This is a genomic window from Stenotrophomonas sp. NY11291, from assembly GCF_023277365.1.
In the GTDB taxonomy this organism is placed as follows: Bacteria; Pseudomonadota; Gammaproteobacteria; order Xanthomonadales; family Xanthomonadaceae; genus Stenotrophomonas; species Stenotrophomonas geniculata.
On the sequence record NZ_CP096975.1, the window covers coordinates 4066068 to 4180613 of the forward strand.

Annotated in this window: 101 protein-coding genes and 1 riboswitch (1 of these 102 cut by a window edge); of the genes, 47 read left to right on the forward strand and 54 right to left on the reverse strand. The window is 66.3% G+C overall.

The window, feature by feature from the left end; genetic code table 11:
• Positions 1–98 precede the first annotated feature (98 nt).
• The 15 genes from M1L61_RS18970 to M1L61_RS19040 all read right to left on the reverse strand — a co-directional run bounded on the left by M1L61_RS18970 (position 99) and on the right by M1L61_RS19040 (position 8558).
• Positions 99–446: a hypothetical protein gene (locus M1L61_RS18970; RefSeq protein ID WP_248853928.1), complete on the reverse strand. Its 348-nt coding sequence runs from the start codon at positions 444–446 to the stop codon at positions 99–101.
• Between the two features lie 9 nt (positions 447–455).
• On the reverse strand, positions 456–872 hold the full coding sequence (locus tag M1L61_RS18975; protein WP_248853929.1) for a Mor transcription activator family protein: 417 nt from the start codon (positions 870–872) through the stop codon (positions 456–458).
• A complete protein-coding gene (locus M1L61_RS18980) occupies positions 872–1462 on the reverse strand; it encodes a hypothetical protein (protein WP_248853930.1) in 591 nt (196 codons plus the stop codon). Before M1L61_RS18980 ends, M1L61_RS18975 begins: the two co-directional genes overlap by 1 nt.
• Positions 1462–1725 (reverse strand): hypothetical protein, encoded by a 264-nt coding sequence (locus tag M1L61_RS18985; protein ID WP_248853931.1) that lies wholly within the window; start codon positions 1723–1725, stop codon positions 1462–1464. Before M1L61_RS18985 ends, M1L61_RS18980 begins: the two co-directional genes overlap by 1 nt.
• Positions 1722–2138, reverse strand: coding sequence for a regulatory protein GemA (locus M1L61_RS18990; RefSeq protein ID WP_248853932.1), 417 nt, complete (start codon positions 2136–2138; stop codon positions 1722–1724). Before M1L61_RS18990 ends, M1L61_RS18985 begins: the two co-directional genes overlap by 4 nt.
• Complete coding sequence (locus M1L61_RS18995; protein ID WP_248853933.1) at positions 2135–2584, reverse strand: hypothetical protein; 450 nt, start codon at positions 2582–2584, stop codon at positions 2135–2137. Before M1L61_RS18995 ends, M1L61_RS18990 begins: the two co-directional genes overlap by 4 nt.
• Positions 2571–2864, reverse strand: a complete 294-nt coding sequence (locus tag M1L61_RS19000; RefSeq protein ID WP_248853934.1) for a hypothetical protein — start codon at positions 2862–2864, stop codon at positions 2571–2573. Before M1L61_RS19000 ends, M1L61_RS18995 begins: the two co-directional genes overlap by 14 nt.
• Positions 2861–3481 (reverse strand): DUF3164 family protein, encoded by a 621-nt coding sequence (locus M1L61_RS19005; RefSeq protein WP_248853935.1) that lies wholly within the window; start codon positions 3479–3481, stop codon positions 2861–2863. The genes M1L61_RS19000 and M1L61_RS19005 overlap by 4 nt, the downstream gene beginning before the upstream one ends.
• A 20-nt stretch (positions 3482–3501) precedes the next feature.
• Entirely contained in the window at positions 3502–3954 is a 453-nt protein-coding gene (locus M1L61_RS19010; RefSeq protein WP_248853936.1) for a hypothetical protein, read from the reverse strand.
• 10 nt (positions 3955–3964) lie between these two features.
• Positions 3965–4255, reverse strand: a complete 291-nt coding sequence (locus tag M1L61_RS19015; RefSeq protein WP_049436652.1) for a hypothetical protein — start codon at positions 4253–4255, stop codon at positions 3965–3967.
• Positions 4252–4440 carry a hypothetical protein gene (locus M1L61_RS19020; protein WP_154263163.1) on the reverse strand — a complete coding sequence of 63 codons (189 nt, stop codon included), beginning with the start codon at positions 4438–4440 and terminating at the stop codon, positions 4252–4254. The genes M1L61_RS19015 and M1L61_RS19020 overlap by 4 nt, the downstream gene beginning before the upstream one ends.
• Before the next feature lie 41 nt (positions 4441–4481).
• On the reverse strand, positions 4482–5708 hold the full coding sequence (locus M1L61_RS19025; protein ID WP_100049994.1) for an AAA family ATPase: 1227 nt from the start codon (positions 5706–5708) through the stop codon (positions 4482–4484).
• A complete protein-coding gene (locus M1L61_RS19030) occupies positions 5708–7684 on the reverse strand; it encodes a transposase domain-containing protein (RefSeq protein WP_248853937.1) in 1977 nt (658 codons plus the stop codon). The genes M1L61_RS19025 and M1L61_RS19030 overlap by 1 nt, the downstream gene beginning before the upstream one ends.
• 14 nt (positions 7685–7698) lie before the next feature.
• Positions 7699–8142, reverse strand: a complete 444-nt coding sequence (locus tag M1L61_RS19035) for a hypothetical protein (protein ID WP_049436648.1) — start codon at positions 8140–8142, stop codon at positions 7699–7701.
• A gap of 65 nt (positions 8143–8207) precedes the next feature.
• The gene (locus M1L61_RS19040; protein ID WP_154263167.1) at positions 8208–8558 is read right to left on the reverse strand and encodes a helix-turn-helix domain-containing protein; all 351 of its coding nucleotides are present in this window, start codon (positions 8556–8558) and stop codon (positions 8208–8210) included.
• A gap of 172 nt (positions 8559–8730) precedes the next feature.
• Here M1L61_RS19040 and M1L61_RS19045 point away from each other — a divergent pair, with 172 nt between their 5' ends.
• Together M1L61_RS19045 and M1L61_RS19050 are read left to right on the forward strand one after the other, a co-directional pair.
• Positions 8731–9267, forward strand: a complete 537-nt coding sequence (locus M1L61_RS19045; protein ID WP_248853938.1) for a helix-turn-helix transcriptional regulator — start codon at positions 8731–8733, stop codon at positions 9265–9267.
• A 73-nt stretch (positions 9268–9340) separates the two neighbouring features.
• Entirely contained in the window at positions 9341–9565 is a 225-nt protein-coding gene (locus tag M1L61_RS19050; protein ID WP_248853939.1) for a hypothetical protein, read from the forward strand.
• Between the two features lie 196 nt (positions 9566–9761).
• Here the strand turns inward: M1L61_RS19050 and M1L61_RS19055 are convergent, their stop codons facing one another.
• On the reverse strand, positions 9762–10220 hold the full coding sequence (locus tag M1L61_RS19055) for a hypothetical protein (protein WP_248853940.1): 459 nt from the start codon (positions 10218–10220) through the stop codon (positions 9762–9764).
• Positions 10221–10403: 183 nt separating this feature from the next.
• On the opposite strand from M1L61_RS19055, the gene ppa reads away from it, so the two are divergent.
• Both ppa and M1L61_RS19065 read left to right on the forward strand, forming a co-directional pair.
• Positions 10404–10940, forward strand: a complete 537-nt coding sequence (gene ppa, locus M1L61_RS19060; RefSeq protein WP_005410935.1) for an inorganic diphosphatase — start codon at positions 10404–10406, stop codon at positions 10938–10940.
• A gap of 152 nt (positions 10941–11092) precedes the next feature.
• Positions 11093–12214: an HDOD domain-containing protein gene (locus tag M1L61_RS19065; protein WP_010483988.1), complete on the forward strand. Its 1122-nt coding sequence runs from the start codon at positions 11093–11095 to the stop codon at positions 12212–12214.
• Positions 12215–12649: 435 nt separating this feature from the next.
• Here M1L61_RS19065 and M1L61_RS19070 read toward each other — a convergent pair whose 3' ends face one another.
• From M1L61_RS19070 to thiC, 5 genes are all read right to left on the reverse strand, one after another.
• Positions 12650–15508 carry a TonB-dependent receptor gene (locus tag M1L61_RS19070; protein WP_010483986.1) on the reverse strand — a complete coding sequence of 953 codons (2859 nt, stop codon included), beginning with the start codon at positions 15506–15508 and terminating at the stop codon, positions 12650–12652.
• A 49-nt stretch (positions 15509–15557) separates the two neighbouring features.
• Positions 15558–16457: a helix-turn-helix transcriptional regulator gene (locus tag M1L61_RS19075; RefSeq protein ID WP_010483985.1), complete on the reverse strand. Its 900-nt coding sequence runs from the start codon at positions 16455–16457 to the stop codon at positions 15558–15560.
• Between the two features lie 114 nt (positions 16458–16571).
• Positions 16572–18896 (reverse strand): winged helix-turn-helix domain-containing protein, encoded by a 2325-nt coding sequence (locus M1L61_RS19080; RefSeq protein WP_248853941.1) that lies wholly within the window; start codon positions 18894–18896, stop codon positions 16572–16574.
• A gap of 260 nt (positions 18897–19156) precedes the next feature.
• On the reverse strand, positions 19157–19828 hold the full coding sequence (locus M1L61_RS19085; protein ID WP_010483983.1) for an ion channel: 672 nt from the start codon (positions 19826–19828) through the stop codon (positions 19157–19159).
• 93 nt (positions 19829–19921) lie between these two features.
• Positions 19922–21766, reverse strand: a complete 1845-nt coding sequence (thiC, locus tag M1L61_RS19090) for a phosphomethylpyrimidine synthase ThiC (protein ID WP_010483982.1) — start codon at positions 21764–21766, stop codon at positions 19922–19924.
• 82 nt (positions 21767–21848) lie between these two features.
• Positions 21849–21950: riboswitch (TPP riboswitch) on the reverse strand.
• Between the two features lie 245 nt (positions 21951–22195).
• Here thiC and M1L61_RS19095 point away from each other — a divergent pair.
• Positions 22196–23773, forward strand: a complete 1578-nt coding sequence (locus M1L61_RS19095) for a BCCT family transporter (protein WP_049412107.1) — start codon at positions 22196–22198, stop codon at positions 23771–23773.
• Positions 23774–24417: 644 nt separating this feature from the next.
• Here the strand turns inward: M1L61_RS19095 and ggt are convergent.
• A complete protein-coding gene (gene ggt / locus M1L61_RS19100; RefSeq protein ID WP_100064779.1) occupies positions 24418–26085 on the reverse strand; it encodes a gamma-glutamyltransferase in 1668 nt (555 codons plus the stop codon).
• 741 nt (positions 26086–26826) lie between these two features.
• Here ggt and ilvC point away from each other — a divergent pair.
• From ilvC to leuB, 9 genes are all read left to right on the forward strand, one after another.
• Positions 26827–27801: a ketol-acid reductoisomerase gene (ilvC, locus tag M1L61_RS19105; RefSeq protein WP_010480761.1), complete on the forward strand. Its 975-nt coding sequence runs from the start codon at positions 26827–26829 to the stop codon at positions 27799–27801.
• Positions 27802–27837: 36 nt separating this feature from the next.
• Positions 27838–29574 carry an acetolactate synthase 2 catalytic subunit gene (gene ilvG, locus M1L61_RS19110; protein WP_043400196.1) on the forward strand — a complete coding sequence of 579 codons (1737 nt, stop codon included), beginning with the start codon at positions 27838–27840 and terminating at the stop codon, positions 29572–29574.
• Entirely contained in the window at positions 29558–29809 is a 252-nt protein-coding gene (locus M1L61_RS19115; protein WP_005410947.1) for an ACT domain-containing protein, read from the forward strand. The genes ilvG and M1L61_RS19115 overlap by 17 nt, the downstream gene beginning before the upstream one ends.
• A 96-nt stretch (positions 29810–29905) precedes the next feature.
• The gene (locus tag M1L61_RS19120; RefSeq protein WP_010480771.1) at positions 29906–30997 is read left to right on the forward strand and encodes a threonine dehydratase; all 1092 of its coding nucleotides are present in this window, start codon (positions 29906–29908) and stop codon (positions 30995–30997) included.
• Positions 30994–32580, forward strand: a complete 1587-nt coding sequence (locus tag M1L61_RS19125) for a 2-isopropylmalate synthase (RefSeq protein WP_248853942.1) — start codon at positions 30994–30996, stop codon at positions 32578–32580. The genes M1L61_RS19120 and M1L61_RS19125 overlap by 4 nt, the downstream gene beginning before the upstream one ends.
• A gap of 10 nt (positions 32581–32590) precedes the next feature.
• Complete coding sequence (locus M1L61_RS19130) at positions 32591–33370, forward strand: class I SAM-dependent methyltransferase (RefSeq protein ID WP_248853943.1); 780 nt, start codon at positions 32591–32593, stop codon at positions 33368–33370.
• Between the two features lie 60 nt (positions 33371–33430).
• Positions 33431–34849, forward strand: coding sequence for a 3-isopropylmalate dehydratase large subunit (gene leuC, locus M1L61_RS19135; RefSeq protein WP_248853944.1), 1419 nt, complete (start codon positions 33431–33433; stop codon positions 34847–34849).
• Positions 34849–35427 carry a 3-isopropylmalate dehydratase small subunit gene (gene leuD, locus M1L61_RS19140; RefSeq protein WP_049413324.1) on the forward strand — a complete coding sequence of 193 codons (579 nt, stop codon included), beginning with the start codon at positions 34849–34851 and terminating at the stop codon, positions 35425–35427. The genes leuC and leuD overlap by 1 nt, the downstream gene beginning before the upstream one ends.
• A complete protein-coding gene (leuB, locus tag M1L61_RS19145; RefSeq protein WP_248853945.1) occupies positions 35417–36478 on the forward strand; it encodes a 3-isopropylmalate dehydrogenase in 1062 nt (353 codons plus the stop codon). The genes leuD and leuB overlap by 11 nt, the downstream gene beginning before the upstream one ends.
• A 107-nt stretch (positions 36479–36585) precedes the next feature.
• Here leuB and M1L61_RS19150 read toward each other — a convergent pair whose 3' ends face one another.
• Positions 36586–37359 carry an SDR family oxidoreductase gene (locus M1L61_RS19150; RefSeq protein WP_248853946.1) on the reverse strand — a complete coding sequence of 258 codons (774 nt, stop codon included), beginning with the start codon at positions 37357–37359 and terminating at the stop codon, positions 36586–36588.
• Between the two features lie 118 nt (positions 37360–37477).
• Between M1L61_RS19150 and M1L61_RS19155 the strand changes: the two genes are divergently transcribed.
• Positions 37478–38383: a LysR family transcriptional regulator gene (locus M1L61_RS19155; RefSeq protein ID WP_043400179.1), complete on the forward strand. Its 906-nt coding sequence runs from the start codon at positions 37478–37480 to the stop codon at positions 38381–38383.
• Between the two features lie 82 nt (positions 38384–38465).
• Here M1L61_RS19155 and M1L61_RS19160 read toward each other — a convergent pair whose 3' ends face one another.
• On the reverse strand, positions 38466–41627 hold the full coding sequence (locus M1L61_RS19160; protein WP_164192613.1) for an efflux RND transporter permease subunit: 3162 nt from the start codon (positions 41625–41627) through the stop codon (positions 38466–38468).
• 4 nt (positions 41628–41631) lie between these two features.
• Positions 41632–42762: an efflux RND transporter periplasmic adaptor subunit gene (locus M1L61_RS19165; RefSeq protein ID WP_010480785.1), complete on the reverse strand. Its 1131-nt coding sequence runs from the start codon at positions 42760–42762 to the stop codon at positions 41632–41634.
• 117 nt (positions 42763–42879) lie between these two features.
• Here M1L61_RS19165 and M1L61_RS19170 point away from each other — a divergent pair, with 117 nt between their 5' ends.
• The 3 genes from M1L61_RS19170 (at position 42880) to M1L61_RS19180 (ending at position 45719) form a co-directional block, all read left to right on the forward strand.
• A complete protein-coding gene (locus M1L61_RS19170; RefSeq protein WP_019338820.1) occupies positions 42880–43560 on the forward strand; it encodes a TetR/AcrR family transcriptional regulator in 681 nt (226 codons plus the stop codon).
• 136 nt (positions 43561–43696) lie between these two features.
• Complete coding sequence (locus tag M1L61_RS19175) at positions 43697–44344, forward strand: protein-L-isoaspartate O-methyltransferase (RefSeq protein WP_019338821.1); 648 nt, start codon at positions 43697–43699, stop codon at positions 44342–44344.
• 16 nt (positions 44345–44360) lie between these two features.
• A complete protein-coding gene (locus M1L61_RS19180) occupies positions 44361–45719 on the forward strand; it encodes a TolC family outer membrane protein (RefSeq protein ID WP_010480790.1) in 1359 nt (452 codons plus the stop codon).
• 100 nt (positions 45720–45819) lie between these two features.
• On the opposite strand, the gene M1L61_RS19185 is transcribed toward M1L61_RS19180, so the two are convergent.
• The gene (locus tag M1L61_RS19185) at positions 45820–47040 is read right to left on the reverse strand and encodes an amino acid transporter (RefSeq protein WP_100446697.1); all 1221 of its coding nucleotides are present in this window, start codon (positions 47038–47040) and stop codon (positions 45820–45822) included.
• 229 nt (positions 47041–47269) lie between these two features.
• Positions 47270–48568, reverse strand: coding sequence for a lipid IV(A) 3-deoxy-D-manno-octulosonic acid transferase (gene waaA / locus M1L61_RS19190; protein ID WP_010480795.1), 1299 nt, complete (start codon positions 48566–48568; stop codon positions 47270–47272).
• Between the two features lie 60 nt (positions 48569–48628).
• Between waaA and M1L61_RS19195 the strand changes: the two genes are divergently transcribed.
• Positions 48629–49546 (forward strand): LpxL/LpxP family Kdo(2)-lipid IV(A) lauroyl/palmitoleoyl acyltransferase, encoded by a 918-nt coding sequence (locus M1L61_RS19195; protein ID WP_010480797.1) that lies wholly within the window; start codon positions 48629–48631, stop codon positions 49544–49546.
• A gap of 109 nt (positions 49547–49655) precedes the next feature.
• Here M1L61_RS19195 and M1L61_RS19200 read toward each other — a convergent pair whose 3' ends face one another.
• From M1L61_RS19200 to M1L61_RS19215, 4 genes are all read right to left on the reverse strand, one after another.
• Positions 49656–50105, reverse strand: a complete 450-nt coding sequence (locus tag M1L61_RS19200; RefSeq protein WP_071305835.1) for a transposase — start codon at positions 50103–50105, stop codon at positions 49656–49658.
• Positions 50106–50245: 140 nt separating this feature from the next.
• Complete coding sequence (locus tag M1L61_RS19205) at positions 50246–51577, reverse strand: O-antigen ligase (protein ID WP_248853947.1); 1332 nt, start codon at positions 51575–51577, stop codon at positions 50246–50248.
• Positions 51558–52673: a glycosyltransferase gene (locus tag M1L61_RS19210; protein WP_248853948.1), complete on the reverse strand. Its 1116-nt coding sequence runs from the start codon at positions 52671–52673 to the stop codon at positions 51558–51560. The genes M1L61_RS19205 and M1L61_RS19210 overlap by 20 nt, the downstream gene beginning before the upstream one ends.
• Positions 52674–52688: 15 nt before the next feature.
• The gene (locus M1L61_RS19215) at positions 52689–52886 is read right to left on the reverse strand and encodes a zinc-finger domain-containing protein (RefSeq protein ID WP_005410967.1); all 198 of its coding nucleotides are present in this window, start codon (positions 52884–52886) and stop codon (positions 52689–52691) included.
• A 421-nt stretch (positions 52887–53307) separates the two neighbouring features.
• On the opposite strand from M1L61_RS19215, the gene M1L61_RS19220 reads away from it, so the two are divergent.
• On the forward strand, positions 53308–56652 hold the full coding sequence (locus M1L61_RS19220) for a GH92 family glycosyl hydrolase (RefSeq protein ID WP_248853949.1): 3345 nt from the start codon (positions 53308–53310) through the stop codon (positions 56650–56652).
• A complete protein-coding gene (locus M1L61_RS19225) occupies positions 56649–57392 on the forward strand; it encodes a basic secretory family protein (protein ID WP_248853950.1) in 744 nt (247 codons plus the stop codon). Before M1L61_RS19220 ends, M1L61_RS19225 begins: the two co-directional genes overlap by 4 nt.
• A gap of 418 nt (positions 57393–57810) precedes the next feature.
• Here M1L61_RS19225 and M1L61_RS19230 read toward each other — a convergent pair whose 3' ends face one another.
• Both M1L61_RS19230 and M1L61_RS19235 read right to left on the reverse strand, forming a co-directional pair.
• Positions 57811–60102 carry an NADP-dependent malic enzyme gene (locus M1L61_RS19230; protein ID WP_043400158.1) on the reverse strand — a complete coding sequence of 764 codons (2292 nt, stop codon included), beginning with the start codon at positions 60100–60102 and terminating at the stop codon, positions 57811–57813.
• A 230-nt stretch (positions 60103–60332) separates the two neighbouring features.
• Positions 60333–61676 carry a dicarboxylate/amino acid:cation symporter gene (locus M1L61_RS19235; RefSeq protein ID WP_010480813.1) on the reverse strand — a complete coding sequence of 448 codons (1344 nt, stop codon included), beginning with the start codon at positions 61674–61676 and terminating at the stop codon, positions 60333–60335.
• Between the two features lie 330 nt (positions 61677–62006).
• Here M1L61_RS19235 and M1L61_RS19240 point away from each other — a divergent pair, with 330 nt between their 5' ends.
• The 3 genes from M1L61_RS19240 to M1L61_RS19250 all read left to right on the forward strand — a co-directional run bounded on the left by M1L61_RS19240 (position 62007) and on the right by M1L61_RS19250 (position 68497).
• Positions 62007–63176 (forward strand): porin, encoded by a 1170-nt coding sequence (locus M1L61_RS19240; RefSeq protein WP_043400155.1) that lies wholly within the window; start codon positions 62007–62009, stop codon positions 63174–63176.
• 66 nt (positions 63177–63242) lie between these two features.
• Positions 63243–65891 carry a PAS-domain containing protein gene (locus M1L61_RS19245; protein ID WP_248853951.1) on the forward strand — a complete coding sequence of 883 codons (2649 nt, stop codon included), beginning with the start codon at positions 63243–63245 and terminating at the stop codon, positions 65889–65891.
• 1247 nt (positions 65892–67138) lie between these two features.
• On the forward strand, positions 67139–68497 hold the full coding sequence (locus M1L61_RS19250) for a UDP-N-acetylglucosamine-transferase (protein ID WP_248853952.1): 1359 nt from the start codon (positions 67139–67141) through the stop codon (positions 68495–68497).
• A gap of 45 nt (positions 68498–68542) precedes the next feature.
• Here M1L61_RS19250 and M1L61_RS19255 read toward each other — a convergent pair whose 3' ends face one another.
• From M1L61_RS19255 to M1L61_RS19270, 4 genes are read right to left on the reverse strand one after another with little or no spacing between them, the layout of a single operon-like run.
• Positions 68543–69199 (reverse strand): response regulator transcription factor, encoded by a 657-nt coding sequence (locus tag M1L61_RS19255; RefSeq protein ID WP_010480821.1) that lies wholly within the window; start codon positions 69197–69199, stop codon positions 68543–68545.
• A 28-nt stretch (positions 69200–69227) separates the two neighbouring features.
• A complete protein-coding gene (locus M1L61_RS19260) occupies positions 69228–70283 on the reverse strand; it encodes an ABC transporter substrate-binding protein (RefSeq protein ID WP_010480822.1) in 1056 nt (351 codons plus the stop codon).
• Positions 70280–71671 (reverse strand): sensor histidine kinase, encoded by a 1392-nt coding sequence (locus tag M1L61_RS19265; protein ID WP_248854796.1) that lies wholly within the window; start codon positions 71669–71671, stop codon positions 70280–70282. Before M1L61_RS19265 ends, M1L61_RS19260 begins: the two co-directional genes overlap by 4 nt.
• Positions 71664–72353, reverse strand: coding sequence for a response regulator transcription factor (locus tag M1L61_RS19270; RefSeq protein WP_019337115.1), 690 nt, complete (start codon positions 72351–72353; stop codon positions 71664–71666). Before M1L61_RS19270 ends, M1L61_RS19265 begins: the two co-directional genes overlap by 8 nt.
• Before the next feature lie 242 nt (positions 72354–72595).
• On the opposite strand from M1L61_RS19270, the gene M1L61_RS19275 reads away from it, so the two are divergent.
• The 5 genes from M1L61_RS19275 to M1L61_RS19295 all read left to right on the forward strand — a co-directional run bounded on the left by M1L61_RS19275 (position 72596) and on the right by M1L61_RS19295 (position 79093).
• On the forward strand, positions 72596–73735 hold the full coding sequence (locus tag M1L61_RS19275) for a porin (RefSeq protein ID WP_248854797.1): 1140 nt from the start codon (positions 72596–72598) through the stop codon (positions 73733–73735).
• 75 nt (positions 73736–73810) lie between these two features.
• On the forward strand, positions 73811–75139 hold the full coding sequence (locus tag M1L61_RS19280; RefSeq protein ID WP_248854798.1) for a CitMHS family transporter: 1329 nt from the start codon (positions 73811–73813) through the stop codon (positions 75137–75139).
• 24 nt (positions 75140–75163) lie between these two features.
• Positions 75164–75904 carry an acetoacetyl-CoA reductase gene (gene phbB, locus M1L61_RS19285; RefSeq protein WP_248853953.1) on the forward strand — a complete coding sequence of 247 codons (741 nt, stop codon included), beginning with the start codon at positions 75164–75166 and terminating at the stop codon, positions 75902–75904.
• 207 nt (positions 75905–76111) lie between these two features.
• A complete protein-coding gene (locus M1L61_RS19290; protein ID WP_248853954.1) occupies positions 76112–76636 on the forward strand; it encodes a hypothetical protein in 525 nt (174 codons plus the stop codon).
• 159 nt (positions 76637–76795) lie between these two features.
• On the forward strand, positions 76796–79093 hold the full coding sequence (locus tag M1L61_RS19295) for a TonB-dependent receptor (RefSeq protein WP_019337119.1): 2298 nt from the start codon (positions 76796–76798) through the stop codon (positions 79091–79093).
• Between the two features lie 448 nt (positions 79094–79541).
• Here the strand turns inward: M1L61_RS19295 and M1L61_RS19300 are convergent, their stop codons facing one another.
• Together M1L61_RS19300 and rsgA are read right to left on the reverse strand one after the other, a co-directional pair.
• Positions 79542–80795, reverse strand: a complete 1254-nt coding sequence (locus M1L61_RS19300) for a flavohemoglobin expression-modulating QEGLA motif protein (RefSeq protein WP_049411678.1) — start codon at positions 80793–80795, stop codon at positions 79542–79544.
• Between the two features lie 126 nt (positions 80796–80921).
• Positions 80922–82031, reverse strand: a complete 1110-nt coding sequence (rsgA, locus tag M1L61_RS19305) for a ribosome small subunit-dependent GTPase A (protein ID WP_057503952.1) — start codon at positions 82029–82031, stop codon at positions 80922–80924.
• Between the two features lie 114 nt (positions 82032–82145).
• Here rsgA and M1L61_RS19310 point away from each other — a divergent pair, with 114 nt between their 5' ends.
• From M1L61_RS19310 to M1L61_RS19320, 3 genes are read left to right on the forward strand one after another with little or no spacing between them, the layout of a single operon-like run.
• The gene (locus M1L61_RS19310) at positions 82146–83420 is read left to right on the forward strand and encodes an aminotransferase class I/II-fold pyridoxal phosphate-dependent enzyme (RefSeq protein ID WP_010480840.1); all 1275 of its coding nucleotides are present in this window, start codon (positions 82146–82148) and stop codon (positions 83418–83420) included.
• A gap of 3 nt (positions 83421–83423) precedes the next feature.
• On the forward strand, positions 83424–84041 hold the full coding sequence (locus M1L61_RS19315) for an SGNH/GDSL hydrolase family protein (protein WP_248853955.1): 618 nt from the start codon (positions 83424–83426) through the stop codon (positions 84039–84041).
• A 4-nt stretch (positions 84042–84045) separates the two neighbouring features.
• On the forward strand, positions 84046–84762 hold the full coding sequence (locus M1L61_RS19320; RefSeq protein WP_248853956.1) for a class I SAM-dependent methyltransferase: 717 nt from the start codon (positions 84046–84048) through the stop codon (positions 84760–84762).
• Positions 84763–84837: 75 nt separating this feature from the next.
• On the opposite strand, the gene M1L61_RS19325 is transcribed toward M1L61_RS19320, so the two are convergent.
• Positions 84838–85617, reverse strand: coding sequence for a polysaccharide deacetylase family protein (locus M1L61_RS19325; RefSeq protein WP_248853957.1), 780 nt, complete (start codon positions 85615–85617; stop codon positions 84838–84840).
• Positions 85618–85676: 59 nt separating this feature from the next.
• Here M1L61_RS19325 and grxD point away from each other — a divergent pair, with 59 nt between their 5' ends.
• Complete coding sequence (gene grxD, locus M1L61_RS19330; RefSeq protein WP_024956044.1) at positions 85677–86603, forward strand: Grx4 family monothiol glutaredoxin; 927 nt, start codon at positions 85677–85679, stop codon at positions 86601–86603.
• Positions 86604–86680: 77 nt separating this feature from the next.
• Here grxD and M1L61_RS19335 read toward each other — a convergent pair whose 3' ends face one another.
• Both M1L61_RS19335 and M1L61_RS19340 read right to left on the reverse strand, forming a co-directional pair.
• Positions 86681–87220: a DUF924 family protein gene (locus M1L61_RS19335; RefSeq protein WP_248853958.1), complete on the reverse strand. Its 540-nt coding sequence runs from the start codon at positions 87218–87220 to the stop codon at positions 86681–86683.
• Between the two features lie 43 nt (positions 87221–87263).
• On the reverse strand, positions 87264–88040 hold the full coding sequence (locus M1L61_RS19340; RefSeq protein ID WP_010480853.1) for an AMP nucleosidase: 777 nt from the start codon (positions 88038–88040) through the stop codon (positions 87264–87266).
• Positions 88041–88192: 152 nt separating this feature from the next.
• Between M1L61_RS19340 and M1L61_RS19345 the strand changes: the two genes are divergently transcribed.
• The 6 genes from M1L61_RS19345 to M1L61_RS19370 all read left to right on the forward strand — a co-directional run bounded on the left by M1L61_RS19345 (position 88193) and on the right by M1L61_RS19370 (position 93800).
• Entirely contained in the window at positions 88193–89602 is a 1410-nt protein-coding gene (locus M1L61_RS19345) for an amidohydrolase (protein ID WP_248853959.1), read from the forward strand.
• Positions 89602–90885 (forward strand): amidohydrolase family protein, encoded by a 1284-nt coding sequence (locus M1L61_RS19350; protein ID WP_053443499.1) that lies wholly within the window; start codon positions 89602–89604, stop codon positions 90883–90885. Before M1L61_RS19345 ends, M1L61_RS19350 begins: the two co-directional genes overlap by 1 nt.
• A 20-nt stretch (positions 90886–90905) precedes the next feature.
• Positions 90906–91538, forward strand: coding sequence for a 2-hydroxychromene-2-carboxylate isomerase (locus M1L61_RS19355; protein ID WP_228354765.1), 633 nt, complete (start codon positions 90906–90908; stop codon positions 91536–91538).
• A gap of 95 nt (positions 91539–91633) precedes the next feature.
• Positions 91634–92575: a DegV family protein gene (locus M1L61_RS19360; protein WP_228354766.1), complete on the forward strand. Its 942-nt coding sequence runs from the start codon at positions 91634–91636 to the stop codon at positions 92573–92575.
• Positions 92576–92652: 77 nt separating this feature from the next.
• Positions 92653–92991, forward strand: coding sequence for a hypothetical protein (locus tag M1L61_RS19365; RefSeq protein ID WP_109814503.1), 339 nt, complete (start codon positions 92653–92655; stop codon positions 92989–92991).
• A gap of 245 nt (positions 92992–93236) precedes the next feature.
• On the forward strand, positions 93237–93800 hold the full coding sequence (locus tag M1L61_RS19370) for a DUF3916 domain-containing protein (RefSeq protein ID WP_228354767.1): 564 nt from the start codon (positions 93237–93239) through the stop codon (positions 93798–93800).
• A 144-nt stretch (positions 93801–93944) separates the two neighbouring features.
• Here the strand turns inward: M1L61_RS19370 and M1L61_RS19375 are convergent, their stop codons facing one another.
• From M1L61_RS19375 to M1L61_RS19390, 4 genes are all read right to left on the reverse strand, one after another.
• Positions 93945–95360 carry an efflux transporter outer membrane subunit gene (locus M1L61_RS19375; protein WP_248853960.1) on the reverse strand — a complete coding sequence of 472 codons (1416 nt, stop codon included), beginning with the start codon at positions 95358–95360 and terminating at the stop codon, positions 93945–93947.
• Positions 95357–96439, reverse strand: coding sequence for an HlyD family secretion protein (locus M1L61_RS19380; protein WP_248853961.1), 1083 nt, complete (start codon positions 96437–96439; stop codon positions 95357–95359). The genes M1L61_RS19375 and M1L61_RS19380 overlap by 4 nt, the downstream gene beginning before the upstream one ends.
• Before the next feature lie 20 nt (positions 96440–96459).
• Entirely contained in the window at positions 96460–97989 is a 1530-nt protein-coding gene (locus M1L61_RS19385) for an MFS transporter (RefSeq protein WP_248853962.1), read from the reverse strand.
• A gap of 153 nt (positions 97990–98142) precedes the next feature.
• Entirely contained in the window at positions 98143–99060 is a 918-nt protein-coding gene (locus tag M1L61_RS19390; RefSeq protein ID WP_049435351.1) for a LysR family transcriptional regulator, read from the reverse strand.
• Positions 99061–99201: 141 nt separating this feature from the next.
• Here M1L61_RS19390 and M1L61_RS19395 point away from each other — a divergent pair, with 141 nt between their 5' ends.
• Positions 99202–99648, forward strand: a complete 447-nt coding sequence (locus tag M1L61_RS19395) for a universal stress protein (RefSeq protein ID WP_043400104.1) — start codon at positions 99202–99204, stop codon at positions 99646–99648.
• A gap of 5 nt (positions 99649–99653) precedes the next feature.
• The gene (locus tag M1L61_RS19400; protein WP_049480536.1) at positions 99654–100124 is read left to right on the forward strand and encodes a hypothetical protein; all 471 of its coding nucleotides are present in this window, start codon (positions 99654–99656) and stop codon (positions 100122–100124) included.
• Positions 100125–100178: 54 nt separating this feature from the next.
• Here M1L61_RS19400 and M1L61_RS19405 read toward each other — a convergent pair whose 3' ends face one another.
• The 5 genes from M1L61_RS19405 to frmR all read right to left on the reverse strand — a co-directional run bounded on the left by M1L61_RS19405 (position 100179) and on the right by frmR (position 104526).
• A complete protein-coding gene (locus tag M1L61_RS19405; RefSeq protein ID WP_248853963.1) occupies positions 100179–101624 on the reverse strand; it encodes a GGDEF domain-containing protein in 1446 nt (481 codons plus the stop codon).
• 189 nt (positions 101625–101813) lie between these two features.
• Entirely contained in the window at positions 101814–102644 is an 831-nt protein-coding gene (gene fghA / locus M1L61_RS19410; RefSeq protein ID WP_248853964.1) for an S-formylglutathione hydrolase, read from the reverse strand.
• 62 nt (positions 102645–102706) lie between these two features.
• Positions 102707–103066: a YqcC family protein gene (locus tag M1L61_RS19415; protein WP_071305846.1), complete on the reverse strand. Its 360-nt coding sequence runs from the start codon at positions 103064–103066 to the stop codon at positions 102707–102709.
• A gap of 8 nt (positions 103067–103074) precedes the next feature.
• Positions 103075–104184 (reverse strand): S-(hydroxymethyl)glutathione dehydrogenase/class III alcohol dehydrogenase, encoded by a 1110-nt coding sequence (locus tag M1L61_RS19420; protein ID WP_010480874.1) that lies wholly within the window; start codon positions 104182–104184, stop codon positions 103075–103077.
• Positions 104185–104250: 66 nt separating this feature from the next.
• Positions 104251–104526 (reverse strand): formaldehyde-responsive transcriptional repressor FrmR, encoded by a 276-nt coding sequence (frmR, locus tag M1L61_RS19425; RefSeq protein ID WP_005411009.1) that lies wholly within the window; start codon positions 104524–104526, stop codon positions 104251–104253.
• Positions 104527–104740: 214 nt separating this feature from the next.
• Between frmR and M1L61_RS19430 the strand changes: the two genes are divergently transcribed.
• Positions 104741–107833: a TonB-dependent receptor gene (locus M1L61_RS19430; RefSeq protein WP_224328563.1), complete on the forward strand. Its 3093-nt coding sequence runs from the start codon at positions 104741–104743 to the stop codon at positions 107831–107833.
• A 47-nt stretch (positions 107834–107880) separates the two neighbouring features.
• On the opposite strand, the gene M1L61_RS19435 is transcribed toward M1L61_RS19430, so the two are convergent.
• Positions 107881–108786 (reverse strand): LysR family transcriptional regulator, encoded by a 906-nt coding sequence (locus M1L61_RS19435; protein WP_248853965.1) that lies wholly within the window; start codon positions 108784–108786, stop codon positions 107881–107883.
• A gap of 130 nt (positions 108787–108916) precedes the next feature.
• On the opposite strand from M1L61_RS19435, the gene M1L61_RS19440 reads away from it, so the two are divergent.
• Together M1L61_RS19440 and M1L61_RS19445 are read left to right on the forward strand one after the other, a co-directional pair.
• Positions 108917–110020: an alkene reductase gene (locus M1L61_RS19440; protein WP_109814504.1), complete on the forward strand. Its 1104-nt coding sequence runs from the start codon at positions 108917–108919 to the stop codon at positions 110018–110020.
• 59 nt (positions 110021–110079) lie between these two features.
• On the forward strand, positions 110080–110496 hold the full coding sequence (locus M1L61_RS19445; protein WP_043400085.1) for a VOC family protein: 417 nt from the start codon (positions 110080–110082) through the stop codon (positions 110494–110496).
• A 12-nt stretch (positions 110497–110508) separates the two neighbouring features.
• On the opposite strand, the gene M1L61_RS19450 is transcribed toward M1L61_RS19445, so the two are convergent.
• Positions 110509–111204 (reverse strand): hydrolase, encoded by a 696-nt coding sequence (locus tag M1L61_RS19450; RefSeq protein ID WP_248853966.1) that lies wholly within the window; start codon positions 111202–111204, stop codon positions 110509–110511.
• A gap of 76 nt (positions 111205–111280) precedes the next feature.
• Here M1L61_RS19450 and M1L61_RS19455 point away from each other — a divergent pair, with 76 nt between their 5' ends.
• Together M1L61_RS19455 and M1L61_RS19460 are read left to right on the forward strand one after the other, a co-directional pair.
• Positions 111281–111943 (forward strand): TetR/AcrR family transcriptional regulator, encoded by a 663-nt coding sequence (locus M1L61_RS19455; protein WP_248853967.1) that lies wholly within the window; start codon positions 111281–111283, stop codon positions 111941–111943.
• 132 nt (positions 111944–112075) lie between these two features.
• Positions 112076–113110: a hypothetical protein gene (locus tag M1L61_RS19460; protein ID WP_146205529.1), complete on the forward strand. Its 1035-nt coding sequence runs from the start codon at positions 112076–112078 to the stop codon at positions 113108–113110.
• Between the two features lie 147 nt (positions 113111–113257).
• Here the strand turns inward: M1L61_RS19460 and M1L61_RS19465 are convergent, their stop codons facing one another.
• Positions 113258–114142, reverse strand: coding sequence for a LysR family transcriptional regulator (locus tag M1L61_RS19465; protein ID WP_019336462.1), 885 nt, complete (start codon positions 114140–114142; stop codon positions 113258–113260).
• Between the two features lie 107 nt (positions 114143–114249).
• Between M1L61_RS19465 and M1L61_RS19470 the strand changes: the two genes are divergently transcribed.
• Positions 114250–114546, forward strand: partial view of an NAD(P)-dependent alcohol dehydrogenase gene (locus M1L61_RS19470; RefSeq protein WP_005419275.1) — the 5' portion only. It continues 762 nt past the right edge of the window; only the first 297 of its 1059 coding nucleotides appear in the window; it begins with the start codon at positions 114250–114252; its stop codon lies beyond the right edge, outside the window.

Consider the following 114546-nt stretch of genomic DNA (forward strand, 5'->3'; position numbering starts at 1 on the left):
TACACACAGCTTCCGCGCGCGCGAAAGTGGACGGGGACTAAAGTGCTTCAATGAAAAAGCCCCGCATATGCGGGGCCTTTGTAGGGATACTGGCAGGTCTAATCGTGTCGCGCACACGCCCGTGGGTAGTCGCGCCAGAGTATGGCATCCACACTCCCATCGTCCTGGCCCGGATCAATGACCGCAGCGACCGGATCGACCATGAAACGGCGATAGCCTTCTGGCCCGAACGACACCCGCCCACAGACCGTGCGCTTGTCCACCCCTATGCGGACATCAGTGAATGCCGCGACGGTTACGCCGGCCTTCTCCATGATCGCACTCTTGGCAGATGCGATCTTCCAACTTGAGTAACCCCATACGGACCAAACGAGGCACCCCAGCACCACCGCCGCGATCACTGCCACCACGGTCCATTCAACTTTGCCCAGCACCGGCCTACTCATCCTCTCTCCCTAGAACTCAAAATTGCGCTGCACCCTGGCAAGGTGCAGCTGGCGTTGCTGACGAATGATCTCGTAGACCCGAACCTCACTAAGGCCATACTCGGTCACCAGCTGCGCAATGTTACCGCGCTTGGCCTTGCGGTAGATTTCCGCGTCCCGCAGCGCATTTCGCAGGCGCATCCCCTGCGGGATGTAAATCTGACGGCCGCCAGCATACTCGGCTTGCGCCAGCATGCCGGCAAGGGCCAGCCTGGTGGCCTGTTCTTCATCCAGGCCGGCGCGACGGAACGCAGCTTCCATGACCGCGACCAACGCGACCAGGGTGCCTTCCCACTGCTTTTCGGTCAGATCCAGCGGTGCGGCCGCGATCAGCTCGGCGGCTGCATCGGCGTCCGGTGTTCCGACCCAATCGCGTTGCTCGATCATCAGTGTTCTCCGTACTTCTCGCGCGCCTCTGCGCGCTCGCGCTCGGCATCGTCGTCGGACATCTGGCCCAGCGCCACCATCTGGCTGATCCAGGCCAAGCGCTGATCCAGCCTGGATTCGCCAGCACCTGGATTGACGCGTGCTGTGGTGCCCAGGTGCCGGCCTGCGCGGGCGTGTTCCTCTCGTTCGCGCTCAGCGGCCGCATCGGCCTGGTCGGCTAGGCCGAACACAACCGCGCGCAGGTAGCCGTGCGACTCCAGCGGGAGGGTCAGGTTCGGCCGAGCCACCAGCATCTGATCGATGCCTGCCACCCAGTGACGAACCTGCGCCGGGCGGCGGATGCCGCCGCGTTCGTCCTTGCAGACCGTGCCAGAGGCGACCAGGTCGGCGACTTCCTGGGCGAGCTTCACCGCGCGCCCCATTCGCAGGCCCTGTTTGGCCGGTTTGAACAGGCCCAGGTAGGCCAGCACCGCTCGGCCAAGCTCGGGCGGCATTGCCGCCACGGTTACTGCCAGGCGCTTGCCTTCCTCCTCCAGGAGAAACGCATTGATGTGGCCCTGGCAACCACAATCGGGACAGGTGGCTCTCATCAGTGCGTCCGCAGATCCTTCAACGTGAAGATGGGCGGCGCGTCCAAGCTGCCCAGGGCTCCCTCCAGAAACTCCCTCACATACTCATCTTCTCGTCCACCAGCGCGCAGCAGTTCGATTCCGACCAGCGCAACGCTGGTCAGATACTGAATCACCTGCGGCGGTGGGAGCGTCTTGATACGCTCGAAGGTCACGCGCAGGGCCTCGCCGGTGGCCTTCTGCCGTTCCTGTTCCCGCTCGGCGTCGCTTACGGTATTGCTCATCCTTCCCTCCGGTTGCAGTCGATCTGTAGCGCAGCAATCAGGCTGTGCAGCTGGTCATGTTTGAGAAACTCCAGGCGGTCCACCTGAAACATGCGCACTGACATGGCGTGCGCGTAGCTCCAGGGACGTTTGGCGCTGGCCAGTAGCGCCTCCACCTTTCGCAGCATCGGCACCTGGTCAGTGTTCTTCGGGCGGTCAGGGTGCGGCTTGCCCGGCTTGGCCTTCCAGCCAAGCCGGGTCAGCTCCGCCAGGACTGCGTCGCGCTCGCTTGGCGACATCTGCGTGGAGGACTGCTTACCTGTCACGCGCTGCAAGAGCGCGCGATAGCCTGCCTCATCCATGCCGAGCTGCTTCTGCGCAACTTTGATCTTGGCGATCTGCACGCGGCGCGCGGGGTCTGCCTTGGTATTCATTCCGCCGCCTCGGCCTTCTCAGGCCACCCAATGCGTACCAGGTGAATTTCAGTGCAGGTTTTCACCAGGTGTCGGCGCAGTGCGGATGGCGAGCCCCAGCGCGGGTCGTTGACCACGACTGTCGCCTTCTTCACCTGAGCTTTGGTCCAGCGCTTACCCCAATCCTTCTGCATTCTTGCCTGGTCCGCTCGCGTGTAGCCGCACACGGTTCTAGGCCGGTAGAACTTGAGTCCTATGGCATTGCCTGCATTGCAGAACTCTTGCTTGATCTGGCCATCAACGTAGACCAACACTGCAAACTTGAGCGGCTTGATCTGCCTGACGGCGATCTGGAGGCGATGCCCATCAGCAAGAACCTCAACGCCACCTGCCCAGGGGCTTGCCAAGGCTTCATCGAATCGCTGCCACTCCTCTCGGCGTGGGTGCTTGGTCTCAGCCTTGGCCATGAGCTGACTCCTTGTCGCGGAAGCAAACGAGGCTCGGGGCGCTGATGTGGCGCACCAGGCGCCAGGGGAACACGTCGCCACGTGCCTCGATGTAGGCAGTCGCCCGCTGGATGTACCCCATGGCCTCCGGGGAGCGCGGATCAACGGCACAGGTCAGGTCATAGAACGTCAGCCCTTCGATGTCCTGCTGGCGGGCAAACAACTCGATGTCGGCGCGCACGGTCGCATCGGCCACGGCGAGTGCCATCTCGGCGAGGTCAGCAGGAATGCGCGCGGTCACAGTGCCACCGCCGACAGATCGAGGGTGATGGGCTGATAGGCGCCATCCTTGTCCCGCTGGTACACGCGGACGTAGGACTTGCTCCCCATGACCTGGACAGCTTCGCCAATGGCGCGCATGGCTTCCTGCCAACGCGGATCGTCAATCTCCAGACGCCGCAGCTGCAGCACCTGCCCGGTGCGGATGTTGCCCTGCTGATCGACACGGAACGCATCGTTGATGATGGTGCGGATCTCGGTGCGTGCGCCTTCGGTCCACTCTGCCAGACACTGGTCGATGAGTGCCTTGGCAGCCAGCAGACGTTCGTCAAACTTGATCGTCTCCTGGAACTGACGGATCACCTTGTATCGGCCATCGTAGGCCACCAGCGTGACGTTGCCCTTCTTGCCGCCGATGTGGACGCGGTACTGCTCTGCGCTGAGGGACACGAACGCGGCAATGCTGTTGAAGGCATGGCGCTTGAAGTCGGCCATGCGCTTGTGCAGATCCTGAGCGCGCTCAGCGAGCTCCTGCACCAGTTCATCGCGCAGCTTGTCGATTTCCTTGATGTGTTGCTCCGGGACCAGGTGCCCCTTGGCGTCCTGTCGGTAGCCTTCGGGAATCGCGTTTGCATGCATGGTTGGGGTTTCCTTGTTCATCAGGGAGTGAGGTGGTTACGGGCTTCGGCGAGGGCGCCATCGCACTGCATCAGCAGCCGCACCAGGGCCGCTGGCAATCCGGCAACACGGGCATCCACTGCGGTGTCCAGGACATCCTGGGCAATGGATTCCAAGCGTCGCTCCACGGCGAGCGCTTGTGCTGTGTGCGGCGGGCGCTCGCAATCGGCGGGCGTGGGCTCCGGCACGGCTGCGAATCGGGTGCCGGTGGAGCCTCGGACCAGCCAGAGCATCTGCGGGTCGCTGCCCTGGCGTTCGACCTGGTTGCGGTCGATCAGCTCCTCCAGGGTGTCGTCGATGTCCAGCGGTCGCGCATCGTGCAGGGTGGTGGCCAGCTGGACGCGCGTCATGCAGCCGCCTGCCTGGTCGATTGCCTCCAGGATTCGCTGCAGCAGCTGCTGCAGCGACTTGGGAAACGGAACATGCTTCGTCATGGTGTCTTGCTCAATGCAGCCCACTGGTGGGGGTGGATTGGCACACGTCCCACTCCACCTGGCAGCCGTGGAATGGGGTCGCCATCTTCGTGCGGGTCACCAGCTGGCCCTTGCGCTCGCGGATGTGCTGGGCGCCCACCAGCGAATCGCCGCGCGGGCGGTCGATCACGATCACGGGCCGAGCGCCAGTGATCGAGACGGAACGAGCCGTGAGGCCCTTGTCTGCCAGGGCATTGATGGCCTCCAGCGCGGCGGTCAGCTGGTGCTGGATGGCGGTGCGGTTCTTGTCGGTGGTGGTCACGGGAGACGCTCCTGGTTGTCGATTGGTGCCGTTTGAGCGGCGCTTGCGATGGCTTCATTGCTCCACTGCAGCAACTGGCCGATGGTCAGCGAATCGAATGGGGTGGCAAGCGCATAGCAGCGCTGGACGATCAGGCAGCGCGCCGGCAGTGCATCCGGTGATGCCAGCCTGGCGATGCCGCCCACAGCCGACACCAGGTCGGCCGTGAGATGGGAAATGGACGTGGTCACACCAGCACGCCCAGTTCTTTGGCCGCGTAGCGGATGGACTCGCAGCAGATCCGCTCGTTCTTGGCCTGCGAGTAGATCGAGGCAAGGCGCAGCACCTTGTTCAGGACGCGGAGTGCGCCCGGAAGGTCGGCGATCTGGCGGATTTGATCGCGGCAACCGGCATCGGCGATGTTCCAGGCGTCAATGATCGCGTCGGCGTCACCCTTGACCACCTTGTGGATGACCAGTCGCTTGCCGACCCGGCTATACAGGCGATCAAGGAACGGAGCGCGATTGCCGCCCGTCATCTGCGTGATGACACGATCATTGCCACACAGCACAAGGCCGATGCTGGTCTGATCGTTGATGGCGCGGACCATATCCAGCGCCTGTACGGTCAGGTGCTGTGCCTCATCCAGGATCAGCAGGCCGCTGGTGTTGCGCACCTTCTGGAAGATGGCCCGCTGGATGTAGGCGGCGGAGTTGACCAGGTCGCGCAGGCCCATGACTGCGGCAATCTCCTGCAGGCAGGTCAGGACGCCGCCCGTGGCCGGGGTCAATTCGACGTGCCAGACGTTCGGGCTCACGGCTGCATAGCGCTTATTCGTGACGGTCTTGCCCAGGCCTGCGCCGCCAGCGATCACTGCAATGTCGCCAGCCATGTGGGCGTACTGCAGGACGGCGCGTAGCTTCTCGCTGGTCGGCGTGGTGACGAATTCGGGTCCTTCAGGCAGCTTGCCGTTGCTGATGCGCTCATCGCGGACATTGAGCCAACCGGCCAGCTTGCGAGCCACGTTTTGCTGGTTGCCCGCATAGGTGCCGCCCAAGAACTGCGAAAGCGTGGCGCTGCTGATGTCCGATTCCTTTGCCAAGCGGGCTTGGCTCAGGTTCTTGTCCTCTTCCAGGGTGATACGCAGACGGTCGCGCAGATCGGCGAGCTGCTCCGGTGACAGTTCTTCGGGGGTGATCGGGGTGACGGCCAGATTCATCGTGTTGGGTTCCTTGGATTGGTGCGGGTGCAGCGGGGCAACGGGTGGAAGGGGCGGACGTTTGAGGGCGGCGAGCTTCGATCTGCGGCGGGCGATGCCACCGCCTGCTGCTGTCGCTTTCGGGTTGGTCCGGGTGTCTACGCCGGATCTGAAACGGGCTTGTGCCTGGTGACGAAGTGGGTGCGAACCTTCATTGCGAATGCGCTGGAGGTAGGCCTGCCGACGCTGGTAGCCGGTGGCGGGGTTGCTTTGCATCAGGCCTCCCCGTCAGGCGTGGTCCACAGGCTGTTCCGGCGCTGCTGGGCCTGCATGCGATCCATCAGCGACACGAACGCGCTTTCGTTGTCGTCGGTGCCGGTGCGCAGCCGTTCGGCGGGCTCGGCTTCCTGTACGCGCGGCGGCTGCCGACGACCGAACAGCGGCGCGATCACGCCTGCAGGCGGCAGCGATTCGGGCATCGGCGACGGCAGCTGGTTGGCCACGCTGGCCGCTTCCATCCGGCGCTCCGCGTCCAGCTGCTTACGTGTTGCCTGGCGGTATTGCTTCTTTGCCCTGGCGTGTTCGCGGGCGGCGCCTGTATCGGCGAAGCCAACGGCGGCGATGCAGTCCAGCTGGCCGATGTAGATGTTGGCCAAGGTGTACGCATGCACAGCCTGGTGCAGATGCTCGGGATCAAAGCGAAGCATCACCTTCTGACCTGCAAACGGGGCGATGGCGTCGCTCCAGTACCGATTGCCGGACAGGCGAACGCTGCTATCACGGCGGTCACAGGTGACCACGTCCGTGGACAGGAGCATTTCCCGCAGCTGCTCAGGCGATGCCTTGCGGATCGTGGACTGCGCATAGCTGGACTCAAACGCGGAATCAAAGCTCCGGCCTGCAGCGGTGCGAGTGCGCCGGCCCTCGCGAGCGTTGTGGGCCGCGATTTCCTCATTCAGGACGCGCACGAACTCATCCAGCGGAATGGCCTTGCTGCCGTAGTTCTCGGGCTTTGCGTCGGGCTTGTTACCCGTGTAGGCGCCAGCGAATGCCGGGTGCTTGGCAACGCGGTCGCACAGGTCACGCCAGGCGCGCTCGATGGGCTTGGCCTGGCCGTGATACGGCGTCGCCCAGTGGATTTCGCAGCCCATTGCCGTCAGGAGGCCGGTCGGATCGTCTTCTTTCACCTTGAATCGGAAGCGATTTGCGGTGCCGCCGGTCAGCATCTTGGATGCGAAGCCGCGACCGTTATCCAGCCAGACCTTGCCGGGAATTCCATAGCGCTCGATCACGTCACGGAACGCGAAGCGCGCAAGGTCCGACGACTCGGTTTCGGCGATGCGGTAGCCCAGCAGTTTGCCGCTGTAGAGATCCTGGACGCCCACCATGATGGGGCGCGCAACCGTGCCGTCCGGCCAACGTGCGAACACGTCGAACTTGTGGCCGTCGCTGTTCACTGCCTCCAGTGCGTGGAACACGCTGCGGTCGCGCTCCTGGGCCGGGAACGTCTGATTGAATCGCTCCTGGCCTTCGCGGGCCATCACCAGGACGGCGCGCGGCAGTTCTGCCTCAACACGGCGGATGAACGTCTTGGCGCACGGAAGTGCGGGCCAATCCTTGGTGGCGGCGATGCGCTGCAGCCGGTCATAGCAGCTTTGCGCACTCGGAGCCTCGACCCGCAGATAGTCGGCCTTGAACAGATCCCAGGCCTCGGCGTGAATCTCGGCCTTGGCCTTGGTCGCGGCGTATGCCGGCACCAACAGCGCCAGGCGGTGCTGCTTCTCGGCTTTGGCCACCAGCGCGGCCCAGCGGCCCAGGCTGGCCACGCTCACGCCACCGACCTGGTCGCGCTGCATCTGGCTGGCGACGATCTGACGCGCTGCCATCAAAGGATGGCCCGCAGCCTGCAGCGCCTCAACGGCCTGCAGGGCGCGCAGGCGGCGTGCGGCTTCGTCCTTCAAATGCTGCGGGACGGCCTCGTAGCGCTTCCATGCGGACGCGATGGAATCGACGTTGGCCTGGCGAACCGCCACGACCCGCTGCGGCGTCTCGCTGACCTGGCCCGCGATGACAGCTGCGGCCTGTACATCTGGCGGTAGCGCATCAACGGCATACAGTCGGCGACGACCACCGCGAGTGGCCTTTTCCTCAAACGCCCAGCCTTCACGCTTTGCGCGGATCTCGACGGCTCGCTTGGTCTTGCCCAGGCTGCTGGCCAAGGTGGCCAGGTCCAGCATCGAACGGGGGGACATGTTGCCGTCCGCCATTAGGATGCCCTCACGCTCAGGCGGTGCAGCTGGCGCAGGCGCTGGCTTGCGACGACACGCTCACGGTGGGCGCGGCCGATTTCAACGTCCAAGGTTTCGGCGCCCAGCAGCAGCTGGCCACCGATGACCTGGGCCTGCCACTCAGCGAGCAGCGTCCCGCCGCAGATCACTTCCAGCACGGGGGCAACCCACAGCGGAATGTTGAACGTCTCGCGGCTGGGCGCGGTGTAGCCGTCGAGCATCGCCTTGGATACGTTCTGGCCAGTCAGGCGGCTGGCGCGTGCGGCTACTTCGTGCCGATCCAGGCCTGCAGCGTGCGCGGCCTCCAGCATCTGGCCGACCAGCATGCTGACGGACTTGCGGTAGTCCATGGTGCCGTTGACCGGCGCCGAGGGGCGTGGGGTCAAGAAGAAGTCATAGGGCTGGCTGGGCTGACGATTCATCCTTGCGTCTCCTGCTCGGTGGGGGCGCCTGTGCGCCGGGGGGAAGCGGTAGATAGAGGCGCTGTTCATTGCGGGGCGCCAATTTGTGGATTGCGGCCTGTCCGCAGGCTGCTAGGCTTTGCATCGGGGGGCAGCAGCGGTTTGCGGCCTCCTGGGCCACGGTTCGGCTTACCGTCGGCGCCGTACCGGCTGGGCCAGATGGCCTGGGGTTCCATTCCGAGTGCCTCTGCAATCAGAGCCTCGGCTTGGGGGTACGGCCGACGGAGAGCGGGATTCAGGCTCGCCCCGTTGGTGTAGCCATTCAGTAGCGCGATCTGCCGCAGAGAGATTTCCTTGCGATGCAGCGCCGCTACGATGTCGGCGGCATGCCAGTCCTTAGCGGGACTGGCTTTTCTCGGGGTATTCGTTGCTGACATTTCGTACCTGTCATTTGAGCGATGACTACGGAGCAGATAGTACGCCCGTTTGGACGCTTGTCAACGTCCGAGTGGCCTTCGCGCTTTCCGTTCGGCTGCGAAGTGGCGCCCAAATAGACATTTGCGGTCTTTTCCGCTTATTAATCAGATACATACAGGAAGTGCGAAAGACATGACCAACACCGCCAGAGCAGTTCGCACTTCAGACGCGGAAAGTGCGAATCCCGAATGGACGCTTATTGGTGCGCGTCTGGCGTCCATTCGGGGCAGGTCCCACCAAGGGGAGATGGCCGCTCTACTTCAGGTCTCGAAGACCACGTATGGACGCTGGGAGCGCGGAATACGAGAAATTGGCTCTGATGGCCTGGCGGCGCTCGTCAGGCTGGGATGGAATGCGAACTGGCTGCTAACCGGCGACGGCCCGGAGCGCCTGGATTCCGGCCCTATCCAGCGACAAAACAATGACTTGCCTCAGTCTCAGGTGGTGCGCCACGCGTCTGTGAAGATCGCCGCGCAACTGCTCCAGGAGGCGCTTGATGACGCGGATGCTGTGCTGGCCCCGGCCCAGTATGGCGAGGCGCTTGTTCTGCTGGCTCAGCTGCTGGAAAAGGGACTGCCGGAAGCGGACGTAAGGCCGTTTGCCCGGCAGACAGTCGGGATGATCGTTACAGGGGCAAAGGATGCAGGAGCAGCGGCAACTGGTAGGTAGATTGAGGGCGATTCTGCGGGACGCGATCCCACGGAATCATTGGGAGACAAGGCTTTCGGACCCCGTGCCGGCAATGCCAGTGCATCTGCGTCGCGCTCGCGCGCGCTATGAGATCCAGGATCTCGCCGCCCGCTATGGCTGGCAGCGGGAAATTGATCGGGATCTGTTTCGCCTCGGCGTTCCTTCCCTCAAGTACCTGAGCCAGGAGCAGCTTGACCAGGTGCTGGTCAGGCTCAAGGGCCTGGAGGATTGCCTGCAGAACATCTGCGATCCACCCGATGGACCGCCAGCCCGTTGAAGCCCCTTTAAACACAAATCAAACGGCCGCCAGTGATGGCGGCCGTTTTGCATTTCTGGTGTCCAATCGGGTCAGATGGGGCTGGTTTCGCAAACCGAGCTCTATCTATCAATAGATGTCACTCGACAGGTGAAACGCTTGCAGCACGGGGCTTTCGTCCCATTTCATCCCGTTTCATCCCGTTTTTTCCCCGTTCTCAATCTCTAAGTCCCCCAACATCCGACGTGCCGGGCAACGGATCATGCAGCGGATTACGGGCCGCCAGCGCCGCATGGAAGTCCTCAACCGGGGTGCCAGGCACCAGCGGCAGCCGGCATAGCCAGGTCGGTTGCCGGGCCACGATCGCACCGTCGTTCCGCGACACGGCCAGGTCACTGGCGGCAAATGCCCAGAGGCACTCACGCACCGTGCCGTGCACCGCATCCACTGAACACCGCAGGCGCAGCGCCTGGATGTCGCTGTACTCGCCCTCGCAGAAGGTGTCGCCGCAGATCCTGTCGAAGCCATGCTGCAACCGGCCTTCCAGGGCAAAGAAGCGGTCCCAGTTGGCTTCCTGGTGCGGGTAGTCGATCAGGTCCACGTAGGGAAAGGCCTGGGCGGCGGGCGCGATCAGCAGCGCGCAGAACAGGCCGAGTGACAGGGCGGATGGTTTCATGCGGGAACTCCTCGGGTAGGTGCATCCAGCCTGCACGCCCACGCCGCCCGGCCCCATCGGTCAACCCCGGCCCGCCGGGTCGGCGCCTTCCACGCCCTGCCGTCGGCCCCCTCCCCTGCACAGCGCCCGGCAAAGGCATAAAATGGGGGGCTATCCGTCTATATCCCCCACCTGGAGCACACCATGGGTCTGGAACTCGTCTCGCCCGGCAAGAACCCGCCGGAAGAAATCAACGTCATCATCGAGATCCCGAAGGACTCGGAGCCGGTGAAGTACGAAGTGGACAAGGAAACCGGCGCGATCTTCGTCGACCGCATCCTGTCCACCCCGATGCGCTACCCCTGCAACTACGGCTATGTGCCGAGCACCCTGTGCGGCGACGGCGATCCGGCCGACGTGCTGGTGGTGCTGCCGCTGCCGCTGGTGCCGGGCTCGGTCGTGCGCTGCCGTCCGGTCGGCGTGCTGAAGATGAGCGATGAGGCGGGTAGCGACGAGAAGATCCTGGCCGTGCCGGTGTCGAAGATCTTCAGTGGCTACGCCCACGTCGAAGACATCGCCCAGGTGTCCAGCCACTGGCTGGAGCGCATCGGCCACTTCTTCGAGCACTACAAGGACCTGGAAAAGGGCAAGTGGGTCAAGCTCGACGGTTGGGGCGGCGCCGCTGAGGCCAAGCAGATCCTGATCGAGGCGCACCAGCGCCATCTCGACAGCAAGGCCTGAGCCTGAACCGGATCGCTCCGGCGGCACCCCGCCGGAGCGATGCGGGTCACGTTTCATGACGACGGCACATCACTCTTGCCGCCGTATTAGGTAAATTGCGTCACTTCACACGTCGTCGACATCCATCGTCGAGACAGCCAGGGGAATGTGTCGTGCGTATTCTGCTTGTTGGGGATGCAGCCAGCCTGCCGGCTGAGCTGACCGAATTCATTGCCGATCTTGGGGAAGACTGGCAGCCGCTGACCGCCACCGATGGCCAGACCGCGATGACCGCGGTGGCCACGCAGGGCGTGGATGCGGTGATCGTCTGCCCGCAACTGCCGGATCTCAATGCCACCACGCTGCTGGGCCAGATCCGGACCTTGCGCCCGGAAACCATCCGCATCGCGCTGGTGGACGCCCAGCACGGCAACCGGCCGCCGCCGGCACGCCTGATCGGCGTGGCCCACCGCTTCCTGCCGTTGCCGCTGGCACCGGAAGTGTTGCTGGAAGCGCTGACCAGCCTGGAAGAGCTGCGTGAAGTGCTGGACAGCCCTCGCCTGCGCGACGCCATCGGCCGTATCGAGAAGCTGCCCTCGCCGCCGCACCTGTACCTGAGCCTGACCCAGGCACTGGAACATGACGACGACGCCGACAGCGCCGACGTCGCCAAGCTGGTGGCCGCTGATCCGGCGATCGCGGCCAAGGTGCTGCAGCTGTCGAACTCGGCGTTCTTCAGCCAGGGCCGCACCATCGCCGACCTGCGCACCGCCGTGACCCGCCTCGGCCTGTCGACGCTGCGCGATCTGGTACTGGCCAGCGAGGTGTTCTCGGCACCGACACTGTCCACGGCCGAGCGCAATTCACTACAGCAGCGCGCCCTGCTCGCCTCGCGGCTGGCGGCACGCCTGCTGCCCGAATCCAGCGCCGAACTGGGCGCGACCGCCGCGCTGCTGGCCGACATCGGCCTGCTGCTGCCCGGCGTGCGCAACGAGCGCAGCGAACCGTCGCTGGCCGGTGACACCCGCCCGGGCCACGCCGAAGCCGGTGCCTATCTGCTCGGCCTGTGGGGCCTGCCGATGCCGATCATCGAGGCGGTGGCGTTCCATCTGCAGCCGCAGCGTGCCAATACACGCAGCTTCTGGGTGACCGGCGCAGTGCACGTGGCACTGGCACTGGTCAATGGTGATCCGGTGGACGAGGACTACCTGCAGCGCGCAGGTGTTCTCAACAGGCTGCCGCAGTGGCGGGAGCATGCCAACAGCCTGATGGGACTGGTACCCAGCGAGATCTGAGCTGTCAACGCAGGAAGAACCTCGAAGGCGCGCCCAAAGGCGCGCCTTTTTTGCATCAGCGCGCGCCGCAGGCATCCTGCACGCAGTGGCGATACTGCAGATCGCACAGGACCTTCGACTTGCCTGCAGCCAGGCATTCCTGACGCAGCTCCTCGCAGTACAGCCCGCCCCCACAGACGCCACCGGTCTAGGCAAACACCGCACCCACCAATGTTGCATAGATCAGTGCAGCAGCAGACAGTTTGTGCAACAGCGTGCTCTTCATCGCTCTCTCCATGTGCAAGGGTCCGCAAGTGGACCCAGCAACTGCGTTGATTGCGACACGACAGGAACGTGACCTCCCTCACCTTCCAAGATATTTCGGAATTCCCCTACAAAGAAAGAGGGCGGACCTTGCGGTCCGCCCTCCCGGTACTGCTGTCGCACTTCGAACTATCAGAAGCGCTGGGTGTACTTCATGTACAGGAAGCGACCGACGTCGAAGCCACCGTAGTAGGCGAAGCTCGAGTTCGGCGCCGAGTACTGCAGCGCACCGCGGTGATCGAACACGTTGTTCGCACCCAGGGCGATGGTGGCATCCCACGGAGCCTTCCAGCTGACCTGCACATCGTGGAAGGTGTTGGAGCCGGTGTGGCGCAGCGGATCCGGCTCACCATTGGCGTAGTGGTTCGGAGCGTCGCACCATGCGTCGTCGATGCAGCTTTCCTTCATGCCCGAGTAGTAGCGGGCAGTCCAGTTGACGCCGAAGTCACCCAGCTCCCAGTTGACACCCAGGTTCGAACGGACGCGGAACAGGCCCGGCTCACCAACGCGACCGATGGTGATGTTCTCACCCTTCTTGTTCTGGCCGGCTTCGTCGTACTTGGCCAGGTAGCTGGTCTGCCAGTCGATGCTGAACTTGCCGATCGACAGTTCCGGCAGGCGGTACTTGACACCCAGATCGTAGCCTTCGGTCTCCATCGAGCCGAGGTTGGCCAGGCCGTAGGTCAGTGCCTCGATATGGCCATCAGCGGCACGGGTGACGCCTTCGCAGCGAGCTGCGTTGCCCAGCACGTAGCAGTCACGCAGGATGCGATCAACGCTGTCAGCGATGATCATGTTCTTCAGCTCGTAGCGGTACCAGTCGAGCGAGATGTCCAGGCCCTGCACCCAACGCGGGCTCCAGACCAGGCCAACCGTCTTGCTCTTGGAGGTTTCCGGCTTCAGAGCCGAATTCGAACCGCTGACGAACTGGTCCGGGGTCGCGCACGGGAAGGTGCTGCAAGGCGCGAAGCCCTGGCCGACCTGCACGTAGTTGGCCGGCACGCCAGCCGCGGCGCAGGCAGCATTGCCAGCGACGTTGCCCGGCGAGGTCGAACCGCACGGATCGGTATAACGCTCGAAGCTCGAGTTGGTGCCGCCGTACAGATCGTCAACGGTCGGTGCGCGGAAGCCTTCTGCGTAGGTACCGCGGACCAGCAGTTCGTCGATCGGGCGCCACACCAGGCCGAACTTCGAGTTGATCGTGTCACCGAAGTTGCTGTAGTCAGAGTAGCGGCTTGCGACGTTGAAGGTCAGTTCCTTGGCAAACGGCAGGTCCGACAGGATCGGCACGTTCAGTTCCAGGTAGAACTCATCCAGCGAGTAGTTGCCCGAGGTGGTGGTCGACGCCAGGCCGGTCGACTGGCCCGACTGACGGAAGGCGTCCGGCACGAAGCGGCCTTCTTCCTTGCGGTGCTCGTAGCCCATGGCCACACCCAGGTCACCGGCCGGCAGCTCGAACAGCGAACCGGACAGGTTGGCGGTGTAGCTGGTGGTCTTGGTCACACCAGTGTCGGTGTAGGTCGGGAACAGGAAGTTCTGCAGATCACGGTCGGCAAGCGAGCCCTGGCCGTTGACGCCGTAAGGCAGCAGCGGGTTCCACGGGCGACACTGGCTCAGCGGGATCGGATTGGCGGCGGTCCCGCACTGAGCAACGCCCTGGCCGTTGATGAACGACTTGCCAAGTGCCTGCTCGGAAGCGATCAGGCTCATGTCGCCGTAGCCGGTCTTGGTCAGCTCGTTGCGGTTCCACAGCGCGCCAACGTCCCAGTCCCAGGTCTTGCCGGCAAACTCGAAGAAGCCACTCAGGCTCGGCGCGAAGCGCAGGGTCTTGAGGTCGCTCTTGGTGGTACGCGGCACTTCCCACAGGCGGCGACGGAACTCAACGTCCTGGCCGATCGGGTTGAACGCGCTGTCCTTCGACAGCGGGGTACCGAACGACAGCGACTGGTACGGGTAACCCGCGATCTGCTGGTCGGTGGTGCGCTGGTTGTACAGCACGTCAGCATTGAAGGTGATCGAATCAGCCAGATCGTAGCTGCCGTTGACATACACGGACTTACGCTCGATGCCGGTCTGCACCATCATCTGCTGGTTGGCGTTGGAGTACTCGGCCGGAGTCAGCAGGTGGTAGTCGGCCGCATTCTTCGGGTCACCGCCCGGATTCAGGGTCTTCCACTCCGGCTGCGGCTGGCCTGCAGCGCGCGGCTTGCAGTCGCCCCACACGCGCGGGTCGCACCAGGTGCTGTTCTGGCTCAGCGGGCTCCAGTCGGCAGAGGTCGAATTCGGGCCCAGGCCGCCGTCGCGGCTGAACCAACGATCCTTCGCCCAGACCGGATCCTGCTTGGAGTACTCGGCCGACAGGGTCACGCCGCCACGCTCGCCTTCAGAGCCGAGGGTGAACGAGTAGGTGTTGGTGTCGCCGTCGCCGCGGCCGTACTGGCCAACGTAGACGCTGGCTTCAGCACCATCGAAGCGCTTGCGGGTGATCACATTGACCACGCCAGCAATGGCGTCCGAACCGTAGATGGCGGAGGCGCCATCCTTCAGCACTTCGATGCGCTCGACGGCGGCCATCGGAATCTGGCTCAGATCCTGGTAGCCGGCAGTGGTCGCGCCCAGGCGCTTGCCGTTCATCAGCACCAGGGTGCGCTGCGCGCCAAGGTTGCGCAGGTCGACGTAGTAGCCGCCAACGTTTTCGCCGGAGGACAGCGAGTCCGCGCGGGAAATGGCCGGCGAACCTGCCGAGGTCAGGTTCTGCAGGACATCGGCGACGGTGGTGTAGCCCTGCTTTTCCAGGTTCTCACGGCTCAGCGTGAGGACCGGCTGCTGGGTCTCCATCGAGGCGCCGCGGATGCGCGAGCCCGTGATTTCGATGCGATCCAAGGTGGTCGCATCCTTTGCTTCCTGCGCAGAAGCAAAGGCGGGCGTCAGCGCCAACGCAATGCCAGCCGGCAGAAGGCCCAGCCGCACTGCGGGATTACGAACGTTCATCTATCTCTCCAAGGTACGTGTTAGCAGCGTGTTAAAACACCCCAGCACGTTACGATTGCGTTGCAGCGCTGTATTTGCGCGAGCCAACCGGAGACTTTGCAGATTGTGGCGGCAGCAAGCCGCCGTTTTCCCTGAAGCGCGATGCGGACTGGCCGTAGCGGGCGCGGAACGCACGCGCGAAGCTGCAGCAGTTGTCGAAGCCACTGGCCGCAGCGACCTCGCCAACCATCATGTCGGTGTCACGCAGCAGGTCGGCCGCCCGTTCCAGGCGCAAACGTGCTGAAAGCGACTGCGGGCTTTCCTCGTACAGGCTCTGGAAAGTCTTGGAGAGATACCAGCTGGAGAAGTTGGTCAGCTCGGCCAGTTCACCGATGCGCACCACGCGGTGGCTGTTGCCTTCCAGGTACAGGCGGGCGCGCTGCATGCGGCCGAATACCTGGCGCTTGCGGCTGCGCGAGCGACCCGGGCAACGCTGCACGTTGTCGGCCAGCCCACGCTGCAGGCCCGCCAGATGCAGCAGCAGCGGGCGCAGTGCCTGTGCCGGCTGGCCACTGGCCAGCGCATCGCGCCACAGGCGCAGCGCAACGCGGGCATCGCCACGGCTCATGCGGCCACGCCCGGCGTACAGGCCGCAGTCGGCCATCTCGGCCAGCACGCGCAGTGCTTCGACAGTCAGGTTCAGGCCAACGCACAAGCCGTTGCGGCCTGCCTGCACCAGCGGCCGCGACTCTTTCTCGAAGGCGATCCACTCGCCCTGGCGCAAGCGGAAGCGTCCTTCCTTGGCTTCCACCCAGGAGCTGCCGCGCACCTGCATCCACACAGTGAAGCTGCTGCCTGCGGTCTGCAGGCTGCCGAGCCGGGCCACGCCCAGGCAGGTCGGCGCAGCATCGTCGAGCGACCGGTCCAGAGAGACGGTTTGGCCACGATCGGCCAGCGAGAGTTGACGCATGGGGGCACCACGGTTTGCCTAGTACAGGCCTCCGTTTTGCCAAATCAGGCGGCACCACGTCAGGAAAGTCAGACGAGATCGCCACGAATTCGCGGCGAGGTCGCCACGAAGAAATTACGAAGGCCCATTTCCGTTGAACAACAACAACTTGGAGAACGCCGGAAGCAGCGTCGGCGAGCGCTCGGGCAAGCGCATCACGCCGATGTCGGCACCGTCGCTGACCGCCATTGCCACGAACAGCGTGTGCCCATCGGCGCCGGCACTCAGCCCGTTGCCGGCACTGAGGCGTTCCGCATCCAGGCAGCGTTCCGGTTCCTCGCGCCCGGCCTGGATCAGCACCAGTGTCGTGCCACAACGGGTGGACGTACCGAGGTAGCCGATCGCGTTGTTGCCGGCCACGGTCCAGGCCCGGTACCGCCACCGGCTGGGCCGGTCATCGCTGATCTGCTGCACACTTGCCGGTGCCAACGCCGCATCCACCGACCACAGGCCTCCTGCGGCCAGGCGGGTGAACAGCACACGCCCGCTGCTGCGATCGAACCGCGCCTGCGAAACACCGTCGATGCTGGCCAGGCGGCGCCAGGGCTGCACGCTTCGATCAAACAGGCTCAGCCGGGTCTGTTGCTGGTCATCGCGCTCGACCACCAGCAGCTGGTCCGGGCGTGCCCCGTACAGTGCCTGCAGCGGCTGCTCCGACGGGACAGGCAACGGCTGGACGCGTTCGTCACGTGGGGCGATCTCATAGACCACCGTGCGTCCGTGCTCGTCGCGCCCCACCACCAGCAACCGCCGGCTGTCGGCCGACCAGTCCGGTGCCTGACGTGCCTCGGGCCGCAAGCCTTCGATCGGCCGCAGCGAATCGGGGCGCTCCATGTCCGCCCACCACAGCGCGAAGCTGCCTGAACGATCGGACGTGAACACCAGTTGGCGTCCATCCGGCGCCGCCATCGGCTGCCCATCCCGGCCACTGGACGCAAACAAGCGCTGCGGCGGCGAGCCGCCCTCCATCGGCACCTTGAAGATGCCGAACTGCGCGCGCCGATGGACGAAGGCCAGCATGCCCGCGCGGCGTGCAGTGGCCGGCCACTGTGCGTCGTCGAGCCCGGCATCGCGCAGCGTGCGGCTCTCGACGTCCAGGTAGTACAGGCGCACTTCACTGTCGACACGGCGTCCAAACACGATCGTCCGGCCATCACGCAACCAGGCCCAGCCACGCAGTTCAGCGGCCTCGCTGGTCAGCTGCTCGGGCGTGCCACCCGCTGCCGGCATGCGCCACAGGTCGCCCAGCTGCGGATTGCGCACGAACACCAGCCACTTGCCATCAGGCGAGTAGCGCGGCGCATAGTCGAAGTCATCCTCGGCAACACCGTAGTCCAGCGCCTCCCATTGGCCACTGGCCAGATCGAGCTTGCGGATGCCCCGATGGGCATAGCGCCCCACCATGCTGCCGAACACCAGGCCACGGCCGTCCGGCGTCCAGTCGAAACTGAGCAGCTCGGTGCCATCGCACCGCGTGGCCTGGCGCAGGGCACCACCGGTCGCGCTGGCGATCAGCACCTGGCAGCCGCCGTTGTTGCTGAACCGCGCGAAGGCGATCTCGCGTCCATCCGGCGACCAGCTCGGGAAGCGGTCAACCGAGCCGGCCGGCGGAGCCAGCAGCTGCCGCGCTGGCGCGTTGCCGGAGGTCTGCACCTTGATCGCCCCACCCCCTTGCCCGTCTTCGTTGGCGCCTTCATAGGCCACCAACGAGCCATCGGGTGAAAGCGTGGGATAGGTTTCAAAACCGCTGGTTGCGGTGATCAACCGATAGGGACGCTGCGGGCTGCCGATCACGCGCGTGCCGTTCTCCACGGCCGCATCCACCGCTGAACTGCTGGCCGGTGCCCGCCGCAGCAGCAGCGCGGCCAGCACCACCACCGTGGCCAGCATCAGCACGCCCAGCACCAGCAGCACGCGCCGGCGGACATGGCGCCAGCGGCGGCGCGATGCCTGCACGTGTGCCGGCATCTCCTCGGCGATGCCCATCACCGGTTGCACGTCCGCGATTCCGTCATCGGCTCCTGCGGACGGCGCCGGCTCGACATCGTCCAGTACCTGCACCGGCACCAGCAGGCGATAGCCGGTCTTGGCGATGGTCTCGATATAGGCCTGGCCGTTGTCGTCGTCGTTGCTGAACGCCTTGCGCAGCTGGGTGACGGCCTGGGTAAGCACATCATTGGTCGGCAGCGTGTCCGGCCAGACTTCCGCGAACAGTTCATCGCGGGTGACAACGCGCCCGGGCTGGCGCAGCAGTACACGCAGCACGCCCAGCGCCTTCGGCGTCAGCCGACGCGGGCGACGCGCACCGACGACCTCGACTTCTCGCGAGGACAGAGTGACAGTGCACTCTCCGATCCGGATCCGATCGAATCCGGGGGGCTGGTTTTCACTGCTGTTCATTTTCCGCTACACAGTAGAGACAGGTCCGGGGCAGCGTTTGCCTTCGATACCCTCCCGTCCTGGGAACAGCAAAAAGCCAGACTCCGCACAAAGCATCGGCGCATACCGCAAAAACAATGAAGCGGGCGAATACTAGCCTATGCGGGTTACCTCGCCTATCGCGTGGTCGACATCCAGGCTCTCTCTCGCCGACGCATTCACATAATTTGCTGCACCATTCGCGCCCTGCGGGGCGCGGAATTTTTATCTGGCGTTCATTTTCACATGCGCCGCAGCATGGTCAATCCGACCAGTCGTGAAACCACCAAAGCCACGTACATCACGCCTGAAAACTGCTCCAGCATGACCAATGCACGCGCCTGCGGATGCAGTGGCACGACGTCGCTCAGGCCGACACCCGAGAGCAAACTGAAGCTCAGATAAAGCAGTTCCATCCAGGTGCGCTGTGCACCGCCACCGGTGCCCTGGAAACTGCCCGGATACCACTGCTGGCACACGGCGAAAGCAAACGCGAAGGCCCAGGCCAGCAACGTGAATGTCGCACCTGCCGCGAACAGTTCATCGCGGGTGACTTTATGGTCCTGGAGCATGTAGGCGATGAGTGCACCGGCCGTATAGAAGTACAGCAGGCTTTCCAGCAGCTGCGCGGTGGTCAGCAGCGCACTGCGATCCAGCAATGCACCGGCCAGCGAGAACACCACCGAGGGAATGGCCAGCAGCAGCGCCAGCCAGGTGCCCAGCGGGCTGCGCTGGACCACCCACAGCGCCAGGCCCAGTACCGCCATGCCGAACATGCCCAGCGCCGCGCGGCCCGCAGCGGTGTCATCCAGCGCGGGGTACAGCAGCACGGCGATCAACTGGGCTCCCAGCAGCCAGGCCGAAGGATGACGGCGGGCAATGGCCAGCCAGCGGGTGGTGATCGCAACGGGCATGGCGTCCTTTCCCCAGGGTGGTGGGCCGAGGATAGCCGGGAGCGGTGTGATGAGCGGTAGCGCCGGCCGCTGGCCGGCACCCCCGCTTCCGCATCACCCCTGGCGGTAGACCTCGGCACCGGCCGCGCGGAACTCCGCCGACTTCTCCTTCATGCCGGCCTCGGCGTAGTCGCGCACGTCCTGGGTGATCTTCATCGAACAGAAGTGCGGACCGCACATCGAGCAGAAGTGCGCCAGCTTGTGCGCATCCTTCGGCAGCGTCTCGTCATGGAATTCCTTGGCCTTCTCCGGATCCAGGCCAAGATGGAACTGGTCTTCCCAGCGGAACTCGAAGCGCGCCTTGCTCAGCGCGTTGTCGCGCACCTGCGCGCCCGGATGGCCCTTGGCCAGGTCGGCCGCATGCGCGGCGATGCGATAGGCCATGATGCCGTCACGCACGTCCTGGCGATTGGGCAGGCCGAGGTGTTCCTTCGGCGTCACGTAGCAGAGCATGGCGGTACCAAACCAGCCGATCATCGCCGCACCGATCGCGCTGGTGATGTGGTCGTAGCCCGGCGCGATGTCGGTGGTCAGCGGGCCCAGCGTATAGAACGGTGCCTCGCCGCACTCGCGCAGCTGCTTGTCCATGTTCTCCTTGATCAGCTGCATCGGCACATGGCCGGGGCCTTCGATCATGGTCTGCACATCATGCTTCCAGGCGATCTTCGTCAGCTCACCCAGCGTTTCCAGCTCACCGAACTGCGCGGCGTCGTTGGCATCGGCGATGCAGCCCGGGCGCAGGCCGTCACCCAGCGAGAAGGTCACGTCATAGGCCTTCATGATCTCGCAGATGTCTTCGAAATGCGTGTAGAGGAAATTCTCCTTGTGGTGCGCCAGGCACCACTTGGCCATGATCGAGCCACCACGGCTGACAATGCCGGTCACGCGCTTGGCGGTGAGTGGCACGTAGCGCAGCAGCACGCCAGCGTGGATGGTGAAGTAGTCCACGCCCTGCTCGGCCTGCTCGATCAGCGTGTCACGGAAGATTTCCCAGGTAAGTGCTTCGGCACGGCCGTCGACCTTCTCCAGCGCCTGGTAGATCGGCACGGTACCGATCGCCACCGGCGAGTTGCGGATGATCCACTCGCGGGTCTCATGGATGTGCTTGCCGGTGGACAGGTCCATCACCGTGTCACCGCCCCAGCGGATCGCCCACACCAGTTTCTCCACTTCCTCGGCAATGCCCGAGGACACCGCGCTGTTGCCGATGTTGGCGTTGATCTTGGTCAGGAAGTTGCGGCCGATGATCATCGGCTCGCTTTCCGGGTGGTTGATGTTGTTGGGCAACACCGCGCGGCCGCGTGCGATCTCATCGCGCACGAACTCCGGTGTGATGATCTTCTGGATCGAGGCACCAAATGCCTCGCCGGGGTGCTGCTGCAGCAGGCCGGCATCGCGGATCGCGTCCAGGCGCTGGTTCTCGCGGATGGCGACGAACTCCATCTCCGGCGTGATGATGCCACGGCGCGCGTAGTGCATCTGGGTGACGTTGGCACCTGCACGCGCACGGCGCGGCAGGCTGCGCGCGGGAAATCGCACCGCATCGAGCTTCGGGTCCTGCTCGCGATCGCGGCCGAACGAAGAACTCAGTCCTTCGAGCTGCTCGGTATCACCGCGCTCTTCCACCCAGCCGCGGCGCAGTTCCGGCAAACCGGCCGACAGATCGATGCGCACCTCCGGATCGGTGTACGGACCGGACGTGTCGTAGACCGTGACCGGTGCGTTCTCTTCGCCGCCGAACAGCGTCGGCGTGCGGGTCAACGCGATCTCGCGCATCGGCACCTGCAGATCCGGACGTGAGCCGGGCACGTGGATCTTGCGCGAGCCGGGGATGGGCCGGGTCACGGATTCGGAGAGTTGCTGGGCCTGTTGCTGCAGGGCGGAGAGCTGTGCGTTCATCGGGCATCGTCCAGGAAGGTCAGGGACGAAGCGGCGGCGCACTGCTGCCGCTCCCGGACGGTCCTAGGGCGGAGTCCGGGCATGGCTGCACTGCAAAGCTTCCCTACGCCGGTATGAGCCGGATCAGGTTCCAAGGGACTGTCTCAACCGTGGCCACATGGCCGCGGTACCCCCGCTTCTTGGTGCGCATTAGACCATAGAACGCACCGCAGCTCCTGGCTGTTCCATCCACGCACGGCGTGGATCCGCTGTTTCTGTATTAACAGAACCGTGACATCGCATTCAGTAACGTGCACGCGCATCGTGCCGCTGCGGCCGGTGTTTCCTCGCCGCCTTCGCGGCCCCTGCCCGGTCTGTGCTGCATGTCGCCGGCCCCTCGCAGCAAGCTCTGCTCGCTCCCCTCAATCCCTTGATCGGAGAAGCCCCTTCATGGTGTTTCGCGTTTCCATTGCACTGGTTCTGCTGCTGGTGCTGCTCGCCGGTGTTGCACCCGGCCCCTTCAATACCGTGGTGCAGAGCATCCTCGGCGAACTCATCCGCGGCATCGGCTGGCTCTACCTGCTGGTCGTGTTCCTGGCCCTGGTATTCCTGATGTACCTGGCCTTCGGCCGCTTCGGCAACCTGCGCATCGGTGGCGAAGACGCCGAACCGGAATTTTCGCGGGCCAGCTGGATGTCGATGCTGTTCGCCGCCGGCATGGGCATCGGCCTGGTGTTCTGGGGCGCTGCCGAGCCCATTTCGCATTTCAGCAAACCACCGGAAGGGCTGGCACCTGAAAGCATGGATGCTGCGCGTGCTGCCATGCGCTACGTATTCTTCCATTGGGGCCTGCACCCGTGGGCCATCTATGCGTTGATCGGCCTGGCAATGGCCTGGTTCCAGTTCAACCGCAACGGCCGTGGCCAGGTCAGTGACATGCTGCAACCGATCATCGGCCGCCACCATCGTGGCTGGATCGGGCGTGTGGTCAACATCTCCGCGGTCGTTGCCACTGCGATTGGCGTGGCTACAGCACTGGGCTTCGGCACGGTGCAGATCGCAGCCGGCGTGGAACGCGTATTCGGCGTGCAGGCTGGCGTTCCGCTGCAGTTGACGATCATTGCGATGGCCTTCGTTCTGTACATGGCGTCCACGCTCAGTGGCGTCGGCCGCGGCATGAAATGGCTGTCCAACTTCAACCTTGCACTGGCGGCGCTGCTGTTGGCACTGGTGCTGGTGCTCGGCCCGACTGGCGCGATCTTCAATACCTTCACCACCACGCTGGGCTCCTATCTCAATCAGCTGGTGACGATGAGCCTGCGCATGTCGCCGTTCTCGTCCAGCACCTGGGTGGCCGACTGGACGATCTTCTACTGGGCCTGGTGGATTTCCTGGGCACCGTTCGTGGGCTCGTTCATCGCGCGCATCTCGCGAGGCCGCAGTGTTCGGGAGTTCGTGATCGGCGTGGTGTTGGCGCCGACGCTGCTGGGTTTCTTCTGGTTCTCGGTGTTCGGCGGCACCGCCATCTGGATGCAGATCTTCGGCCAGGCCGACCTGCTGCAGGCGCTGGGCAACGGCTACGAGACAGTGCTGTTCACCATGTTCGACAGCCTTCCGTTGCCTCTTCTTCTGTCGAGCATCGCGTTGGTGCTGCTGATGATCTTCTTCGTGACCTCGGCTGATTCTGCGGTACTGGTACTGGCCAGCATGTCCACGGACGACGCTGGCGAGCCATTGCGCAAGCACAAAGTGGCGTGGGGTGTCGGCATTGCGCTGGTGGCGGGTTCCTTGCTGTTGGCAGGCGGGCTGGAGGCGCTGCAGGGCATGATCACCATCGCAGCGCTGCCGTTCGCGCTGCTGATGCTTCTTGTGATGGTGTCGCTGTACCGGGTGCTGGACCAGGAGTACACGCGTGAGCGGCGGCAGGCGCAGCGCCAGCGGCACATGATCGATGCGTGGATCGCACGCGAGATGGCGGCGCAGGAGGAGACCCAGGCGGAGGCAGCGCGCGCGCACGATCAGGATTGAGGGGGTTTTGCAGCCTGCGGCTGCACCGCTTTTCTCAAGCAACGGCAACAGCAACTTCAAAAGCGGCTCTGGATTTCTGCTGGTTTGGCGGGGAGGGGGCAGATGGCGGGACACGCCGCAAGTACGTCCTTGTAGGCTCGTCCACGGCATCCATGCCGTGGACGGTCCCGCCATCTGCCCCCTCCCCGCCTCCGACAATTTCCCGGTGACGGCAGTAGATCCACGCCACGCGTGGATCAGGTGTATCGGAAAACAAGAAGGGGTCGGATCCGTTTTCCTTCGGAAAACGGATCCGACCCCAACCCACAGCGCGCGGCTGTTGCTGTTGCTGTTGTCTTTGCTTTTGATCTTCTTCTTTCTCTTCCTGCGGTGGCGGCCGCAGGAAACTGTCCGTGGCCGGGCGGGTGGGTTGGCTGGGGGCGTGAGCCGCATGGGCCCGAGGCATGCCTCGGGCGGGTTGGGCAGGACGCCCAACCCCGGGCTTGCCGTGTGCGCAGGACAGCGCACACGAGCAAGCGGCTGCCAAGCCTCCAGGGACGGATTCACGGCGTCCCCCGAACAGCCCACCCGCCCGGCCCAATCACATGATCCCGCTTCCACGAACCATCACCGCAGAGGGGGCTCAGCCCGGTGGCCGGGAAACCTCAATACCCCGCCGCCTGCCCATCCTTGCGACTCTCCGACGCGCCGTAATAGACCCCGGTCTCGGGATCACGCATGATCGCCTGATACCCACCATACGGGCCGTCGGCGAACACGATGCGATGCCCCTTGCGCATCAGCGCGCGCACCGTTTCATACGGGAAGCCGGTTTCCAGATTCACTTCACCACCGTCGGTCATCGCCGTGGCCTGCCCGGTCGGTTCGGTTGAGCCTTCATGCTGGATGCGCGGCGCATCGCCGGCTTCCTGCAGGTTCATGCCGAAGTCCACCAGGTTCATCACGATCTGCGCGTGGCCCTGAGGCTGCATCGCGCCGCCCATCACGCCGAAGCTGGCGTACGGCTTGCCCCCCTTGGTGATGAAGGCCGGAATGATGGTCTGGAACGGGCGCTTGCCCGGCGCATAACCGTTGGGATGATTCTTCTGCAACACGAACATCTCGCCACGGTCCTGCAGGATGAAGCCCAGCCCCGGCGGCGCCATGCCACTGCCCATGCCGCGGTAGTTGGACTGGATCAGCGACACCATCATGCCGTCGGCATCGGCCACGGTCATGTAGATCGTGTCGCCCTCCTCCAGTTGCTTCGGCGTGCCCGGCTGCACTTCCTTCAACGCCTTGTCCATCGAGATCAGCGCGCGGCGCTGCGTGGCGTACTCCTTGGAGATCAGCTTCTGCACCGGTGCCGGCTGGAATGCCATGTCGGCGTAGAAGCGTGCACGGTCGGCGAAGGCCAGCTTCTTCGCTTCAACGAACAGGTGCACATGCTCCGGTGAACCAAACGGGATCTTCGAGAAGTCGTAGCCTTCCAGCACGTTGAGGATCTGCAGCGCGGCAATGCCCTGGCTGTTCGGTGGCAGTTCCCACACGTCGTAGCCACGGTAGTTGCTGCTGACGGGCTCGACCCATTCACCATGGTGGTCGGCCATGTCCTGGTAACTCAGGTAGCCACCGTTGGCCTTGAAGTAGTCGCCGATGGTGCGGGCGATGTCCCCCTTGTAGAAGGCGTCGCGGCCGCCGTCGGCGATCTTCTGCAGGGTGCTGGCCAGGTTCGGGTTCTTCCACATCTCGCCCTTGCGCGGGGCATGGCCGTTGATCGTGAACTGCTCCTTGAAGCCCGGGTACTGCGACAACTTCGGCACCGAGCGGTCCCAGTAGTACGCGATCACTTCGGCCACCGGGTGCCCTTCGCGGGCATAGCGGATGGCCGGCGCGAGGTTGTCGGCCATCGGCTTGCGGCCGAAGCGTTCGTGCAGCGCGAACCAGCCATCGACCGCGCCGGGCACCGACACCGGCAGCGGGCCGGTGGCCGGAATGTCCTTCAGGCCACGGCGCTGGAACTCGGCCAGGGTGAGCGATTTCGGCGAGCGGCCCGAGCCGTTGTAGCCATAGAGCTTCTGCGTCTTCGGGTCCCAGACGATGGCGAACAGGTCGCCGCCGATGCCGTTGCCGGTGGGCTCCATCAGGCCGAGCGCGGCGTTGGCGGCAATCGCAGCGTCCACTGCCGAACCGCCGCCCTTCATCACGTCCAGCGCGATCTGGGTGGCCAGCGGCTGCGACGTGGCGGCCATCGCGTGCGGGGCGATCACCTCCGAACGGGTGGCGAAGGTCTGGCCGGTAATGCGGTCGGCGGCGAAGGACAGTGCAGGCATGGCGGCGAGCACGGCGGTGGCGAGCAGGGAACGGGCAAGGCGTCGGGACACGGTCGGGTTCCGATGGAAGGGTGGTGCTCCGATCTTCGCCGCTGCGGCCTTCACGCGGTATCGGGCAGAGGTCATGGGCGATGGTCTTTCGGTGGGTGCGGACCCAGGCCCGCACCCACCAAGGCGAAAACAGCCCGGATTCCGCGCAGAAACCGCTCTGAAAGGAGTGAATTCGGGTTCATCGAAACACTTTCAGCGGCAACCATCCTTGTGCCGCAAGCGATTGCGCGGGATGCGCCGGAAACCGATAGAAAATCCGTCGCGAGGGTTGACAGCGCCGAAATGGCTGTGTTTCTCTCGATCACATGTTGCATCACAACACGCCACCGCGAACCCACATTGAAGCCGCCGACACCGGCGCCGCCTCGCTGCGTTCGATTCTTGTGCTCGTACTTATTACCCAGCCAACAGGTGCGGGACGAGCCAGCGTGTAAGCAACAAACACCCCGGAACTCATCAAAACCCGCACCCGCCCCGGTGCGGGTTTTTTCATTTCAGGACCTGGTTTCAGACGCAACCACCATGAACAACGCCAACTTCAAAACCTGGACCAGCACCGCCACGACGCCTCGTAGCGGCTGTGCCTGTGCGACGCATGGCGCCTCCTCCACCGCTTTCCCCTGACCGGCCGGCACGTCACCTTCGACGACCGGCCGTTCTTTTTTCTTCCCACCGCAAGGAACCTCCCCCATGAGCACCAACGACCTGCCCCAGACCAAGATCGCCGTCATCGGCTACGGCAGCCAGGGCCGCGCCCACGCACTGAACCTGCGCGAATCCGGCTTCGACGTGGTGGTAGGCCTGCGTCCGGGCGGCCCGACCGAGGTCAAGGCACAGGCCGATGGCTTCACCGTCAAGGCCCCGGCCGATGCAGTGAAGGATGCCGACCTGGTTGCCGTGCTGACCCCGGACATGGTGCAGAAGAAGCTGTACGACGACGTGCTGGCGCCGAACATGAAGCAGGGTGCGGTGCTGTTGTTCGCGCACGGCCTGAACGTTCATTTCGACATGATCAAGCCGCGTGACGATCTCGACGTTGTACTGGTCGCACCGAAGGGCCCGGGCGCGCTGGTCCGCCGCGAGTATGAAATCGGCCGCGGCGTGCCGTGCATCTGGGCGGTCTACCAGGACAAGAGCGGCAAGGCGGCTGAGTACGCCCTGGCCTATGCAGCCGGCCTCGGCGGCGCCCGCGCCAACCTGATCCAGACCACCTTCAAGGAAGAAACCGAGACCGATCTGTTCGGTGAGCAGGCCGTGCTGTGCGGCGGTGCCTCGGCGCTGGTGCAGGCCGGTTTCGAGACCTTGGTGGAAGCCGGCTACCAGCCGGAGATCGCCTATTACGAAGTACTGCACGAACTGAAGCTGATCGTGGACCTGTTCTACGAAGGTGGCATCTCGCGCATGCTGGAATTCATCTCCGAAACCGCGCAGTACGGCGACTACGTCAGCGGCCCGCGCGTGATCGATGCCGGCACCAAGGCACGCATGAAGGAAGTGCTGAAGGACATCCAGGACGGTACCTTCACCAAGAACTGGGTGGCCGAGTACGAAGCGGGCCTGCCGAACTACAACAAGTTCAAGCAGGCCGACCTGGAACACCCGATCGAGAAGGTAGGCAAGGAACTGCGCGCCAAGATGGTCTGGTTGCAAGGTCAAGCCGCGTAACAACGCGGCACCCCCACCCGCTCTGCAAGGTCCCCCATGAACTCTCCCACACACCGCAGCGCGCCGCCCAACGGCGCGCGCTGGCTGACCCAGGCGCTGGAGGCCGAGGGCGTCCGCACGCTGTTCGGCTATCCCGGCGGCACCATCATGCCGTTCTACGACGCGCTGGTGGATTCGTCGCTGAAGCACATCCTGGTGCGCCACGAGCAGGGTGCAGCGCTGGCGGCCAATGGCTTCGCCCGCGCCAGCGGCCAGGTCGGCGTCTGCGTGGCCACCTCCGGCCCCGGCGCCTCGAATCTGGTCACCGGCATTGCCGACGCGATGCTGGATTCGGTGCCGATGGTCTGCATCACCGGCCAGGTCGGCACGCCGCTGCTGGGCACCGATGCCTTCCAGGAACTGGATGTGTTCGGGCTGACGATGCCGATCGTCAAGCACAGCTGGCTGGTGCGCAGCGTCGATGATCTGCCGCGCGTGGTGGCCGACGCCTTCCGCATCGCCCGCGAGGGCCGTCCCGGCCCGGTGCTGATCGACCTGCCCAAGGATGTGCAGCTGGCCGATGCCAGCCACCTGCCGGTGCATGTGCCGAGCAGCGTTGAACCGCCGCCGGCGCCGGCCGAGGCCGCCATCGCCGAGGCGATCGCCGCACTGGCGGCGGCCGAGAAGCCGGTGGTCTACGCCGGTGGCGGCATCGCGCTGGGTGACGCGGTGCAGGACCTGCGTGACTTCGTCGAGGCCAGCGCCATCCCCACGGTGATGACCCTGCGTGGCTTGGGTGCGCTGCCGGCCAGCCATCCGCAGTCGCTGGGCATGCTGGGCATGCATGGCACCCGCGCGGCCAACATGGCCGTGCAGGAAAGCGACCTGCTGCTGGTGCTGGGGGCGCGCTTCGATGACCGCGCCACCGGAAAGCTGGCCGAGTTCGCGCCATTCGCCCGCGTCGTCCACATCGATGCGGACGCTTACGAGATCTCCAAGCTGCGCAGCGCCGACGTCGCCGTGCCTGGCAATGTCGGCCATGCCATCCGTGCCCTGCGTGCGGCCTTCCCCTCCCCCAGGGCCCACCAGGATGCATGGCGCAAGCGTTGCGCGCAGCACCGCGATCGCTTCGCGGCCCGCTACGATGCACCCGGCCAGCACATCTACGCGCCGGCGTTGCTGAAGCGCCTGAGCGAGCTGGCCCCGGCCGATGCGGTGATCGCCTGCGATGTCGGCCAGCACCAGATGTGGGTGGCCCAGCACTGCCGCTTCAACCACCCGCGCAACCACCTGACCAGCGGCGCGCTGGGCACCATGGGCTTCGGCCTGCCGGCGGCGATGGGCGCGCAGTTCGCCTGCCCCGACCGCACCGTGGTGCTGGTGTCCGGCGATGGCAGCTTCATGATGAACGTGCAGGAGCTGGCGACCATCGCCCGCTGCCGCCTGCCGGTGAAGATCGTGCTGCTGGACAACAGTTCGCTGGGCATGGTGCGGCAGTGGCAGGAGCTGTTCTTCGCCGAGCGTTACAGCGAGATCGACCTGTCCGACAACCCGGACTTCGTGGCATTGGCGCAGGTGTTCGGCATCGCCGCCACCCGCGTCGACAACCGCGACGACGTGGAAGGCGGCCTGGCCGCGCTGCTGGCCGAACCGGGCCCGGCACTGCTGCACGTGGCCATCGATGCACGCGCCAACGTGTGGCCGCTGGTGCCGCCGAACACCGCCAACAGCACGATGCTGGAAAGCAACCCCGCCCATGCCCGCCAGGAGACCCCCAATGCAATACCGGCTTGACCTGGTGCTGCACCCGGCCGAAGGCGCGCTGCTGCGCGTGATCGGCATGGCCGAGCGTCGCGGCTTCGCGCCGCGTGCGATCAGCGGTGCGCCGGTGGCCGCCGACGATGGCCGCTGGCACCTGCAGCTGGTGGTGGATGGCCAGCGCCCGGCGGAAACGCTGTGCCGGCAGATCGAGAAGATCTACGACTGCGTGTCCGTACAGGTCACCGCCGTGGAAGGAGTATCGCCATGAACACCCGTACCGTAGCGACCACGGTGCCGGTACGGAGGCGTCTTCTTCGTCGCCCGTGCCCGCACGCGGCGGTCTTCGGCACCGCGCTGGTGGCCCATGCCGGCCGCTGATGCCAGCCAGGAAAGCGATGTCGGCGACGTAAGCGTTGCCGACGTTCTGGCAGCGCAGGCCCGCCTGCGCCGCTTCCTGCCGCCCACCCCGCTGCACCATGCCGAGCGCTTCGGCACCTGGCTGAAGCTGGAGAACCTGCAGCGCACCGGTTCCTACAAGGTGCGCGGCGCCTTGAACGCTTTGCTGGCCGGCCGCGAACGCGGCGACACCCGTCCGGTGATCTGCGCCTCGGCCGGCAACCACGCCCAAGGCGTGGCCTGGGCCGCCTACCGTCTGGACGTACCGGCCATCACGGTGATGCCGCATGGCGCGCCGGCGACCAAGATCGCCGGCGTCGCCCATTGGGGCGCCACCGTGCGCCAGCACGGCAACAGCTACGACGAGGCCTACGCCTTCGCGGTCGAACTGGCGCGGCGCCACGGCTACCGCTTCCTGTCCGCGTTCGACGATGCCGACGTGATCGCCGGCCAGGGCACGGTCGGCATCGAACTGGCCGCGCATGCCCCTGACGTGGTGATCGTGCCGATCGGCGGCGGTGGACTGGCCTCCGGCGTGGCCCTGGCGCTGAAATCACAGGGCGTGCGCGTGGTTGGTGCACAGGTGGAAGGCGTTGACTCGATGGCGCGCGCGATCCGTGGCGATGTCCGTGAGATCGCCCCCGTCGCCTCGCTGGCCGATGGCGTGCGGGTGAAGATCCCCGGCTTCCTGACCCGCCGCCTGTGCACATCGCTGCTGGACGACGTGGTGATCGTGCGCGAAGCCGAGCTGCGCGAAACCCTGGTGCGGCTGGCGCTGGAAGAACACATCATCGCCGAGGGCGCCGGCGCGCTGGCGCTGGCCGCCGGCCGCCGCGTTGCCGGCCGCCGCAAGTGCGCGGTGGTGTCCGGCGGGAACATCGATGCCGGTGTCCTGGCCGGCCTGCTCACCGACATCCGTCCGCGCCCGCCACGCAAACCGCGGCGACGGCGCAGCGAAACACCGCGCTCGCCCGGCAAGGCCAGCGCCACCGCTTCCCCCACATCTTCCCCTTCCCCCCTGCAAGCCGTCGCACCCGCTGTCGAGGAGATTTCCCTGTGACCACCATCGAACGAATTACCACCCCGCGCATCCGCATCTTCGACACCACCCTGCGTGACGGCGAGCAGTCCCCCGGCTGCAGCATGAGCCCGCCGCAGAAGCTGGTGATGGCGCGTGCGCTGGACGAACTGGGCGTGGACATCATCGAGACCGGCTTCCCGGCCAGCTCGCAGTCCGACCGCGAGGCAATGGCGCTGATCGGCCGCGAACTGCGCCGACCGAGCCTGAGCCTGGCGGTGCTGTCGCGCTGCCTGCAGGCCGATATCGAGACCTCGGCACGTGCACTGGAAGCCGCGGCCAACCCGCGCCTGCACGTGTTCCTGTCGACCAGCCCGCTCCACCGCGAGCACAAGCTGCGGATGACCCGCGAGCAGGTCCTGGAGTCGGTACGCAAGCACGTAGCGCTGGCGCGTTCCTACATCGACGATGTCGAATTCTCGGCCGAGGATGCCACCCGTACCGAGCTGGACTACCTGATCGAGGTCTCGCGCGTAGCGATCGCCGCCGGCGCCACCACCATCAACCTGCCCGACACCGTCGGCTTCACTACGCCGGAAGAAATCCGCGCGATGTTCCAGCAGGTCATCGCCGGCGTCGCCGATGTACCGAACGCCGCCAATGTGATCTTCAGCGCGCACTGCCACAATGATCTGGGCCTGGCCGTGGCCAACTCGCTGGCCGCCATCGAAGGCGGCGCGCGCCAGGTCGAGTGCACCGTCAACGGCATCGGCGAGCGCGCCGGCAACTGTTCGCTGGAAGAGATCGCCATGGTGCTGAAGGTACGCCAGGCCTTCTACGAGCAGGACAGTTCGATCAACACCCCGCGCATCGTCGGCACCTCGCAGTTGCTGCAGCGCCTGGTCGGCATGCCGGTACAGCGCAACAAGGCCATCGTCGGCGCCAACGCGTTCGCCCACGAATCGGGCATCCACCAGCACGGCATGCTGCGCCATCGCGGTACCTACGAAATCATGCGCCCGGAAGACGTGGGTTGGGAGGACTCGCAGATGGTGCTGGGCCGCCACAGTGGCCGCGCCGCTGTTGAAGCGCGCCTGCGTGCGCTGGGCTTCTGGCTGGACGAAGACGAACTGAAACTGGTGTTCGAGCAGTTCAAGGGCCTGTGCGAACAGCAGCGCGTGGTCACCGATGCCGACCTGCAGACGTTGATGCAGGGCGGCTCCAACGCGCAGGGCTACCGCCTGGCCTCGATGACCATCAGCGATGTCGGCAGCCGTGCCAACGCGCTGGTTGAACTGTCCGACCCGGATGGCAACCGTGTCGCCGAAACCGCACAGGGCGACGGCCCGGTCGATGCGCTGTTCGGCGCACTGTCGGCCGCCACCGGCGTGCAGCTGATGCTGGACAGCTACCACGTACACAGCGTCGGCATCGGCGCCGATGCGCGCGGCGAAGCCAACCTGAGCGTGCGCCACGAAGGCGTGGAGTACGACGGCACCGGCACCAGCAAGGACATCATCGAAGCCTCCGCGCTGGCCTGGCTGGATGTTGCCAACCGTTTGCTGCGCCAGCGCCAGGCCGCCGCCCACAGCAGCACCGACGTTCCCACCCCCGCCACCGCCTGAGGAACCCGCCATGAGCGCCTTCGACACCTTCACCCCGGCCAGCGCCGCTGGCCAGCAGTGGAACGCCCAGGACTATGCGATCGACGCCGGCTTCGTGCCGCTGCTCGGCGGCGCGGTCTCGCGCCTGCTCGATCCGCGCGCCGGTGAGCGCATCCTCGACCTGGGCTGTGGCGATGGCGTGCTCAGCACCGAACTGGCGCTGAGCGGCGCACGCATCCACGGCGTGGATGCCTCGCCGGAACTGGTGATCGCCGCCCGCGCGCGCGGTGTCGATGCCCAGGTGATGGACGGCCACGCACTGTCGTTCGACAGCGAGTTCGATGCCGTGTTCAGCAACGCGGCATTGCATTGGATGGGCACCCCGGACCGCGTGCTGGAAGGCGTGCGCCGCGCCCTGCGCCCCGGTGGCCGCTTCGTCGCCGAGTTCGGCGGCCACGGCAACGTGGCCACGATCATCGCGGCCGTGCAGGCCGCACGCGTGGCGCACGGCCATGGCGCCAGCGCCTTCCAGTGGTACTTCCCGACGGCCGATGCCTACGCCGACCGCCTGCGCCAGCATGGCTTCCAGGTGCAACTGATCGAGTGCACGCCGCGCCCAACGGCATTGCCGACCGGCGTGGCCGGCTGGCTGCGCGTCTTCGCCGCGCCGCTGCTGGAGGACCTGCCAGCCGAGGCACGCGCTACTGTGCGCGAGGCCGCCACCGCGCTGCTGGCCGAGCTGCCGCGCAATGCCGCCGGCCAGCCGCTGGCGGACTACGTGCGGCTGCGCGTGCTCGCACGCCGTCGCTGACTTGACCGTTCCGCTTTCTTTACTGATGTTCGCTATTTCGTACTTCTGCCAGGCATACGCATGACTTCCGCACCCCGCACCCTGTACGACAAACTGTGGGACGCCCACGTGGTGGTTCCCGAATCCGACAGCGCGCCCGCCGTGCTGTACATCGACCTGCACCTGATCCACGAGGTCACCTCGCCGCAGGCATTCACCGAGCTGCGCGGGCGCGGCCTGTCGCCGCGCCGCCCAGACCGCACCAAGGCGACGATGGACCACTCCACGCCGACCCTGCCGGCCGCCGCCGACGGCACGCTGCCCTATGCCAGCGCCGCCTCCGAGGCACAGGTCGCCACGCTGGCGCGCAACTGCGCCGAGCATGGCATCGAGCTGTTCGACATGACCTCGGACAACCGCGGCATCGTCCACGTGATCGCGCCCGAGCAGGGCTTTACCCAGCCGGGCATGACCATCGTCTGCGGCGACAGCCATACCTCTACCCACGGTGCCTTCGGCTCGCTGGCGTTCGGCATCGGCACCAGCGAAGTCGGCCACGTGCTGGCCACGCAGTGCCTGCTGCAGCGCAAGGCCAAGACCTTTGCGATCACCGTCGATGGCCCGCTGGCGCCGGGCGTCGGCGCCAAGGACGTGGTGCTGCACATCATCGGCGTGATCGGCGTCAACGGTGGCACCGGCCACGTCATCGAGTTCCGTGGCAGCACCATCGAAGCGATGGACATGGAACAGCGCATGACCCTGTGCAACATGTCGATCGAAGCCGGTGCGCGTGCCGGCATGGTGGCGCCGGATCAGGTCACCTTCGACTTCGTCGCCGCTACGCCGTGCGGGCCCAAGGGCGCCGATTTCGACGCCGCCGTCGCACGCTGGCAGCAGCTGCGCAGCGATGAGGGCGCGCGTTTCGACAGCGAAGTACGCATCGACGCCGCCGACATCCGCCCGACCCTCACCTGGGGCACCCATCCGGGTACCGCGATCGCAGTGGATGCACCGATTCCGGCGGCCAACGATGCCGCCGCACAGAAGGGTCTGGACTACATGCACTTCCAGGCCGGCAAGGCGCTGGCCGGTACGCCGGTGGACGTGGTGTTCGTCGGTTCGTGCACCAATGGCCGCCTGAGCGACATGCGCGAAGTGGCGCAGGTGCTGCGCGGTCGTCGCGTCGCCGACCGGGTGCGCATGCTGGTGGTCCCGGGCTCGGAAATCGTCAAGCGCGAGGCCGAGGCCGAAGGCATCCACGAGATCGTGCGCGCGGCCGGTGCCGAATGGCGCGAGCCAGGCTGCTCGATGTGCATCGCCATGAACGGTGATCTGGTCGCGCCCGGCCAGCTGGCCGTGAGCACCAGCAACCGCAACTTCGAAGGCCGCCAGGGCCCCGGTTCGCGCACGCTGTTGGCCTCGCCGATGAGCGCGGCGTGGGCCGCGGTGAACGGGCACGTCGCCGATACCCGCGAACTGTTCGCACAGGAGGTGGCGTGATGGCCGGTTTCCGTACCCTGACCTCGGCCAGTGTGGTGCTGCGCCAGACCAACATCGACACCGACCAGATCATCCCGGCGCGGTTCCTGTCCACCACCGAACGTGCCGGCCTGGGCCGCAACGCCTTCAATGACTGGCGCTGGCAGGCCGACGGTTCGCCGGTGGCTGACTTCGCCTTCAACCAGCCGCACAACGCCGGCCGCAGCATCCTGCTGGCGGGCCGCAACTTCGGCTGCGGTTCCTCGCGCGAGCATGCGCCGTGGGCACTGACCGACCTGGGCCTGCGTGCCATCGTCAGCAGCGAGATCGCAGATATCTTCCGCGGCAACTCGCTGAAGAACGGCCTGCTGCCGATCGTGCTGGACGAGGCCGACGTGCAGGCGCTGATGCAGCGCCCGGACGATGAGCTGACCATCGACGTGGCTGCGCGCGAACTGCACACGCCCGATGGCCGCGTCTATTCCTTCCCGCTGGATGGCTTCTCGCAGACCTGCCTGCTGGAAGGCGTCGACCAGTTGGGGTATCTGTTGGGCCGTGTCCCTGAAATCGAACGTTACGAGAGTGAGCATGCACGCTGAGATTGTTGTCCTGCCCGGTGATGGCATCGGCCCGGAAGTGGCCGCCGCGGCAGTGGCCGTCCTGAAGGCCGTCGCCGGACGCTTCAACCACACCTTCACCTTCAGCGAGCACGACATCGGCGGCATCGCCATCGACCGTCATGGCGAACCGCTGCCCGCCTCCACGTTGACTGCCTGCCAGGCCGCCAACGCCGTGCTGCTGGGCGCGGTTGGCGGCCCGAAGTGGTCCGACCCGAACGCCAAGGTGCGCCCCGAACAGGGCCTGCTGGCGATCCGCAAGGCGCTGGGCCTGTACGCCAACCTGCGCCCGGTGCGCACCCACGAAGCCGCGCTGCATGCCTCGCCGATCAAGGCCGAGCTGCTGCAGGGCGTGGACTTCGTGGTGGTGCGCGAACTGACCGGTGGCATCTACTTCGGCGACAAGACCCGCGACGCCGACAGCGCCAGCGACCTGTGCCGCTACACCGTGGCCGAGATCGAACGCGTGCTGCGCAGTGCCTTCCGCCTGGCGCAGCAGCGTCGCGGCAAGGTCACCTCGGTGGACAAGGCCAACGTGCTGGAAACCTCGCGCCTGTGGCGTGACGTGGCCGCGCGCATCGGCCGCGAGGAGTTCCCGGACGTTGCCCTGGAGCACCAGCTGGTCGATTCGATGGCCATGCACCTGCTGGCCAAGCCGCGCGAGTACGACGTGATCGTGACCGAGAACATGTTCGGCGACATCCTCACCGATGAAGCCTCGATGCTGGCCGGCTCGCTGGGCCTGCTGCCGTCGGCCTCGCTGGGTGAGCCGGGCGCGGTCGGCATCTACGAGCCCATCCACGGTTCGGCCCCGGACATCGCCGGCAAGGGCATCGCCAATCCGTACGCAACGATCTTCAGCGCGGCGATGCTGCTGCGCCATTCGCTGGGCCTGGAAGCCGAAGCCGCCGCGGTGGAAGCGGCCGTGCATGCGGTGCTGGACGATGGGGTGTTCACTGCCGACCTGGCCGCCAAGGGCCAGGCCGTGAGTACCGCCGCCGCCACCGACGCGGTGCTGGCCAAGCTGCGCTGACCCATCGGGCAACGCCTGTAGAGCCGAGCCATGCCCGGCTCATTCAACAGCCGTCGAGCATGGCTCGACGCTACAGGTAGCGGGCAGCCACGCCATGCGTGGCTGCATTATTTGGTGGTGTACCCACCATTGACCAGGATGGTCTGCCCGGTCATCCACCAGCCATCGCTGACCAGGAAGCGGATCCACGGCACGATATCGGTGATATCGGTCAGGCCGGTGCGGGTGAACGCCGACAGCGCCGCCGCGGTCTTGTGATACGCCTGCGCATCGGTGCTCTCGGCCGGGTAGAAGAACGGCGTGTCCATCGGACCAGGGCCGATCGCGGTCACCGAAATGCCGCGCTCACCGAACTCCTTCGACGCCGCGCGGGTGAAGTGCTCGACTGGCGCCTTGGTACCGGCGTAGCTGGAATAGAACGGCGTGTAGGCACCCAGCAATGAGGTGACCAGAGTGCAGATGCGACCACCGTCGTTGACGTGGCGGCCGGCTTCCTTGAGGAAGAAGAACGCCGCCTTGGCGTTGACCGCGCTCATCTCGTCGTACTCCGCTTCGCTGATGTCCAGCAGCGGTTTCTTCAATACCTTGCCGACCGTATTGATGGCGATGTCGGGACGGCCGATTGCGGCCACGGCATCGGCGAACAAGCGCTCCATCGCTGCCGCCGAGGTCAGGTCGCCCTGCAGGGCCACCGCCTTGCTGCCGGCGGCCTGCACGGCGGCGACGGTCGCCTCTGCATCGGCCTGGGTGGCGGCGCTGTTGTAGTGGATGACGATGGCTTTGGCGCCCTGTGCAGCGAAGTCGCGGGCGATCAGGCCACCCAGGTTCTTGGCGCCACCAGCGATCAGCACGGTCTTGCCCTTGAGGGAATGGTCGGTCATGGCTTCGGTCTCGGGGAGGAGGCTGCCCGGGGTGGCAACCCTGCCCTGACGACGATATCGTGCAGAAAATGCGGATAAAGCCCGCCACATTGACTTAACTTTCCAAAGCCAGCGAACAATGGACCGGATCGATCGCTTCCGCATCTTCACCCGGGTGGTGGAGTGCGCCAGCTTCACCCGCGCCGCCGACCAGCTCGGCCTACCCCGCTCCACCGTCTCGGCAGCCATTGCGGAGCTGGAGCAGCGGCTCGGCACCCGCCTGCTGCAGCGCTCGACCCGCCGGGTGTCCACCACCCATGATGGCGACGTGTTCCATGCCCGCTGCCTGCGCCTGATCGCCGAAGTCGAAGACGCTGAATCGCTGTTCCGGCAGGACGACGCGCAACCGGTCGGTTTGCTGAAGATCGACGTGCCCAGTCGCATCGGCCGTCGCATCATCGCTCCGGCGCTGCCCGGGTTCTTCGCGCAGTATCCGCAGGTGGAAGTCGACCTGGGCATGACCGACCGCGCGGTGAACCTGATCGAAGACGGTTGCGATGCGGTGCTGCGGGTCGGTCAGCTGGGTGACTCCAGCCTGGTGGCGCGCACACTGGGACAACTCGACTTCGTCAACGTTGCCGCGCCGGCCTACCTGCGCGAGCATGGTGTACCGCAGCATCCTGCCGACCTGCAGCAGCACCGCGCGGTGAACTATGCGTCGCCGACCACGGCACGGGTGGAACCGTGGGAGTGGCAGGACGGCGGCCAGCTGCGCACGCTGCCGATGCCCGGCTGGGTGCGCGTGAACAGCGCCGAGGCGTCGATCGCGTGCTGCGTAGCCGGACTGGGGTTGCTGCAGATTCCGCGCTACGACGTGCAGGCGGAACTGCAATCCGGCGAACTGGTGGAAGTGATGCCGCAGTATGTGGCGCAGCCGTTGCCGGTGACTCTGTTGCAACCGCATCGGCACCACCGTGCGCTGCGCGTGCAGGTGTTCATCGAATGGCTGCTGCCGGTGCTGCGGAGCGGCCTGCAGCTGCAGTAGCTCCACGCCATGCGTGGATGCATGCATCCGTGCCAACCAAGGTTGGCACCTACCAGAGGCGGTGGCCGTAGAACCCGGGGCGTTATGCCCCGGATTCGTCCGGCTTCACCCGGAACCACGCCGCGTACAGCGCCGGCAGGAACACCAGGGTCAGCACCGTGCCCACGATCAGGCCACCCATGATCGAAATCGCCATCGAGCCATAGAACGCACTGCGCGACAGCGGAATCATCGCCAGCACCGCCGCCAGCGCGGTCAGCACGATCGGGCGGAAACGGCGCACCGTGGCATCGATGATCGAATGCCAGCGATCATGCCCGGCATCGATATCCTGCTGGATCTGGTCGATCAGGATCACCGAGTTGCGCATGATCATGCCCGCCAGTGCAATCGTGCCCAGCAGCGCCACGAAGCCGAACGGCGCGCGGAACAGCAGCAGGAACAACGTCGCACCGATGATGCCCAGCGGCGCGGTTACCAGCACCATCGCCGCACGCGAGAAGCTGCGCAGCTGCAGCATCAGCAGCGTGGCCACCACCACCAGGAACAGCGGCATGCCGGCCTTGATCGAGTTCTGGCCACGGGCCGAATCCTCCACCGTACCGCCGGTCTCCAGCAGGTAGCCACTGGGCAGTTCAGCGCGGATCCCGTCCAGCGTCGGCAGGATCTGGTGCACTACGTCCAGCGGCTGCATGCCGTCGCTGATGTCGGCACGCACGGTCACCGTCGGCAACCGGTTGCGGTGCCAGATGATGCCGTCCTCAAAGCCATACTCCATCGTCGCCACCTGCGACAGCGTGATGCTGCCGCCGTTGGCGGTCGGCATCGACAGGCTGGACAGCAGCTCCAGCTGGTTGCGCTCATCGGCCGGGCCACGCAGCAGCATCTCGATCTGGCGGTTGCCTTCGCGGTACACGCTCACCGACTGCCCGGCCAGCGAACTGGACAGGAACTGGCTGACCTGGGCACTGCTCACGCCCAGCGCGCGGGCGCGCTCCTGGTCGATCACCAGCCGCACTACCTTGCTCGGCTCGCTCCAGTCCAGGTTCACGTTCATCACGTGTGGGTTCTCACGCACCTTGGCTTCGACCTGGCGCGCGATCGCCTGCACCTTCTCGATGTGCTCGCCGGAAATACGCATCTGCACCGGATAGCCGACCGGCGGGCCGTTCTCCAGGCGGGTCACGCGCATCTGCACGTCCGGGAACTTCGGAATCACTTCGTGCAGCAGCCAGTCGCGGGTGCTTTCGCGCGATTTGATGTCCTTGGCCAGCACCACGAACTGGGCGAAGTTGGTGGCCGGCAGCTGCTGGTCCAGCGGCAGGTAGAAGCGCGGCGAACCGGTGCCCACGTAGGAGACGTAGTTGGCAATGCCCTCGCGGCTGGACAGCAGCTTCTCCAGCTTCTCGGCCTGGGCCTGGGTCGAGCGCAGCGACGCGCCCTCGGCCAGCTCGATGTCCACCATCAATTCCGGCCGGGTCGAATCCGGGAAGAACTGCTGCGGCACGAAGCGGAACATCATCAGCGAGAACACGAACAGCGCGATGGTCGCGGCGATCACCCACCAGCGGTGACGCAGGCAGCCATCGAGGAAGCGACGGAAACTGCGGTAGAACGGGCGCTGGTACGGATCATGGTCATGCCCGTGCTGCGGCGGCGCGATCAGGTTGGCCAGCGCCGGGTAGCGGTCGGCCCACTGCTGGCGCTTGGCATGCCAGCGCGCGGACAGGCTGCCCGGCTTCGGCGGCTGCGGATTGAACAGGTCCGGCAGCATCTTGTCGCCCAGGTACGGGATGAACAGCACCGCCGCGATCCACGACACCACCAGCGCGATGGTCACCACCTGGAACAGCGAGCGGGTGTACTCACCGGTGCTCGATGCCGCGGTAGCGATCGGCAGGAAGCCGGCCGCCGTGATCAGCGTACCGGTCAGCATCGGGAACGCAGTTGATTCCCAGGCAAAACTGGCCGCGCGCAGGCGGTCGTAACCCTGTTCCATCTTGGTGGCCATCATCTCCACCGCGATGATCGCATCGTCCACCAGCAGGCCCAGCGCCAGCACCAGTGCGCCCAGCGAGATCTTGTGCAGGCCGATGTCGAAGTAGTGCATGACGAAGAACGTCATCGCCAGCACCAGCGGGATGGTCACGCCCACCACCAGACCGGTGCGCAGGCCCAGCGAGAAGAAGCTGACCAGCAGCACGATCACCACCGCCTCGGTCAGTACCTGCACGAACTCGCCGACCGACTCTTCCACCGACTGCGGCTGGTCGGACACTTTGCGCAGCTGCATACCGGCCGGCAGGGTCTTCTGCAGGCGTTCGAACTCGGCATCGAGGTTGGCGCCGAGCTTGAGGATGTCACCGCCATCCTTCATCGCCACCGCCAGCCCAATCGCCTCTTCACCCATGAAGCGCATCTTCGGCGACGCCGGATCGGCGAAGCCACGCTTGACCTCGGCGATGTCGCCCAGGTGCACGGTGCGGTCACCGGCGCGGATCGGGAACTGGCGGATCGCTTCGATGTCGTTGAACTGGCCGGTCACGCGCAGCTGCACGCGATCGGTGGCGGTCTCGAAGAAGCTGGTGCCGGTCACCGCATTCTGGTCGGCCAGTGCCTGCTGCACCTGCTGCATCGACACGCCCAGCGTGGCCAGCCGGGTATTGGACAGCTCGATCCACACCTTCTCGTCCTGCAGGCCGACCAGGTCGATCTTGCCGACGTCGGGCACGCGCTGCAGTTCCAGCTGGATGCGGTCGGCGTAGTCACGCATCACCGCGTAGTCGAAGCCCTTGCCGGTCAACGCATAGATGTTGCCGTAGGTATCGCCGAACTCATCGTTGAAGAACGGGCCGACGATCTCGCGCGGCAGCGTCGGGCGGATGTCACCCACGCGCTTGCGCACCTGGTACCAGAGGTCCGGAATCTGCCTGGAACGCAGGCTGTCGCGGGCCATGAAGATGACCTGCGATTCGCCCGGGCGCGAGTACGAGCGGATGAACTCGTACTCGCCGGTGTTCATCAACGCCTTCTCGATCGGCTCGGTCACCTGCCGCGAGACCTGCTCGGCGGTGGCGCCCGGCCATAGCGTGCGCACCACCATCGCCTTGAAGGTGAACGGCGGGTCTTCGGACTGGCCCAGATGCTTGTACGACCATGCGCCGATGAGGGCGAAGGCGAGCATCGCAAACAACACCAGCGGACGATTGGCCAGCGCCCACTCGGAAAGATTGAAGCGGCGCACCGGCTTACTCCTTGGCCTTGGCGGCAGCCGCCGGCGTAGCCGGCTTCAGCACCGGGCGGTTCTGACGATCCACCGCGATCACCGGCTGGCCGGCGCGCAGCAGGTGTCCGCCGGCAGCAACCACCCAGTCACCCGCGTTCACGCCGGACAGTACCGGCACCGTCTCGCTGCCAAACGCCCCAGTGGTGACCGCTGCGGCCTTCAGCGTACTGTTGGCCGGATCGACCACCCACACGCTGGCGGCACCGTTGGCACCGCGCTGCAGTGCGCCCAGCGGCAGCTGCAGGGTGCCGTGGCGGCCGGCGCTGCTGTAGACGCGCGCGCTCTGGCCCAGCTCGACATCGGCCAGCGCATCGGCGGCCAGGCTGACCCGCGTCGCGTAGGTGCGCGCCTGCGGATCGGCGGCGGCAGCAATCTCGCGGATCGTGCCCGGCAGGCGCTGCCCCGGGCGGTTCCACAACTCCACCTCGACCGGCTGGCCGACCGCGTAGTCGCGGATGGTGGCTTCGGGCAGGTCGATCAGCACTTCGCGGCCACCGTCGGCGGCCAGGTTGAAGATGGTCTGTCCGGCGGACACCACCTGCCCAGCCTCGGCCTCGCGGCTGGCGATCACGCCGTCAGCCGGTGCGCGCAGCTGCGCGTAGTCGGCCTGGTTGCGCAGCACATCGAGGTTGGCGCGGGCGGCGTTGGCCTGGCCCTGCGCCGCTTTGAAGGCGGCTGACTGCTGGTCCAGCTGCGAACGGCTGACCAGTTGCTGGTCAGCCAGCACCTGGTAGCGCTTGAGGTCGTCGCGGGCACGCACCAGGTCGGCTTCAGCTGCGGCCAGCTGCGCCTGCGAAGCGCGGGCCTGCAATGCGAAGTCGGCTGCATCCAGCTCGGCCAGCACGTCGCCCTTCTTTACCCGCTGCCCGGCATCGACATGGCGCTTGACCAGGTTGCCGCCGACGCGGAACGACAGCGGGCTTTCCTGGCGGGCACGCACCGTGCCCGGGAACGCCGCCGGGGCCTGTCCGGCCTGTTCGCCGGGGTGAACCACCAGTACCGGCACGGCCGCCTGCGGCGCCTGTTCCTGTCCCGAACAGGCTGCCAGCGCAGCCACCCACACCATACCGCCCATCCAGCGCACGATCTTCATCGGTCAACGTCCTGAAAACGCAGGGTTGTAACAAGGGGGAGCCGCGACTGCCGGCCCAATTTAATAAACCGGCCGGTATAGTATAAATATCGAACCGCTTGGTCTAGTATTGTTGCGATGAGTTCTTCCACTTCCCGCAAGCCGTCGGCCAAGCCTGCTGCCAAGGCCGCCGGACCCGGGCGCCCCAAGGATCTGGGCAAGCGCGCGGCGATCCTTGAAGCAGCCAAGGTACTGTTCATCGAACAGGGCTATACCGGCGTGAGCATGGACGCCATTGCCGCCCAGGCCGGCGTCTCGAAGCTGACCGTGTACAGCCACTTCGGCGACAAGGAAACCCTGTTTTCCGAGGCCGTGCAGTCCAAGTGCATTGAAATGCTGCCCGATGCCCTGTTCGTGGCCGACGCGGACGGCCCGCTGCGCGACCAGCTGATCGGCATCGGACTGGCCTTCTTCGAACTGATCACCTCCGACGCGGCGATCTCGATCCAGCGCATGATGATGGCGCCGGAGACCGACGAACGCCTGCGCGAGCTGTTCTGGAAGGCAGGCCCGGAGCGCACCTGCGAGGCCCTGGCTGACTTCCTGCGGGCACGCGCCGAGCGCGGCGAACTGGACATCACCGACTATTCGCTGGCTGGCGAGCAGTTCCTGACCCTGGTCAAGGGCGAAGTGCACATGCATATGATGTGCGGCATGCCACTGTCACCGGTGGAGTGCGACCCTCTTGCCCATGTGACCGCCAGCATCGACTTCTTCCTGCGTGCCTATGCGCCGCGAGGGGCCGGGACGGCTGAATAACCAAAACTGAACGAACCGGAGGTCGCGATGACTTCCGGCACTGCGACCCCGGCCACCCGGCAGCTGATGCTCTGGGCGCGCCGCCGGCCTCCGGCACCGGTAAAATGGCCGGCCCACTGCGCTGGATTTGAACCTCATGACGATTGATTACGCCCACGCCCGCGAACTGATGGTGGAACAGCAGATCCGTCCCTGGGACGTGCTGGACATCAAGGTGCTCGACGTCCTGGCCCGCCTGCCGCGCGAGGCCTTTGTCGCCGATGCACACCGGGCGCTGGCCTACGCCGATGTCGAACTGCCGATCGGCCATGGCCAGAAGATGATGAAGCCGGTCATCGAGGGCCGTACCCTGCAGGCACTGGATCTGCAGCCGGGTGACGAAGTGCTGGAAATCGGCACCGGCAGCGGCTTCCTGGCAGCCTGCATCGGCGCGCTGGCGCGCGACGTGCTGAGCCTGGAGATCGACCCGGAACTGGCCGCCGCCGCGCGTGCCCGCCTGGATGCTTCCGGCCTGGGCACCAACGTCCGCGTGGACGTGGCTGACGCCCTGTCCTGGCAGACCGAACGCCGCTTTGACGTGATCTGTGTCACTGGTGCGGTCGACGTGGTGCCGTCACAGTTCGCCTCGTGGCTGCGTCCGGGTGGTCGCCTGTTCGTGATCCACGGCCGCTCGCCGGCGATGGAGGCCCTGCTGGTCAAGGCCGACGGCAGCACCGAGTCCCTGTTCGAGACCGATATCGATTACCTGCGCGGTGCCGCCCCGGCACCCCAGTTCCACCTCTGAGTCCAAGGAAGCCGCAATGATCCGCCGATCCCTCGCTGTTGCGCTGGCCACTGCCCTGCTGCCGTTGTCCGCCCATGCCGCCGACCTGCTGCAGGTCTACGAAATGGCGCGCAACGGCGATCCGCAGCTGTCCGCCGCCGAATCGACCCGGCTGGTCGACAAGGAAGGCGCCGTGCAGGCGCGCGCCGCCCTGCTGCCGCAGATCAACGGCCAGGCCACGCTGAACCGCACGCGCAGCGAGCCGAACGCCGACATCAACTCCGGCTCGTTCACCAACAAGCGCCGCAATTACACGATCGATGGCAGCCAGACGCTGTTCAACTGGACCCAGATCAACAACCTGCGTTCGCAGCGTGAGCTGAGCAAGGCGGCGGACTTCACCCTCGATTCGGCCAACGACAGCCTGATCGTGCGCACCTCGGCGGCCTACTTCAACGTGCTGGTGGCGATCGAATCGCTGAACGCCGCACAGACCAACGAAGCGGCCGCGAAGAAGCAGTTCGACTTCGCCGACAAGCGCCTGGAAGTGGGCCTGGCGCCGATCACCGACGTGCACGAAGCCCGCGCCCAGTACGACCAGGCGCGCGCCAACACCATCGTTGCGCAGAACACCCTGGCCGATAACTACCAGGCCCTGACCGAACTGACCGGCCAGCCGGTGGTCAACCTGCGTGGCCTGCCGGCGGACTTCCGCCCGGAAGTGCCGGCCAACCGCGGCAACATCGACGAGCTGGTGCACCAGGCCACCACCCAGAATCCGGCGCTGAAGGCGCAGGAACTGAAGGTCAGCGCCGCCGAAGCCGGCGTGCAGGCCGCCCGTGGTGGCCACTACCCGACCCTGTCGCTGGGCGGCAGCTGGGGCAAGACCGCGACCTGGGGTGACAGCACCGGCGCCGGCTCGCTGTCGCCGGACGCGCGCACCAACAGCATCGGCCTGACCCTGAGCGTGCCGATCTTCGCTGGCGGAGCCACCCAGTCCAACGTGCGCCAGGCGCTGGCCCAGCGTGACATCGCCCAGGACGGCTACGAGCAGCAGAAGCGTGCCCTGGACCGCAACACCCGCAATGCCTACCAGACCCTGGTGCAGGGCATCAGCGAAGTGGAGGCCCGCCGCCTTGCGGTAGTCTCGGCGCAGAGTGCATACGACGCGTCGCAGGTTGGCCTGGAAGTCGGTACCCGTACCGTGCTGGACGTGATCCAGAACCAGCGCATCCTGTTCTCGGCGCAGCTGGACTACGCCCAGGCCCGCTACACCTTCCTGCAGAACCGTCTGCTGCTGAGCCAGTCGCTGGGTGCGCTGGACGTGGCCGAGCTGCAGGACGTGAACCGCCTGCTGACCCAGGACGCCGGCAACCCGGCAACGACCACGCACTGAGTCGTCGCCCTGCCGGCAGCGAAGAAGCCACCCGCGAGGGTGGCTTTTTTGTGGGCGGCGCGTACGGCCCGACCCACGCATGGCGCAGATCTGCCGGCCGTCAGCCCGGCCACGCGCCTGCCCGTTCCACTGCGGCCAGCACGCACAGCGCCGTGGCCAGGGGCGCAAGCACCATTGCAGCACCCGGCATCGGCGCACGGACACGCAGTGCAGCCGGGCACAAGGCTGCCATCACCAGCAGGGTTGCTGGACCCGGCAGCACCGGCAATGCGCCGGCCGGCGCTCCCAAGGCCAGCAGCGCCGCCGTCAGCACCACGGTGATCGGTATCAGCCGCGTCCGCAACCCGGGCGCTTCATCACCGGCCACAGGCCGGAGCTGCGCTGCCAGGTGTGCGGCCAGCGACAACAGCACCAGCAGCAGTGCTGCCAGCCCGGCCATGCCCGCCAGCGGCAGCAACGGCAGCAGCCACTGCAACTGCGGATGGCCCTGCAATGCCACCGACAACGGCCGCGTACTGTCCAATACCGGGAACTCGACCAGGCCGGCCTGCAACGCGGCCAGCATGATCAGCAGCAGCATCGCCAGCAGCAGCGCGGCCGCCAGCAGCCAGGGTGATCGCGTGCGCGCCTGCCGGCCACGTCCGGGAAATCCCAGTGCCAGCCCCACACTGGCAAACACCCCCAGCAAGGGCACGCTTGCCGCCAGCACCCCGCCGGGGCCGAATCGATAGGGCGCGGTGGCGTCCGGCAGCCACGGAATCCAGTTGGCGTAGTGCACGTGGCGAACCGCCAGCGCCAACAGCAACAGCCCGACACCGATCTTCACCGTCAACAACACGCAGACCGTCAGCGCGATGCGACGCGGGGGCAGCAGCACGAACGCACCCAGCACCAGCAGACTGGTGACGGCCATCACCGGATCCGGCAGCGCGCTGCCGGTTTCAATACCGCGACTGGCAAACACGGCACGCGCGTGGCTGGCCGTGGACTGCGCCACGCCGGCGCTGGTCATCACAAGTTCCAGCAGCAGTGCAGTACCCAGCAGCCGCGCGGCTGCCGTGCCCCAAGCGGCCCGCAGCAGGCCGTGCAGGCCATCGGCTGCGGGCTGCTGCTGGTTCAGCACGTGCAGGCAATACAGCATCGGCGCCGTGCCCAGTGCGGCCAGCAGCAGACTCAGTACGATGGCCGGACCCGCTTGGGCGGCGGTGTACTGGCCAACCAGGGCGATCACGCTGCCACCCAGCAGCAGGGTCAACGCCACCATCGCGAAGTGATCCATTCCCAGCAGCGCGTGCCGGCCACGGCGGTTATCGCTGTCCATCGCAAGCCCTCTTGAATCCGCACAAGCGCGGTCGACAGGAGGCTGGCAGCGGGCGCCAAGTGGCGGTATCAGAATCCGTACTGTGCGCACCGCGATGTGACCACAAACACGTTCGCAGCCACGCATCCGGTCCTGCTGCGACAGGAATCCGGCTGCTAAGCAGAATTGATGCAGTCGATCACGTCAGTCGGTCCGCGTAGCATCCGCCCTGGCGGTGTTGCTGCCCGGCTCAGCTGCGCGGGGGCGGCAGGTGTGGCGCGACCAGCGCCAGCGTGCGCTGCAGGGCACCGCGGCCGTTGCTGACCAGCGTGCAACCGGCACGGGCCATGTCCTCGCGCGCCTGGGCGTCGCCCAGCAGGTGCTGCAGCAGGTCACCTACCGCCTGCACGTCCTCGCCGATCAGCAAGGCACCGGCCTCTCGCATGCGCCGTGATATCTCGGCGAAGTTGTGCAGGTGCGGACCGGTCACAGCGGCAGTGCCCATCGCCGCCGGTTCCAGCAGATTGTGGCCACCGATCGGCTGCAGGCTGCCGCCGACGAAGGCGACCTGTGCACAGGCATAGAACGGCATCAGCTCACCCAGGGTGTCGATGACGAAAACATCCGTGCCGGCCTCCGGCCATTGCTTCGCGCGACGGGTCGCCACGTTCCAGCCCTGCTCGCGCGCCAGCGCCTCCACCTTCGGGAAGCGCTCGGGGTGCCGCGGTGCCCACAGCAACAACAGGTCGGGGTGCTGCTGGCGCAGGCGCCGATGCAGGTCGATCACCGCCTGCTCCTCACCATCGTGGGTACTGGCCGCGATCCACACCGGGCGCCCGGCGGGCACGCAGGCATGGAACTGCTCGACGAAGCCCTGCACATCCGGCGTGGCGATATCGAACTTGAGGTTGCCCAGCGCCTGCACCTGTTCCCGCGCAGCCCCCAGCTGCACGAAGCGCTCGGCGTCGTCCTGCGACTGCGCGGCCACGCAGGTAACCGTGCGCAGCGCACGGCGGATCAGCGCCGCCAGCACCCGGTAACCGCGCAGCGAGCGCGCTGACAGGCGGGCGTTGAGGATGTAGACCGGAATGCGGCGGTCGCGGCAGCCGAACAGCATGTTCGGCCACAGCTCGGTTTCCAGGATCAGCGCCAGGCTGGGCTGGAAGTGGCCGAGGAAGCGGTTGACGCTGCCCGGTACGTCGTACGGCAGATAGACGTGGTCCAGCGCGTCTCCCCACAGCGCGCGCACGCGCTCCGAACCGGTCGGGGTGATGGTGGTGATGACCCAGCGGATGTCCGGACGCTGCTGGCGCAGGGCATTGACCAATGGCGCGGCGGCGTTGACCTCGCCCACCGAGACCGCGTGCAGCCAGACCCGCGGCTGGCCGGTCGGCTGCGGATACGAGGCATAGCGCTCGTCCCAGCGCCGGAAGTATTCACGGACCCGGAAACCGCGCCAGACCAGGTGGTACACGGTGATCGGCAGCAGGATGTAGAGCACGGCCGAATACAGGCCGCGCAGGATCCATTCGACAGGGTCTTTACGCATGCGGCAAGGATACGGGAGCCCCCCGGGAAAGACACGCAGCCGGGTTGGTAGAATGGCGCCATGTCCGATGCCACCACCGCCATCCGCCCGTCGCTGCGCGATCCCCGCAACTGGCCGATGTTCACCGCCATGCTCGGCGCCTTCGCCATTGCCCGCCTGCCGTGGATGCTGCAGCGTGCGCTCGGCCGTGGCGTCGGCTGGATCAGCTGGCGCCTGCTCGGCAGCCGCCGTCGCGCCGCCGAGGTCAACCTGAAGTTGTGCTTCCCGGAGAAGGACGAAGCCTGGCGCCAGCGCCTGGTGCGCGACAGCTTCGACGCGCTGGGCGTGGGTGTGCTCGAGTGCATCCGCGCCTGGTGGGGCAGCATCGACCGCATCCGCCCACAGGTGAAGATCGAAGGCCTCGAGCATCTGCGGCAGATGCAGGCCGAAGGCCGCGGCGTGCTGCTGGTGTCCGGCCACTTCATGACCCTGGAGATGTGCGGCCGCCTGCTGTGCGACTACGTCGATCTTTCAGGCATGTACCGCAAGCACAAGAACCCGGTGTACGAGTGGGCGGTGAAGTTCGGCCGCCTGCGCTATGCCAAGGCGATGTTCGCCAATGAAGACATCCGCGCGACCGTGCGCCACCTGAAGAAGGGCGGCTTCCTCTGGTACGCGCCGGACCAGGACATGCGCGGCAAGGACACCGTGTTCGTGCCCTTCTTCGGCCATACCGCATCCACCATTACCGCCACCCACCAGCTGGCGCGGATGACCGGTTGTGCGGTGATTCCTTACTTCCACCGCCGCGAGGGCGGGAAGTACTTCCTGAAGATCGGCGCGCCGCTGGAGAACTTTCCCAGCGAGGATGTGGAAGCCGATACCACGCGGGTCAACCAGGCCATCGAGGAGATGGTGCGCGAGGCCCCCGACCAGTACCTGTGGATCCACCGCCGTTTCAAGCGCCAGCCGGGCGGGCGGAGTGATTTTTACAAGTAACGCGGGACCGGGTTGGCTTCATCCACGCATGGCGTGGATCTACTGATGTGGGGCGCTCTGAAGTAGATCCACGCCATGCGTGGATGCTCTTCGTTCCGCCCCCCGGCATCTACAACGGCCAACGGCACCATGCATGCGGGTACTCGCCCAACGTGCTGGCCAGGCCGCTCCGGACCGGGTTGGCCAGGATGTACATCGCCTTCTCGTGAAGGGATTCGTCGTTCCGCACGGCATGGTCGTGATAGCCGTGCTGCCACAGTGCGCCGCGTCGATCCAGATACTGGTTCAACAGCCGCCCGCTGCGGGATTTGAGCAGCGACATGCACTCGGCAAGGGTTCCACTGCGCAGTTTCATCAACCAGTGCAGGTGGTCGGGCATCACCACCCATGCCAGGCTGTGGCTGAAACCGCTGCGTTCGACGAAGCGCAGCGCATCTACCAGGATCGCCACATTGGCGGCATCCGCGAAGAACGGCTCCCGGCCAAGGGTTGCCGTGGTCAGTGAATAAACGTTACCGGTGCTGGAGTAACGACCGTAGCGGAGTCTGGGGCTGGCCATGGCCCCAGCGTGCGATACGCAGGGAAGCACCGGTAGTGGAGGTTGGCGCGTGTTTGCGTCGGGAAAGCACCATCCACGCATGGCGTGGATCTACTACGGCGGCGTTCGTTCGGTGACCCACGCCATGCGTGGATGTTCCGTTACGTCACCGCCGGTGTGTCATCCCCGTCCCGCGCCAACAGGCTGCCGGCGAACAACGCCGCCAGCAGCACGGTCAGGCCACCCCAGAACGCGGAATAGAACGCCAGATGCGTGTTGAGCGGGAACACGGTGACCGCCAGCGCCAGCATCGCCGGGCGGGCCCGCTCACGCGCGGCCATCGGTGCATAGCGCCAGGCCCGCCAGGCCTGGGCCACGGCTGCCAACCACAGCAGCAGGCCGAGCACGCCGGTTTCCGCCAGGATTTCCAGCACGATCTGATGGGCATGCAACGCCGGGGCATCGCCCCACACCGCCGGTTCGTCGCCAGACACGCAGGCCGGATAGGCATCGCGGAAGCCGCGTGCACCGACGCCATTGAGCGGATGTTGATCGATCATGCAGGCCGCGGCGTCCCAGATCCGCGCACGCCCTGACAGTGCCTCGTCGACACCGCGCTCGCTTCCATCCCAGGCCAACGCCGTTCGCGCGAAGCGTTCGCGCAGCTGCGGCACGCTGGCGGTCAGCGCGCCCGCACCGAGGACAGCGACCAGCGCCAGCAGCACCAACCGTTTCCAGCCGAACTGGCGCACGCCGCTGTAGGCAAGCACCAGCGCGAAGGTGATCCACGATGCGCGCGAGCCGGCCAGCAGCAGCACGCAGCCCAGCGCCGCCGCGGCCAGTACCCAACCCGGATTGCCGAAGCGACGCGCCAGCGGCAACAACAGGAACGGTGAGAGACTGGCCAGGACCTGGCCGAACTTCAGGTTGCACGGCCCGAGTGCCCCACTGAGGCGATCGACCACGGCCGCCTCAGTGGCCGGGCACAACGCGTGACCACTCACCGCAAGCTTCAGCTGCTCAAGCGACCAGAACCACGGGCTGGTTCCGGCCAGCGCCTGCACCAGCGCATCCAGGGTCCATGCGCCGGTGATCAGCGCCAGGCCACCGAAGGTCAGCCGCCTCCGTTCGGGCGTGGCCACCGCGATCGCCACCAGCCACATGAAGGGCAGGTAGCGCAGGCCGGCGGCCGCCTTCGTCCACGACGCTGCCGGATCGATCGCATCAAACGCCGAGAACGCCTGCGGCAGCCAATAGCCGAGGAACAGGATCGAGGTCAGCGCCCACGCTGCCGTGCTCAACAGGTGCGGGCGGCGCTGCAGGCGGCGCATGACCATCCGCGCGGCTGCATACAGCGCGCCAAGACCGAGCACGGTTTCAGCGATGCCCGGCAACGGCCACAGCGCCACGTACGCCAGCACCCACCAGGGCGCCCAGCGCCCGGCGCGGTCGTCGCGCACGGTGACGGCGGGGTCAGCCGGCGAGGTCGGCATAGAGGCGGAGGGTATCGCGCTGCATGGCCTGCAGGGTAAACGGGATGCGGGTCGGCAAGGACGGCGGCTGCGCCAGCAGGGCCAGCGCACGTTCACCCAGCGCGCGTGCATCGCCCAGCGGCACCGCACCAGCGGGTTGCAGCTGCCGCAGCAGTTCGCCGACGCCACCATGATCCCAGCCCAGCACCGGGCGGCCCACCGACAGCGCCTCGACCACAGTACGGCCGAATGCTTCGGGCTTGTCCGACAGCTGCAGCACCAGATCGCTGGCCGCATAGGCCTGGGCGATGCGCGCGGTCGGTGTGCTGATCTGCACGGCGTCGGTCACGCCCAAAGCAGCGGCCTGCCGGCGCAGGTCGGCCACGTAGGCTTCGCGGCCCGGTTCATCGGTGCCCAGCATCCACAGCTGTGCCGGTACACCGGCGGCGCGTACATCCGCCAGCAACTGCAGCGCATGAGCATGTCCCTTCAGCCGGGTGCCCCGCCCCGGCAGCAGCAGCAGCGGGCCCTCAACCTGCGCCAGCCACGGGTAGTCGGCTGCCAGCGCCAGTCGTGGCCGGCGGTCGGCGCGGGCCACGCGCGGAAACTGTGCGACATCGACGCCGCGCGGAATCACCTGCAGCCGCGCTTCGGGAACTGTCGGATAGTGCCGCTGCACGTAGTCGCGCACGCTGTTGGACACGCAGATCACGCGTTCACCGCTGGTCATCACCGCGCTGTAGCGACTGGGCGAATTCAATCCATGCACGGTGGTCACCCAGTGCGGGCGCTGCGTGGCGGGCATGGCGCGGATCGCGTACAGCCCCAGCCAGGCCGGCAGCCGCGAGCGGGCATGCACGACGTCCGCGCCAACCTCGGCGAACAGTCGGCGCAGGGTCGGCAGGTGGCGCAGGGTCAGCAGCGATTTGCGGCCGATGTCGAGGGTGAGGTGCTCGGCACCGATATCGAGCAACGGCTGCACCAGGCGGCCACCGGCGGAGACCACCAGCGCACGATGGCCGGCGGCGACCAGGGCCGCAGCGATTTCCAGGGTCGAGCGCTCGACACCGCCGGAGTGCAGCGCCGGCAGCAACTGCACCACGGTCAATCGGCGCATCGAAGGGGCGGCCGCTTAGTCGGCCAGCACGAACACGGAACCGCAGTACGGGCACTGCGCTTCGCCATTGGGCTCGTCTTCGATCGGCAGGTACACGCGCGGATGCGAGTTCCACAGCGCCATTTCCGGGGTCGGGCAGCTCAGCGGCAGATCGCTGCGGTGCACGGTGTAGCGCTTCTCGGCGTTGGCGGGCGCAGTGGCGGTATGGCTCATGGCGGATGTCGATGAACGGGTTGCGAGGCCTGTGATTCTAGCATCTGGGCCGCCCCGACATTGCGCCGCAACGGGTCTTTACGCGTACCGGGCCGATTCCCTGCGACCTTGCATGCCACCTCGGGATGGGGTGCCGGTGGAAATTCCCGACCGAACCAGCAGGATCACGCCGGGAAACCGCCGACAACGATATTTCCCGCATTTGGATCGAACTAAATGGCACTTGTCAGGTTGCCACGGCTGTTGCAGGATCGGGCCAGGTCGTGAACCGGCCTGCCCCAATCCGACCCGATCGCATGGCCCGCCCCCACCGGACCGGCATCGCTTCTTCCACTGCCATCCCGGCGGGCGGAGCGATGCTGTCCGTGGTGTCCGCCGATGCGGGTTCTGCCCGCCGCCTGCCCTTCCGGGAGACCCTTGCATGACCCTGTCCGATCCACGCCGCGCCCTGCTTCCGCTCGCCCTGGCCCTGGCCTGTGCGACTACCGCGATGCCGGTGCTGGCACAGGGACTGCAGACCTCGTTCGAGCCCGGCGAACCTGCCCCGTCGCAGGCCGCGGGTGCACTGCAGATCGCGATTGGCAACGGCCCTGCGGCGCCTTACGCCGCCAAGCGCAATGCGGGCTACAGCGGCCTGCATGCACTGCGCTACAGCAGCGAAGGCGGCAGCGCGCGGCGCGAGCTGTTCAAGACCGACCTGCCGATCGAGGCCGATACCACTCTGTCGTGGCTGGTGCTGCCGGAGATCGTCGGCAAGGACACCGTGGCCTCGACCTATGTGTCACTGGACCTGCTGCTGGACGATGGCAGCCGCGTTTCGGCCGGTGCGGCGCGTGACCAGCATGGGGTGGCGATCGGCGCACGCGCGCAGGGCGAGTCGAAGACGCTGTATCCGCAGCAGTGGGCGCGCAAGGCAGTGCGGCTGGGCGACGTACCCACGCTGAAGGGCCGCCGCGTGGTGGCGATCGAGCTGGAGGTGGCCAGTGCCGACGGTGCACCGGTCACCGGCTGGATCGATGACGTTCGCCTGGACACAGTGCCACGTCAGCAGCCAGCGCGTGTCTCCGACTGGGTGCTGACCACCCGTGGCACCCAGGCCAACGGCACCTTCTCGCGCGGCAACAATTTCCCGGCCACGGCGGTACCCCACGGCTTCAACTTCTGGACTCCGGTGACCGATGCCGGCGCACTGAACTGGCTGTACCGCTGGAACGAACAGAACGACGCACAGAACCGCCCGCAACTGCAGGCGCTTGCGCTGAGCCATCAGCCCAGCCCGTGGATGGGCGACCGCCAGACCTTCCAGGTGATGCCCTCGGCCAGCCGTGGCGTGCCGGAGGCCGACCGCCGCAAGCGCGCGCTGTCGTTCGATCGCAGCCACGAGAGCGCCCGCCCTTACCGCTACGACGTGCGCTTCGACAACGGCATCGCCGCCGCCATCGCGCCGACCGATCATGCGGCGCTGTTCCGCTTCGATTTCCCCGAGGGCGGCGACGCCAACCTGCTGTTCGACAATGTCGATGCACGCGGTGGCCTGACTCTGGACGCCGCCACGCAGACGCTGTCCGGCTATACCGACACGCGCAGTGGCCTGTCCAACGGCGCCAGCCGCATGTACGTGGTGGCCCGCTTCGACAAGCCATGGCGCAGAAGTGGGCGCCTCGACACCGGCCGCCCGACCGGTTACATCAAGTTCGATGCGGGCAGCGACCGGCGGGTGACCATGCGCATCGCCACCTCGTTGATCTCGGTGGAGCAGGCGCGGCACAACCTGGCACTGGAAATCGCCGCGGCCGACACGCTGGAAAGCGTGTCCGGCCGTGCGCAGGATGCATGGGACGCACGCCTGGCCCGCTTCGACATCGGCGATGCCAGCGACGACCAGAAGACCACGCTGTATTCCAGCCTGTACCGGCTGTTCCTGTACCCGAATTCCGGCCATGAGAACGTGGGCAGCGCCGCCGCACCGGAGTGGCGCTACGCCAACCAGGCCAGCGCCAGCAATGACAACACCGAGGGCAGCGCGGCCCGCAGCTACGCCGCCGTGCGCGACGGCAAGGTATTCGTCAACAACGGCTTCTGGGATACCTTCCGCACCACCTGGCCGGCCTATGCGCTGTTCACGCCCGACGATGCCGGCCAGCTGGTGCAGGGCTTCATCGAGCAGTACCGCGCCGGCGGCTGGATCGCGCGCTGGTCGTCGCCGGGTTACGCCGACCTGATGGTCGGTACCAGCTCGGACGTGGCATTTGCAGATGCGTGGCTGAAAGGCATCGGCGGCTTCGATCCGGCAGAGGCCTACGCGGCCGCGCTGAAGAACGCGACCGTGGTCCCGCCTGACCGCCACGTCGGCCGCAAGGGCATGGACCGCTCGACCTTCCGTGGCTATGCCAGCGCCGACGTGCACGAAGGCATGTCGTGGACGATGGAAGGTGCACTCAATGACTTCGGCATCGCCAACATGGCCGACGCCCTGGCCAAGCGCGCGGCCACGCCGGCGGCACGCGAACGCTACAGCACCGAGGCCGACTACTTCCGCCACCGCGCCGCCAGCTACGCGACGATGTTCGACCCGGACGCAGGCTTCTTCCAGGGCCGCAAGGCCGATGGGCGCTGGCGCGTGGACGCCAAGGCCTACGACCCGCGCATGTGGGGCCACGACTACACCGAATCCAACGGCTGGACGTTCGCGTTCACCGCCGCGCACGACGGCGAGGGCCTGGCGGCGCTGTACGGAGGCCGCGAGAAGCTGGCGGCGAAGCTGGATACCTTCTTCGCCACACCGGAAACCGCGGACCCGGCACTGGCCGGTTCCTACGGCGGCACCATCCACGAGATGACCGAAGCGCGCGACGTGCGCATGGGCATGTATGCGCACAGCAACCAGCCGGCACACCACATCCCGTGGATGTACCTGTACGCCGGGCAGCCGTGGAAGACCCAGCAGCATGTGCGCGAGATCCTGTCGCGGCTGTACGTCGGCAGCGAGATCGGCCAGGGCTACCCGGGCGATGAGGACAATGGCGAGACCTCGGCGTGGTACGTGCTGGCCTCGCTGGGCCTGTACCCGCTGCGCATGGGCGCCCCGGAGTACGTGATCGGTTCGCCGGCATTCCGTCACGCGCGGGTGGAACTGCAGGGTGGCGCGGTGCTGACCGTGAACGCGGCCAACAACTCGCGTGAGAACGTCTACGTGCAGTCGCTGAAGATCAACGGTACGCCGTGGACGAAGACCTGGGTGCCGCACGACCTGATCGCCAAGGGCGCGACCCTCGACTTCGTGATGGGCCCCCGTCCCTCGCGCTGGGGCAGTGGCGTGGACGATGTGCCGCGCTCGTTGACCCCGCGCGGCCAGCGCCCCCAGCTGCTGCACGACCTGCTCGGCAGCGGCACCAAGGCGACGCTGGCCGATGGCCGTGCCCTGCCCGCGCTGCTCGATGACGATGCCGGCACGACGGTGGGCCTGGGTAGCGGCGCAACCATCGCGCTGACCGGCCTGGCCGAGGGCACCCCGACGATGTACACGCTGACCAGCGGCGACGGCCGCATCCAGGGCGGTGAGTGGACGCTGGAAGCGCGCAACGGCAGCGGCAGCTGGGCCGTGCTCGACCAGCGCAGCGGCGAAGACTTCGAATCCGCCCGCCAGACCCGTCCATTCCGGATCGCCAAACCCGGTCGTTACAGCGAGTACCGCCTGCGCCTGGCGGCACCGGCACGGCTGCCGCTGGCGGAGATCGAACTGCTGGCGGCCGGCACCGTACAATGAGCGGCATGCGCTTCCGTCTTCTGCCCTTGGCCCTTGTTGCCCTGTCCTTCTCCAGTTTCGGCCAGACCCAGGCGTTCGATACGCAGCTGACCCGCGACGGCGTGACGCTGAACTACCAGGACGCCCGTGGCGCGCTGGCCGCGCCGCAGCGCAAGCGGGTGATCGATACGTTCTTCTTCGCCTATCTGCGCGAACGTGCGGACTTCCATCCGGCGGCGCCGTCGATGGTGCGCATCGTGATCGATCCGGCCTACACCGGCATCGCCTTCGTCGGCGACCAGGACCACGCAGCGACGATCACCGTCAACCCGGGGTGGCTGGCGCAGCACCCGAACGACATCGACCTGGTCACCCATGAGGCCATGCACATCGTGCAGGGCTATCCGGGCTACGGCGACGCGCGGGTGCCGGGCTGGCTGGTGGAAGGCATCGCCGACTACGCACGCGACCGCTACGGCATGGACAATGCCGCCGCGGGCTGGGCACTGCCGGGCAAGGTCGAGAAGGGACAGAACTTCGACAGTGGCTACCGGGTGACCGGTGCGTTCCTGAAGTGGGCCGACGCCGAACACCCGGGACTGGTGCTCGCACTGGACAAGGCCCTGCGCGACGGCCGCTATGCACCGACGCTGTGGCAGAAGCACACCGGCAAGGCCCTGCCAGCGCTGTGGGCGCAGTACGCCAAGCCGCGTTCGGATGCACCGCCGCCGGCCCCCGCACGCCGCGGCAAGCGGCACTGAGCCCCCACGCACTTTACGTTCGCCGGGCAGTGCCCGGCGCTACCGCATCGCGACCTCAGCGCGACTGCACGAAGCCGGCGTACAGCGCGAACAACTGCTGGAAGTACCGCCGCGTCACTCGATTGCGCATGACACCCTCGCCCATGGAAAGTTGGTCGGGCCCAGGGTGGGAAGGCCGGTCCGGTCCCTTCCCACGGCCAGGCCGCGTGGGCGTATTGGGCCGCAGCGGCGTTGCAGGGAAATGACCGCCGGACTGCAATTCATCGGGTAGCGCCGGGCCATGCCCGGCGGAATGCGAGAAGCGCCGCGCTGCGCGCTCGCCGGGCATGGCCCGGCGCTACCCGATCCGGTTTCCGCTGGGCGGAAACGAAACGCGCCCCGAAGGGCGCGTTTCTGCAGATCGCAGCGGAACGAAGGCTTACGCCTTCTTCTCCGCTTCGATCTGCTTGCGGATCTGCGCATCGACCGCCGCAATGGCGGTCATGTTCAGGATCCGGCGCGAGGTCGCGCTGGTGGTCAGGATGTGCACCGGCTTGTTCACGCCCATCAGGATCGGACCGATCGCCACGCCGTCGGTGAACACGCGTACCAGGTTGTAGGCGATGTTGGCCGCTTCCAGGTTCGGCAGCACGAACAGGTTGGCGCGGCCCTGCAGGGTCGAGCCCGGCAGCAGCTTCTGCCGCAGCGCTTCATCCCATGCGGTGTCGCCCTGCATTTCGCCGTCCACGTTCAGACGCGGGTTGCGCTTGAGCAGCAGCTCGCGCACCTGGCGCATCTTCAGCGCATCCTTCGAATCATGGCTGCCGAAGTTGGAGTGCGACAGCAGCGCCACCTTCGGCTCGATGCCGAACAGCTTCATGCGGTAGGCCGCCTGCAGGGTCGCTTCGCACAGCTGCTCGGCGGTCGGGTCTTCCTGCACGTGGGTGTCCACGAAGAAGAACACGCCCTGCTGGTTGATCACGCCGGTCATCGCCGAGGTCGAGGTGACCTTCGGCTCCAGCGGCAGCACGCTGCGCACGTAGCCCAGCTTCTTGTGGAAGCGGCCGACGATGCCGGTCAGCATCGCATCGGCTTCGCCACGGGCCACCATCACCGCCGCGATCAGGGTCGGGCGCGAACGCATCAGGTTCTTCGCCGCGGCCACGGTCACGCCACGGCGGCCGGTCAGGCCGTGGTAGTACTGCCAGTATTCGTTGAAGCGCGGGTCGTCGTTGATGTTGGTGACTTCAACGTTCTCGCCGATCTTCAGGCGCAGCCCGAGGCGCTCGATGCGCGATTCGATCACTTCCGGGCGGCCGATCAGGATCGGGTGCGCCAGGCCGTCATCGACCACGTTCTGCACCGCCTGCAGCACCACTTCCTCTTCGCCTTCGGCGTACACCACGCGCTGCTTGTCGCTGCGCGCGCGGTCGTAGACCGGCTTCATCATCAGGCTGGTGCGGTAGACGAACTGGGCAAGCTTGTCGCGGTAGGCCCCCATGTCGGCGATCGGGCGCGAGGCCACGCCCGAATCCATCGCGGCCTGGGCCACAGCGGCCGACAGCTCCACCAGCAGGCGGCGGTCGAACGGGCGCGGGATCAGGTATTCACGGCCGAAGCTCGGCGTCTCGCCACCATAGGCCGAACCCATGTCGGTGGCCGCACGGCGCGCCAGCGCGGCGATGGCGCGCACGCAGGCGATCTTCATTTCCTCGTTGATCGCGGTCGCGCCCACGTCCAGCGCACCACGGAACAGGTACGGGAAGCACAGCACGTTGTTGACCTGGTTCGGGTAGTCCGAACGGCCGGTGCCGATGATCGCGTCCGGACGCGCGGCGCGCGCCAGTTCCGGCATGATTTCCGGAGTCGGGTTGGCCAGCGCGAAGATCACCGGATCCGGCGCCATGGTCTTGACCATGTCGGCGGTCAGGATGCCCGGTGCCGACAGGCCCAGGAAGATGTCCGCGCCGTCGACGATCTCTGCCAGGGTGCGCTTGTCGGTGTCGCGCGCATAGCGCTGCTTTTCCGGGTCCAGGTCGGTACGGCCGGTATGGATCACGCCCTCGCGGTCGAAGGCCAGGATGTTCTCCGGCTTCAGGCCCAGCTGCACCAGCATGTTCACGCAGGAAATGCCGGCTGCGCCCATGCCCGTGGTCGCCAGCTTCACTTCCTCGATCTTCTTGCCGGTGATCGCCATGGCGTTGAGCACGGCCGCGCCGACGATGATCGCCGTGCCGTGCTGGTCGTCATGGAACACCGGAATCTTCATGCGCTCGCGGAGCTTGCGCTCGACCACGAAGCATTCCGGCGCCTTGATGTCTTCCAGGTTGATGCCACCGAAGGTCGGCTCCAGCGAGGCGATGATGTCGACCAGCTTGTCCGGGTCGGTTTCATCCACTTCGATGTCGAACACATCGATGCCGGCGAACTTCTGGAACAGCACGCCCTTGCCTTCCATCACCGGCTTGCCGGCCAGCGCGCCGATGTTGCCCAGGCCCAGCACCGCGGTGCCGTTGGAGATCACCGCCACCAGGTTGCCGCGGGCGGTCAGCTCGCTGGCCTGCTGCGGGTCGGCCTTGATCGCTTCACAGGCGTACGCCACGCCCGGCGAATACGCCAGCGACAGGTCGCGCTGGGTCAGCATGGGCTTGGTAGCGGAAACCTTGATCTTTCCCGGCGGGGACATCCGGTGGTAATCGAGGGCGGCCTGTTTGAAATCTTCGTTGGACATCGATGTGGGTTACATGAATGGGCAGAAGGGACAGGGGATGATACCCCCGTTGGAGCGTCTGGACCTGTCGCTATCCTGTCGCAGGCATGCTGCGACCGCACAATTCCGTGCCGTATGCGACGGTACCGGGATACCAGCTTCGGCGTCTGCCATGACAGCCATGGGACGCCCTGAAACGCCGCGGGGCCGTACCACTGTCGTGATCGGCCCCGCGGTACCACACACCTGGATCAGCCCCTGGCCGGCAGCGCCTCGGGCACGGCATCGATCAGCGGCGGCAGTTCGCTTTCGCGGCCATCCAGCGCCAGCTGCAGGCGGTTGCGGTCCAGCGCACCCTCCCAGCGCGAGACCACTACCGTGGCCACGGCATTGCCGATGAAGTTGGTCAGCGAGCGGCATTCGCTCATGAAGCGGTCCACGCCCAGGATCAGCGCCATGCCGGCCACCGGCACTTCCGGCACCACCGCCAGGGTCGCGGCCAGGGTGATGAAGCCGGCACCGGTGACGCCGGCCGCGCCCTTGGAGCTGAGCATGGCGACCAGCAGCAGGGCGATCTGGTGGCCCAGGGTCAGTTCGGTGTTGGTGGCCTGGGCGATGAACAGCGCGGCCAGGGTCATGTAGATGTTGGTTCCGTCCAGGTTGAACGAATAGCCGGTCGGGACCACCAGGCCCACCACCGACTTGCTGCACCCGGCGCGTTCCATCTTTTCCATCAGCGACGGCAGCGCCGACTCCGACGAGGAGGTACCCAGCACCAGCAGCAGTTCGGCCTTCAGGTAACGCGCAAGCTTGAACACCGAGAAGCCACACAGGCGGCAGACCAGGCCCAGGATCACCGCCACGAACAGGAACGCGGTGAGGTAGAACGAGCCCACCAGCCAGGCCAGGTTGATCAGCGAGCCGACGCCGTACTTGCCGATGGTGAAGGCGATTGCGCCGAAGGCACCGATCGGGGCGGCCTTCATCAGGATGTGCACCAGCTTGAACACCGGGGCGACCAGCGCCTCCAGGAAGTTCACGATCGGCTTGCCCTTCTCGCCCACCGATGCCAGCGCGATGCCGAACAGCACGGCCACGAACAGCACCTGCAGGATGTTGCCATCGACGAACGCGCTGAGCAGCGTCTTCGGGATGATGTCCATCAGGAAGCCGACCAGGGTCAGGTCATGCGACTTCTCGACGTAGCTGTGCACCGCGGTCTGATCCAGCTCGGCCGGGTTGATGTTCATGCCGGCACCGGGCTGCACCACGTGCGCCACGATCATGCCGACGATCAGTGCCAGCGTGGAGAAGAACAGGAAGTACGCCATCGCCTTGGCGAACACGCGGCCCACCGTGCGCAGGTGGGTCATGCCGGCGATGCCGGTGACGATGGTCAGGAAGATCACCGGCGCGATGATCATCTTCACCAGGTTGATGAAGGCATCGCCGAGCGGTTTCATCTTCTCGCCGATCAACGGCTCGTAGTGGCCGAGGATGGCGCCCAGGACGATCGCCACGATCACCTGGAAGTACAGCTGGCGATAGATCGGCAACGGCTTTGCAGGCACCGGTGCTGCGGTCGGGATGTGCATGGCGGACTCCGGAAGGGGCGTTTTCAGGCACGTACGGCCCCGGGACTGCACGGGAACCGTAACCGTGGAAACTGATCGCAGGCCCTGTGCTGCACGCGCAGGGGGTGCGACCAATGGACGCCTTTGTACGCGCCGGGCACGCTGGCGCAGATAACCTATTGGTACTAGCCCCCCGGTTCAGGTGGCCGCGATGCCTACACTGGCGCCGCACCGCCCGATCACGGGGAGGCCGGTGGCCCGGGCTGAACGGCCGGGCGCGTCATTGCGAAAGTTCCGGCCCTTGCGGCCGTTGTTGTCCTGTCCACACGCAATCTGAGAGAGCCGCACCTAATGCGCCCGATTCCCACCTTGCTGGCCCTGTCGCTGGCCGCGCTTCCCGCCTTCGCTTCGGCTGCCGATTTCGACAACTGGCCGACCAGGTACGCCTTCGGCGACGGCACCGAATTGGCCGCGACCGCCAACATCGCCTACGACTACAACGATTTTTCCTCGGGCAGCGGCCTTGAGGACGATGACGCCGTGCGCCGCAAGGAGTTCGGCGCGACGCTGAAGAAGAAGGGCGTCTACGACGCGATGGTCTACTACGACTTCCAGTCCGACACCTGGCTGGACGTGTTCGTGCGCTTCGAAAGCAAGGCCTTCTTCGGCCGCGACATCGGCCGCTTCCGCTTCGGCTACATGAAGACCCCGGTTGGCCTGGACGCGAACACGTCTTCGCGCGCCGGCAGCTTCCTGGAAACCGCACTGCCCGTGCAGGCCTTCTACGCCGGCCGCCGCACGGGTGTGGAATGGGTGCTGGAGCGCCCGCAGTACCTGCTGCAGGCTGGCGCCTATGGCGGCAAGGACCTGCAGGGTGACAACCCCGGCACCACCCAGGCCGTGCGTGCGGTGTGGACCCCGGTGAAGGCGCCGGGTGATGTAATCCACCTGGGCCTGGCCTACTCGCAGGAAAATCCGCGTGGCTACAGCGATGGCCGCGACGTGCACCACGAGGCCAGCGCGCGCCTGCGCGCACGCCCGGAGGCCGGCCTGACCGACATCCGCTATGTCGATTCCGGCGCGCTGGTCACCGCCGACCAGATCCGCCGCACCGGCCTGGAAGGCATCTGGATCCGCGGCCCGTTCTCGCTGCAGGCCGAAGCCCTGCGCGCCACGGTCACCCGTCATGACGGCAAGCCCGACTACACCGGCAGCGGCCAGTACGCGATGGCCAGCTGGGTGTTGACCGGCGAATCGCGCCCGTACAACGCAGGTGCCGTGGCCAACATCAAGCCGGCGCACGACTACGGCGCGGTGGAACTGGTGGCCCGCTACAGCCGCCTGGACCTCGACGATGGCAGCATCCTCGGCGGACGCCAGCACGACCTGACCCTGGGTGCGAACTGGTACCTGACCAGCCACTTCAAGTTCCAGGCCAACTACGTCAAGGTCGACGCCAGCCGTCGTGGCGTGCACAGCACGCCGGAGATCTTCGAACTGCGCGCGCAGATGCACTTCTGACCCCTTCCACGTCAGATCCCGGCGGGCGTGCACGCCACGCCCGCCGGCCCTGCGTAGACTGCCGCCATGTACTGGCTCAGCCGCCACCGCATGCTGTTGCTGACCATCCTGGTGATGGTCGGTGGCACCGTGCTGTGCGCCGTCGCCGCCGGCCACTACGCCTGGCGGCGCGCCCTCGGCGAGGAAAGCAGCCAGGTGCAACGCCAGCTGCAGCTGTATGGACAGGGCCTGCAGCAGCGCATCGACCGCTTCGGCACGTTGCCGCAGGTGCTGGCACTGGATCCGGATCTTCTGCACGCCCTGCGCGTACCGCCCTCGCCTGCCGAACGGCAGCGGCTGAACCTCAAGCTGCAACGCGCCAATGAAGTTACCCGCGCCTCGACCCTGACCCTGGTGGGCCACGACGGCGTGGCAGTGGCAGCCAGCAACTGGGACCAGCCGACCACCAATGTCGGCGAGAACTACAGCTACCGCCCTTACTACCGCCAGGCACTGGCGCAGGGCCGCGGCCGCTTCTACGGCATCGGCATGACCACCGGCGTGCCCGGTTACTACCTGTCGCAGGCCATCGAGGAAGACGGCCAGCGGCTGGGCGTGGTGGTGATCAAGGTCGAGTTGTCCGCGCTGGAACAGCAATGGTTGAGCAGCCCCGATGTGGTGCTGGCCAGCGACGACCACGACGTGGTGTTCCTGGCCAACCGTGACAGCTGGCGCTACCGGCTGCTGCGCCCGCTGGGCGCCGACGAGCGCCGCGAGATGCTCGATGCCCGCCAGTACGCCGACCGCGCATTGCAACCCCTGCGTGCGCGTACCGAAGACGTGCTGGCCGATGGCGGCCGCATGGTGCGCCTGCTGGACCCGACGTTGCCGCAGCCGATGCTGTGGCAGAGCCTGCCGCTGCCCGCCGAAGGCTGGAACCTGCACCTGCTGCACGATGCCAGTGCAGCCACATCTGCCGGACGCGCGGCCGCACTCACCGGCGGTGCCGCATGGCTGGCGCTGGGCTTCCTGGTGCTGTTCGTGCAGCAGCGCCGGCGCCTGGCCAAACACCGCCTGCGCAGCCGCAGCGAACTCGAAACCCTGCTCAAGCAGCATGCACAGGAACTGCGCACCGCACAGGATGGCCTGCTGCAGGCCGCAACCGACGCTGACAGCGGCCTCAGCCGCAGCCTGGCGCACCTGCCGCAGGGCGTGGTGGTGATCGACCGCGAGCTGCGGCTGGTGGCATGGAATGCGCGCTATCTGGAACTGTTCCGGTTCCCGGCAGACCTGGTTCGCGTCGGCCGGCCGATCGAGGAACTGTTCCGTTTCAATGCACGCCGTGGCCTGCTCGGTCCCGGCCCGGTGGACGAGGCCATCGAGCGCCGCCTGAACCACCTGCGCAGCGGTCGCCCGCACATGCGCGAAAGCGAGAAGGACGACGGCACGGTGCTGGAGATCCGTGGCAATCCGCTGCCCGACGGCGGTTTCGTCACCAGCTATGCCGACATCACCAGCTACAAGAACGCCGCGCGCGAACTGCGTTCGCTGGCCGATGCGCTGGAGCACCGCATCGCCGAGCGCACCCGTGACCTGGACGAAGCACGCCGCGAAGCCGAACAGGCCAACCGCTACAAGACCCGCTTCGTCGCCTCGGCCGTGCACGACCTGCTGCAGCCACTCAACGCCGCACGCATGTTCGTCTCGGTACTGCGCGGCAAACTGAGTGATCCGGCGCAGCAGCAGACCAGCGACCACATCGACGCTGCGCTGGCCGCGCAGGACGCGATCCTCAACAGCCTGCTGGATATCTCGCGACTGGAATCAGGATCGTTGCAGATCCGCGTACGCACGTTCGCACTTTCTCCGCTGCTGGAGACGCTGGCGCGCGAGTTCGGCATCGCCGCCCAGAGCCGTGGCCTGCAGCTTGACTGGGTGGATACCCGCGCAGTGGTGGTCAGCGACGAAGCCCTGCTGCGGCGGATCCTGCAGAATTTTCTGTCCAACGCGTTGCGCTACACCCCACGTGGGCGCGTGCTGATCGGCTGCCGGCGTGCAGGCGATCAACTGCGCATCGAAGTGCATGACCAGGGCCCGGGCATTCCGGAAAGCCTGCAGGGTGAGATTTTCGAGGAGTTCCGCCGGCTGAACGACGGCGTGGAACAGGAACGTGGCGCCGGCCTGGGCCTGGCCATCGTCGAACGCATCGGCCGCCTGCTCGGCCACCGCATCAGCCTGCGCTCTACACTGGGCAAGGGCAGCGTCTTCGCCGTGAGCGTAGTACTCGGGCGCGCCGACGATGTGATCGCACCTGCCGCAGCGCCGGTCATCGCAAGCGAACCCTCCGACGACAGCTCACTGCGAAAGTGCCGGGTGTGGAGCATCGACGATGATCCACACGTCTGTGCGGCGACCCGTGCGCTGCTGGAGCGCTGGGGTTGCCAGGTGGAACTTGCCGACGGTCCGCAGGGGGCACTGGAAATCGCCAGTGCATTGAACGCACCGCAGTTGCTGCTGCTGGACGTGCGCATGGGGCAATGGCACGGACCGGACCTGTATGAAACGCTGTGCACGCTGTGGAAGGCGCGCCCGCCGGTGATCCTGGTGACCGCCGAGCGTGACGAGGCACTGAAAGCGCATGCTGCCGAGAACGGCTGGGGCTTCCTGCTCAAGCCGGTGCGGCCGCCCGCGTTGCGGGCATTGATGACGCAGATGCTGTTGCGGCATCGCGGGTAGGACGGCTCGGCCACGCGGGCGTCGCCGTGTTAGTGCACGGGCGGGTTCGCGCCCGGCTGATCCCATCCCCCCCCCCCCTCGTCCCTTCACGTGAGATCCGCAGAGTGAAAAGAGCGAGATGCGCGGCGTAGATGCGTAAGGCAGGGACAAACTCCGAGTAAAGACAAGCAGTCCCCTGACAGACCGGCGCTGCCGAAGTGGGGAATATCTAGTTCCCGGCCGATCGGCCGACCACATCGTAGGCGAAGAATGGACAAGCGTTCTCTTGGTAGCGTTTTTCTTGCAGCTGGCCTGACACTGGCAACCGGCGAAGCAAATGCGGAGAGTGAAACGATCTTCAATGGTGTCAGATATCGCTGCACAAACAGCTGTGTCGTCAATGTTGACACTGCCGGAGCCTGGAAAGTCACCGACTGCTGTGGCGGACGCGTAAGGACAGTGTTCCAGACAACCCGACCACCGGACTGCAATGGTCCTTTTGATTGTCCTATTGATTGACAGCGACCGCCCGAGACCGAGGATCCACCATGAGCTCCAATCCTGCACCCAGCTCCATCATGCAACTCTCATGTCTGATCACCGCAGTACTGCTATGCATGTGCTGCACAGGATGTACCGAGCACAGAGCGTCAAATGCCAACACCAACCTTGACAAAACCGAGGCAGACACAAAAATCGATCAAGCTAGATCGAGCAATCTCAACACACAGCCACTGGCTACGCGACCAGAAACAGACAACTCGGCAACGACCTTACATCGCGCAGCATCATCAATCGAGCATCTTCAGTCAGAATCCGCACTCATATTCGAGTGTGGAATCTCAAGCCAAGTGTCCGAGGAGCTCCTACGCTCCGGCAGAAGCACTTCAGACGCGATCGACCGCTTGACCGTGGACGCTGCTTCCAGCACCGAAGCACAGGATCTAGCCAAGCACTATCGATCCTCAATAACCCGCGCAATGGGTGATGACGCTCTACTTGAGCGCCTGTCATGCGGCCTTAGCATCTGCATCGGCATCGCTCAAGCCAAAAGCAATGCAGACCATGAGGCCTGGGGTCAAAGACTTGCATCAGACACATCCTCTCCCACCTACAGCTATGCCGAAACATCTGAGAATCTCGGCGCAGGGTACGAGAACAGATTCATATTCTCCACAGACCCAGCGATGAATTCGATCAGCGGCAATTAATCCTTCAACCAGGCTGAAGCCTTCCAGTGCGTAAGGCCACAAGGAGCTCGCCCCCTGATGAATCTGGAAAGAACCATCTTTGTACAGATACCAAGCTATCGAGATCCTCAGCTGTTACCCACGTTGAAGGACATGATAGAAAATGCCAAGTCGCCATTCCTGCTGCGCATTGTCATCTGCTGGCAACACGGAGCCGAACAGGACATCCAGTCCTTCGAAGCGAACGGATTTGAATTGACCCATACAGCGAGCGAAGAAGGCGCGACAGTCCACTTCTTACGGATACATGGTGCAAACATCGAGTTGATCGACATTGATTACATTCACTCCAAGGAATGCGGCTGGGCCAGAAACCTAGCCCAGCGGCGCTACCGGGGTGAGCACTACAACCTTCAGATCGACTCGCACCACCGCTTTTCAGCTGAATGGGACTTCAAGATGAAGAGCCTACTCGAACTTCTGAGGGTACGCTCATCAAGGCCACTTCTAACAGGATACCCCCCCAGCTTCGATCCTGACACCTATCCTTCGGGGAGGCAGGAGTACACCGCTGCGATCATCTTCGACTCGTTCTCACCAACCGGAGTCGTCAGATTTCGATCTGTCCGTCTCCCCGCACCCGTTCATGGTGAGATTGCATTCAAGGCGAAGTTCGTAGCCGGAGGATTCATCTTCTCGGATGGGGCCTTCACACAGGAAGTAATGAGCGATCCCGACCATTTCTTCTGCACGGAAGAAATCGCAACATCCATACGGGCGTTCACGAAGGGATATGATTTCTATCATCCATATGCGCCCCTGCTGTGGCATCAGTACGACAACCATGCCCGAAAGGTGTGGGACGACCAGTCAGAACCGCCAGCAGCCAACTCCGCCACCTCCATGACACTCGAAGATCGTTCCAGCGCGGCGCTACGAAAGACACTCGCTCTGGTCGGCCTTCCTACGGGATCTGAGATGGAAGACTTTGGAGTTTATGGACTGGGCTCACAGCGCACACTGCGTCAATACGAGCGACACACGGGGATCAACTTTCGACTCCGAGCAGTTCACAAGCAGTCACTTACTGTGCAAGAACCAGTCCTCTTGTCAGAGACCTTTGAAGAGAATGAATGGAAGCGGAGTCTCGTATACTTCCGCTCAATGCGAGTCCACATTTCCTGCACCACTCGCTGCCCTTCATTTCCGGCCTCGGTGCTTGTCTCTTCCTACTCGTCGGATGGCGCGAGGCAGTCAACCCGCGAGTTGTCCAAGTCCGAACTGAAATTTCTCTCAAGAGAAGGCCAAGTCCAGTATGTCGACACACTCAGGGTACCGCTGGACCAACTGCCGGTCCGCTATTCGGTACACGTGCGCAGCGGCGATGCGCTGACGGACCATCAGCTTTCGATCTTCGTTGAAGAGGTCCTTGTCTGACGACAGCGCCAGACGGAAGATCCCTGTCTGAACGCCCTGCGTTGGTCATCCATCCATCCCTGCCCGCGGGTCGCCTTCCGGCTCCAGCGCCTTCACCAGCACCGCGGCCTGTGTGCGGCTATGGCATTCGAGCTTCTTCAGGATTGCAGTGACGTGCACCTTCACCGTGTTCTCGGCCAGACCCAGCTCGTAGGCGATCTGCTTGTTGAGCAGGCCATCGGCCAGGCACAGCAGCACGCGGAACTGCTGCGGGGTCAGCTGCGCCAGGCGGCTGGCCAGCAGTGCATCGGCCTCCGAACGCTCGGCGGCCATCGCCGGGAACCACAGGCCACCATCGAGCACCGCCTGCACGGCCTCGCCGATGGTCTCGGCCGGGGCCGACTTCGGGATGAACCCGGCCGCGCCGAACTGCTGGGCACGGCGGATCACCCGCGGATGGTCGTTGGACGAGAGGATCACCACCGGGATGTCCGGATGCGAGCCACGCACGTGCAGCAGCGCGGAAAAACCGTGCGCGCCTGGCATGGTCAGGTCGAGCAGCACCAGGTCCACATCCGGGTGTGCGTCGAGTGCTTCGGCCAATGCCTCGGCGCTGGCGACCTCGCGCACCTGCGCCAGCGGCAGGCTCTGCCGCAATGACTGCACCACCGCCGAACGCAGCAGCGGGTGGTCATCGGCGATCAGGATGGTGTATTCGCTCATGCGGCCATTGTACGGGCAGGCCGGAGCCTCAGCGCCCTGCCGGCTCCACGCTGCTGCGCCAGGCATCGAGGAACTGGCGGCGCTTGAGCGCGTCCAGATACACCAGCAGGCCCGGACCCAGCTGGATCGGGCGGCGGCTGCGGCCCGGCGCATCATCGCCGCGCGCGTTGCCGGTCACGATCGGCATCAGCCGTGCCTCGCGCGACAGCACCTGCTGGCCGCGTGGCGACAGCAGGTAGTCGAGGAAGCGCCGGGCTTCTTCCGGGTGCGGGCCGGTGCGCGGAATCACTGCGGTGCGCAGCACCACCAGCGTGTAGTCCTCGGGCTCCACAATGCCCAGCGGCGCGCCGGCATCAACGCGCGCCTGCGCGTAGGAGCCGAGCACGTTGTAGACCAGCGACAGCTGTCCGCTGGCCACCTTGTCCAGCAGCACGCCGGTGCGCTCCTCGCGCACCACGTCGTTGTCGCCCAGCGCGCCCAGCAACGCACCGGCGATGCTGCCACGCTGCGCATCCTGGGTAGACAGCAGGTAGCCGACGCTGCTGCGCTCGATGTCATAGGTGCCGACCCTGCCGCGCAGCGGAGCTCCCTCGGCGCGCAGCCGGTCCAGCAGCTGCCGACGCGTGTGCGGCACCTTCGCGGCCGGCAGCATGCGGGTGTTGTAGACCATCACCACCGGCTCGTAGCTGATGCCGAAGGCCTCGTTGCGCCACTGTGCCCAGGCCGGCAGTGCAGCGGTCTGCGCCGAACGGTGTGGCAGCGCGTGGCCATCGTTGACCAGCTTGGTCTGCAGATCCATGCCGCTGGAGATCAGCAGGTCCGGCGATGCCGGCCCGCCGCGGTCGTGCAGGTAACGCGCGTACAGGTCCTGGGTGATGATGTCCTCGTACACCACCTCGGTGCCGGGATGCAGGCGCTGGTAATCGGCGATCACCACCGCGAACACTTCGATGTCGGTGGTGCCGTGAATGCGCAGCTGCGCAGTGGCCTTTGCCTGGGCCGGGAAACGGCGTACGTCGCCGGGCGCGGCCAGTACCGGCAGGGCCAGCAGCAAGGCAACGGCAGCAGCGAACAGGCGGATCATGGACTGCTCCGTGGCAGGCGGATGGTGGCGATCAGCCCGCCCTGCGGGCGGTTGCTGAGGTCGATGCGGCCGCCATGGCTGTCGACCACGCGCTTGACGATGGCCAGGCCCAGCCCGGCGCCGCCGGACGGCGCGCTTTCGCCACGGGCGAAGCGCTCGAACACGCGTTCGGCATCAGCGGGGGCGATGCCTGCGCCATGGTCGGCAATGGTCAGCACCGCCTGACCGCCTTCCACGGTCAGCGCGATCTGCAACGGGCCCTCGCCGCCGTACTTCAATGCGTTGTCGACCAGGTTCTTGATCGCCTCGCGCAGCAGCAGCGCGTCGCCGTGCACCTGCACCGGCTCGGCGGTCATCGCAAGTTGCACGCGCGGTGCCGGGCCGGCCTGCGGCAGGGCTTCATGCAGGGCCTGGTGGACGGTCTCGGCCAGGTCCACCGCCGCAAAGCGCTGCAGGTGCGAGCGATGGATCACGCTGGCATCGCTGAGCAGCTGGTTCAGCAACCGGCTCATGTGGGTGGCATTGCGTTCGATCGCCAGCAGGCTGCGCCGCATGTCTTCGGGGTCGTCGTCGTCCAGCGCAAGCTGCGCCTGCGCACGCAGCGCGGCCAACGGCGTGCGCATCTGGTGCGCGGCCTCGGCCATGAATGCGCGCAGTGTCTCGTTGCTGCTGGACAGGCGTTCCATGAAGCGGTTCAACGCCGCCACCATCTGGTCCATCTCGCGCGGCACGCGCGCGTCGAGGGGCTTCAGGTCGGACGGTTCGCGGCGCGACAGCTCGCGTTCCACCCGCACCAGTGGGCGGAACGCGCGGTGCACGCCAAACGCCACCAGCGCCAGCAGCAGGCCGGACAGCACGCCGATCGCCAGCAGTGCGCGATTGACCATGTCCTGCGCGACGGCTTCGCGCGCACGCCGGGTCTGGCCCACCTGCACCTGCACCTCGCCCTGCGCCGAGGCCGCGGCGAAACTGCGGCCGACCACTACGAAGCGTACGGTCTCGCCGCTGTACGCCGCATCAAACAGCTGCGGCTGCGTGCCCGGACGGCGCGGCGGAGACGGCAGATCGCCATAACCTGTGATCAGGTTGCCGCGGCTGTCGGCCACCCGATAGAACACGCGGTCTTCCGGGGCCATCGCCAGCAGGTCCAGCGCCGCATAGGGAAGATCGACCTGCCACTGGCCGTCGACCAGCGCCACCGAATCGGCGATGGACAGCGCCGAAGACACCAGCAGGTGATCGTAGGAACGGTTTGCCGCGCGCTGGCCATAGTCGCGCGCGGCGAACAGCAGCGCCACCGCGAACACCGCCAGCAGCGCACCGAGGTAGAGCAGCAGCGTTCGCCGCAGCGAACCTGGCGCCGCGTTCGCAGCGCGTGCGTCAGCCATCGGCGTCGGCGCTGCCATCGCTGGCTTCCAGCAGGTAGCCGACACCGCGCACCGTGGTGATGCGCAGCGGTGCGCCGGCCAGCTTTCTCCGCAGGCGACCGACGTACAGCTCGATCGCATTCGGGCCGGCTTCGTCGTCGAAGCCGAACAGGCCGTTGCCGATCTCGTCCTTGCCGACCACCTGACCGAGGCGGCCGACCAGAATCTCCAGCAGCCGGTACTCGCGGTTGGGTAGCTCGATAGGCTCGCCGTCGAGACTGACCCGATGCGCGGCATTATCGAACTGGAAGCCGCCGATCTGCACCACTTCGCTGGCCTGGCCTCGTGCACGACGCAGCAGCACGCGGCAGCGCGCTTCGAATTCGCGGAAATCGAACGGCTTGCCCAGGTAGTCGTCGGCGCCGACATCCAGCGCCTGCACGCGGTCTTCGATGCCATCGCGTGCGGTCAGCATCAGCACCGGCGTGCTGTCGCCACGCTCGCGCATGCCGGCCAGCACGCGCAGGCCATCGAGCTTGGGCAGGCCGATGTCCAGCACCACCAGGTCGAAGCTCTGGTAGCGCAGCACGCTGGCGGCGGCCAGGCCATCGGCCTGCCAGTCCACGGCGTGCCCACTGCGGCGCATGCGGCGGATGATCGCATCGGCCAGATCCGGGTTGTCTTCTACCAGCAGCAGGCGCATGGGCACGAGGGTGGGAGGGGAAACGAATGCTACCGCATGCCGCTGCCGCGCTCGCCGGGCCCTGCCAGGAAGCAGCAGCGAGCCGCTTTACGCTGCACCGCACAATCCGTTGACAGGACCATGACAGCTTGCCCGACCCAGACTGCGGCCGCGCACCGTCCGGTGCCCACGATTGCCGCGCGCCTGGCGCGCACCTGGGAGGGTTTGTGGAATTCACGTTTGCCTGGCGGCGTCCTGCCGCCATGATGGCGCTGGCTGTCCTATCGGCGCCGGCCTTCGCTGCCGAAGACGACCGTCCGGTCACCGCCACCCTGGGTGGCCGCCTGCATCTGGACTTCGCTACCTTCGACAACGACAACCGCGGCACCCCGAACAAGGACGACACCGAAATCCGCCGCGCGTGGGTTGACGTATCCGGCAAGTTCTTCGTGGTCGACTACAAGCTGGAGGCCGATGTCTCCGGCGACCGCGTCGAGGCCAAGGACGTGTACCTGGCGCGCAGCTTCGGCAAGGCCGGCAAGCTGACCGTCGGCCAGTTCAAGCAGTACTTCTCGCTGGATGACCGCACCAGCTCCAACTACGGCAGCTTCCTGGAGCGCGGCAATGCCGGCACCACGCTGGCGCCGCTGTACCGCCTGGGCGCGTCGTGGCAGGCCAATCCGGGTGACTTCACCTGGGCCGCCAGCATCTACAGCCTGGAAAGCATCGACGCCTGGCAGGTGAAGGGGCGTGCTGCCGGTGGCCGTGTCACCTGGGCGCCCTCGCCCGCCGATGGCGACGTGCTGCACCTGGGCCTGTCGCTGGCCCGCGAGGCCTATGACAACCCCGGCGCGAACGGCGTTCCGGGCCTGAAGATCCGACCACGCCCGGCCGGCCACCTGTCCGATGAAAGCCGCCTGACCCTGGTCGACTTCTCCGCCGGCCGCGATACCGACGTCAACAAGTGGTCGCTGGAATACGCGCAGGTGCGCGGCCCGCTGTCGTGGCAGGGCGAGTTCAGTGGCGCCACCTTCGATGACGGTGCGCAGCGTGGCGACGTGATGGCCGCCTACGGCATGGTCAGCTGGTTCGTCACCGGCGAAAGCCGCGCCTACGACCGCAAGACCGGCCGCTTCGCGCGGGTGAAGGACATCCGCCACAAGGCCGGTGCCTTCGAAGTAGCGCTGCGCTACGACCAGATGTGGGGTGCGCAGCATCTCGATGGTGCGCCGGACCTGCGCCGTGGCAGCACCGAAGCCTGGACGCTGGGTGGCAACTGGTACCTGCGCGACAACCTGCGCTTCATGCTCAACGTGATCGAAAGCCGCAACCGCGACCGCTTGGCCGGGGTGACGGTGGACCGCACGCGCGCGGTCACCGGACGCCTGCAGTACGACTTCTAAGCCCGAATTCCCGGGTATGCCGCCCGGGCCCCTTCCACTCCCCCACGTCCTGTATTCGCAAGGAGTCCGCAGATGATGCTGAGCATCCTCGGCTTTGGCATGGTCATTACGTTCATGTACTTGATCATGAGCAAACGCCTGTCGCCGCTCGTCGCCCTGATCACCATTCCCATCCTGTTCGCGCTGATCGGCGGCTTCGGCGCCGACATCGACGAGATGATGCTGGAAGGCATCAAGAAGATCGCACCGACCGGCGTGATGCTGATGTTCGCGATCCTCTACTTCGGGGTGATGATCGATGCCGGCCTGTTCGACCCGCTGGTGCGGGTGATCCTGCGCTTCGTCAAGGGCGATCCGATGAAGATCGTGCTCGGCACCGCGGTGCTGGCGATGCTGATCTCGCTTGATGGCGATGGCTCGACCACCTACATGATCACCGTCTCGGCGATGCTGCCGCTGTACCAGCGTCTCGGCATGAACGCGCTGAACATGACCTGCGTGACCATCCTGGCCGGCGGCGTGATGAACCTGACCCCGTGGGGCGGCCCGACCGCACGCGCGGCCACCGCGCTGCACGTGGACCCGGCCGATGTGTTCGTGCCGCTGATCCCGTCGATGGTGATCGCCTGCGCCGGCGTGCTGCTGCTGGCCTGGTACCTGGGCCTGAAGGAACGCCGTCGCCTGGGTGTTGTGACCCTGCCCAAGGGCGGCAGCTGGATGGACAACAGCGTGTCCGACGACAGCAACGCGCTGCCGACCGTGGAAGATGCCGAAGACATCAAGCGGCCGAAGCTGCTGTGGGTGAACCTGGCACTGACCGTGGCGCTGATGACCGCGCTGATCATCGGCGTGCTGCCGATGCCGGTGCTGTTCATGGTCGGCTTCGCCATCGCCCTGGTGATCAACTACCCGAACCTGGCCGAGCAGCGCCGCCGTGTGGTCAACCACGCCGGCAACGTGCTGTCGGTGGTGTCGCTGATCTTCGCCGCGGGCATCTTCACCGGCATCCTCAACAACACCGGCATGGTCGAAGCGATGTCGCACAGCTTCCTGGCGGTGATTCCGGAGTCGTGGGGCCCGTACCTGGCGGTGATCACGGCGGTGGCGTCGATGCCGTTCACCTTCTTCATGTCCAACGACGCGTTCTACTTCGGCGTGCTGCCGATCCTGTCCGAGGCGGCCAGCAACTACGGCATCACCCCGGTGGAAATGGCGCGCGCCTCGCTGGCCGGCCAGCCGGTGCACCTGCTCAGCCCGCTGGTGCCCTCCACCTACCTGCTGGTGGGCCTGGCCAAGGTCGAGTTCGCCGACCACCAGAAGTTCACCCTGAAGTGGGCCATCGCCATCTCGATGCTGCTGATGATCGGCAGCCTGCTGTTCGGCCTGTATCCCCTCGCCGCCTGACCCTTTGCCAAGGAGCCTTCTGCAATGACGCTTCGAATCGCTTACGTCACCAGTGGAATGGGCAGTGTCGGCACTGCCATCTGCCAGAGCCTGGCCCGCAGTGGCCACACCGTGGTCGCCGGTTGCGCGCCGAACTCGCCGCGCAAGGCCAACTGGCTGCGCGAGCAGCGCGAACAGGGCTTCGATTTCATCGCCTCGGAAGGCAACGCCACCGACTGGGCTTCAACCAGCGCCGCGTTCGCCAAGGTGCGAGCGGAAGTGGGCGAGGTCGATGTGCTGGTCAACAACTCCGGCGGCAGCCGTGATCTGCTGTTCCGGCAGATGACGGTGGAAGACTGGAACGCGGTGATCGCCTCCAACCTCAATGCGCTGTTCAACCTCACCAAGCAGGTGGTGGACGGCATGGCCACGCGTGGCTGGGGCCGCATCATCAACATCGGTTCGGTCAGCGCCCACAAGGGCCAGATCGGGCAGGTGAACTACGCCACCGCCAAGGCCGCGATGCACGGTTTCAGCCGTGCACTGGCTGCCGAAGTGGCCTCGCGCGGCGTCACCGTCAACACGCTGTCGCCGGGCTACATCGCCAGCCAGGCGATCAGCAGCTTCCCGCCGGATGTGCTGGACCGGCTGGCGGCGTCGGTACCGGTGCGTCGCCTGGGCCGCCCCGAGGAAGTGGCCGGCCTGTGCGCCTGGCTGGCCTCGGATGAAGCCTCGTATGTGACCGGTGCCGACTATCCGGTCAACGGCGGTCTGTTCATGGGTTGAGCCCGTCTCCACGCAAGGCGTGGACCGCCTCCCCCACGGAGTGCGCGGGGCCGGTGAACCTTCGCTTGCGAGGGGGATCCGGCCCCTTTTTGTTTCTGCATTTTCGGGACGTATTGCCCGATACATCGGCAGAACCGGTGCTATACCTGCCAACGCTCGCCGAGCCCGATGGATGAACGGCCGGAATCGCGGATCAAGGAGGTTGGCATGCGTGCATTGCTGATTGCGCTTCTCGTGGTCGCCACCCCGCCACTGGCGGCCACCCCACCTGCTGCCACTGCGGATGAGGCGGATGCAACCTGGCGGCTCGTGGAGCGCTGGTCCTTGCAGCTGTCACGCTCTGACCTTGTCGCGCAGCTATCACCCCTGGCTCCGGCCGGCTCGCGTTCGGAAGCAAGAATGGGCCGGGGCGACAGCGCCACCATCGATCTGGCGCCATTCGTGGTCGCTGGGAGGATCAAGGGGCCCTCTGGCCAGATCTACACCGACGCGTCGGGGCGAATCATCAAAGGCATTACGCTGCGGCTGAGCGGCGCCTGCATCTCGCGAAAGCAGATGGGTCGTCGCTACCCCGACTTCAATGTCCTTTCCGTGGCGTCAGGGCATAGCCTGGACGAGTCGACGGTGTTCGGCACAGTAGTGAACGGCATCCAGATCGGGTTCTCATTCTCCGAACATGACCGTGACTGCATGGACCAGCTCAAATTGAGCTGGCCTGGGGAGCGCTTCTGATTCCCACCGGCCTACCACCATGACGAACATGTTGCAGGACACGCACCACTGCCCTGCATCGTTCGTTGGTTTTTCGTAAAGAAGGTTTCATGTTCCGTTCGCATAGTGGCCATGCACCGGCACGCGTGCCGGTGACCACCCCCAATGCAACGGACCACCATGCAGACCCGACACCTGACGATCGCCGTGGCGATCGCGCTCTCCGCCGCCGCCAGCGCCCATGCCGCCACCGCCGCCGATACCGGCGCCAGCACCGATGCCGCGCTGAGCGCGCAGACGCTGGATACCGTCTCCGTGATCGGCCAGGGCGAGACCCGCCAGGTGCAGCGCATCACCACCGTCGACAAGCAGGTGCTGCCGCCGGGCACCAGCGGCCAGAAGATCCTCGACCGCCTGCCGGGCGTGTCGGTGCAGTCCAACGACGCCTTCGGTGCCAACGAAGAATCGCAGACCATCAGCCTGCGCGGCTTCGACAAGAGCCGCCTCGGCTATACGCTGGACGGCATCCCGCTGGGTGACAACAGCTACGGCAACTACAACGGCCTGAGCATTGCCCGCGCGATCATCGCCGAGAACCTGGCCGGCGCAGAGTTGTCGCAGGGCATCGGCTCGCTGGGCGTGGCGTCGACGAGCAACCTGGGCGGCACCATCCAGTACTTCTCGATGGACCCGTCCACCGAATTCGGTGGACGCGCCAGCGTCACCGTAGGTGACAACAACCAGCGTCGCGGCTACCTGCGCGTGGATACAGGCGACATCAATGGTTTCTCGGCCTACGTGTCCGGCGTGCACCAGGACCAGGACATGTGGGCCGCGCCGTACCAGAACCAGACCACCCGCCAGTTCAACGCCAAGGCCGTGTGGAACGTCGGCGACCACCGCTTCGGTGCGTTCGTGGCGACCTCGCGCGCCAGCCAGGCCAACTACGCCTACCTGTCCAAGGACATGCTGGCACGTGGCCTGGGCTACGACTGGAACATCTATGCGCCGGACTGGGATCGCGCTGTCGCTGCCGCGTACTGCGCACCGGGCACCTACAACAAGGCACGCTGCAAGTTCAGCGGCGGCGTCAACAGCATCGACGATGCCTACTACCAAAGCCGCGCGCTGCGCGACGACAACCTCTATTCGGTCGATGCCGACCTGCGCCTGGGCGAGCAGGGCCGCCTGAAGCTGCTGGCCTACCACCACGACAACCGTGGCCAGGGCCACTGGTGGGCACCGGGCCAGCCGTCCTACCCGGGTACCGACAAGATGCTGCCGATCTCGATCCGCAGCACCAACTACACGATCAACCGCGATGGCCTGACCGCCGCGCTGTCGTGGACGGTGGGCATCCACGAACTGGAAGCCGGCCTGTGGTACGAGCAGAACGACCATAACGTGTCGCGCAACTTCTACTACATCAGCGGCCCGTTCCTGGACGACCTGTACCTGAAGAACCCGGACCGCCTGCTGTTCAACCAGGACTTCGACATCCGCACGCGCCAGTTCTACGTGCAGGACCGCATGCGCTTCCTGGACCAGCGCCTGACCGTGGATGTCGGTATCAAGAGCCCGAACACCCGCATGCGCGCCACCGCCCAGCCGGGCGTGGAAACCCGCATCGCCTCGGGCACGCTGACCGCCAAGAAGTCGGTGCTGCCGCAGGTGGGCCTGGGCTTCAAGCTCAACGCCAACAACGAGCTGTTCGCCTCGTACGCAGAGAACATCGCCGCCTTCGTCGGTGGCGGCAGCGGTGGCCCGTTGCAGGTGTCGCCGGAATCGTTCGCGGCCAGCGCCGGCCTGGAGCCGGAAAAGTCCAAGAGCCTTGAAGCCGGCTTCCGTACCTTCGGCGAGAAGTACCAGGCCTCGATCGCCGCCTACAACGTGAAGTTCGACAACCGCCTGCTGTCGCTGAACCCGTGCTCGAGCATCGAAGTCGGCACGCGTCCGGAGTGCGTGACGCGCTTCATCAACGTCGGTTCGGTGAAGAGCCACGGTGCGGAGCTGACCTTCATCCTCAAGCCGATCGACGGCCTGCAGTGGTACAACGCGCTGTCCTGGAACAAGACCACCTACGAGGATGACTACACCTCGGGCGGCGCGATCGTGCCGGTGGCCGGCAAGATCACGGTGGATACGCCGCAGCGCATGGCCTCCAGCGAGATCAGCTGGAACCGCGATGGCTTCTTCGCCAGCCTGCGTGCCAAGTACACCGGCAAGCGCTACTACACCTACACCAACGACCAGTCGGTGCCGGGCGTGACCACCTTCGACGCCGGTGCGGGCTACGACTTCGGCCCGGGCCTTGGCCTGCGCAACGTGCGGGTGTCGTTGAACGCGACCAACCTGACCAACAAGCGCTATGCCGGCCAGCTGAGTTCGTTCGCGCCGACCGATCCGAAGGGCACGCGGTATGCGATCCATGCGAGCGCGCCGCGGCAGCTGTTCATGACGGTGGCGGCGGAGTTCTAAGTCAGAAGCGGGCGCTGCGGCGCATCAGTACCGCAGCTGGGCGAGGTGGGACGAGCCGAGGCAGGACACGCCGCAAGTACGTCCCTGTAGGCTCGATCGGCGCATCCATGCGCCTCACGGTCCTGCCTCGGCCCGTCCCACCTCGCTCGACAATTTCCTGCGCCGGCGCGGAGGCAATGGAAAGCAAGAGCAAAAAGCAAAGAGCCAGGCATTGCCCGGCTCTTTGCTATTCAAGCTTTTCAAGCGCAATCCCTTCGGCGCGGTGATGTGCTGCCGCCCGCGCGGGAAACTGTCTGGCGGCGGTGGCGCACCCTGGCCAGGACCGTGAGGCGCATGGATGCGCCGATCGAGCCCCCATGGATGGGTTTACGGCGTGTCCTGGCCAGGTGCGCCACCGCCGCCCAGCGATATCAATCGAGGCGCCAGCGCATCATCCCGCCAACGCCTTTCATTCCGGCGCCAGCTGGTCCATCCGTATCCGGTTGGCGAACAGCGAGAACGCCAGCATGCCGGCCAGGCCGTTCGCCCGGCTCACCCAGTGCGGCAGCCAGCGCGGCGGCTTCAGCACACCCGCTTCGAACAGCGGCGCGAACGCGATCGCATCGGCCAGGCTCATCTTGCCGGCGAACAACCAGCGGCAGACCTGCAGGCGGTCCTCGGCCAGCATGTGGCGGAAGAAGGTATGCACCGACACCAGGCCGCGCAGGTACACCGTGTCCTTGGTGAAGGCCAGGCCGCCACTCGGCGGCACCCCACGGAACACGCGCTGTGCCGACGCAAAGCTTTCTTCGGCGTTCTGCCCGGCATCGCAGAAGTAGCGGAACACCTCGATGAAGTCGGCGCCTTCGCGGGCCATCGCGATCGCTTCGGTGCGCAGGCTGATGCGCTTCAGGCGCTCGATGTCGATGCTGCCGGTGATCTGTTCGGCGAAGGTAGCCAGCCCTTCCTGGGTGGCCGTCACCCGCGGCGAGGACAACGCCAGGCTGGGCAGCACCGGTTGTTCGCGGCCATTCAAGGCCGTCAGCGAATGCACCAGCGCTTCGTGGTGGAACAGCTGCGCGCGGTCGTAGGCACTGAAGCGCGCACTGGTGCGCAGGCGGATGCGGGTCGGTCCGGCAGCGGCCTTGGACACCAGCTCTGGATCGAGCTGCACCTGGATGATGCGCGATTCGAAGAACGCATCCAGGTCATTCTGCAGCTGCAGCTGCAGGGCAATGGCCGAGACCGGCACCTGCTCTTCCGGCGCCAGCAGTTCGTGATCGAGTTCGGCAGCAATCTGGATGAAGTGACGCGCCGCTTCGCGCGTGCTCGGGCCATTGCCTGGCAACGGCTGCTCGGGCGCGCCGAACAACTGCACCGAACAGGTATCGACCGCCGCCGTGCCCAACCCTTCCAGCAGCTGCGCGGCCAGGTCCCAGCTCTGCGCCGACTGGCGCACGTAGTGGCCCAGCGGATGAGTATCATCGCAGTCGGCGGCGATCGCAGCCAATGCGCGGCGCTCCTCGCTGAAATCCAGCCTCGGGTAATCCACCTTCGGCAGCACCGGTTGCCCACGTGCCACGCTGTCCAGGAACGGTGCCTGCAGCGTGGCCGGCCAGCTGGTCAGGCCCAGCAGGCGGATGCCCCCCACAGCCTCGACCAGGCGCGCATCGAGCGCTGCATGGTGGGCCACGTCACGGTCCAGCGTCGCGGTCGGTTCCATGGGCGGACTATAGCGCTCTGCTGTGTCCGGCGCTGCGCGCCGCCGCCCGAGCATCGGCTCGGGCGCTACAGGGAATGATTCCACCGCGAACCAAGTGTAGAGCCGAGCCTATGCTCGGCTGCCTTGTTACCGCCTACGCGGCTTGCTCGCCGGGCGGAACTGCTGGCCCTTGCCCTTCCTGCCACCACGCTCCTGCGCGGTCTCGGCCTGGCGAACCGCCAGCTTGGCGGCGGCGGCGGCCACTTCTTCCTTCAACTTGAAGTAGTTCAGCAGGCGGCTCTCTTCGATCTCGCCGGCCTCGATCGCGGCACGTACCGCACAGCCCGGTTCCTGCTGGTGCTTGCAGTCATTGAAACGGCACTGTGCGGCCAGCGCTTCGATATCGGCGAAGCCGCCTTCCGACAGCGTCTCTTCACCGGTCGGCTTCAGCTCGCGCATGCCGGGGGTGTCGATCAGGCAGGCGCCCGTCGGCAGCGGCATCAGCGCGCGATGGGTGGTGGTGTGTCGTCCGCGCGAATCGTTGGCACGCACCGCGTTGGTCTTCATCCGCTGCTCGCCGAGCAGCGTGTTGGTCAACGTGGACTTGCCGGCACCGGACGAGCCCACCAGCACCACGGTGCGGCCCGGGCCCAGCCACGGTTGCAGCACGGCAACGCTGTCGGCATCCAGGCCATTGATCGCATGCAGCGCGATGCCCTGCATCTCCAGCTCTTCCAGCACCGCCAGCGCATCCTCGCTGTATTCGGTCTGGTCGGCCTTGGTCAGCACCACCACCGGTTCGGCACCGCCACCGCCGACCAGCAGCAGGTAGCGCTCGATGCGGCGCGGATTGAAGTCAGCGTCCAGGCCACAGACGATGAACACCGTATCGATGTTGGCCGCGATCACCTGCTGGTGGTAGTGCTCACCTGCGGCACCACGCTTGATCGCGGTGCGCCGTGGCAGCAGGGCGACGATGCGGATGCCATCGAGCAGCACCCAGTCGCCCACCGCCGGCCGCTCATGGCTGGGGAAGCGCGGGCGCTGCCATTCGGGCAGCGACTCGGCCTTGATCGATGCATCCGGGCCATCGGCCACCACGTAGTGGGTGCGGTGCTGTTCGATCACCCGTGCCGGGCGGGCCTGCGGGTGCGCGGCCATCGCGGCCTGCCAGTCGGCCTGCTGTGGCGGGCCCGGCCAGGGCCAGCCGATGGTCTGCAGGGCGATGAAATCGGGGGTCTGGGTCATCGCCGCCATTCTACCTGTGCCAGCGCCCTGCCAGCCCAGCAGTGACGGGCCCGGAGCCCTTGCCATGCAGTGCAGCAATTCCGGTAGGATGGAAGCCCCATGCCTTTTGACGGCCCAGCTCCCATGTCCACCACCTCGCCCAAGCCCCTGGCCATCCGCGAGCGCCTTTCCGAAGTGCGCTACGAAATCCGCGGAGAACTGGCGCGGCGAGCCCGGGAGCTGGAGGCGCAGGGCCGCAAGCTGATCAAGCTCAACATCGGCAACCCGGGCGCTTTCGGCTTCCGCGCGCCGGAGCACCTGCAACGCGCGATCGCCGACGACATGGGCCGCACCGACCCATACACCCACCAGCAGGGCCTGCCGGTGGCGCGCGAAGCCATCGCCAGCTACTACGCCCGCCGTGGCGCGCCCGATGCGCACCCGGACCGCGTCTTCCTCGGCAACGGCGTCAGCGAGCTGATCGACCTGTCACTGCGTGCGCTGCTCAACCCGGGCGACGAAGTGCTGGTGCCCTCGCCCGACTACCCGCTGTGGTCGGCTTCGACCATCCTCAACGATGGCCGGCCGGTGTACTACCGCTGCGCGCCGGAGAACGGCTTCCAGCCGGACCCGAGCGAGATCGAGACGCTGGTCTCTTCGCGCACCCGCGCCATCGTGCTGATCAATCCGAACAATCCCAGCGGCGCCAGCTACCCGCGCGAACTGCTGGAGCGCGTGGTGGAAATCGCGCGCCGCCACAACCTGCTGCTGCTGGTCGATGAGATCTACGACCAGATCCTGTACGACGACGCGGTGTTCCAGCCGGTCGCGCCGCTGGCCGGTGATCATCCATGCCTGACCTTCAGTGGCCTGAGCAAGGTGCACCGCGCCTGCGGCTGGCGTGTGGGCTGGGCCCACCTCAGCGGTGACGATGCCCGCCTGGGCGACTTCCGCGCCGCGCTGGACCTGTTGGGCGCACTGCGCCTGTGCGCCAACGTGCCGGGCCAGTACGCCATCGAGGCGGCGGTGAACGGTCCGGACACCATCTCCGAGCTGTGCACGCCGGGCGGCCGCCTGTATGAAACCCGCCGCGCGGTGATCGAGGCCTGCGAAGCCAGCGAGCACCTGTCACTGGTCGCGCCGGCCGGCGCGCTGTATGCGTTCCCGGCCGTGGTCGGTGCCGCTGCGAAGGGCTTCGACGACCACGATTTCGCGCTGGACCTGATGAACAACGAAGGCGTGCTGGTGGTGCCGGGCTCAAGCTTCAACGTGCCCTACCGCCATCATTTCCGCGTGACCCTGATGCCGGAAGCTTCGGTGATGCGCGATGTGTTCGCCCGCATCGACCGCGTGCTGGCGCGGCGTGCCGAGGATGCGACCAAGGTCGTGCCGCTGAAGCCGCGCCGTTCGGTGGCCTGAGCCGTGGCATTGTCCTACCTGGCGCTGGGCGATTCGTACACCATCGGTGAAGCGGTTGCAGTCGAAGGCCGCTGGCCGCACCAGCTGGCCGCCGCCCTGCGTGCGCAGGGCATCGACCTGTCCAACCCGCAGACCATTGCGACCACCGGCTGGACCACTGACGAGCTCGATGCGGGTATCGACGCGACCGCACCGCAGGGTCCGTTCGATTTCGTCAGCCTGCTGATCGGCGTCAACAACCAGTACCGCGGGCGTCCTCTGGACGAATACCGCAGCCAGTTCCAGGCCCTGCTGCAGCGGGCGATCAGCTTCGCCGGCGGTGATGCCGGCCGCGTGCTGGTGCTGTCCTTCCCCGATTGGGGTGCCACCCCGTTCGGTGTCGGCAGTGGCCGCGACCTGGCCGCGATCGAGATCGAGACCGACGAATTCAATGCCGCCGCCGAGGTGATCAGTACCCGGCACGGCGTAGCCTTCGTCGACATCACCGACATCAGCCGCGCGCAGGGCGAAGACCCGACGATGATCGCCGAGGACGGCCTGCATCCTTCAGCGCGGATGTACGCGCTGTGGAGCGTACGCGCCCTTCCGGTGGCCACGCATCTGCTTGGCGGCACGGGCTGAAGCGATGGACGGTACGCCACGGAACGGCCCGCCCCTGCCCTGTACTCCCCTGACGTCCCCGCAGGCGCGCTTGATCGCCGAAGCGTTCCGCCCGGCGCAGGCCTGGGGCAGCCGCCGCGACTACTACTACACCCGCGGCAAGCTCGGCAGCGATCCGCTGTACGACGGCGTGCTGCAGCATCTGCCTGACGACGGACAGCCGGTGCTGGACCTCGGCTGCGGGCTGGGCCTGTTCGCCCATGTACTGCGCCAGCGCGGCGGCACCCAGCGCTACCTGGGCGTGGACGTGGATGCGGGCAAGATCGCCCGCGCGCAACGTGCCGCCGTCGAGCTGCATGACGTGCGCTTCGACTGCGTGGACGTGCAGGCGCCGCTACCGGCGCAGGCCGGGCACGTCCTGCTGCTGGACGTGCTGCAGTACCTGGACGCGGACCCACAGCAGGCACTGCTGCGCGCGGCCAGTGCACGGGTGGCCCCCGGCGGCTGCCTGCTGCTGCGCACGCCGCTGGCCACCGGCGATGGCCGCGACCGCACCACGCGGGTGGCGGACCGGCTGGCCTGGCTGGTCGGCTGGATGGGCACACGCCCGCGCCACTATCCCGATCCACGGGTACTGCAGACAACGCTTGCCGAAGCGGGATTGCAGGTGACCGCCCCCCGGCCGCTGCATGGGCGTACGCCGTTCAACAGCTGGCTGCTGGTGGCACGCCGGAACCTGTAGCGCCGGGCCATGCCCGGCGAGCGCAGCGGCACCTGTGGCATCCGCCGGGCATGGCCCGGCGCTACCGCATACGTATCAGCCGGTAGGCAGCTGCGCCTTCAGCCCGCGTTCGTCCAGCGCCTGCAGCACGCGCGCGATGATCACCAGGTTGTGGCCGTGGGCGGCGCCTTCATGCAGCAGCACGATGGCGCCCGGACGCAGGTCCGGCAGCAGCCGGTCGAGCACGCCCTGCGCCGTGCAGCCGATACCGTCGAAGCCGCGCGCGCTCCAGCCGACCCGGACCAGGCCCAGCCGCTTCAACACCGGCGCCACGAACGGGTTGGTCATGCCCACCACCGAGCGATACCAGCGCACCGGATGCCCGCTCAGGGCCTGCAATGCATGCTGGCAGCCTTCGATCTCGGCGCGCATCGCAGCCGGTCCCAGCCGCCAGAAGCGGGCCTGCGGGTGGCTGAGACTGTGATTGCCGAGATCGTGGCCACGGCGCAGGATCTCGGCCACCAGTTCCGGCTGCGCCAGCGCACGGTCCCCCACCAGGAAGAAGGTCGCACGCGCCTGGTGGCGGTCCAGGAGGTCGAGCACGGCACGGGTTTCCGGGCCGGGGCCGTCATCGATCGTCAGCCAGACACTGTTGCCAGCGTCCGGCACCCGGCTCAATACCGGCGCGTAGAAACGGCTGTTGGGCAGGAATATCGGCACCATGAACAGCGCGTGGCTGGCCACCATCAGCGGCAGGGCCCAGTGCCAGCCTGCCAGTACCCATACCAGGATCACGGCCAACTGCGACGCCACCAGCCAGGGCAGCCAGCGCCAGGGCCGGGTCGGGATGCGATTCAATGTTCCTGCGTTGCTCATCCCCCATGATGCCATGGGGGGTAGAATTGATGATTCGAATTCCCGGAACCCCGACGTCCATGTCCCTCGATCCCGCCCTGCGTTCGCGCATCGAATCCATCCTCAACGCCAACCGCGTCGTGCTGTTCATGAAGGGCCAGCCGTCGATGCCGCAGTGTGGCTTCTCGGCCAAGGCCGTGGGCGCGCTGCAGGACCTCGGTGTCGAGTTCGCCCACGTCAACGTGCTGGCGGACCAGGAAATCCGTGAAGGCATCAAGGCCTACGGCGACTGGCCGACCATCCCGCAGCTGTACATCGACGGCGAACTGGTCGGCGGCAGCGACATCGTGCTGCAGATGGCCGCCAGCGGCGAACTGAGCAGCGTGCTGGGCCTGGCCGCACCGGACCGCACCCCGCCGAGCATCACCGTCACCCCGGCCGCTGTGGAAATGCTCAAGGGCGCGCTGGCCGACGCCCCGGGCGCTGCCCTGCAGCTGACCATCGACGCCGGCTTCCAGCCGAACTTCCAGCTGGCCCCGCATGACGAAGGCGCGATCGCTGCCGAGTCCAATGGCCTGCGCGTGCAGTTCGACCTGTCCAGCGCCCGGCGCGCCAACGGCATCACCATCGACTGGGTGGACGACATCCGCGGCAAGGGCCTGGCGATCGACAACCCGAACGCGCCGAAGCCGGTACAGGAAATCAGCGTGCGTGATGCCGACGACCTGGTGCGCGCCGGCAACATCACCCTGGTGGACGTGCGCCCGGCCGACGAGCGCGCCATCGCAGCCGTCGGCGTGCCGTTCAGGAGCTTCGACGGCAACGGCCGTGCGGAGCTGGAAGCCCTGCCGAAGGACACCGCTCTGGCCTTCATGTGCCACCACGGCGGCCGCAGCGCACAGGCTGCCGAGCAGTTCCGTGCACTGGGCTTCACCAAGGTGTTCAACGTCACCGGCGGCATCAATGCCTGGTCCGAAGACGTCGACAACGGCGTGCCGAAGTACTGATCCGCACTGAAAAAGGGGACGGAGGGGATTAAGTCGTTTGTGCCATAAACGTCTTAATCCCCTCCGTCCCCTTTTTCTTAGCCGGCAAACCCGCCTTCGGCCAGGTAATCCAGCTCTTCCGCCGTGGGCAAGCGACCGAGCACGGCATTGCGATGCGGGAAGCGCCCGAAGCGGCGGATGATGTCGCGGTGCAGTTCGGCGTACTGCAGGTACTCCTTGTCACCCAGCACGTCGAACATCGCCACCGAACGGTCCTGGTCCATCGGATCCTCGGAGTGCTCGAACGGCAGGTAGATGAAGGCGCGCAGCTTCGGTACCAGCTGCAGGTCCAGGCCTTCCTCGATGGCGCGCATGGCGTAGTGCCGGGCCAGGCCATCGGTGGCGTAGGAATGGGCGGTCCCACGGAAGCAGTTGCGCGGGAACTGGTCCAGCAGCAGCATCAGCGCCAATGCCCCTTCGGCACTGCCCAGCCAATGCTCACGCCCGCGCGAAGCGGCGGCGAAATGCTCATCCAGAAACAACTGGCGGAACTGCGCGTCGAACGCGTCGTCGCGGGCGAACCACTTCGCAGGGCCCGCCTCCTTCCAGAATTCCACCACTTGCGCGGCAACGTCCATTACCTACTCCCAGGCCCGGACGCCCCGCGCCCGGCCTTCATCATCATTCGTCGAAGCGCAGGTGGCGGACCGACTTGCCGTTGCGCCGGATAAGCTTAAGCGCCTCGATACCGATCTGGATATGGTTTTCCACGAACTGGGAGCTGACCTTGGCATCGGAGGCTTCGGTCTTGACCCCATCGGGGATCATCGGCTGGTCCGAGACCAGCAGCAGCGCGCCACTGGGGATGTGGTTGGCGAAGCCGGCGGCGAACACCGTGGCCGTTTCCATGTCGATGGCCATGCAGCGCATCGCCCGCAGCCGCTCCTTGAAGCCCTCGTCGTGTTCCCACACCCGGCGATTGGTGGTGTAGACCGTGCCGGTCCAGTAGTCGTGGCCGAGGTCGCGGATCATGGTCGAAACCGCACGCTGCAGGGCAAAGGCCGGCAGGGCCGGGACTTCCGGCGGCAGGTAATCGCCCGAGGTACCCTCGCCACGGATCGCGGCGATCGGCAGCACCAGGTCACCCAGCTGGTTCTTGCGCTTGAGGCCACCGCACTTACCGAGGAACAGCACCGCCTTGGGCATCACCGCCGACAGCAGGTCCATGATGATCGCGGCATTGGGGCTGCCCATGCCGAAGTTGATCATGGTGATGCCATCGATGGTGGCACTGGCCATCGGCCGGTCCAGGCCGATGACCGGCGCGCCGGTCAGCTCGGAGAACGTATGCAGGTAGCCCCCGAAGTTGGTCAGCAGGATGTGCTGGCCGAACTGGTCCAAGGGCACGCCGGTATACCGGGGCAGCCAGTTGTCGACGATTTCCTGCTTGCTCTTCATGGGCGGTCCGGTACGGCGGGGGACCGGGTATTTTCAGCCACCCGGCCGGTGCCGTCGAGCTACCGTCGGCAGGCCTGTGAAGAAGGTCACTTGGCAAGCCCGCCGCCTCCGGGCTAGCGTCGGCGGTTGGACCAGGCTGCAAGGGGAACTGCATGGCATCGACGTTGTTGCGCGCTGGGGTAGCCCTGGCACTGCTTTCATTGAGCACGGCTCCGGCGGTGGGCGCCTCGCGCTTCGTCGCCGATCCCTACCCCAGCACCTACCAGGCCCATCCTGATGCGCCGGTACTGATCCAGAACGCCACGGTGCTGACCGGTACCGGCCAGCGCCTGGACAACGCCGATGTGCTGCTGCGCGACGGCCGCATCGCCGCCGTCGGTCACCAACTGCAGGCCGATGCCGGTGTCACCCGCATCGATGCGCAGGGCAAGTGGGTCACCCCCGGGCTGATCGACGTGCATTCGCATCTGGGTGTATACCCCAGCCCCGGCGTCGGCGCGCACAGCGACGGCAACGAGATGACCGCACCGGTCACCGCCAACGTCTGGGCCGAACACTCGGTGTGGCCTCAGGACCCAGGCTTCGCCACGGCACTGGCCGGCGGCGTGACCAGCATGCAGGTGCTGCCCGGCTCGGCCAACCTGGTGGGTGGCCGCGGCGTGACCCTGAAGAACGTCCCGGCCATCACCTACCAGGCGATGAAGTTCCCCGGCGCACCATGGGGCCTGAAGATGGCCTGCGGCGAGAACCCCAAGCGGGTCTATGGCGAAGGCAAGGGCGTGACCCCGGCCACGCGCATGGGCAACGTGGCCGGCTACCGTGCCGCCTTCATCGACGCCGCCGACTACATCGCCAAGAACAAACCCAAGCCGGCCAAGCGCAAGGGATGGTTCGGCAGCGACAAGGGCGACAGCGCCGGGGATGCAGGCGGCAAGCGCGATCTCAAGCTGGACACGCTGGCCGGCGCCATCGAAGGCGACATCCGCGTGCACATCCACTGCTACCGCGCCGACGAGATGGCCACCATGCTCGACCTGGCCAAGGAATTCGGCTTCAAGGTGGCCGCTTTCCACCACGGTGTGGAGGCCTACAAGCTGGCCGACCGGCTGGCCGCCGACGGCGTCTGCGGCGCACTCTGGGCCGACTGGTGGGGCTTCAAGATGGAAGCCTTCGACGGCATTCCCGAGAACATCGCGCTGGTCGACCGGCCGAAGAACAGCTGTGCCATCGTCCATTCCGATTCACCCGAAGGCATCCAGCGCCTGAACCAGGAAGCGGCCAAGGTAATGGCGTCCGCGCGCCGCGCGCGCATGCCGGAGATCACGCCCGAGCACGCCATCACCTGGATGACCGCCAACGCCGCCAAGGCGCTGGGCATCGAGGGCCAGACCGGCACCCTGGAGGCCGGCAAGATGGCCGATGTGGTGGTGTGGAACGGCAACCCCTTCAGTTCGTACGCACTGGCTGAGCAGGTCTTCATCGACGGCCGGCGGCTGTATGACCGCGGCGCGCCGGCGAGCACGCCGCGTTCTGATTTCCAGCTTGGCCAGGAGGTGCGCTGATGGTGGTGCTCAAGCAGTTGACGCAGTCTGCCGCGAAGGGCAGCCGAGCATGGTTCGGCGCTACTGTCATGGTGCTGGCCTGCATCTCCGCATCCGCACAGGCACAGGACCTGCTGGTGCGCAACGCGACGGTGCATACGGCCAGCGCGCGCGGCAGCCTGCAGAACGCGGACGTGCTGGTGCAGGGCGGCATCATCCGCGCGGTGGGCAACGGCCTGTCAGCGCCTGCCGGCGCCACCGTGATCGAGGCCAATGGCCGCCCCCTGACGCCGGCGCTGTTCGGCGGTATCACCGAAACCGGCATCGAAGAGGTCTCGGGTGAATCGAGCACGGTGGACAGTTCGTTGAAGCTCGGTGAGCAACCACTGCGTCCGGAATTCGACGTCACCCTCGCCTACAACCCGGCCTCGGTGCTGATTCCGGTCACGCGCCTGGAAGGCATCGGCTTCACTGCGTTGGGCGCTGCCACCGGCGGTGGTTTCGTGGCTGGCCAGGGCGGCGTGATGCGGTTGGACGGCAGCGCCGACCCGATCGGCCCGCGCGCCCTGTTCCTGCGCATTGGCGCAGCGGCATCCGAGCTGACCGGGCATTCGCGCGCCGCGCAATGGATGCTGCTGCAGCAGATGGTCGACGAAGCACGCGGACAGGTGGCTGCGGACTCGCCGCATGCGCTGCTGACCCCGGCCGGGCGCCGCACGCTCAGCCGCTATCTGGCCGGCCAAGGCCGCATCGTGGTGGAGGTCGATCGTGCCTCGGACATCCGCCAGCTGCTGCGCTGGGCCGCGCGCGAGAAGGTGAAGATCGCCATCGCCGGTGCCAGCGAAGCGTGGCAGGTCGCGCCGGAGCTGGCCGCCGCACAGGTGCCGGTGTTCGTCGACGTGCTGGCCAACCTGCCGGCCAGCTTCGACCAGATCGGCGCCACCCTGGAAAATGCCGCACGCCTGCAACGCGCCGGCGTGCCGGTGTCGTTCGTGCAGCGCGGCGACGCCACCCACAACGCGCGCAAGATGCGCCAGCTGGCCGGCAACGCGGTGGCCAACGGTTTGCCGTGGGCCGATGGCCTGGCCGGGCTGACCCGGGTGCCGGCGCAGGCGTTCGGGGTGGCCGACCAGATCGGCAGCATCGAGCCGGGCAAGCGTGCCGACCTGGTGCTGTGGGAGGGCGACCCGCTGGATGTGGCGCACTACGCCGAACAGGTCTGGCTGGGCGGCCGTGCGATGCCGATGCGCTCGCGCCAGACCGAACTGCGCGACCGCTACCTGCAGCGCAACGCGCAGCCCTGACCGCACACGAGGACACACCGATGGCGACATTGCGCTGGTACTTCGACTTCGTCTCGCCCTATTCCTACCTGCACTGGCAGAAGCTGAAGCAGTTGCCACAGTTCGCGCAGATCCAGACCGTGCCGATCGCCTTCGGTGCGGTGCTGCATCACCTGGGCAACCTCGGGCCGGCCGAGATTCCGGCCAAGCGCCGCTTCATCTACCGCCAACTGCTGTGGACCGCACAGGCCGAGGGCACACCACTGCGGTTCCCGCCCGGCCATCCGTTCAACCCGCTGTCCGCCCTGCGCCTGTGCCTGGCCGCCGGCGCCAGCGTGCAGGCCGTGGACGTGCTGTTCGACTGGATCTGGCGCGACGGCAACGCGGCCGACAGCGCCGAAGCCCTGCGCGAACCCGGCGCACGGCTGGGCATCGAGGATGTCGCATCCGCCATCGCCGACCCGGCGGTGAAGGAGCAGCTGCGGCGCAACACAGAGGCCGCGATCGCGGCCGGCGTGTTCGGGGTACCCACCCTGGCCATCGGCGACGACCTGTTCTGGGGCAACGACGCGCACCCGCTGATGGCAGCGGTGCTGGCCGATCCGGACCTGCTGCGGCAGCCCGAATGGCAGCGCTTGGCCAACCTGCCGGTGGCGGTGCAGCGCAGTCGCTGAACAGGGCGTGGCGCGTTTCCCTCGCGCGCCGCGCTGGGATTTGAGATAGATTTCACGTTTCCGAACCTACAACCGCCCTGGAGGGGGAGCCGCGGATGCGCATCGGAATCGTCGTCGACTCGGCCTGCGACCTGCCGCCGGACTTCATCGCCACACACAACATCGTGCTGCTGCCGATCACCGTACGCATCGGCGAAGCCGTGCTGGCCGATCACCGCGATGAGCAGGCCACGCTGAGCTTCCTGCACGCGCACGTGGCCGAGCACGGCGCTGAAGCGGAGACCATCCCCTTCAGCGTCAACCAGATCCGCGACCTGTTCCTGCAGCAGCTGGTGATCGATTACGACCACGTGTTCTGCATGACCATCACCAAAACCCGCAGCCCGATCCATGACAACGCGCTGCAGGCCAGCTTCGCCATCCTCAACGACTACAAGCCGGTGCGTCAGGCAGCGGGCTACAACTCACCGTTCGCGCTGCGCGTGCTCGATACCCAGAACCTGTTCGCTGCCCAGGCGGTAACGGCGGTGGAAGCGGTGCGCCTGCGCGACAGCAACGCCAGCGTGCAGCAGATCCGCGAACGATTGGAGGAACTGGCGGGCAACGTGCATGGCTACATGGTTACCCGCGACCTGTACTACATGCGCGCACGTGCGCGGCACAAGGGTGACCGCAGTGTCGGCCTGCTCAGTGCGGCGCTGGGCAGCGCACTGGACATCAAACCGGTGCTGCATGGCTACCGCGGCGAGACCGGGCCGGTCGCCAAGATCAAAGGCTTCGACAACGCCGTGCAGAAGCTATTCGCGGTGGTCGGCCAGCGCGTGCGTGCCGGGCTGATGACACCGACGGTGTGCGTCAGCTACGGCGGTGAGCTGGACGAGCTGCGCACCCTGCCCGGCTACGCCCAGTTGAAGGAGGTCTGCGCCGGCCACGGCGTGGCCGTGTACGAATCGGTGATGAGCCTGACCGGCATGGTCAATGTCGGCAAGGGCGCGGTCACCGTGGGCTTTGCCGATGGGCCACATCGGTTTGAATGAAGGCCAACCGTGGCGGGAATCTGCACATCGATTCCACCACGACTGTGCCAGCCTTGCCGCACTTCAAGGAGAACTCCATGCCTGCGCAGTACCACATCAGCTTGCCCGATCCCTCCAAGGCCCGCGGCAACGACCCTGACCTGTCCTTCCATTCGCAGGGCGCCGCCGGCTTCGCCGAGGAACTGCAGGACGCGCTGCGCAGCGGCGCGCTGTTCGAGCGCTGGAAGGCCAAGCAACCCGACCCGGATGCGGTGGAACCGCAGTGGGGCGTGACCGATCCGGATGCCACCGTGACCGGCGAACAGAAGGATCTGCGCATCAACCTGGTGGCGACCACCCGCATCGACAGCGACGTGTTCAAGCAGCGCCTGCGCCTGCTGGCCGGCAGCCACTGGGAACTGCGCGACGTGCGTTGAGGCACCCGCCCGCCGGGCATGGCCCGGCGCTACCGTGCCCGTGTCGTGATCGACCCGGTGCCGATGACCATGCTCTGGTAGACGCCAACCTTGGTTGGCGCTTGCACAAACGGCTGCCAACCAAGGTTGGCCACTACTGACGCGCCGCCGGACATGGCCCGGCGCTTCCGAGGGCTGCTCCGGTAGATGCCAACCCTGGTTGGCGCTTTCCAACCCGCCGCGCATGTGGCTGGCACACTGTGGGAATGAGAAACAGAGATGCCATCACCCGGCCGGGTACGCGCGGCGAGAAGAAGCTGCGCGATGCCCCACGCCGACTACGCGACCTGCAGCATTGGGCTGACTGCTTCAGTGGTGCGTTTCCCTCGCCAGAGGAGTTGGGCAGTCAAGCTCGCTACTGGAACTACAAGGTTCCGACCCGAGCCGGTCTGATCGAAGGCCCGGCCGCCACCCTGAGAATCCAGCGTGCCTGCGCCCAATCGCTCATCAGCGCCTGCGCAAATCTGATCCAGTCGCGGCCCGCTTCACAAGCTACTGTGCGGGTAACCTGCTGCATCGCCCAGCCAGGGATGTTCTCCAGCGAGATTTGCCTTTACCTGGACGAAGCGTACTTCCAGGGCCACGTCGCCTCGACAGCGGATGGCCAGGTCACCGCCATCACCTCGCGCAGTCTTTCCGCCGAATGGCAGCTCGTCCTACCCCAAGGCGTTGAGGAGCGAGGTGTGCAGGTCAGCATTCCTCCCACCGACCACGATGACGGTCTGGAACAGGAATACTGGTTTTACGGCGAGGTAGCGGACGGGCGTTGATGCGTCCACCGGGTCCACAGCACGTGGCCCAGCGCACGACGGGCTCTGGTAGACGCCACCCTTGGTTGGCGCTCCAAAAAAGCTGCCAACCAAGGTTGGCAACTACCGACGAACCGCCGGGCATGGCCCGGCGTTTCCCTATCGCTACCAGCCACCGCCCAGCGCGCGGTACAGCTCCACCCGCGCGATCGCGGCGGCGGCCTGGCTGTTGGCCAGTGCGGCCTGGTTGTCCAGTGCGATGCGCTGGGTGGTCAGCACGTCCAGCATGTCGACCACGCCGGCCTGGTACTGCCGGCGCGCCGCACCGAGCGCGGTCTCGCTTTCGTCCACTGCCACGTGCAGCTGCACGGTGCGCTGCTGTTCGGCGGCGTAGCCATCGATGGCGTCGTCCACTTCATGCCAGGCCTGCAGCACCGTGCGCTGGAACTGCAGCGACGACTGTTGCTGCTGCAGCTTGCTCAACGCAAGGTTGGCCTTGAGCCTGCCGCCCTGGAAGATCGGCAGGCTGATCGACGGCCCGATGCTGAAACGGTGTGCGTTCCAGCCATCCAGATCATCCAGCTGCTTGGCCTGGAAGCCAGCGTCGCCATTCAAGGTGATACGCGGCAGGAAACTGGCCTTGGCCACGCCGATGCCGGCCGTTGCGGCATGCAACGCCGCTTCGGCGCGACGGATGTCAGGGCGACGCTCGGCCAGTTCGCTGGGCAGCCCCACCGCCACGGCCGGCAGTGCGGGCCAGTCACGGCATGCATTCTGCAGCTGCGCATCCAGTGCCTGCGGAGGCTGCGCCAGCAGGAACGCCAGTGCATTGCGCAGCTGCGATTCACGATGCCGCAGCGGCGCGATGCGTGCCTGCAGCGATGCCACCTGCGCGGACGCGCTGGACACCTGCAGCGTGCTGGCCACGCCCTGGCGTTGGCGTGCTTCGGTCAGGCGCTTGATGTCGTGGGCGATGCCGAGGTTGTCCTCGGTGATCGCCAGCAGCTGCCGCGTCGCGCGCAGCTGCAGATAATCACGCGCGGTTTCCGCCAGCAGCGCGATGCGCACTGCGTGTGCATCCTCCTCGGCCATCTGCACGCGTGCATCGGCGGCTTCCACCTGGCGGCGCACCCGTCCCCACAGATCCAGTTCCCAGCTCAGGCCGATGCCGGCCTGGAACAGCCCATAGTCATCACGACCGCCGTTGCCGGACGGATCGTTCAAGCCCACCTCGCTGTTGCGTGCGCGTGCGCCGCTGGCGGTTGCGCTGACGCTGGGCAGACGGTTGGCGGCGCTGATGCCACGCGCGGCGCGGCTCTGCTGCACGCGGTTGGCCGCCAGCTGCAGGTCCAGGTTGGCCTCCAGCACCTGGCTGGCCAGCTGTCCGAGCAGTGGGTCGTCGAAGCCGGCCCACCAGGCGGCGTCCTGATCGATCGCGTTGCCCGCGACGGCCTCGCCCTGCCAGTGACTGGGCAGTTCCGCCTGAGGACGTACGAAGTCCGGACCCATCGTGCAGGCAGCCAGGGCCGTGCACAGGCTGGCCGCAACGAAGGTGCTGCGGAACAAGGCAACTGCGCTCATGCGCCCTCCCCGGCCGCATGGCCCGGACTGTGCTTCACGCTCTGCGCGCGCGCGCGGCTGCCCAGGTCGACACTGGCTTCCACCGACATGCCGGCACGCAGCTGGTCCAGCAGCGACTGGCCCGGCTCCAGCACGATCTTCACCGGAATACGCTGCACCACCTTGGTGAAGTTGCCGGTGGCATTCTCCGGTGCGACAGCGGCGAAGGTGACGCCGGTGGCCGGCGCGATGCTGTCGATGTGCCCGCGCAGTGGCTTGCCCGGGAACACGTCCACCTTCAGTTCGACCTGCTGGCCGGCCTGCATGCGGGTCATCTGTGTTTCCTGGAAGTTGGCGACCACGAAGGCACGCTTCAGCGGCACCACCGCGGCCACCGGTGTACCCGGGGTCAGGTAGGCACCTACGCGCACTGCTCGACGACCGACCACGCCGTCGATCGGTGCACGCAGCACGGTGTGCGACAGATCCAGTTCTGCGCGGGCCTGCGCCGCTTCCGCGCGTTGCACCGCGGCCTGCGCAGCCTGCACACCGGCGGTCAGGATGTCGGTGCGCTGGCGCGCGGTCGACAGCGCCGCCTGGCCCTGCTGCAGGTGGGCACTGGCCACGGCCTGCTTCGACTGCGCCTGCTGCGCGTTCTGCACGGTTCCGGCGCCGTCACGGGCCAGTTCGCGGTAGCGCTGCTGGTCGGCACTGGCCAGGGTCAGTTCGGAACGGCTGACATCGACACTGGCCCTGGCCTGCGCGATCAGCGAATCCTGCTGGGCCAGTGCGGCCTGTGCGTTGGCGAGCTGTGCGCGGGCATTGGCAAGGTCGGCACGGGCCGCCTGCAGGGCGACCTGGTAGTCACGGTCGTCGATGCGGGCCAGCACGTCGCCGGCCTTCACCGACTGGTTGTCCTCCACCTCCACGGCACTGACGAAGCCGGGAATTTTCGGAGCCACCAGGGTGTAGTCGGCCACCACGTACGCATTGTTGGTGCTCTGGTGGCCAGAGTCGCGCAGCAGCAGCCAGGCGCCGATGGCCAGGGCCAGTACGCCCAGGCCCAGGCCGGTGTGGAGAGTGGTTCGATTGATCGTCATGAGGGGTTCCTGCGAAAGGTTCAGGCCACGGCACGTGGCGGGTGGATGCGGGTGGGCATCCAGGCAATGAGGGGAATGAAGGCCAGCGCCACCAGTGCGACCACCCAGTACAGGTCGGCCGAGGTCAGCGCCTGCACCTGTGCATGCAGGCGCGCGCCGAGCTGCGGGCCATCGGCCAGCCACGGTTGCTCGCCCAGGCGGTCGACCAGCACGGTGGAATGGAAATGACGGCGGCCCTGGGCGACGGCATCCAGTACGCCGCTGGCGAGCACCGCAGCGAAACCCTTGACCGTGTTGAACCACGCCGAGGCAAATGGGCCGTCCTGCGGCGCCAGGCCGCCGGTGGCCAGCATCAGTAGCGGCAGCACTGCCATGGGTTGTGCGAACACCTGCAGCAGCTGCACCCACAGGAAGTTGTCACGGATCCAGGCCACGTCCAGGTGCGAGCCCAGCCAGCAGGCCAGCGCCAGCATCACCAGGCCGGTGGCCTGCACCCAGCGGCAATCCACCGCGCGGATGTTCAGCAGCGCCGCCACCAGCGGCAGCGCGATCACCTGCGGCAACGCCACCCACAGCAGCATCGGTGCGGTCTGCAACGGCCGGTAGCCCTGCACGCTGGCCAGGAAACCGGACGGGATCGAGATCACCGCCAGCAACACGAACAGCACGCCGCCCAGCGTCACCAGTGAGTAGCTGAGATTGCGGTTGGCCAGCAGTTGCAGCTTGAAGAACGGCAAGGGGTGGAACCATTCATTGATCATGAACAGCACCATCAGGCCGGCGCCCCCCCCGATCATCAGCGTGATCATCGACGAGTCGAACCAGTTCAGGCGCGGGCCCTGCACCAGGCCCAGTACCAGCAGCACCAGCGCTGGCAGGCCGAGCAGCAGGCCGACCGTATCGAACTGGGCGAAGCGTTCCAGCCTCAGCGGGTCCTGTGGCAGGCCCCAGCTGACCATCGCCATGGCGGCCAGGCAGTACGGCACGATCTGCCAGAACGCCCAGTGCCAGCCCACCTGCTCGACCCAGAACGCGGCCAGCGGCGTGCCCATGCTCGGGCCGAACGTCGCCGTCAGCGCGTACCCGGCCAGGCCGTACAGCTTGATGCCCGGCGGCAGGAAGCGCAGCGCCACGCTCATCAGCAACGGCGGCAGTGCACCACCGCACAGGCCCTGCAATGCACGCAGCAGCAGGAACACCTGCAGGTTCGGGGCAAGCGGGCACAGCACGCCCAGCACCATGAACCCACCGATCATCGCCAATGCGAAGCGACGCAGCGAGAAGGTGGCGGCGCACCACGGTGCGAACGCCATCGCGCTGACCGACATCGCGCTGTAGAGGGCGACGACCCAGCTGCCGTCGTCGACGCTGAAACCCATCGCGCCACGGATGTCGGCCAGGGCGACCTTGGTGATGTTCTCGTTGAAGCCCGACACCAGCACCGCCAGCAGCACGCCACACAGGCCGACCAGAATGCGGCGATCGAGCCCGGGGGTGGCGGCAGGACGGGGCGCTGCGGCGGCCGGGACAGCGGCGGCCGGCGTACTCATCGCCGGGCACCGATCCGTGCAGTGCACGGCATGTTGGGGGTCATTGGAATGCGCTCAGTGAAACTCCGGGGAGCGCAGTCTAGGGAGCCGGTACCCTGTGAAAAATGGCGTCGCCGGCATCCCAGGCGTGCGCCGGGCGCACGCGTGCAGATGTCAGCGCGAGGCCTCCCCTGCGCTTTCGCACATGGTCTTGATCGAGCGCCGCAGCCACTGGTGCGCGGCGTCGTTGTCCAGGCGCGGATGCCAGGCCTGCACGATGGCCGCGGTCCGCACCGGAATCGGCAGCGGGAACAGGCGCAACGGCAGGCGCATGTTGACGATCCGCTCCAGCATCACGCTTGGCATCTGCGGCAGGATCAGGTCCGATTCGGCCGCCGCGAAGATCGCACCGTGGAAGGTCGGGCTGATCAGCGCCACGCGACGCTGCAGGCCGAGCGTGGCCAGGTCATCATCGATCGGCCCACGTGGCAGGCCACGGCGCGACACCGCGATGTGGTCGCACGCGGCAAAGCGCTCGGCACTGATCTCCTCGTCGAACAGTGGATGGTCTTCGCGCGCTGCGCCCATGAACGAGGTACTGAACAGGTTCTGCACCTTGGTATCGGGCGCATGCTTGCCGGCCGTGCTGATGTACAGGTCGATCCGGCCCTGTGCCATCGCATCGTCGTCGGTATCGCCCTCGGGCACGAAGCGCAGCACCGCGCGCGGCGCCTGCTGGCGGAACAGTTCACGCAGGCGTCCGCCGAATCCACCGATGAAGACATCATTGGCGCGGACATTGAAGGTGCGCTCCAGGGTGCGCAGGTCGATCTCGCGACCGGCATTGAAGACGCGGTGGGCCTGCTCGATCACGTCGCGGACCTGCTCACGCAGCTGCAGGGCGCGCGGCGTGGGCGCCAGCCCGCGGCCGGCACGCACCAGCACCGGGTCGCCCAGGGCGGTGCGGATCCGGCCCAGGGTACGGCTCATCGCCGGCGCGCTCAGGTTCATCCGCCGCGCGGCGGCGGCCACGCTGCATTCGTCAATCAGCACGTCCAGTGCCAGCAACAGGTTCAGGTCCGGCAGGGGCATGACAGTCTCCGGTAAATCAGATGACTCTACGGCACCTGTAACCACCATGGATTGCGTTCTACGCATTCATTGACTGCCGCGCACGGCATGGGTGCGCGCGATGACATCGGCGACCATCCCCGGCCTGCCAAGGAGACATCCATGTTCAATACCCTGCTGGTCGCCCTGGACGGTGGCCCCCAGCACGCGCGCGTGCTGGACCTGGCCGCGGCCATCGCCGGCCCCCGCAGCCGCCTGCACCTGCTGTGCGTGCTCGACCCTGAATTCGCGCTGGCGGCCGATGCCAGCGAAGCCGACCGTATCGAGTACCCGGAAGCCGCCCGCCAGCGCTCCCGCGCCGAGGCGGTGCTGGCCGAAGCCCTGGCCGAGCTGCGCGAGCGCGGCGTCGATGCCATCGCGCAGATCCCCTCCGGCGACCCCGGCGAAGTCATCAGCGACCAGGCCAGGCGCCTGAAGTGCGATCTGATCGTGATCGGCCACCGCCACCTGTCCCGGCTGGAGCGCCTGTTCGAACCCTCGATCGGGCAATGGACCATCGATCACGCCCCCTGCCCCGTGCTGGTGGAAACCCGCGACCCACAACCCTAGCTGCCATGGCCTCCCGTTCCCCCTTGTTTCCCACCCGGGTCAGCTACCGTGCCTTCGGCCGCCAGTTCGGCCGTGGCGAGCAGGCGCTGCTGGCGGCGATACGCCAGCTGCGTGACCCCGATCTCGTAGCCGATGGACTCGCACAGCTGCGCGGCCTCGGCCTTGATCCTGAAGGCTGCGACGCGTTCATCAACCTGCTGCCGCTGCTGGCCGCGCCGACGGCACCGATCGACCTGTTGCCCGCCGGCTCTCCGTTCATTGCCGCCAGCGAACTGGACCTGCTGGTCTGCCTGCTGCGCATCGCACAATGGCGGCATGCGCGCCCGCGCGAAGACGACACGCTGGCACCGTTGCGCCAGCAGCTGGCGCGCTGTGCGATAGCCGTGCAGGCGGCAAAACTGCCGTTGCGACAGCGCTCGTTGTCACCGGTCGGGCTGAGGCTGCTCGATCCCACCGGCTGGCTGCGGCAGCGATGACCCGGCCGCGCCGACCGTGCGCAATCGCGCACAGGGAGCGGCTACCTGGCGCGCTCAGCAATCCATCCTGCCGTGCGCACTGCCTTCGTCGTCGAGCACGTGCGCATGCAGGATCACCTGGTTGCGACCGGCGCGCTTGGCGGCATACAGGCCGGCATCGGCGTCCGCCAGCAACTGATCGGCACTGGCCAGGGCCGGCGGATGCAGGTAGCCCACTCCGATGCTGATACTGACCGACCCTTCCGGCAGCGGCAGCGCTGCCACCGCCTCGCGCAGGCGCTCGGCCAGCGCCAGCACGCCCGAGAGCGGGCTTCCCGGCACGATCACGGCGAATTCCTCGCCGCCATAGCGAGCAACGCTGTCACCACCGCGACCGGCTATGGCCTTCAGCACCCCGGCCACCGCCTGCAGGCAACGATCACCAGCCGGATGGCCGTGCTGGTCGTTGAAGGCCTTGAAGTGGTCGATATCCACCAGCAGCAGGCCCAGCTCGGTGCCGCTGCGCCGTGCGCGATTCCACTCGGACATCAGCCGTGCGTCGAATTCGCGACGGTTGGCCACGCCGGTCAGGCCATCCTGCCGCGCAAGTTGATCCAGTGCTGCCTGGCGTTCCAGAAGATCCGCCTGGAGCAACACGCTGCGCAGGCCGAAACCAAGGGTAGCTACGACGAAGCCCGCGACCGCCAACGGCCGCGCATGATCGACCACCAACGTGCCGACCACCAGCAGCAGCAATGGCAGGATGATCGGACCGGCGGCCTGCACCGTCCGCGCCAGCCTCGGGTGTGCCGCGGTGCCTGTGTCCGGCGCCGTGTCCAGCGCCAGGCAGGCGATCAGCAGAAAAGGTACGTCGATCAGCAGATCGTTGAACGCACCGAATGCATCATCGGATGTGTAATGGTTGATGTAGTAGGCCACCAGCAGATAGGCCAGAGCGTACAGCGCCAGTGCGCGGAAGAATCTACGCCGTTCGGGCACGTCGCCGGCCAGCCATCGCACCACGGCGAACCCGGCGATACACAGATTCTGGATGTCGAACATGCGCTGCATGTTGGACATCGCATGGGCGTCGACCTCGACACGGGCGGCAAACGATGCGGTGTGCACGAAGAACAGCACCCCCAGCAACGCCGCCATCGCCGCGTCGATCAGGCTGATGCTCAAGCGCTCGCGGCGTGCCCGGGCCAGGATGAACACCAGCGGCACGCCATACAGCACGTACAACAACAGGCTGACGCGCGGGGTGAAGTCAGCCCGGCCGGCGCCCAGCGCATCCACCATGTTGAACGTCATGCCGCCGGCCCACAGCAGCAGTGCCATCGCGGTAGCACGCCAGCCCAGAGCGGCGCGGTCACGTTGCGCCCGCACCAGGCACGCGGCAGCGGCCAGCAGCGGCGCACCGGTCAGGAATACGAAAGAGCCTACGCCCGCCGGGCTCGGCCAGAACGCCACGACCAGCCCATGGCAAAGCACGTACAGCATCGCCAGCACTACCGGCATGCATCCCCCCCGATCCGCAAGGCCGTATGGCCGCACCATAGCGCGCCTGTACGCCACAGCGGCGTGATCCACTGCGGCAAAACGACACTCCGCGTGCACCACCAGGGTAGTGCCGGCTGCTGGCCGGCAATCCCAGGGAATCACAGGGCGGCAGGTAGCCGGCCAGCAGCCGGCACCACCGGAACGCCCTCAGCCGTGCAGGGCGCGGGCGTGGTGTGCGATGTGCTCCCCGATGAAACTGGCGATGAAGTAGTAGCTGTGGTCGTAGCCGGGCTGCAGGCGAAGGGTCAGCGGATGGCCGGCGGCATCGCAGGCCTGCTGCAGGCGCTGCGGCTGCAGCTGGGTCTGCAGGAATTCGTCCGCCTCGCCCTGGTCGACCAGCAACGGCAGGCGCTCACGGGCCACGGCGACCAGCTCGCTGGCGTCCCATTGCGCCCAGTCCGCCGGGTTGTCGCCCAGGTAGGCGTGGAAGGCCTTCTGCCCCCACGGCACGTGGCTGGGTGCAACGATCGGCGAGAACGCCGACACGCTGCGGTAGCGCCCCGGGTTGCGCAGCGCGATCACCAGCGCACCGTGACCGCCCATCGAGTGACCGCTGATGCCACGCGCATCGGTGACCGGGAAATTCGCCTCGATCAGTGCCGGCAGTTCCTGTGCCACGTAGTCGTGCATGCGGTAGTGCTTCGCCCACGGCGCACGGGTGGCATTGAGGTAGAACCCCGCCCCCTTGCCCAGGTCATAGCCTTCGGCATCGGCCACGTCATCGCCGCGCGGGCTGGTATCAGGCGCAATGATGATCACACCGTGCTCGGCCGCATAGCGCTGCGCGCCGGCCTTGGTGATGACGTTCTGCTCGGTGCAGGTCAGGCCGCTCAACCAGTACAGCACCGGCAGCGCCTGCGCTTCCGCCTGCGGCGGCAGGTACACGGCGAACTGCATGTCGCAGCCCAGCGTGGTGGAATGATGGCGGTAGACGTCCTGCCAGCCGCCGAAACAGGCGCGGTGTTCAATGCGTTCCATGGTGCTCTCCTGCGCGGCGCGCCAGCGCACGCGTGTTCTGGTAGATGCCGACCCTGGTCGGCTTATCCACGCGCGGCGTGGATGCCTTTGTTGATCCGTTCATCCAGCTGCGCCAGCAGGCGCAGCAATGGTTCGACGCCAGGCTGGCCATCAAGATTGCGAGAGGCCGCCACCGCCACATCGCTGCGCGGCGGCCACTGCCCGGCCGCGCGCGCCTCGTAGAGGCGCGGCAGGAATACCTGCGCAAGCCATTGCTCGAATGGCATGCCATCGTCGCTGCCGAAGGCCGAGGTCACCGTACGCGCTGGCCCCACCTCGCCCACTACCCAGCCCAGCGCACGCAGCGCCTGCTCGATCGGGGCGACCAAGGCCGCCCGCGGGTCTTCCGCACGCGGCCGGCGCAGGGCATCCAGCCAGCCCATGACGCGGCTCAGTAGTGCACCACCGAACGGATCGACTTGCCTTCATGCATCAGGTCGAAGGCGTCATTGATCCTGTCCAGGTCCATGGTATGGGTGACGAACGGGGCCAGTTCGATATCGCCCTTCATCGCGTCTTCCACCATGCCCGGCAGCTGGCTGCGGCCCTTCACGCCACCAAACGCGGTGCCCATCCACTTGCGGCCGGTCACCAGCTGGAACGGACGGGTGGAGATCTCCTGGCCCGAACCGGCCACGCCGATCACCACGCTCTGGCCCCAGCCACGGTGCGCGCATTCCAGCGCCGCGCGCATCACGTTGACGTTGCCGATGCACTCGAAACTGTGGTCCACACCCCAGGTGGTCATCTCGACGATGACCTGCTGGATCGGCTTGTCGTAGTCCTTCGGATTGATGCAGTCGGTGGCGCCGAATTCGCGCGCCAGCTCGAACTTGGACGGGTTGGTGTCCACCGCGATGATGCGGCCGGCCTTGGCCTGGCGCGCGCCCTGGATCACCGCCAGGCCGATGCCGCCGAGGCCGAACACCGCCACGCTGTCGCCTTCCTGCACCTTGGCGGTGTTGTGCACCGCGCCGATGCCGGTGGTGACGCCGCAGCCGAGCAGGCAGACGTGTTCCGGGTTGGCGTCCGGGTTGATCTTCGCCAGCGAGACTTCGGCAACGACGGTGTACTCGCTGAAGGTCGAGCAGCCCATGTAGTGGTACAGCGGCTCGCCGTTGTAGCTGAAGCGGCTGGTGCCGTCAGGCATCACGCCCTTGCCCTGGGTGGCGCGCACCGACACGCACAGGTTGGTCTTGCCGCTCTTGCAGAACAGGCATTCGCCGCACTCGGCGGTGTACAGCGGAATCACGTGGTCGCCGGGCTTGACGCTGGTCACGCCCTCGCCCACGTCCACCACGATGCCGGCGCCTTCATGGCCCAGCACCACCGGGAACAGGCCTTCCGGGTCATCGCCGGACAGGGTGAACGCATCGGTGTGGCAGACACCGGTGTGGGTGATCTTGACCAGCACTTCGCCCTTCTTCGGCGGGGCGACGTCGATCTCGACGATCTGCAGCGGCTGGCCGGGACCAAAGGCGACGGCGGCACGGGACTTCATGGTGGCTTCTCCAGGATCAGGCGGGAATGGAATGGCAGGACGATCGACGCGATGTGGCGCCGATGCTTATTTCAGGTACGAGCGGATCAACGCGCTCATGTCGCGCACGCGTTCGGCGCGTTGTTCGTCGGAGGCTGCGGGTTGCCCGAACTCCTCGCGCAGATGGGCCTCCATCACTTCGGACATCAGGCCGTTGACCGCGCCACGGATGGCCGCGATCTGCTGCAGCACCGGCCCGCAGTCGGCACCGGCTTCCAGCGCGCGGTCCAGCGCATCGCACTGGCCGCGGATGCGGCGCACGCGGGCCAGGACCTTCTTCTTCTCCTCGGGGGAGTGCGGCATGACGGGGCCACCTCGGAACTATACTGGGGGATAGTATACACGCGCGGACGGATGAAGCCACATCATGCATGCCGGGGCATGCGCTACGGACAGATCAGCCTGCAAATATGAATGAATAGTAAATAGATTCAATTGTTACTTTTTCATGGCCTAGGGTGTCGCATTCGCCCTTGCGTTTATCCCTGAGTCACATTGGCGTGACCAGGGAGAGATCATGTACCGACCGTTGTTCGCCCGCAGTCGCTTGTCTGTCGCGTTGGGTTCGGCATTGGTGCTGGTGGCCGCCGCACCGGCCATGGCGCAGCAGGCCGCCACGCAGGAACAGGAGGCCGAGCCCGCCAGCAGCAAGACCCCCGTGCAGCTGGACCGGATGACCGTCACCGGCTCACGCATCTACCGCGCCGGCTTCGACACGCTGGAACCCGCTGCGGTGGTCAGCCGTGAATCGATCGAGAACTATGGCGACACCAACCTCATCGACGCGGTGACCCGGATTCCCGGGGTCAGTGCCGGCGTCAGTTCGCGCGGCGACCAGGCCGGTTTCGGTGCGGGCGTCAACTTCGCCAGCAAGTTCGGCCTGGGCAGCAATCGCCTGCTGACCCTGGTCAATGGACGCCGCTTCGTGACCTCTACCCCGCCCACCATCTTCGGTGCCGGCGGCGGCTCGGGCATCCAGGTCGACATGAACGCCATTCCCAGCGTCATGGTGCAACGCATTGAAAGTCTGAGCGTTGGCGGTGCCCCCACCTATGGCTCGGATGCGATCTCCGGCGTCAACAACATCATCCTGCGCGACAAGTTCGATGGCGCCGAAGTCGAACTGGGCTATGGCAGAACCAGCAAGAACGACAACGAGCGCTACTCATGGTCGGCCATCTTTGGTACCGGATTCGCCGATGGACGGGGCCACATCGTGGTGGCGGCGGAACTGGACAATGCCGACGGCGTGAACGCGCTGCAACGTGATTTCTACCGCCAGGGCTACAGCCTGCAGGCCAACCCCACTGCAGCCAACGCTGGCAACTTCCAGCCCCTGCGCCGGCCAACCAATGATGGCCGCATCGACGGCAGCATTCCCTTCAATACCGGACCGGCCGACGGCATCCCCGACCAGGTCTGGATCCGCAACCGGCGCATCGCCAGCATGACCTTCGGTGGCCTGGTGATGCCGGCGACCGGCAGCTACACGCGCAACGGCCTGGGCGACATCCTTGGCTTCGGTCCGAACAAAGACAAACTGTGGCAGTTCAACAACGAGGGCAAGCTGGTCGAGTTCAATCCCGGTACCAGCTATGCGGGCGGCAACGCCTCCGGCGGTGACGGCCTGAACCTGTTCGAGACGGTGCCGCTGATCGCCGACCTTGAACGACGCTCGGTGTTCTCCACCGGCAGCTTCGACTTCACCGACAACGTGCGCGGCTTCTTCGAGCTGTCGCGATACGAAGCGACCGCCCGCGAAACCCTGGACCAGAACGTCTACAACGCCGTGTCCTTCGGCAATGCACGCCTGGATGGCGGCGGTACCGCCAGCGGTGCGCTGACCTTCAGCGCCAGCAATCCGTTCCTGAGTGCGGAAACCCGCAGGATCCTCGCCGACAACGGCATCACCTCGTTCCGGCTGTCGCGCTCATCGCGCGACCTGTCGATGAACAACGCCAGCACCGAGACCCGCCTGACCCGCGCGGTGCTCGGGCTGAACGGCTTCTTCGAGGTTGGAAAGCGCAGCTTCAACTGGGAAGCCAGCGTCACGCATGGCCGCGGTGACTTCGACTACCTCGGCACCGGCCTGATCCAGCAGAACTTCATCAATGCGATCAACGTCACCACCGACGCCAGCGGGCGCATCATCTGTGACGCCACCCGCCCGGGCACCACGGCCGATGCGAACTGCCGCCCGCTGAATCTGTTCGGCGAGAACCAGGCGTCGCGCGAAGCCCTGGACTACGTCTCCACCCGGACCGTGGCCAAGGCGCAGACCCGCCAGACCGTCATAAACGCGTCGGTATCCGGCGGCCTGTTCGATCTGCCCGGCGGCGAGCTGTCCGCCGCGGCCGGCTTCGAGCACCGCCGCGAAGAAGGCTCCTTCACCCCCAGCGAGTACCAGCGCCTGGGCCAGGGTCGTTCGGTGCCGACCCAGGCGGCGGAAGGCAAATACCACACCAATGAAGTGTTCGCCGAAGTGCTGGCACCGCTGTTCAATCCCGACTGGGGCATCCCGGGCCTGCATCGCCTGGACCTGACCGCCAAGTTCCGCCGCGTCGACAATTCCGTCGCCGGCGCGTTCAATGCGTTCACCTACGGCATCCAGTACGAACCGATCGCCGGCCTGCAGCTGCGCGGCAACAAGACCCAGTCACTGCGTGCGCCCTCCATCGCCGAGCTCTACACCACCCAGCAGCCGGCCTACTACAACATCCCGGAAGTGTGCTCGCTGGACAACATCAGCGGCGGCTCCAATCCGGCGGTGCGTCGCCGCAACTGCCAAGCGTTCTTCGCCGCCTACCCGGGCGCCGATCCGAACACCTTCCGCCAGCAGCCGACCAATACGCTGGGCTCGACCAACGGCAGCACCCGCCTGCAGAACGAAACGGCGAAGTCGTGGACGGCCGGCATCGTGTTCGCGCCGGAGTGGATCCCGGGCCTGCGCGTCGCCGCCGACTGGTATGACATCAAGATCAACAACGTGATCACGTCGCTGAGCGCCAACGACATCATCACCGGTTGCTTCGACACTGCCGACTTCAACGCCGCCAACGTGCCCAACGCCAACCGCTTCTGCGGCCTGGTGACGCGTGATCCGAACACCGGCGTGGCTACCAGCATCAAAACCGAGTATGGCAACGGCCCGGTGCTGATGTTCCGCGGCTGGACCGCCGAAGTCGGCTACCGTTGGGACCTGTCGCGCTTGGGCGTGCTGGACCTCGACTTCTACGGCTACATGCCGAAGAACCGTGGCCAGGCCGCGAACCGGGACGTGCCGTTCGTCGAACAGGCGGGCAGCTTCAACGAGCCCAAGCGCCAGTTCCGCTGGACCGCCCAGCATCGCATCGGCAACTGGAACTACGGCGTGGCCTCCAACTACACCAGCCGCGCCCAGTACACGATGACCGATACCCCGGAAAGCCGTCAGTACTTCTACCGCGACAGCTGGACCACCTGGGACGCCAACGTCACCTACCGCATCACCGATGCCGCACGCGTGACGCTGTCGGTGATCAACGTGGGCGACGACATCGGTCCGTTCCCTTATGTATTGGATGCACTGGGCCGTCGCTACATGGCCAGCCTGCGCTACAACTTCAAGTAGGCCAGCCACAGCGGTTTCACAGGCGGGGCCCGCTATACGGGCCCCGCTCAATCAAATAGACCTTGTTCCGCCAACCGGGTCAGCTCGTCCACCACATAGCGTACCTTGGGCCGCAGGTGGCGCGTCGGTGGCCACAGCGCATGGATGTCGATGTGCCGCTGCATGTGCGCGTCAAGCACCAATTGCAACGCGCCGGAATCCAGATGGCGGCGCACCAGTGAAATGGGCATCTGGCAGATGCCGAGGCCAGCGATGGCCGCTTCGATCACCGCATCGCCATCATTGAGTTGATAGGGCGCGCCGGGAATGAATGTTCCCTCGTCCTGCTCGCTGCCGATCCGCCACCAGACCGGCTGGCCATGACGGAAGCCGACGATGCTGCGGTGCTGCGCCAGTTCCTCGACCGTTCGCGGCACGCCGTATGCCTGCAGGTATTCCGGCGATGCGCAGGTGACCAGCCGCTGGCGCCCCAGCCGCCGCGCCACCAGATGCTCTGCCTGGTGCAGCCCACCGAAACGGATCAGCAGGTCGATGCCTTCCTCGACGGGATCGACGAAGTGATCGGTGAAGGTCATCGTCAACTGCAGGTCCGGGTACTGCCGGCACAGTCGCAACAGCACCGGCAGCACCACCAGCCGCCCGAACGAGGACGGCATGTCGATGCGCAGCCGCCCGCTGGGCAGGCCGGCCGACCCCAGGCAGGCCTCGGCCGCGGAGATCTCTTCCAGCGCCGCCGCACAGGAGGCGTAGTACGCCTCGCCATCGGTGGTCAGCGCGATGCTCCGCGTGGTGCGGTGGAACAGGCGCACCCCCAGCCGTGTTTCCAGCCGGGCGATGGCCTTGCCCACCGCCGAGCGCGAGATGCCCAGCGCATCGGCAGCTTCGGTGAAGCTGCCCGAGCGTGCGGTGGTGACAAAGGTCACCAGGCCATTCAAGGACTCCAGCGGCAGCATCGTTCGCACTCCATTGGGGACAAATAGTCCCGCACCAAGGGAGATCGAAGCGCTTTATGCGCCTGCATGTCAACTCCATCCTGTGTGCATCGCGCCGCTGGCGCCCCTCCCCCGCACTGAGATGACCGACATGACCGCCGCCCTGTTCCACCCCTTCGACCTGGCAGGCACCGCCCTGCGCAACCGCATCGCGATGGCCCCGATGACCCGCGCCCGCAACCCCGGCGCGGTCGCCAACGCACTCACCGCGCAGTACTACCGGCAGCGGGCCAGCGCCGGCCTGATCATCAGCGAAGGCACGCCGGTCTCGCCGCAGGGCCAGGGTTACATCGACGTGCCGGGCATCTGGTCGGCCGAACAGGTGGCCGGCTGGAAGCTCGTGACCGAGGCGGTGCACGCCGCGCAGGGCACGATCTTCGCCCAGCTCTGGCATGTCGGCCGCATGTCGCACAGCTCGCTGCAACCCGATGGTGGGCAACCGGTCAGCGCCGGCACCCGCCCGGTGGCCAGCGCACCGAAGAACACCTCGTTCGTGTATCTGGCCGATGGTAGCCGCGGCCATGCCGATCCCACCCCGGCACGTGCACTGGAGACCGCCGAGATCCCCGGCATCATTGCCGACTTCGCACGGGGCGCCGACAACGCGATCAGCGCCGGCTTCGATGGCATCGAGCTGCATGCGGCCAACGGCTACCTGTTCGAACAGTTCCTCAACCCGCTCATCAACCAGCGCGAAGACCGCTACGGCGGCTCGCTGCCCAATCGTGCGCGGTTGATCCTGGACACCGTCGATGCGATGGCCCAGCGCATCGGTGCGCAGCGCATCGGCGTGCGCCTGGCACCGAACAACCTCACCTTCGACATGCCGTTCTACCCCGACAACGAAGCCACCTATCTGTACCTGGCCGAGGAACTGGGCACGCGCGGGCTGGCCTATGTGCACCTCAACGACAACCTGCAGGCGGGCCAGTCGGTGCTGGGCGAGGCCTTCCTGCAGCAGTTCAAGCAGGCCTACGGTGGCACCGTGATCCTGGCCGGCGGCATGACCCGCGAACGCGCCCTGCAGCTGGTCGAGGCCGGCACCATCGACCTGGCCGCGTTCGGCCAGCCGTTCATCGCCAACCCGGATCTGGTCGAACGCCTGCAGCGCAACATCGCGTTGGCCACGCCCGACCGCAGCACCTATTACGGTGGCGGCGAAGCAGGCTACCTCGACTACCCGCGCGCACAATAGAGCCACGCCATGCGTGGATGCGGGCGTACACTGCCCGCCCGCATCCACCGGATCTGCCCATGGATACGCCCACCGCGTCATTCATCGTCAATCTCGATGTCCCCGATCTCGCCGCTGCCGAAGACTTCTACATCCGGGCCTTCGGCCTGCGCATCGGCCGCCGTCTCGGCCCGGGCGCGGTGGAGCTGCTCGGTGGGCCAGCGCCGCTCTACCTGCTGCACAACGACGCCGGCAGCGCCGCCACCGAAGACGGCGACGTGCGCGACTACGAGCGCCATTGGACGCCGCTGCACCTGGATTGGGTGGTGGATGACATCGACGCCGCGCTGGCGCGTGCGGTTGCAGCCGGGGCGACACTCGAGCAGTCCGTGCGCGAGCGTCGCTGGGGCCGCATCGCCGTGCTGGCCGACCCGTTCGGCCACGGCTTCTGCCTGATCCAGTTCAGTGCTGAAGGCTACGACGCGCTGGTCGAATGACCGGCGCGCGGTTCACCACGGCAACGGTACCGCCTCGCCATTCGCGCGTTCGCCGTAGTACAGCGACGGCAGCAGCCGCGAGAGGAAACTGAACTCCGTGTAGCAGTGCTTGAGCAGGCCCAGGCCGACCGCATCGCCGGCATCGCGGTGCGGATCAGCGCTGTCCAGGCCCAGCACGAAGCGGCTGCGCAGCACACAGCCGAACGGCGTATCGCGTGCCACGTGCAGCATCTGCCCGTCGCAGGGATCACCGTTTGCATCCAGGCGCACGTGGTCGCCGAAGCCGATGCGCGCGGCAATCACCGCCGATACATCGCCGGCATCCTGTGCCGCCTGCAGGCGCTCTGGCACCATCAACGTGCGCGGATCATGGAACTTCAGGCGCGCCGCCACCGGCGGAATGTCGGCCAGCGATTCCACCGCATGGATGCTGGCACCGTGGTAGCTGCGCCCGCGCTGCCACGCCGCGTCCCAGCCGCGATGCTCGACATGATCAACCGGATGCCACCAGCGGATGTGCTGGGTGGTCTCGAAGAAGGTGAACCACCAGTCCAGCATGCGGCCCTTGCAGCCGTGCAGATCGGTACGCACCGCCACCAGCAGGGTGCCGTCTTCGCGGCGCTGGATGCCGGTCTCCAGGTGCATCGGCGCCGGGTCGAGCAGATCGTGGTGGTCCAGCCAGGCGCGTGCGTTCACAGCGGTATCCATCGGGGTCTCCTGCGGTTTTGGGAGACCCGACAATACGGAAACGTTATTCGTTTCTCAATTGGCTGGATGCGGTAAGATGGGGGCAATGAACAGCACCACCCTGCCCGAGCCCACAACGCCGACCCGCCGCCGCGGCCGCCCTGCGCGCCCGGAAGCCGAAGTCCGCCACGCCGTGCTGCAGGCCACGCTGGAGCTGCTGCTGGCACAGGGTTACGAGGCCACCACCATCGAAGCGGTGGCGGCGCACGCCGGGGTGGCGAAGAAGACGGTGTATCGCCACGCCAGCAATCGCGAGGAACTGGTTGGGCTTGCGGTGCGCGAATGGACCGACGGCTTCGCGCCACAGTTGCAGCGCGATGCGCGCAATGCCGAAGAGGTCGTGCCGCTGTTGCAGGACATCCTGCAGGCGGTCTGCGCGCAGGCGCTGTCGGCGCAGGCGGTGCAGGTGTTCCGCCTGCTGGCCACCGATTTCCCCGGCAAGGACGCGCTGCTGCAGGCCTATCTGGACAATGGCATCGAACGCGGCCGAGCGCTGCTGGCTGACTGGCTGGCGCGGCAGCAGCAGCGCGGGCTGCTGCGCGAGGGAGATCCTGTTCGCATGGCGCGACTGATTCTGGCAATGGCCGTGGCCGAGCCGCTGCGCGAACGCGTGATCGGCGTGGTGGCCGAGGATGCGCCGGTGGAGGTGCACCTGCGTGAGTGCCTGGCGTTGTTGGCGCCGGTGTTTCAGGCGCCGTAGTCAACCAGTAAGCCGCAGCTGTGTGCCACGCATTCAGGTGGAGCGGCCTCGCAGGGCTCTTTGCAATTTCTTGTATGGCCTGCTGGAAAGACTGCAGGGACTATCCGTGGTCGATCTCTTTGGGGCGGTCACATGCGATTTCTTTTTTCCGAACTCTGCAATCTCCTGGGACAACGAATCGATAGCGATCCGGTCCTTTCCATTGCCGAACGCATCGGAGCGAAGGCACCAAAACCAACCTCCTTCGCGTACTCCAACTCTATTGGCGAGATGTCTCACCGCCCCACGGGTCTGGAAATCAGCTGGAGTCACGAGGTTCTCGCACCCGAGTATTACCCGCCCCGGAAATCGGGCCGCCACTTCGTCTGCTGGGTAGACTCGATCTGGTTTGATCCGGCAACAGTAGACAACCTGCCTTTGCAGTTGTCTCCGACCTCCCTCGCTGAGGATTTGGTTGGGGCGGCTCCTCAGCTCATTGTCGAGGATATGCCCAAGAGAACAGCCGCGATGCTCACAAATCGTCCAGACTGCGTGCTTGCCCTCCCCAGCACGCCTAGGCGCTGGCAGATCAAGCTAGCACAGATGCACCGCTACTCCTTGCCAAGTTACGCTGCGGCTGGAAATGATCTTCCAGAGCAGAATGTCAATTCAGACAGGTGGGATTATTGGGATCAGGCTACCGCCTTCTTTCTCTACTGGTGCATTCTCAGAGGCTTCGCAAGCGAACGACATACTTCTGATCACGGCGCAGAAATCCAGAACCTACATCAGCAGCGCATGCCCGTGATGGACTACATCCGTGCGAACTGTTTTGAAGGCGAGCTGTGGAGCTGGGATATCCGCGAGCCCGTGCGCCATTTTACCTACATCTACTTTCATGCTCTCTGCAATCGCAACTCAGCACATCCTAGAATTGGAAGACCGGACAGGTGCCATCCCAACGACGATCTGAGCGCGGTGGTGAACCACCTGTCGAAGTGCGGGGTACCAACCGTAGATGACGAATGGCGGCTGTTCCGCCATTTCTCAACGATGCTGGACGCACGCTGGAAGGACTATCTTCTGACAGGACTTCAGACAGAAGTAAGCCGCCGCCAGACCGTCCAGCTCACGGCAATGTATCGGAAGATGGTGGACAACCTCTCCGCAGCCTCTGAACTGCCATAGAAGTCCGAGTATTTATAGGTCTCCACGTATTGCGCGGAGATTCCTGGAGAGGCATCCACGCATGGCGTGGATCTACTGGTCTGGTCCTGGTGGACGCCATCCCGGTGGGTGCCGACCGTTGGTCGGCACCACATCATCCATCGCAGCTCATTCGCGCAGCATATCCACGAACGCGCGCAGCGCACCGGGCATCTGCCGCTGCTTCGGGTAGTACAGCGCGAAGCCGGCGAACGGTTCGCTCCAGTCTTCCAGCACTGCCACCATCTGGCCGGATTCGATATACGGCCGCGCCGTGTCTTCCAGCACGTAGGCCAGGCCGATGCCATCAAGCACTGCACCCACGACGGTGCCCTGCTCACTCAACGTGAGCCGGCCCGGCACATCGATCTCCAGCGCTTGCCCGCTACGCTCGAACTGCCACTTGTAGAGATGCCCGCTGGCGAAGCGGAAGCGGATGCATTCGTGTGCCGCCAGGTCCCGCGGATGCTGTGGTGCCGGGTGTCGCCGCAGGTAGTCCGGCGAGCCGACAATCAGCCCGCGCAGCGGTGGCCCCATCGGCACCGCCACCATGTCCTCGGGCACGAACTCGTGCAGGCGCACGCCGGCGTCGTAGCCCTCGGCGACGATGTCGACCAGGCCATCGTTCTCGGTCAGCTCCACCCGCACGTCGGGGTGAGCGTGCAGGAAGCGCGCCAGTCGCGGCCCCAACTGGGTCGGTACCGCCGCGCGGGTGGCGTTGATGCGCAGCAGGCCGGCCGGGGCGGCGCGGAACTGGTTCATCTCTTCCAACGCGTCATGCACCTGGCCCAGCGCCGGCTGCAGGCGCTCCAGCAGGCGCTGCCCGGCCTCGGTCAGGGCCACGCTGCGGGTGGTGCGATGGAACAGGCCCACCCCCAACCGTTCTTCCAGCGCGCGGATCGCATAGCTCACCGCCGAGGTCGACAGCGCCAGCTCGGCACCGGCGCGGCGGAAGCTGCGGTGGCGGGCGACCGCGGCAAACGCGGCCAGGTGGGTGAGGTTGTCAGTGGCCATGATTGTGCAGTTCCACTTGATGAATCATGCCGATATCCGCGCTTTCTGCCGCTGGGAACGGGGCGTATTGTAAAACGCCTTTCGATAAACCCTGCCAAGGATTCCCCATGTCCCTCGCCCGTGGTTACGCCGCCCATTCACATACCGACCCGCTGATTCCGTACGAGTTCGAACGCCGCGCGGTCGGCCCGGACGATGTGCGCATCGAGATCCTCTACAGCGGCATCTGCCACTCCGACCTGCACCAGGCCCGCGACGACTGGGGTGGCTCGATCTACCCGATGGTGCCGGGCCACGAGATCATCGGCCGCGTGACCGAGGTCGGCAGCAACGTCACCCGCTTCAAGGTCGGCGACCACGCCGGCGTGGGCTGCATGGTCGACTCGTGCCGCCACTGCGACGCC

Excerpts from the sequence above, each read along its gene's own strand:
- M1L61_RS18970 (WP_248853928.1), bottom strand. The coding sequence starts at position 446 with ATGAGTAGGCCGGTGCTGGGCAAAGTTGAATGGACCGTGGTGGCAGTG.
- M1L61_RS18975 (WP_248853929.1), bottom strand. The coding sequence starts at position 872 with ATGATCGAGCAACGCGATTGGGTCGGAACACCGGACGCCGATGCAGCC.
- M1L61_RS18980 (WP_248853930.1), bottom strand. The coding sequence starts at position 1,462 with ATGAGAGCCACCTGTCCCGATTGTGGTTGCCAGGGCCACATCAATGCG.
- M1L61_RS18985 (WP_248853931.1), bottom strand. The coding sequence starts at position 1,725 with ATGAGCAATACCGTAAGCGACGCCGAGCGGGAACAGGAACGGCAGAAG.
- M1L61_RS18990 (WP_248853932.1), bottom strand. The coding sequence starts at position 2,138 with ATGAATACCAAGGCAGACCCCGCGCGCCGCGTGCAGATCGCCAAGATC.
- M1L61_RS18995 (WP_248853933.1), bottom strand. The coding sequence starts at position 2,584 with ATGGCCAAGGCTGAGACCAAGCACCCACGCCGAGAGGAGTGGCAGCGA.
- M1L61_RS19005 (WP_248853935.1), bottom strand. The coding sequence starts at position 3,481 with ATGCATGCAAACGCGATTCCCGAAGGCTACCGACAGGACGCCAAGGGG.
- M1L61_RS19010 (WP_248853936.1), bottom strand. The coding sequence starts at position 3,954 with ATGACGAAGCATGTTCCGTTTCCCAAGTCGCTGCAGCAGCTGCTGCAG.
- M1L61_RS19025 (WP_100049994.1), bottom strand. The coding sequence starts at position 5,708 with ATGCAAAGCAACCCCGCCACCGGCTACCAGCGTCGGCAGGCCTACCTC.
- M1L61_RS19030 (WP_248853937.1), bottom strand. The coding sequence starts at position 7,684 with ATGTCCCCCCGTTCGATGCTGGACCTGGCCACCTTGGCCAGCAGCCTG.
- M1L61_RS19035 (WP_049436648.1), bottom strand. The coding sequence starts at position 8,142 with ATGAATCGTCAGCCCAGCCAGCCCTATGACTTCTTCTTGACCCCACGC.
- M1L61_RS19040 (WP_154263167.1), bottom strand. The coding sequence starts at position 8,558 with ATGTCAGCAACGAATACCCCGAGAAAAGCCAGTCCCGCTAAGGACTGG.
- M1L61_RS19045 (WP_248853938.1), top strand. The coding sequence starts at position 8,731 with ATGACCAACACCGCCAGAGCAGTTCGCACTTCAGACGCGGAAAGTGCG.
- M1L61_RS19050 (WP_248853939.1), top strand. The coding sequence starts at position 9,341 with ATGCCAGTGCATCTGCGTCGCGCTCGCGCGCGCTATGAGATCCAGGAT.
- M1L61_RS19055 (WP_248853940.1), bottom strand. The coding sequence starts at position 10,220 with ATGAAACCATCCGCCCTGTCACTCGGCCTGTTCTGCGCGCTGCTGATC.
- ppa (WP_005410935.1), top strand. The coding sequence starts at position 10,404 with ATGGGTCTGGAACTCGTCTCGCCCGGCAAGAACCCGCCGGAAGAAATC.
- M1L61_RS19070 (WP_010483986.1), bottom strand. The coding sequence starts at position 15,508 with ATGAACGTTCGTAATCCCGCAGTGCGGCTGGGCCTTCTGCCGGCTGGC.
- M1L61_RS19075 (WP_010483985.1), bottom strand. The coding sequence starts at position 16,457 with ATGCGTCAACTCTCGCTGGCCGATCGTGGCCAAACCGTCTCTCTGGAC.
- M1L61_RS19080 (WP_248853941.1), bottom strand. The coding sequence starts at position 18,896 with ATGAACAGCAGTGAAAACCAGCCCCCCGGATTCGATCGGATCCGGATC.
- M1L61_RS19085 (WP_010483983.1), bottom strand. The coding sequence starts at position 19,828 with ATGCCCGTTGCGATCACCACCCGCTGGCTGGCCATTGCCCGCCGTCAT.
- thiC (WP_010483982.1), bottom strand. The coding sequence starts at position 21,766 with ATGAACGCACAGCTCTCCGCCCTGCAGCAACAGGCCCAGCAACTCTCC.
- M1L61_RS19095 (WP_049412107.1), top strand. The coding sequence starts at position 22,196 with ATGGTGTTTCGCGTTTCCATTGCACTGGTTCTGCTGCTGGTGCTGCTC.
- ggt (WP_100064779.1), bottom strand. The coding sequence starts at position 26,085 with ATGCCTGCACTGTCCTTCGCCGCCGACCGCATTACCGGCCAGACCTTC.
- ilvC (WP_010480761.1), top strand. The coding sequence starts at position 26,827 with ATGAGCACCAACGACCTGCCCCAGACCAAGATCGCCGTCATCGGCTAC.
- ilvG (WP_043400196.1), top strand. The coding sequence starts at position 27,838 with ATGAACTCTCCCACACACCGCAGCGCGCCGCCCAACGGCGCGCGCTGG.
- M1L61_RS19115 (WP_005410947.1), top strand. The coding sequence starts at position 29,558 with ATGCAATACCGGCTTGACCTGGTGCTGCACCCGGCCGAAGGCGCGCTG.
- M1L61_RS19120 (WP_010480771.1), top strand. The coding sequence starts at position 29,906 with ATGCCGGCCGCTGATGCCAGCCAGGAAAGCGATGTCGGCGACGTAAGC.
- M1L61_RS19130 (WP_248853943.1), top strand. The coding sequence starts at position 32,591 with ATGAGCGCCTTCGACACCTTCACCCCGGCCAGCGCCGCTGGCCAGCAG.
- leuC (WP_248853944.1), top strand. The coding sequence starts at position 33,431 with ATGACTTCCGCACCCCGCACCCTGTACGACAAACTGTGGGACGCCCAC.
- leuD (WP_049413324.1), top strand. The coding sequence starts at position 34,849 with ATGGCCGGTTTCCGTACCCTGACCTCGGCCAGTGTGGTGCTGCGCCAG.
- leuB (WP_248853945.1), top strand. The coding sequence starts at position 35,417 with ATGCACGCTGAGATTGTTGTCCTGCCCGGTGATGGCATCGGCCCGGAA.
- M1L61_RS19150 (WP_248853946.1), bottom strand. The coding sequence starts at position 37,359 with ATGACCGACCATTCCCTCAAGGGCAAGACCGTGCTGATCGCTGGTGGC.
- M1L61_RS19155 (WP_043400179.1), top strand. The coding sequence starts at position 37,478 with ATGGACCGGATCGATCGCTTCCGCATCTTCACCCGGGTGGTGGAGTGC.
- M1L61_RS19165 (WP_010480785.1), bottom strand. The coding sequence starts at position 42,762 with ATGAAGATCGTGCGCTGGATGGGCGGTATGGTGTGGGTGGCTGCGCTG.
- M1L61_RS19170 (WP_019338820.1), top strand. The coding sequence starts at position 42,880 with ATGAGTTCTTCCACTTCCCGCAAGCCGTCGGCCAAGCCTGCTGCCAAG.
- M1L61_RS19175 (WP_019338821.1), top strand. The coding sequence starts at position 43,697 with ATGACGATTGATTACGCCCACGCCCGCGAACTGATGGTGGAACAGCAG.
- M1L61_RS19180 (WP_010480790.1), top strand. The coding sequence starts at position 44,361 with ATGATCCGCCGATCCCTCGCTGTTGCGCTGGCCACTGCCCTGCTGCCG.
- M1L61_RS19185 (WP_100446697.1), bottom strand. The coding sequence starts at position 47,040 with ATGGACAGCGATAACCGCCGTGGCCGGCACGCGCTGCTGGGAATGGAT.
- waaA (WP_010480795.1), bottom strand. The coding sequence starts at position 48,568 with ATGCGTAAAGACCCTGTCGAATGGATCCTGCGCGGCCTGTATTCGGCC.
- M1L61_RS19195 (WP_010480797.1), top strand. The coding sequence starts at position 48,629 with ATGTCCGATGCCACCACCGCCATCCGCCCGTCGCTGCGCGATCCCCGC.
- M1L61_RS19200 (WP_071305835.1), bottom strand. The coding sequence starts at position 50,105 with ATGGCCAGCCCCAGACTCCGCTACGGTCGTTACTCCAGCACCGGTAAC.
- M1L61_RS19205 (WP_248853947.1), bottom strand. The coding sequence starts at position 51,577 with ATGCCGACCTCGCCGGCTGACCCCGCCGTCACCGTGCGCGACGACCGC.
- M1L61_RS19210 (WP_248853948.1), bottom strand. The coding sequence starts at position 52,673 with ATGCGCCGATTGACCGTGGTGCAGTTGCTGCCGGCGCTGCACTCCGGC.
- M1L61_RS19215 (WP_005410967.1), bottom strand. The coding sequence starts at position 52,886 with ATGAGCCATACCGCCACTGCGCCCGCCAACGCCGAGAAGCGCTACACC.
- M1L61_RS19220 (WP_248853949.1), top strand. The coding sequence starts at position 53,308 with ATGACCCTGTCCGATCCACGCCGCGCCCTGCTTCCGCTCGCCCTGGCC.
- M1L61_RS19225 (WP_248853950.1), top strand. The coding sequence starts at position 56,649 with ATGAGCGGCATGCGCTTCCGTCTTCTGCCCTTGGCCCTTGTTGCCCTG.
- M1L61_RS19230 (WP_043400158.1), bottom strand. The coding sequence starts at position 60,102 with ATGTCCAACGAAGATTTCAAACAGGCCGCCCTCGATTACCACCGGATG.
- M1L61_RS19235 (WP_010480813.1), bottom strand. The coding sequence starts at position 61,676 with ATGCACATCCCGACCGCAGCACCGGTGCCTGCAAAGCCGTTGCCGATC.
- M1L61_RS19240 (WP_043400155.1), top strand. The coding sequence starts at position 62,007 with ATGCGCCCGATTCCCACCTTGCTGGCCCTGTCGCTGGCCGCGCTTCCC.
- M1L61_RS19245 (WP_248853951.1), top strand. The coding sequence starts at position 63,243 with ATGTACTGGCTCAGCCGCCACCGCATGCTGTTGCTGACCATCCTGGTG.
- M1L61_RS19250 (WP_248853952.1), top strand. The coding sequence starts at position 67,139 with ATGAATCTGGAAAGAACCATCTTTGTACAGATACCAAGCTATCGAGAT.
- M1L61_RS19255 (WP_010480821.1), bottom strand. The coding sequence starts at position 69,199 with ATGAGCGAATACACCATCCTGATCGCCGATGACCACCCGCTGCTGCGT.
- M1L61_RS19260 (WP_010480822.1), bottom strand. The coding sequence starts at position 70,283 with ATGATCCGCCTGTTCGCTGCTGCCGTTGCCTTGCTGCTGGCCCTGCCG.
- M1L61_RS19265 (WP_248854796.1), bottom strand. The coding sequence starts at position 71,671 with ATGGCTGACGCACGCGCTGCGAACGCGGCGCCAGGTTCGCTGCGGCGA.
- M1L61_RS19270 (WP_019337115.1), bottom strand. The coding sequence starts at position 72,353 with ATGCGCCTGCTGCTGGTAGAAGACAACCCGGATCTGGCCGATGCGATC.
- M1L61_RS19275 (WP_248854797.1), top strand. The coding sequence starts at position 72,596 with ATGATGGCGCTGGCTGTCCTATCGGCGCCGGCCTTCGCTGCCGAAGAC.
- M1L61_RS19280 (WP_248854798.1), top strand. The coding sequence starts at position 73,811 with ATGCTGAGCATCCTCGGCTTTGGCATGGTCATTACGTTCATGTACTTG.
- phbB (WP_248853953.1), top strand. The coding sequence starts at position 75,164 with ATGACGCTTCGAATCGCTTACGTCACCAGTGGAATGGGCAGTGTCGGC.
- M1L61_RS19290 (WP_248853954.1), top strand. The coding sequence starts at position 76,112 with ATGCGTGCATTGCTGATTGCGCTTCTCGTGGTCGCCACCCCGCCACTG.
- M1L61_RS19295 (WP_019337119.1), top strand. The coding sequence starts at position 76,796 with ATGCAGACCCGACACCTGACGATCGCCGTGGCGATCGCGCTCTCCGCC.
- M1L61_RS19300 (WP_049411678.1), bottom strand. The coding sequence starts at position 80,795 with ATGGAACCGACCGCGACGCTGGACCGTGACGTGGCCCACCATGCAGCG.
- rsgA (WP_057503952.1), bottom strand. The coding sequence starts at position 82,031 with ATGGCGGCGATGACCCAGACCCCCGATTTCATCGCCCTGCAGACCATC.
- M1L61_RS19310 (WP_010480840.1), top strand. The coding sequence starts at position 82,146 with ATGTCCACCACCTCGCCCAAGCCCCTGGCCATCCGCGAGCGCCTTTCC.
- M1L61_RS19320 (WP_248853956.1), top strand. The coding sequence starts at position 84,046 with ATGGACGGTACGCCACGGAACGGCCCGCCCCTGCCCTGTACTCCCCTG.
- M1L61_RS19325 (WP_248853957.1), bottom strand. The coding sequence starts at position 85,617 with ATGAGCAACGCAGGAACATTGAATCGCATCCCGACCCGGCCCTGGCGC.
- grxD (WP_024956044.1), top strand. The coding sequence starts at position 85,677 with ATGTCCCTCGATCCCGCCCTGCGTTCGCGCATCGAATCCATCCTCAAC.
- M1L61_RS19335 (WP_248853958.1), bottom strand. The coding sequence starts at position 87,220 with ATGGACGTTGCCGCGCAAGTGGTGGAATTCTGGAAGGAGGCGGGCCCT.
- M1L61_RS19340 (WP_010480853.1), bottom strand. The coding sequence starts at position 88,040 with ATGAAGAGCAAGCAGGAAATCGTCGACAACTGGCTGCCCCGGTATACC.
- M1L61_RS19345 (WP_248853959.1), top strand. The coding sequence starts at position 88,193 with ATGGCATCGACGTTGTTGCGCGCTGGGGTAGCCCTGGCACTGCTTTCA.
- M1L61_RS19350 (WP_053443499.1), top strand. The coding sequence starts at position 89,602 with ATGGTGGTGCTCAAGCAGTTGACGCAGTCTGCCGCGAAGGGCAGCCGA.
- M1L61_RS19355 (WP_228354765.1), top strand. The coding sequence starts at position 90,906 with ATGGCGACATTGCGCTGGTACTTCGACTTCGTCTCGCCCTATTCCTAC.
- M1L61_RS19360 (WP_228354766.1), top strand. The coding sequence starts at position 91,634 with ATGCGCATCGGAATCGTCGTCGACTCGGCCTGCGACCTGCCGCCGGAC.
- M1L61_RS19365 (WP_109814503.1), top strand. The coding sequence starts at position 92,653 with ATGCCTGCGCAGTACCACATCAGCTTGCCCGATCCCTCCAAGGCCCGC.
- M1L61_RS19370 (WP_228354767.1), top strand. The coding sequence starts at position 93,237 with ATGAGAAACAGAGATGCCATCACCCGGCCGGGTACGCGCGGCGAGAAG.
- M1L61_RS19375 (WP_248853960.1), bottom strand. The coding sequence starts at position 95,360 with ATGAGCGCAGTTGCCTTGTTCCGCAGCACCTTCGTTGCGGCCAGCCTG.
- M1L61_RS19380 (WP_248853961.1), bottom strand. The coding sequence starts at position 96,439 with ATGACGATCAATCGAACCACTCTCCACACCGGCCTGGGCCTGGGCGTA.
- M1L61_RS19385 (WP_248853962.1), bottom strand. The coding sequence starts at position 97,989 with ATGAGTACGCCGGCCGCCGCTGTCCCGGCCGCCGCAGCGCCCCGTCCT.
- M1L61_RS19390 (WP_049435351.1), bottom strand. The coding sequence starts at position 99,060 with ATGCCCCTGCCGGACCTGAACCTGTTGCTGGCACTGGACGTGCTGATT.
- M1L61_RS19395 (WP_043400104.1), top strand. The coding sequence starts at position 99,202 with ATGTTCAATACCCTGCTGGTCGCCCTGGACGGTGGCCCCCAGCACGCG.
- M1L61_RS19400 (WP_049480536.1), top strand. The coding sequence starts at position 99,654 with ATGGCCTCCCGTTCCCCCTTGTTTCCCACCCGGGTCAGCTACCGTGCC.
- M1L61_RS19405 (WP_248853963.1), bottom strand. The coding sequence starts at position 101,624 with ATGCCGGTAGTGCTGGCGATGCTGTACGTGCTTTGCCATGGGCTGGTC.
- fghA (WP_248853964.1), bottom strand. The coding sequence starts at position 102,644 with ATGGAACGCATTGAACACCGCGCCTGTTTCGGCGGCTGGCAGGACGTC.
- M1L61_RS19415 (WP_071305846.1), bottom strand. The coding sequence starts at position 103,066 with ATGGGCTGGCTGGATGCCCTGCGCCGGCCGCGTGCGGAAGACCCGCGG.
- M1L61_RS19420 (WP_010480874.1), bottom strand. The coding sequence starts at position 104,184 with ATGAAGTCCCGTGCCGCCGTCGCCTTTGGTCCCGGCCAGCCGCTGCAG.
- frmR (WP_005411009.1), bottom strand. The coding sequence starts at position 104,526 with ATGCCGCACTCCCCCGAGGAGAAGAAGAAGGTCCTGGCCCGCGTGCGC.
- M1L61_RS19430 (WP_224328563.1), top strand. The coding sequence starts at position 104,741 with ATGTACCGACCGTTGTTCGCCCGCAGTCGCTTGTCTGTCGCGTTGGGT.
- M1L61_RS19435 (WP_248853965.1), bottom strand. The coding sequence starts at position 108,786 with ATGCTGCCGCTGGAGTCCTTGAATGGCCTGGTGACCTTTGTCACCACC.
- M1L61_RS19440 (WP_109814504.1), top strand. The coding sequence starts at position 108,917 with ATGACCGCCGCCCTGTTCCACCCCTTCGACCTGGCAGGCACCGCCCTG.
- M1L61_RS19445 (WP_043400085.1), top strand. The coding sequence starts at position 110,080 with ATGGATACGCCCACCGCGTCATTCATCGTCAATCTCGATGTCCCCGAT.
- M1L61_RS19450 (WP_248853966.1), bottom strand. The coding sequence starts at position 111,204 with ATGGATACCGCTGTGAACGCACGCGCCTGGCTGGACCACCACGATCTG.
- M1L61_RS19455 (WP_248853967.1), top strand. The coding sequence starts at position 111,281 with ATGGGGGCAATGAACAGCACCACCCTGCCCGAGCCCACAACGCCGACC.
- M1L61_RS19460 (WP_146205529.1), top strand. The coding sequence starts at position 112,076 with ATGCGATTTCTTTTTTCCGAACTCTGCAATCTCCTGGGACAACGAATC.
- M1L61_RS19465 (WP_019336462.1), bottom strand. The coding sequence starts at position 114,142 with ATGGCCACTGACAACCTCACCCACCTGGCCGCGTTTGCCGCGGTCGCC.